This is a genomic window from Variovorax sp. NFACC27, assembly GCF_048301545.1.
GTDB classification, from domain to species: Bacteria; Pseudomonadota; Gammaproteobacteria; order Burkholderiales; family Burkholderiaceae_C; genus Variovorax; species Variovorax gossypii.
The window spans coordinates 1,908,411-2,015,421 of record NZ_CP157613.1 but is presented as its reverse complement, the minus strand read 5'-3'; the positions used below and the strand labels follow the sequence as shown (position 1 = coordinate 2,015,421).

128 protein-coding genes and 1 tRNA gene (1 of these 129 running past the window's edge) are annotated in these 107,011 nt (G+C 65.2%); 48 read left to right on the top strand and 81 right to left on the bottom strand.

Annotated features, from left to right (window positions below):
- Positions 1-15 precede the first annotated feature (15 nt).
- Positions 16-1,383, bottom strand: a complete 1,368-nt coding sequence (locus ABL840_RS09535) for a hypothetical protein (protein WP_093305797.1) — start codon at positions 1,381-1,383, stop codon at positions 16-18.
- Entirely contained in the window at positions 1,380-4,112 is a 2,733-nt protein-coding gene (locus tag ABL840_RS09530) for a tannase/feruloyl esterase family alpha/beta hydrolase (RefSeq protein ID WP_418116235.1), read from the bottom strand. The genes ABL840_RS09535 and ABL840_RS09530 overlap by 4 nt, the downstream gene beginning before the upstream one ends.
- Positions 4,113-4,257: 145 nt before the next feature.
- On the opposite strand from ABL840_RS09530, the gene ABL840_RS09525 reads away from it, so the two are divergent.
- Together ABL840_RS09525 and ABL840_RS09520 are read left to right on the top strand one after the other, a co-directional pair.
- Positions 4,258-5,178, top strand: coding sequence for a LysR substrate-binding domain-containing protein (locus ABL840_RS09525; protein WP_093305801.1), 921 nt, complete (start codon positions 4,258-4,260; stop codon positions 5,176-5,178).
- The gene (locus ABL840_RS09520; protein ID WP_093305803.1) at positions 5,175-6,167 is read left to right on the top strand and encodes a Bug family tripartite tricarboxylate transporter substrate binding protein; all 993 of its coding nucleotides are present in this window, start codon (positions 5,175-5,177) and stop codon (positions 6,165-6,167) included. Before ABL840_RS09525 ends, ABL840_RS09520 begins: the two co-directional genes overlap by 4 nt.
- A gap of 13 nt (positions 6,168-6,180) precedes the next feature.
- Here the strand turns inward: ABL840_RS09520 and ABL840_RS09515 are convergent, their stop codons facing one another.
- Complete coding sequence (locus tag ABL840_RS09515) at positions 6,181-6,753, bottom strand: putative glycolipid-binding domain-containing protein (RefSeq protein ID WP_240652123.1); 573 nt, start codon at positions 6,751-6,753, stop codon at positions 6,181-6,183.
- A gap of 115 nt (positions 6,754-6,868) precedes the next feature.
- On the opposite strand from ABL840_RS09515, the gene ABL840_RS09510 reads away from it, so the two are divergent.
- The 5 genes from ABL840_RS09510 to ABL840_RS09490 are packed head-to-tail and all read left to right on the top strand — an operon-like array spanning position 6,869 to position 11,550.
- Positions 6,869-7,411 (top strand): C4-dicarboxylate ABC transporter substrate-binding protein, encoded by a 543-nt coding sequence (locus ABL840_RS09510; protein ID WP_256229529.1) that lies wholly within the window; start codon positions 6,869-6,871, stop codon positions 7,409-7,411.
- Positions 7,412-8,896, top strand: a complete 1,485-nt coding sequence (locus ABL840_RS09505) for a TRAP transporter large permease subunit (RefSeq protein ID WP_093305806.1) — start codon at positions 7,412-7,414, stop codon at positions 8,894-8,896.
- Between the two features lie 33 nt (positions 8,897-8,929).
- Positions 8,930-9,547, top strand: a complete 618-nt coding sequence (locus tag ABL840_RS09500; protein ID WP_093205335.1) for a YiiX family permuted papain-like enzyme — start codon at positions 8,930-8,932, stop codon at positions 9,545-9,547.
- Between the two features lie 52 nt (positions 9,548-9,599).
- Positions 9,600-10,847 carry a Y-family DNA polymerase gene (locus ABL840_RS09495; protein ID WP_093205338.1) on the top strand — a complete coding sequence of 416 codons (1,248 nt, stop codon included), beginning with the start codon at positions 9,600-9,602 and terminating at the stop codon, positions 10,845-10,847.
- A gap of 7 nt (positions 10,848-10,854) precedes the next feature.
- Positions 10,855-11,550 carry a TIGR02117 family protein gene (locus tag ABL840_RS09490; RefSeq protein ID WP_093305808.1) on the top strand — a complete coding sequence of 232 codons (696 nt, stop codon included), beginning with the start codon at positions 10,855-10,857 and terminating at the stop codon, positions 11,548-11,550.
- Between the two features lie 3 nt (positions 11,551-11,553).
- Here ABL840_RS09490 and ABL840_RS09485 read toward each other — a convergent pair whose 3' ends face one another.
- Positions 11,554-12,081 (bottom strand): hypothetical protein, encoded by a 528-nt coding sequence (locus tag ABL840_RS09485; RefSeq protein ID WP_093305810.1) that lies wholly within the window; start codon positions 12,079-12,081, stop codon positions 11,554-11,556.
- A gap of 20 nt (positions 12,082-12,101) precedes the next feature.
- Positions 12,102-13,151, bottom strand: coding sequence for a purine-nucleoside phosphorylase (locus ABL840_RS09480; protein ID WP_093305812.1), 1,050 nt, complete (start codon positions 13,149-13,151; stop codon positions 12,102-12,104).
- A 148-nt stretch (positions 13,152-13,299) separates the two neighbouring features.
- On the opposite strand from ABL840_RS09480, the gene ABL840_RS09475 reads away from it, so the two are divergent.
- Positions 13,300-14,577 (top strand): DNA topoisomerase IB, encoded by a 1,278-nt coding sequence (locus tag ABL840_RS09475; protein WP_093305814.1) that lies wholly within the window; start codon positions 13,300-13,302, stop codon positions 14,575-14,577.
- Here ABL840_RS09475 and ABL840_RS09470 read toward each other — a convergent pair.
- The gene (locus ABL840_RS09470; protein WP_093205348.1) at positions 14,520-15,200 is read right to left on the bottom strand and encodes a hypothetical protein; all 681 of its coding nucleotides are present in this window, start codon (positions 15,198-15,200) and stop codon (positions 14,520-14,522) included. The genes ABL840_RS09475 and ABL840_RS09470 overlap by 58 nt on opposite strands.
- A gap of 170 nt (positions 15,201-15,370) precedes the next feature.
- Positions 15,371-15,550 carry a DUF3606 domain-containing protein gene (locus ABL840_RS09465; protein WP_093305816.1) on the bottom strand — a complete coding sequence of 60 codons (180 nt, stop codon included), beginning with the start codon at positions 15,548-15,550 and terminating at the stop codon, positions 15,371-15,373.
- Between the two features lie 215 nt (positions 15,551-15,765).
- Here ABL840_RS09465 and ABL840_RS09460 point away from each other — a divergent pair, with 215 nt between their 5' ends.
- The gene (locus ABL840_RS09460; RefSeq protein ID WP_093305818.1) at positions 15,766-16,182 is read left to right on the top strand and encodes a nuclear transport factor 2 family protein; all 417 of its coding nucleotides are present in this window, start codon (positions 15,766-15,768) and stop codon (positions 16,180-16,182) included.
- Between the two features lie 10 nt (positions 16,183-16,192).
- Here ABL840_RS09460 and ABL840_RS09455 read toward each other — a convergent pair whose 3' ends face one another.
- The 3 genes from ABL840_RS09455 to ABL840_RS09445 all read right to left on the bottom strand — a co-directional run bounded on the left by ABL840_RS09455 (position 16,193) and on the right by ABL840_RS09445 (position 21,174).
- Complete coding sequence (locus ABL840_RS09455) at positions 16,193-17,695, bottom strand: class I adenylate-forming enzyme family protein (protein ID WP_093305820.1); 1,503 nt, start codon at positions 17,693-17,695, stop codon at positions 16,193-16,195.
- A 3-nt stretch (positions 17,696-17,698) separates the two neighbouring features.
- Positions 17,699-18,685 (bottom strand): Bug family tripartite tricarboxylate transporter substrate binding protein, encoded by a 987-nt coding sequence (locus ABL840_RS09450; RefSeq protein WP_093305822.1) that lies wholly within the window; start codon positions 18,683-18,685, stop codon positions 17,699-17,701.
- Between the two features lie 161 nt (positions 18,686-18,846).
- Positions 18,847-21,174 carry an acyl-CoA dehydrogenase gene (locus ABL840_RS09445; RefSeq protein WP_093306092.1) on the bottom strand — a complete coding sequence of 776 codons (2,328 nt, stop codon included), beginning with the start codon at positions 21,172-21,174 and terminating at the stop codon, positions 18,847-18,849.
- Between the two features lie 106 nt (positions 21,175-21,280).
- Between ABL840_RS09445 and ABL840_RS09440 the strand changes: the two genes are divergently transcribed.
- The 3 genes from ABL840_RS09440 to ABL840_RS09430 all read left to right on the top strand — a co-directional run bounded on the left by ABL840_RS09440 (position 21,281) and on the right by ABL840_RS09430 (position 24,719).
- The gene (locus tag ABL840_RS09440) at positions 21,281-22,066 is read left to right on the top strand and encodes a citryl-CoA lyase (protein WP_093205361.1); all 786 of its coding nucleotides are present in this window, start codon (positions 21,281-21,283) and stop codon (positions 22,064-22,066) included.
- 10 nt (positions 22,067-22,076) lie between these two features.
- Positions 22,077-23,240 (top strand): acyl-CoA dehydrogenase family protein, encoded by a 1,164-nt coding sequence (locus ABL840_RS09435; RefSeq protein WP_093205363.1) that lies wholly within the window; start codon positions 22,077-22,079, stop codon positions 23,238-23,240.
- A 111-nt stretch (positions 23,241-23,351) separates the two neighbouring features.
- Entirely contained in the window at positions 23,352-24,719 is a 1,368-nt protein-coding gene (locus ABL840_RS09430; protein ID WP_093305824.1) for an MmgE/PrpD family protein, read from the top strand.
- A gap of 6 nt (positions 24,720-24,725) precedes the next feature.
- Here the strand turns inward: ABL840_RS09430 and ABL840_RS09425 are convergent, their stop codons facing one another.
- From ABL840_RS09425 to yaaA, 15 genes are all read right to left on the bottom strand, one after another.
- The gene (locus ABL840_RS09425) at positions 24,726-25,451 is read right to left on the bottom strand and encodes an arylmalonate decarboxylase (protein WP_093305826.1); all 726 of its coding nucleotides are present in this window, start codon (positions 25,449-25,451) and stop codon (positions 24,726-24,728) included.
- A 2-nt stretch (positions 25,452-25,453) separates the two neighbouring features.
- Positions 25,454-26,461 carry a Bug family tripartite tricarboxylate transporter substrate binding protein gene (locus ABL840_RS09420; RefSeq protein WP_093306094.1) on the bottom strand — a complete coding sequence of 336 codons (1,008 nt, stop codon included), beginning with the start codon at positions 26,459-26,461 and terminating at the stop codon, positions 25,454-25,456.
- A 91-nt stretch (positions 26,462-26,552) separates the two neighbouring features.
- Positions 26,553-27,707 carry a mandelate racemase/muconate lactonizing enzyme family protein gene (locus ABL840_RS09415; RefSeq protein ID WP_093305828.1) on the bottom strand — a complete coding sequence of 385 codons (1,155 nt, stop codon included), beginning with the start codon at positions 27,705-27,707 and terminating at the stop codon, positions 26,553-26,555.
- A gap of 151 nt (positions 27,708-27,858) precedes the next feature.
- Entirely contained in the window at positions 27,859-28,851 is a 993-nt protein-coding gene (locus ABL840_RS09410) for a Bug family tripartite tricarboxylate transporter substrate binding protein (protein ID WP_093305830.1), read from the bottom strand.
- 45 nt (positions 28,852-28,896) lie between these two features.
- Entirely contained in the window at positions 28,897-30,093 is a 1,197-nt protein-coding gene (locus ABL840_RS09405; protein ID WP_093305832.1) for an acyl-CoA dehydrogenase family protein, read from the bottom strand.
- A 10-nt stretch (positions 30,094-30,103) separates the two neighbouring features.
- Entirely contained in the window at positions 30,104-31,675 is a 1,572-nt protein-coding gene (locus tag ABL840_RS09400) for an AMP-binding protein (protein WP_093305834.1), read from the bottom strand.
- Between the two features lie 148 nt (positions 31,676-31,823).
- The gene (locus tag ABL840_RS09395; RefSeq protein ID WP_093305835.1) at positions 31,824-32,798 is read right to left on the bottom strand and encodes a LysR family transcriptional regulator; all 975 of its coding nucleotides are present in this window, start codon (positions 32,796-32,798) and stop codon (positions 31,824-31,826) included.
- Between the two features lie 55 nt (positions 32,799-32,853).
- Positions 32,854-33,741 (bottom strand): LysR family transcriptional regulator, encoded by an 888-nt coding sequence (locus tag ABL840_RS09390; RefSeq protein WP_093305837.1) that lies wholly within the window; start codon positions 33,739-33,741, stop codon positions 32,854-32,856.
- 13 nt (positions 33,742-33,754) lie between these two features.
- Positions 33,755-34,645: a LysR substrate-binding domain-containing protein gene (locus ABL840_RS09385; RefSeq protein ID WP_093305839.1), complete on the bottom strand. Its 891-nt coding sequence runs from the start codon at positions 34,643-34,645 to the stop codon at positions 33,755-33,757.
- 79 nt (positions 34,646-34,724) lie between these two features.
- Complete coding sequence (locus ABL840_RS09380; protein WP_093205377.1) at positions 34,725-35,630, bottom strand: SDR family NAD(P)-dependent oxidoreductase; 906 nt, start codon at positions 35,628-35,630, stop codon at positions 34,725-34,727.
- A 132-nt stretch (positions 35,631-35,762) separates the two neighbouring features.
- Positions 35,763-36,053: a hypothetical protein gene (locus ABL840_RS09375; RefSeq protein ID WP_093305841.1), complete on the bottom strand. Its 291-nt coding sequence runs from the start codon at positions 36,051-36,053 to the stop codon at positions 35,763-35,765.
- Positions 36,054-36,072: 19 nt separating this feature from the next.
- Positions 36,073-36,942 carry an NADPH-dependent 7-cyano-7-deazaguanine reductase QueF gene (gene queF / locus ABL840_RS09370; protein WP_093305843.1) on the bottom strand — a complete coding sequence of 290 codons (870 nt, stop codon included), beginning with the start codon at positions 36,940-36,942 and terminating at the stop codon, positions 36,073-36,075.
- Positions 36,939-37,844 (bottom strand): alpha/beta fold hydrolase, encoded by a 906-nt coding sequence (locus ABL840_RS09365; protein ID WP_093205380.1) that lies wholly within the window; start codon positions 37,842-37,844, stop codon positions 36,939-36,941. Before ABL840_RS09365 ends, queF begins: the two co-directional genes overlap by 4 nt.
- Positions 37,845-37,866: 22 nt before the next feature.
- Complete coding sequence (locus ABL840_RS09360) at positions 37,867-38,709, bottom strand: 2OG-Fe(II) oxygenase (RefSeq protein ID WP_093305845.1); 843 nt, start codon at positions 38,707-38,709, stop codon at positions 37,867-37,869.
- A 156-nt stretch (positions 38,710-38,865) separates the two neighbouring features.
- Positions 38,866-39,651 (bottom strand): peroxide stress protein YaaA, encoded by a 786-nt coding sequence (yaaA, locus tag ABL840_RS09355; RefSeq protein ID WP_093205384.1) that lies wholly within the window; start codon positions 39,649-39,651, stop codon positions 38,866-38,868.
- A 108-nt stretch (positions 39,652-39,759) separates the two neighbouring features.
- Here yaaA and ABL840_RS09350 point away from each other — a divergent pair, with 108 nt between their 5' ends.
- Together ABL840_RS09350 and galU are read left to right on the top strand one after the other, a co-directional pair.
- Entirely contained in the window at positions 39,760-42,639 is a 2,880-nt protein-coding gene (locus tag ABL840_RS09350) for a valine--tRNA ligase (RefSeq protein ID WP_093205386.1), read from the top strand.
- 99 nt (positions 42,640-42,738) lie between these two features.
- Positions 42,739-43,629 (top strand): UTP--glucose-1-phosphate uridylyltransferase GalU, encoded by an 891-nt coding sequence (galU, locus tag ABL840_RS09345; protein WP_093305847.1) that lies wholly within the window; start codon positions 42,739-42,741, stop codon positions 43,627-43,629.
- A 72-nt stretch (positions 43,630-43,701) separates the two neighbouring features.
- Here the strand turns inward: galU and ABL840_RS09340 are convergent, their stop codons facing one another.
- The 3 genes from ABL840_RS09340 to cysM all read right to left on the bottom strand — a co-directional run bounded on the left by ABL840_RS09340 (position 43,702) and on the right by cysM (position 45,460).
- Positions 43,702-43,929 (bottom strand): sulfurtransferase TusA family protein, encoded by a 228-nt coding sequence (locus ABL840_RS09340; RefSeq protein WP_093205394.1) that lies wholly within the window; start codon positions 43,927-43,929, stop codon positions 43,702-43,704.
- On the bottom strand, positions 43,919-44,494 hold the full coding sequence (locus tag ABL840_RS09335) for an NUDIX domain-containing protein (protein WP_093305849.1): 576 nt from the start codon (positions 44,492-44,494) through the stop codon (positions 43,919-43,921). Before ABL840_RS09335 ends, ABL840_RS09340 begins: the two co-directional genes overlap by 11 nt.
- A gap of 63 nt (positions 44,495-44,557) precedes the next feature.
- Complete coding sequence (gene cysM, locus ABL840_RS09330) at positions 44,558-45,460, bottom strand: cysteine synthase CysM (RefSeq protein WP_093205399.1); 903 nt, start codon at positions 45,458-45,460, stop codon at positions 44,558-44,560.
- 42 nt (positions 45,461-45,502) lie between these two features.
- On the opposite strand from cysM, the gene ABL840_RS09325 reads away from it, so the two are divergent.
- The 6 genes from ABL840_RS09325 (at position 45,503) to ABL840_RS09300 (ending at position 49,075) form a co-directional block, all read left to right on the top strand.
- Positions 45,503-45,587, top strand: a tRNA-Leu gene (locus tag ABL840_RS09325).
- Between the two features lie 170 nt (positions 45,588-45,757).
- Complete coding sequence (locus tag ABL840_RS09320) at positions 45,758-46,720, top strand: tyrosine-type recombinase/integrase (protein WP_093305850.1); 963 nt, start codon at positions 45,758-45,760, stop codon at positions 46,718-46,720.
- Positions 46,721-46,757: 37 nt separating this feature from the next.
- Entirely contained in the window at positions 46,758-47,153 is a 396-nt protein-coding gene (locus ABL840_RS09315; RefSeq protein WP_093305852.1) for a hypothetical protein, read from the top strand.
- Positions 47,154-47,162: 9 nt separating this feature from the next.
- A complete protein-coding gene (locus ABL840_RS09310; protein WP_093305853.1) occupies positions 47,163-47,867 on the top strand; it encodes an SOS response-associated peptidase in 705 nt (234 codons plus the stop codon).
- Between the two features lie 17 nt (positions 47,868-47,884).
- On the top strand, positions 47,885-48,139 hold the full coding sequence (locus ABL840_RS09305) for a hypothetical protein (protein WP_093305855.1): 255 nt from the start codon (positions 47,885-47,887) through the stop codon (positions 48,137-48,139).
- 54 nt (positions 48,140-48,193) lie between these two features.
- Positions 48,194-49,075 carry a glycosyltransferase gene (locus ABL840_RS09300; RefSeq protein WP_176947579.1) on the top strand — a complete coding sequence of 294 codons (882 nt, stop codon included), beginning with the start codon at positions 48,194-48,196 and terminating at the stop codon, positions 49,073-49,075.
- A gap of 69 nt (positions 49,076-49,144) precedes the next feature.
- Here ABL840_RS09300 and ABL840_RS09295 read toward each other — a convergent pair whose 3' ends face one another.
- From ABL840_RS09295 to ABL840_RS09240, 12 genes are all read right to left on the bottom strand, one after another.
- Complete coding sequence (locus tag ABL840_RS09295) at positions 49,145-49,690, bottom strand: hypothetical protein (RefSeq protein WP_093429349.1); 546 nt, start codon at positions 49,688-49,690, stop codon at positions 49,145-49,147.
- On the bottom strand, positions 49,677-50,012 hold the full coding sequence (locus tag ABL840_RS09290) for a hypothetical protein (protein WP_093305861.1): 336 nt from the start codon (positions 50,010-50,012) through the stop codon (positions 49,677-49,679). The genes ABL840_RS09295 and ABL840_RS09290 overlap by 14 nt, the downstream gene beginning before the upstream one ends.
- A gap of 64 nt (positions 50,013-50,076) precedes the next feature.
- On the bottom strand, positions 50,077-50,391 hold the full coding sequence (locus tag ABL840_RS09285; RefSeq protein ID WP_418116351.1) for a DUF6527 family protein: 315 nt from the start codon (positions 50,389-50,391) through the stop codon (positions 50,077-50,079).
- Complete coding sequence (locus ABL840_RS09280) at positions 50,391-50,909, bottom strand: lysozyme (protein ID WP_176947580.1); 519 nt, start codon at positions 50,907-50,909, stop codon at positions 50,391-50,393. Before ABL840_RS09280 ends, ABL840_RS09285 begins: the two co-directional genes overlap by 1 nt.
- Positions 50,906-51,139, bottom strand: coding sequence for a hypothetical protein (locus ABL840_RS09275; protein ID WP_176947581.1), 234 nt, complete (start codon positions 51,137-51,139; stop codon positions 50,906-50,908). The genes ABL840_RS09280 and ABL840_RS09275 overlap by 4 nt, the downstream gene beginning before the upstream one ends.
- Positions 51,140-51,203: 64 nt before the next feature.
- Positions 51,204-51,569 (bottom strand): tail fiber assembly protein, encoded by a 366-nt coding sequence (locus tag ABL840_RS09270; protein WP_093305865.1) that lies wholly within the window; start codon positions 51,567-51,569, stop codon positions 51,204-51,206.
- 17 nt (positions 51,570-51,586) lie between these two features.
- Complete coding sequence (locus ABL840_RS09265) at positions 51,587-53,041, bottom strand: hypothetical protein (RefSeq protein ID WP_093429350.1); 1,455 nt, start codon at positions 53,039-53,041, stop codon at positions 51,587-51,589.
- Positions 53,042-53,101: 60 nt separating this feature from the next.
- On the bottom strand, positions 53,102-53,755 hold the full coding sequence (locus tag ABL840_RS09260; RefSeq protein ID WP_093305869.1) for a DUF2612 domain-containing protein: 654 nt from the start codon (positions 53,753-53,755) through the stop codon (positions 53,102-53,104).
- Position 53,756: 1 nt separating this feature from the next.
- On the bottom strand, positions 53,757-54,971 hold the full coding sequence (locus tag ABL840_RS09255) for a baseplate J/gp47 family protein (RefSeq protein WP_093305871.1): 1,215 nt from the start codon (positions 54,969-54,971) through the stop codon (positions 53,757-53,759).
- A gap of 9 nt (positions 54,972-54,980) precedes the next feature.
- A complete protein-coding gene (locus ABL840_RS09250; RefSeq protein WP_093305873.1) occupies positions 54,981-55,331 on the bottom strand; it encodes a hypothetical protein in 351 nt (116 codons plus the stop codon).
- The gene (locus ABL840_RS09245) at positions 55,328-56,140 is read right to left on the bottom strand and encodes a Gp138 family membrane-puncturing spike protein (RefSeq protein ID WP_093305875.1); all 813 of its coding nucleotides are present in this window, start codon (positions 56,138-56,140) and stop codon (positions 55,328-55,330) included. Before ABL840_RS09245 ends, ABL840_RS09250 begins: the two co-directional genes overlap by 4 nt.
- Positions 56,133-56,990 (bottom strand): baseplate hub protein, encoded by an 858-nt coding sequence (locus tag ABL840_RS09240; protein ID WP_418116234.1) that lies wholly within the window; start codon positions 56,988-56,990, stop codon positions 56,133-56,135. Before ABL840_RS09240 ends, ABL840_RS09245 begins: the two co-directional genes overlap by 8 nt.
- Before the next feature lie 14 nt (positions 56,991-57,004).
- Between ABL840_RS09240 and ABL840_RS09235 the strand changes: the two genes are divergently transcribed.
- Positions 57,005-57,454: a hypothetical protein gene (locus tag ABL840_RS09235; protein WP_093305879.1), complete on the top strand. Its 450-nt coding sequence runs from the start codon at positions 57,005-57,007 to the stop codon at positions 57,452-57,454.
- Here the strand turns inward: ABL840_RS09235 and ABL840_RS09230 are convergent.
- The 18 genes from ABL840_RS09230 to ABL840_RS09145 all read right to left on the bottom strand — a co-directional run bounded on the left by ABL840_RS09230 (position 57,446) and on the right by ABL840_RS09145 (position 72,421).
- Positions 57,446-57,748: a phage baseplate plug family protein gene (locus ABL840_RS09230; RefSeq protein ID WP_093305880.1), complete on the bottom strand. Its 303-nt coding sequence runs from the start codon at positions 57,746-57,748 to the stop codon at positions 57,446-57,448. The genes ABL840_RS09235 and ABL840_RS09230 overlap by 9 nt on opposite strands.
- Positions 57,749-57,752: 4 nt before the next feature.
- Positions 57,753-58,418 carry a phage baseplate protein gene (locus tag ABL840_RS09225; protein ID WP_093305882.1) on the bottom strand — a complete coding sequence of 222 codons (666 nt, stop codon included), beginning with the start codon at positions 58,416-58,418 and terminating at the stop codon, positions 57,753-57,755.
- Positions 58,418-60,349: a glucosaminidase domain-containing protein gene (locus ABL840_RS09220; protein ID WP_093305884.1), complete on the bottom strand. Its 1,932-nt coding sequence runs from the start codon at positions 60,347-60,349 to the stop codon at positions 58,418-58,420. Before ABL840_RS09220 ends, ABL840_RS09225 begins: the two co-directional genes overlap by 1 nt.
- A 165-nt stretch (positions 60,350-60,514) precedes the next feature.
- Positions 60,515-60,958 (bottom strand): hypothetical protein, encoded by a 444-nt coding sequence (locus ABL840_RS09215; RefSeq protein ID WP_093305887.1) that lies wholly within the window; start codon positions 60,956-60,958, stop codon positions 60,515-60,517.
- Positions 60,958-61,389, bottom strand: a complete 432-nt coding sequence (locus ABL840_RS09210; protein ID WP_093305888.1) for a phage tail fiber protein — start codon at positions 61,387-61,389, stop codon at positions 60,958-60,960. Before ABL840_RS09210 ends, ABL840_RS09215 begins: the two co-directional genes overlap by 1 nt.
- A gap of 12 nt (positions 61,390-61,401) precedes the next feature.
- Entirely contained in the window at positions 61,402-62,880 is a 1,479-nt protein-coding gene (locus tag ABL840_RS09205) for a DUF3383 domain-containing protein (RefSeq protein ID WP_093305890.1), read from the bottom strand.
- Positions 62,881-62,940: 60 nt separating this feature from the next.
- Positions 62,941-63,471: an LIC_12616 family protein gene (locus tag ABL840_RS09200; RefSeq protein WP_093305892.1), complete on the bottom strand. Its 531-nt coding sequence runs from the start codon at positions 63,469-63,471 to the stop codon at positions 62,941-62,943.
- Positions 63,468-63,863: a hypothetical protein gene (locus ABL840_RS09195; RefSeq protein ID WP_093305894.1), complete on the bottom strand. Its 396-nt coding sequence runs from the start codon at positions 63,861-63,863 to the stop codon at positions 63,468-63,470. The genes ABL840_RS09200 and ABL840_RS09195 overlap by 4 nt, the downstream gene beginning before the upstream one ends.
- Positions 63,860-64,399: a hypothetical protein gene (locus ABL840_RS09190; RefSeq protein WP_093305896.1), complete on the bottom strand. Its 540-nt coding sequence runs from the start codon at positions 64,397-64,399 to the stop codon at positions 63,860-63,862. The genes ABL840_RS09195 and ABL840_RS09190 overlap by 4 nt, the downstream gene beginning before the upstream one ends.
- Complete coding sequence (locus tag ABL840_RS09185; RefSeq protein WP_093305898.1) at positions 64,399-64,809, bottom strand: DUF4054 domain-containing protein; 411 nt, start codon at positions 64,807-64,809, stop codon at positions 64,399-64,401. The genes ABL840_RS09190 and ABL840_RS09185 overlap by 1 nt, the downstream gene beginning before the upstream one ends.
- A 4-nt stretch (positions 64,810-64,813) precedes the next feature.
- A complete protein-coding gene (locus ABL840_RS09180) occupies positions 64,814-65,137 on the bottom strand; it encodes a hypothetical protein (RefSeq protein ID WP_093305900.1) in 324 nt (107 codons plus the stop codon).
- Between the two features lie 81 nt (positions 65,138-65,218).
- Positions 65,219-66,232 (bottom strand): DUF2184 domain-containing protein, encoded by a 1,014-nt coding sequence (locus ABL840_RS09175; RefSeq protein WP_093305901.1) that lies wholly within the window; start codon positions 66,230-66,232, stop codon positions 65,219-65,221.
- Positions 66,233-66,235: 3 nt separating this feature from the next.
- Entirely contained in the window at positions 66,236-66,934 is a 699-nt protein-coding gene (locus tag ABL840_RS09170) for a structural cement protein Gp24 (protein ID WP_093305903.1), read from the bottom strand.
- 10 nt (positions 66,935-66,944) lie between these two features.
- A complete protein-coding gene (locus ABL840_RS09165; protein WP_093305905.1) occupies positions 66,945-68,105 on the bottom strand; it encodes a DUF2213 domain-containing protein in 1,161 nt (386 codons plus the stop codon).
- A 1-nt stretch (position 68,106) separates the two neighbouring features.
- Positions 68,107-68,928, bottom strand: a complete 822-nt coding sequence (locus ABL840_RS09160) for a phage minor head protein (protein WP_093305906.1) — start codon at positions 68,926-68,928, stop codon at positions 68,107-68,109.
- Positions 68,918-70,414 (bottom strand): DUF1073 domain-containing protein, encoded by a 1,497-nt coding sequence (locus ABL840_RS09155; protein WP_093305908.1) that lies wholly within the window; start codon positions 70,412-70,414, stop codon positions 68,918-68,920. The genes ABL840_RS09160 and ABL840_RS09155 overlap by 11 nt, the downstream gene beginning before the upstream one ends.
- The gene (gene terL, locus ABL840_RS09150) at positions 70,411-71,898 is read right to left on the bottom strand and encodes a phage terminase large subunit (RefSeq protein ID WP_093305910.1); all 1,488 of its coding nucleotides are present in this window, start codon (positions 71,896-71,898) and stop codon (positions 70,411-70,413) included. The genes ABL840_RS09155 and terL overlap by 4 nt, the downstream gene beginning before the upstream one ends.
- Positions 71,840-72,421, bottom strand: coding sequence for a terminase small subunit (locus tag ABL840_RS09145; RefSeq protein ID WP_093305912.1), 582 nt, complete (start codon positions 72,419-72,421; stop codon positions 71,840-71,842). Before ABL840_RS09145 ends, terL begins: the two co-directional genes overlap by 59 nt.
- A gap of 269 nt (positions 72,422-72,690) precedes the next feature.
- Between ABL840_RS09145 and ABL840_RS09140 the strand changes: the two genes are divergently transcribed.
- Positions 72,691-72,978 (top strand): hypothetical protein, encoded by a 288-nt coding sequence (locus tag ABL840_RS09140; RefSeq protein ID WP_093305914.1) that lies wholly within the window; start codon positions 72,691-72,693, stop codon positions 72,976-72,978.
- Between the two features lie 275 nt (positions 72,979-73,253).
- Here the strand turns inward: ABL840_RS09140 and ABL840_RS09135 are convergent, their stop codons facing one another.
- From ABL840_RS09135 to ABL840_RS09085, 11 genes are all read right to left on the bottom strand, one after another.
- Positions 73,254-73,658, bottom strand: a complete 405-nt coding sequence (locus tag ABL840_RS09135) for a hypothetical protein (protein WP_093305916.1) — start codon at positions 73,656-73,658, stop codon at positions 73,254-73,256.
- Positions 73,659-73,667: 9 nt separating this feature from the next.
- On the bottom strand, positions 73,668-74,006 hold the full coding sequence (locus ABL840_RS09130) for a hypothetical protein (protein WP_093429351.1): 339 nt from the start codon (positions 74,004-74,006) through the stop codon (positions 73,668-73,670).
- The gene (locus ABL840_RS09125; RefSeq protein WP_093305919.1) at positions 73,987-74,475 is read right to left on the bottom strand and encodes a Ref family recombination enhancement nuclease; all 489 of its coding nucleotides are present in this window, start codon (positions 74,473-74,475) and stop codon (positions 73,987-73,989) included. Before ABL840_RS09125 ends, ABL840_RS09130 begins: the two co-directional genes overlap by 20 nt.
- Positions 74,472-74,762: a hypothetical protein gene (locus ABL840_RS09120; RefSeq protein ID WP_093305921.1), complete on the bottom strand. Its 291-nt coding sequence runs from the start codon at positions 74,760-74,762 to the stop codon at positions 74,472-74,474. Before ABL840_RS09120 ends, ABL840_RS09125 begins: the two co-directional genes overlap by 4 nt.
- Positions 74,759-75,094, bottom strand: coding sequence for a hypothetical protein (locus ABL840_RS09115; RefSeq protein WP_093305923.1), 336 nt, complete (start codon positions 75,092-75,094; stop codon positions 74,759-74,761). Before ABL840_RS09115 ends, ABL840_RS09120 begins: the two co-directional genes overlap by 4 nt.
- Positions 75,091-75,285: a hypothetical protein gene (locus tag ABL840_RS09110; RefSeq protein WP_093305925.1), complete on the bottom strand. Its 195-nt coding sequence runs from the start codon at positions 75,283-75,285 to the stop codon at positions 75,091-75,093. The genes ABL840_RS09115 and ABL840_RS09110 overlap by 4 nt, the downstream gene beginning before the upstream one ends.
- Positions 75,282-75,737, bottom strand: a complete 456-nt coding sequence (locus ABL840_RS09105) for a hypothetical protein (RefSeq protein WP_093305927.1) — start codon at positions 75,735-75,737, stop codon at positions 75,282-75,284. The genes ABL840_RS09110 and ABL840_RS09105 overlap by 4 nt, the downstream gene beginning before the upstream one ends.
- Positions 75,738-75,988: 251 nt before the next feature.
- Positions 75,989-76,825: a hypothetical protein gene (locus ABL840_RS09100; RefSeq protein ID WP_093305929.1), complete on the bottom strand. Its 837-nt coding sequence runs from the start codon at positions 76,823-76,825 to the stop codon at positions 75,989-75,991.
- Entirely contained in the window at positions 76,822-78,288 is a 1,467-nt protein-coding gene (locus ABL840_RS09095; RefSeq protein ID WP_176947582.1) for a DEAD/DEAH box helicase family protein, read from the bottom strand. Before ABL840_RS09095 ends, ABL840_RS09100 begins: the two co-directional genes overlap by 4 nt.
- An 8-nt stretch (positions 78,289-78,296) precedes the next feature.
- On the bottom strand, positions 78,297-79,154 hold the full coding sequence (locus ABL840_RS09090) for a ParB N-terminal domain-containing protein (RefSeq protein ID WP_093305932.1): 858 nt from the start codon (positions 79,152-79,154) through the stop codon (positions 78,297-78,299).
- A gap of 94 nt (positions 79,155-79,248) precedes the next feature.
- Positions 79,249-79,602 (bottom strand): hypothetical protein, encoded by a 354-nt coding sequence (locus ABL840_RS09085; RefSeq protein ID WP_103893605.1) that lies wholly within the window; start codon positions 79,600-79,602, stop codon positions 79,249-79,251.
- Between the two features lie 415 nt (positions 79,603-80,017).
- Between ABL840_RS09085 and ABL840_RS09080 the strand changes: the two genes are divergently transcribed.
- Positions 80,018-80,239 (top strand): hypothetical protein, encoded by a 222-nt coding sequence (locus ABL840_RS09080; protein WP_143042983.1) that lies wholly within the window; start codon positions 80,018-80,020, stop codon positions 80,237-80,239.
- An 8-nt stretch (positions 80,240-80,247) separates the two neighbouring features.
- Here the strand turns inward: ABL840_RS09080 and ABL840_RS09075 are convergent, their stop codons facing one another.
- Positions 80,248-80,463 carry a hypothetical protein gene (locus tag ABL840_RS09075; protein WP_093305937.1) on the bottom strand — a complete coding sequence of 72 codons (216 nt, stop codon included), beginning with the start codon at positions 80,461-80,463 and terminating at the stop codon, positions 80,248-80,250.
- Positions 80,464-80,543: 80 nt separating this feature from the next.
- On the opposite strand from ABL840_RS09075, the gene ABL840_RS09070 reads away from it, so the two are divergent.
- From ABL840_RS09070 to ABL840_RS09060, 3 genes are all read left to right on the top strand, one after another.
- The gene (locus tag ABL840_RS09070) at positions 80,544-81,269 is read left to right on the top strand and encodes a LexA family transcriptional regulator (RefSeq protein WP_418116233.1); all 726 of its coding nucleotides are present in this window, start codon (positions 80,544-80,546) and stop codon (positions 81,267-81,269) included.
- Positions 81,270-81,331: 62 nt separating this feature from the next.
- Positions 81,332-81,748: a hypothetical protein gene (locus ABL840_RS09065; protein ID WP_143042984.1), complete on the top strand. Its 417-nt coding sequence runs from the start codon at positions 81,332-81,334 to the stop codon at positions 81,746-81,748.
- Complete coding sequence (locus tag ABL840_RS09060; protein ID WP_176947583.1) at positions 81,745-82,488, top strand: DUF1828 domain-containing protein; 744 nt, start codon at positions 81,745-81,747, stop codon at positions 82,486-82,488. Before ABL840_RS09065 ends, ABL840_RS09060 begins: the two co-directional genes overlap by 4 nt.
- Before the next feature lie 47 nt (positions 82,489-82,535).
- On the opposite strand, the gene ABL840_RS09055 is transcribed toward ABL840_RS09060, so the two are convergent.
- The gene (locus tag ABL840_RS09055; RefSeq protein ID WP_093305941.1) at positions 82,536-83,042 is read right to left on the bottom strand and encodes a nucleoside 2-deoxyribosyltransferase; all 507 of its coding nucleotides are present in this window, start codon (positions 83,040-83,042) and stop codon (positions 82,536-82,538) included.
- A gap of 224 nt (positions 83,043-83,266) precedes the next feature.
- Between ABL840_RS09055 and ABL840_RS09050 the strand changes: the two genes are divergently transcribed.
- The 18 genes from ABL840_RS09050 (at position 83,267) to ABL840_RS08965 (ending at position 91,129) form a co-directional block, all read left to right on the top strand.
- Positions 83,267-83,602: a hypothetical protein gene (locus ABL840_RS09050; RefSeq protein ID WP_093305943.1), complete on the top strand. Its 336-nt coding sequence runs from the start codon at positions 83,267-83,269 to the stop codon at positions 83,600-83,602.
- A 31-nt stretch (positions 83,603-83,633) separates the two neighbouring features.
- A complete protein-coding gene (locus ABL840_RS09045) occupies positions 83,634-84,332 on the top strand; it encodes a pentapeptide repeat-containing protein (protein WP_093305945.1) in 699 nt (232 codons plus the stop codon).
- The gene (locus ABL840_RS09040; RefSeq protein ID WP_093305947.1) at positions 84,329-84,538 is read left to right on the top strand and encodes a hypothetical protein; all 210 of its coding nucleotides are present in this window, start codon (positions 84,329-84,331) and stop codon (positions 84,536-84,538) included. The genes ABL840_RS09045 and ABL840_RS09040 overlap by 4 nt, the downstream gene beginning before the upstream one ends.
- Positions 84,535-84,792 carry a hypothetical protein gene (locus ABL840_RS09035; RefSeq protein WP_093429354.1) on the top strand — a complete coding sequence of 86 codons (258 nt, stop codon included), beginning with the start codon at positions 84,535-84,537 and terminating at the stop codon, positions 84,790-84,792. The genes ABL840_RS09040 and ABL840_RS09035 overlap by 4 nt, the downstream gene beginning before the upstream one ends.
- Positions 84,789-84,935 carry a hypothetical protein gene (locus ABL840_RS09030; RefSeq protein WP_176947584.1) on the top strand — a complete coding sequence of 49 codons (147 nt, stop codon included), beginning with the start codon at positions 84,789-84,791 and terminating at the stop codon, positions 84,933-84,935. Before ABL840_RS09035 ends, ABL840_RS09030 begins: the two co-directional genes overlap by 4 nt.
- On the top strand, positions 84,928-85,143 hold the full coding sequence (locus ABL840_RS09025) for a hypothetical protein (protein ID WP_143042985.1): 216 nt from the start codon (positions 84,928-84,930) through the stop codon (positions 85,141-85,143). The genes ABL840_RS09030 and ABL840_RS09025 overlap by 8 nt, the downstream gene beginning before the upstream one ends.
- Positions 85,140-85,475 carry a hypothetical protein gene (locus ABL840_RS09020; protein WP_093305950.1) on the top strand — a complete coding sequence of 112 codons (336 nt, stop codon included), beginning with the start codon at positions 85,140-85,142 and terminating at the stop codon, positions 85,473-85,475. The genes ABL840_RS09025 and ABL840_RS09020 overlap by 4 nt, the downstream gene beginning before the upstream one ends.
- The gene (locus ABL840_RS09015) at positions 85,472-85,744 is read left to right on the top strand and encodes a hypothetical protein (RefSeq protein WP_143042986.1); all 273 of its coding nucleotides are present in this window, start codon (positions 85,472-85,474) and stop codon (positions 85,742-85,744) included. Before ABL840_RS09020 ends, ABL840_RS09015 begins: the two co-directional genes overlap by 4 nt.
- Positions 85,741-85,938 (top strand): hypothetical protein, encoded by a 198-nt coding sequence (locus ABL840_RS09010; RefSeq protein WP_143042987.1) that lies wholly within the window; start codon positions 85,741-85,743, stop codon positions 85,936-85,938. Before ABL840_RS09015 ends, ABL840_RS09010 begins: the two co-directional genes overlap by 4 nt.
- A gap of 2 nt (positions 85,939-85,940) precedes the next feature.
- On the top strand, positions 85,941-86,156 hold the full coding sequence (locus ABL840_RS09005) for a hypothetical protein (RefSeq protein ID WP_093305951.1): 216 nt from the start codon (positions 85,941-85,943) through the stop codon (positions 86,154-86,156).
- Between the two features lie 3 nt (positions 86,157-86,159).
- Complete coding sequence (locus tag ABL840_RS09000) at positions 86,160-86,300, top strand: hypothetical protein (protein ID WP_176947585.1); 141 nt, start codon at positions 86,160-86,162, stop codon at positions 86,298-86,300.
- A gap of 5 nt (positions 86,301-86,305) precedes the next feature.
- Positions 86,306-87,184, top strand: a complete 879-nt coding sequence (bet, locus tag ABL840_RS08995) for a phage recombination protein Bet (protein ID WP_093305953.1) — start codon at positions 86,306-86,308, stop codon at positions 87,182-87,184.
- Positions 87,185-87,216: 32 nt separating this feature from the next.
- The gene (locus tag ABL840_RS08990; RefSeq protein WP_143042988.1) at positions 87,217-88,173 is read left to right on the top strand and encodes a hypothetical protein; all 957 of its coding nucleotides are present in this window, start codon (positions 87,217-87,219) and stop codon (positions 88,171-88,173) included.
- Between the two features lie 577 nt (positions 88,174-88,750).
- A complete protein-coding gene (locus ABL840_RS08985) occupies positions 88,751-89,443 on the top strand; it encodes a hypothetical protein (protein WP_093305957.1) in 693 nt (230 codons plus the stop codon).
- Positions 89,444-89,617: 174 nt separating this feature from the next.
- The gene (locus ABL840_RS08980; RefSeq protein ID WP_143042989.1) at positions 89,618-90,028 is read left to right on the top strand and encodes a hypothetical protein; all 411 of its coding nucleotides are present in this window, start codon (positions 89,618-89,620) and stop codon (positions 90,026-90,028) included.
- A gap of 188 nt (positions 90,029-90,216) precedes the next feature.
- Complete coding sequence (locus ABL840_RS08975) at positions 90,217-90,699, top strand: hypothetical protein (protein WP_093305961.1); 483 nt, start codon at positions 90,217-90,219, stop codon at positions 90,697-90,699.
- Positions 90,696-90,941 (top strand): hypothetical protein, encoded by a 246-nt coding sequence (locus ABL840_RS08970; RefSeq protein WP_093305963.1) that lies wholly within the window; start codon positions 90,696-90,698, stop codon positions 90,939-90,941. Before ABL840_RS08975 ends, ABL840_RS08970 begins: the two co-directional genes overlap by 4 nt.
- Positions 90,938-91,129: a hypothetical protein gene (locus ABL840_RS08965; protein WP_093305964.1), complete on the top strand. Its 192-nt coding sequence runs from the start codon at positions 90,938-90,940 to the stop codon at positions 91,127-91,129. The genes ABL840_RS08970 and ABL840_RS08965 overlap by 4 nt, the downstream gene beginning before the upstream one ends.
- 188 nt (positions 91,130-91,317) lie before the next feature.
- On the opposite strand, the gene ABL840_RS08960 is transcribed toward ABL840_RS08965, so the two are convergent.
- Complete coding sequence (locus tag ABL840_RS08960; RefSeq protein ID WP_093305966.1) at positions 91,318-92,259, bottom strand: SDR family oxidoreductase; 942 nt, start codon at positions 92,257-92,259, stop codon at positions 91,318-91,320.
- Between the two features lie 80 nt (positions 92,260-92,339).
- On the opposite strand from ABL840_RS08960, the gene ABL840_RS08955 reads away from it, so the two are divergent.
- Both ABL840_RS08955 and ABL840_RS08950 read left to right on the top strand, forming a co-directional pair.
- Positions 92,340-93,404, top strand: a complete 1,065-nt coding sequence (locus ABL840_RS08955; RefSeq protein ID WP_093305968.1) for a CDP-6-deoxy-delta-3,4-glucoseen reductase — start codon at positions 92,340-92,342, stop codon at positions 93,402-93,404.
- Between the two features lie 53 nt (positions 93,405-93,457).
- Complete coding sequence (locus ABL840_RS08950; protein WP_093305970.1) at positions 93,458-94,438, top strand: Bug family tripartite tricarboxylate transporter substrate binding protein; 981 nt, start codon at positions 93,458-93,460, stop codon at positions 94,436-94,438.
- Here ABL840_RS08950 and ABL840_RS08945 read toward each other — a convergent pair.
- The gene (locus ABL840_RS08945) at positions 94,410-95,180 is read right to left on the bottom strand and encodes a Crp/Fnr family transcriptional regulator (RefSeq protein ID WP_093305972.1); all 771 of its coding nucleotides are present in this window, start codon (positions 95,178-95,180) and stop codon (positions 94,410-94,412) included. The two genes, ABL840_RS08950 and ABL840_RS08945, sit on opposite strands and share 29 nt — an antisense overlap.
- 156 nt (positions 95,181-95,336) lie before the next feature.
- On the opposite strand from ABL840_RS08945, the gene ABL840_RS08940 reads away from it, so the two are divergent.
- Positions 95,337-97,541, top strand: a complete 2,205-nt coding sequence (locus tag ABL840_RS08940; protein WP_093305974.1) for a xanthine dehydrogenase family protein molybdopterin-binding subunit — start codon at positions 95,337-95,339, stop codon at positions 97,539-97,541.
- Between the two features lie 11 nt (positions 97,542-97,552).
- Positions 97,553-98,008, top strand: a complete 456-nt coding sequence (locus ABL840_RS08935) for a (2Fe-2S)-binding protein (RefSeq protein ID WP_019654260.1) — start codon at positions 97,553-97,555, stop codon at positions 98,006-98,008.
- A gap of 84 nt (positions 98,009-98,092) precedes the next feature.
- On the opposite strand, the gene ABL840_RS08930 is transcribed toward ABL840_RS08935, so the two are convergent.
- From ABL840_RS08930 to ABL840_RS08895, 8 genes are all read right to left on the bottom strand, one after another.
- The gene (locus tag ABL840_RS08930; protein ID WP_240652121.1) at positions 98,093-98,857 is read right to left on the bottom strand and encodes an ABC transporter ATP-binding protein; all 765 of its coding nucleotides are present in this window, start codon (positions 98,855-98,857) and stop codon (positions 98,093-98,095) included.
- A 1-nt stretch (position 98,858) separates the two neighbouring features.
- Entirely contained in the window at positions 98,859-99,632 is a 774-nt protein-coding gene (locus ABL840_RS08925; protein ID WP_093205417.1) for an ABC transporter ATP-binding protein, read from the bottom strand.
- A 20-nt stretch (positions 99,633-99,652) separates the two neighbouring features.
- The gene (locus ABL840_RS08920) at positions 99,653-100,861 is read right to left on the bottom strand and encodes a branched-chain amino acid ABC transporter permease (RefSeq protein WP_093305976.1); all 1,209 of its coding nucleotides are present in this window, start codon (positions 100,859-100,861) and stop codon (positions 99,653-99,655) included.
- Positions 100,862-100,874: 13 nt separating this feature from the next.
- Positions 100,875-101,804, bottom strand: a complete 930-nt coding sequence (locus ABL840_RS08915) for a branched-chain amino acid ABC transporter permease (protein WP_019654264.1) — start codon at positions 101,802-101,804, stop codon at positions 100,875-100,877.
- Between the two features lie 251 nt (positions 101,805-102,055).
- Complete coding sequence (locus tag ABL840_RS08910) at positions 102,056-103,348, bottom strand: replication-associated recombination protein A (RefSeq protein WP_093205423.1); 1,293 nt, start codon at positions 103,346-103,348, stop codon at positions 102,056-102,058.
- A 19-nt stretch (positions 103,349-103,367) separates the two neighbouring features.
- On the bottom strand, positions 103,368-104,000 hold the full coding sequence (lolA, locus tag ABL840_RS08905) for an outer membrane lipoprotein chaperone LolA (RefSeq protein ID WP_093205426.1): 633 nt from the start codon (positions 103,998-104,000) through the stop codon (positions 103,368-103,370).
- Positions 104,001-104,164: 164 nt separating this feature from the next.
- Positions 104,165-106,606, bottom strand: a complete 2,442-nt coding sequence (locus ABL840_RS08900; protein WP_093305978.1) for a DNA translocase FtsK — start codon at positions 106,604-106,606, stop codon at positions 104,165-104,167.
- Between the two features lie 100 nt (positions 106,607-106,706).
- On the bottom strand, positions 106,707-107,011 hold the 3' portion of the coding sequence (locus ABL840_RS08895) for a Crp/Fnr family transcriptional regulator (protein WP_007830295.1). The gene runs 370 nt beyond the window's last position; only the last 305 of its 675 coding nucleotides appear in the window; its start codon lies beyond the right edge, outside the window — the gene reads right to left on this strand; the stop codon is at positions 106,707-106,709.

Sequence of the window (107,011 nt, the reverse complement as noted above, 5' to 3'; positions counted from 1 at the left end):
GGATTGAAAAATGATTCAGGGCGCGCGCGACGGCACGCGGCTCTCGAGGGCGGGCGGCTGCCATGCCGGCTGGATGTGGCAGCCGTTCTTGCCGTCGGTGTCGTAGTGCGGCATCAGCGCCTTGCAGCGCTGCGCGAGGCCTTCTGGCGTGGGCTTCTCGCCCTTGTCGATCCAGTCGAGCAGCGCGGCGAAGAGCGCGGGGTATTCCGAATCGCTCAGGTAGCTGTGCTCGCGCTCGCTGCTGAAGCTCTGCACCAGAAGGTTGCCGGTGCCCGCGGCATCGCGGATGCGGCGGTAGGAGTTCTCGAGTTCGACGAAGGCTGTCGGGTCATCGATCGCATGCAGGCCCACGGTGGGCAGCGCGGTGCGGCCGGTGGGCTGACTGTCGGCCGCCAGCGCGCCCTTGGCCTGCGGATCGGCCGCGTAGCGCAGCACGCCGGCATCGAGCGCGGCGTCGTCGGCCGAGCCGCTGTAGACCACGCCGATGTTGCCGAAGGGGTTGCGGCCCTCGAGCCGCTTCTGCACCAGGTCCTGGAAGAGCCATGTCGCCCAGGTGAGATGGCCCAGCAGCGAGCGCTCCTGGATCTTCACGACCGAGAGGATGGTCTTCAGCCGAGCCGCCTGCTCGGGCGTGCGCTGCGCGGCCGGCAGGCCGACGCCGGTGCACTCCTTTACGCGAGCGGCGAGATCGGCGCGCGTGAGCTTCGAATCGAGCGGAAGGCCCATCCAAAGCGGGTACTGCGGCTCGTCGGGGCGCGGATGGTTGCGGCAGACGTACTGGTACACCACGCGCAGGTCGAGCCGGAAGTCGTAGGCACTGTTGCCGCCGCCGAGCACGCCGCTGGTGAGCAGCAGGCCATCGTAGGGCCTCTTCGCCCCGCCGGCTGGTGCGTAGAGCTCCGCCGCCTTCGCCGCCACGCCCGCACCGTAGCTCTGCCCGTGCAGCAGCGTGCGGTGCGGCTGGCCGAGATGGCGCACGAAGATCTGGCGCAGGCGTTCGGTGTCTTCCGCGGCCATGGTCACGCCGTAGCCGCCGCGCCGGTAGGTGGAGGCGGCCCATGCGTAGCCGGCCTTCACGGTGACTGCCCAGCGCTTCAGGTCTTCCTCGCTGCGCTCCAGCTTGGGCGGTCCGGTCTCGGGGCCGCCGTGGGCGTGCATTACGAGAACGCGGCCGGCGTTCTTCGCCCAGTCCTTCGGAATGGCGATCCAGTAGAAGGAACCCGCACCGTCCTCACCGGTGTAGCAGCGCGCCGACTCTGGCACCGGCGCCGGGCAGGCGGCCGCCTTGGGCCCTGAGGGCGCCGCATGCGCGGGCAGCGTCGATGCCGCGCCGACCAGCGCGAAGGCCATGGAAGCCGCAAGGCTGGACAGTCGTTTTTTCAATGACGTACTCCGAGTTCTAGCGCCGCCTTCGCCGCATCGGTGGAGACGAATGCGAGGACGCCGCTGTTGAAGATGAAATTGCCCGCCCGGCCGGCATCGGCCTGCGCCACGCCGAGCACCGGCGTGTCGTAGCTCAGCCCCGCGGCCGCGCCGCCGAGGTTAAGGCCGCTGCCGGCCACCGTGGCATCGTGGTTCTCGCCCTTGACGTTGAGCAGCGCATAGCTGCCGTCGGCCGTGCCGGAGACCAGGCTCTGCTGCAGGCCGAAGACGCGCATGCCCGCGTTGGCGGCCGACTCGCGCACCAGGTGCATCGGCACCGCCGTACCGCTGACGAGGCCGATCACCATCGAGCCGGTGAGGGTGCCGCCGGTGGTCACGGCGCTGCCGGTGGGCGAGGTCGTGAACAGGTCGAAGGCGCCGCGCGTGCCGTTGTAGGTGATGTAGCCCTTCTCGGTCTGCGTGCAGGTGGCGTCGTAGATCATGAAGCCGTTGGCGGCATCGCGGCAGTACTGGAAGGTGCCGGCATTGCGCAGCCGCACCGCCAGCGCCTGCGCCGCCGTGCCGCCAGTGCCCTGCTGCACGCCCACCGCATTGAAGATGTTCGCCACCGGGTTGAACACCGTCGGCGTCGCCGAGTTCTGGAAGGTGTTCTGGAAAGCCAGCAGGGGCGCGAAGCCGCCGCCGCTCGGCGCATTCACGCCGCCCGAGAGCACGCCGCCGGCACCGAAGCTGAACACCGCCCCGCTCTCGCCGCTGCCGTAGCTGCAGTTGCCCTCCGACACCAGCGTGCCGGTACGCACCGTGCCGGCCGCGCGCTGCAGGCTCGCGTCGATGGTCACGGTGTAGGCCATGGTGGCCGGGTCGATCTGCACGCGCAGCTCTTCGCCGAAGCTGTTGCCGCCCTTGTAGCTGGTAACGGCCGCGGGCAGGTTCGGGCAGGCCAGCGGGTCGCCGACCTCGGTGACGCAGCTGTAGTTGACGGCCGCGTCCAGGCTGCCGCTGCCGCGGTACTTGGGCCATGCCGGGAACAGGCACAGCGGGCGCGTGCGGCCGTAGGTGCCGGCCACCGCGTCCACCGCGACGCCGGTGGCGGGAGCGAGGCCGTTCTCCACCCAGCCTTCGAGCGCGGCCAGCGAGTCCCAGTTGGGAATGAAGCTGCCGGTGCCGTGGCCCATGCCGGGCACGGTGTAGAAGCGCACGTTCTGGTCGACCGAGGCCTGGCCCACCGTGGCGATGAGCTGCTTGTAGTAGTCGATGGTCGAGTTCGGGCTGATCACCTCGTCGGCCAGGCCGTGCAGCATGATGAGCCGGCCGCCATGCGCGAAGAAGGGCGCGAGGTTCGGGTTGGTGGCGTCGGTGATGTTCGACACCTCGGTCACCCGCGCGGCATAGCTGCCCGGGTTCAGAGGGTCGAAGGTCAGCGTGTTGAAGTTGGCGTCGCGCGTGACGAAGAACTTCACCCACTGGTCGCCGGTGACGTACATGTTGGCGTCGGCCGAGGTGGCGGGGTTGGCCGGCACGTTGCGCGTGCCGAGGTCGCGCGTGGTGAACGGGCCCGCCACCAGCGCGCCTTCGAGCAGGTTGTAGCCGCCCGCGCGCTTCACGCCGTTGGCCAGCGAATAGGTCGTGAAATCGAGCGGCGACTCGATGGCCTTCACGGTGGCGATCTGCGCGTCCGATAGGCAGGTCTTGGCAGTCTTCGTGCCGCCGGGGCAGCGCAGCGAGGCCAGCAGCTGTGTGTTGAGCTGGCGGCAGCTCTCGACGTTGCTCACGATGCTGTCGGCGGCGCCGTCGAGCTTGTCGCAGGCCTGCATCGCGGCCTTCTGCACCATCAGCGTCTCGCTCAGGTCCATCCAGCCGTCGGTGCCGTTGTTGTAGTACAGCGCGCGGCCCACGGCCACGTTCGACAGCCGCGTGCCGGTGTAGTTGAGCGCGGGCTCGTTGGCGATCACGCCGTCGTAGTCGAGCGGCCAGCGCTGGATGTAGCTCAGCGCATCGCGACCGCCCGTGGAGGTGCCGAGGAAGTAGGCGTGCTTCGGCGCCACGCCGTAGCGCGCGAGCACCAGCGCCTGCGCCACGTCGCGCGTCTTCTTGAGCGAGTTGCCGCCGTAGTTGGCGAGCTGCTCGTCGTTGGCCGCGAACTTGCCGTCGGTGATGCTGCCCGACTGGTGGCCCGAGTCGTCGCCGTAGGTGGCGTAGCCCAGCGCGAGCGGCGCGGGCTTGCCGGCGGGGCCGAAGCGGATGACCTCGGTGCCGTCGATCAGCACGCCGTCGAAGCCGCCGCCGCCGAAGTGGATGGTCTTCTGGTTCCACTTCTCCGGCAGGTTGACCGCGAAGTTGATGGACTGCGAGCTGGGGTCGACCGGCTGGATGGTGCCGCGCACGCGGCAGTAGTCGCCGAGCGTGTTGCCCGCGTCGCTCGCGGCCACGGGCGTGGCGCTGGTGACGGTGGCGCCCTGCGTGGGCAGGCTGATCAGCGAGGCGGGCAGGCTCTTGCCGTTGAGGTCGGCGCAGGAAACGGCCGGCTGCACGGGCGGGGGCGGCGGGTTGTCCGGCGGATCGTCCGCGGGCGGGTTGGTGGCGGGCGGATTGCTGCCGCCGCTGGCTGGCGGGGTGGTCGGCAGGAAGCCGATGCCGCCGCCTCCTCCACCTCCGCCGCCACCACCGCAGGCGGCAAGGATCAGCGAGACCAGCGAAAGGCCGACCGCGTAGCGGACGGCTCGAAACATCGAGGCAGGGCGCGTTGTGCGCATGGGTTTGTCTCCGGCATGCGGCCTCGTTGGGCCGCTTGTTCTTGAATGGGCGGCCGGACGATAGATTCGGTGTGACCTAGGGTCAAATAAAATAACAAGGCACTTTTCATACAAAAAACATATGGACATACGGGCACTGCGCTACTTCGCCGCCGTTGCGGAGACCGGCCACATGACGCGCGCGGCCGAACAACTGGGCATCCAGCAGCCGCCTTTGAGCCTGCAGATCAAGGCGCTCGAACGCGAGCTGGGGGTGCTGCTGTTCCGCCGCCATCCGCGCGGCGTGGCGCTCACCGACGCGGGCCGGCTATTCCAGGCCGAGGCGCTGCGCATGCTGCAGGACATGAAGGCCATGAAGCAGCGCATGACGCGCGTGGCCAAGGGGCAGTCCGGCACGCTCGCGGTGGGCTTCACCAGCTCGGCGGCGGCGCACCGATTCATGCCCGAGGCGCTGCGCGAGTTCCGCCGCGAGTACCCTGAAGTGGAGCTGCAGCTGCGCGAGGACAACGCGGCCGAGCTCACCGTGGCGCTGGCCGCGGGCCGCCTGCACTGCGGCCTGCTGCGCGTGCCGGTGGCACGGCCCGAGGGGCTGCTGTTCGAGACGCTGCTGCGCGAGCCGGTGCTGGTCGCCATGCCCAGCGATCACCGCCTTGCCCTCGGCCGCGACAAGGACTCGCGCCCGCTGCCGCTCGCGAAGCTCTGCGAGGAAGGCATCATCCTCGTGCGGCGCCCGGGCGCGCCCGGCCTCTATGCCGATCTGCTCGCGCTGTGCCACGCCAAGGGACTGCGCCCGCGCGTGGTGGCCGAAGTCGATCGAATGATGACCAACCTCAATCTCGTGGCCGCAGGTGTCGGCCTCTCGGTGGTGCCGGCCTCGATGCACGGCGTGCACGCACATGCCATCGCCTACGCGCGGCTGGCCGATGGCGGCCAGCTCGACGCGCCGCTCACGCTGGTGTCGCGCGCCGAGGAAGACAACCTGCCCGCGCTGAACTTCGCCGCGATGCTGCGCCGGCTGGCGCTGGAGAACCCGGGCTCATGAACCGGCATCGACGCCGACTGCTGCAGGGCACGGGCACGCTGCTCGCGGCCGCCTGCGCGCTGCCGCGCGTGCTGCATGCCGCGCCGCTGCAATGGCCGAACAAGCCGGTGCGCCTGATCGTGGTCTACCCGCCCGGCGGCGTGAGCGACGGCATGGCGCGCGTGCTGGCCGAGCCGCTCGCACGTTCGCTCGGCGTGCCGGTGCTCATCGAGAACCGCCCCGGCGCGGGCGGCAGCCTCGGCATGGATGCGCTCGCGCGCTCCACGCCCGACGGCAGCACGCTGGCCTTCTCGGCCATCAGCCCGCTCACGCTGCACCCGCTGCTGGCGCGCGTTCCCTACGACCCGATGCGCGCCTTCGTGCCCGTGGCCAGCGTGATGCGCACGCCGGTGCTGGTGGTGGGCACGCCGGCCTTCACCGGCCGCGGCTTCGGCGAGCTGATCGCGCAGGCGCGCAGGCAGCCGGGCGCGGTGCGCTGGGCGACATCGGGCGTGGCCACCATCGGCCACCTGGTGCTGGCGCAGGTGCGCGTGCAAAGCGGCACCGACATCACGCACATTCCCTACCAGGGCGGCGGCCCACAGCTCAACGATGCGCTGAGCGGCCAGTTCGAGGTGCTGTCGACCAACGTCGCCGCGCAGCAGCTGCAGTACATCGAGGGCGGCCGCTTCCAGGCGCTGGCGGTGGGCGCGCCCGCGCGCATCGAGGCACTGCCCACGGTGCCCACGCTCGCGGAGCTGGGCTTCGAGAAGGCGAACCGCGACTCGCTCTTCGGCATCTTCGCACCGGCACGCACGCCGGGCGCCGTGGTGCAGATGCTCAATGCGGAGATCAACCGGGTGCTGGAAAGCGATGCGGTGCGCTCGCGGCTGCGTGCGGCCTACAACCTGCCGGCCGGAGGCGGCACCGAGGCGTTCGCGCACGAGATCGCGATCGACCGGCGGCGCAACCGCGATCTGGTCGCGGGTGATCGGTCGCAGTTCGACTGAGCGTTGTGGGTGGCTACTTCTCGGCCACCCAGAGCCGGGGGTAGTCGCTGACGAAGCAGTCGGGCGTCACGCTCAGCGTGGCCGCATAGTCGAAGCGCTTCGCCTCGTAGGCGTACTCGTTGTCGCTGCGCCGCTCGTAGCGCTGCATCAGCTCGCTGAGCACGCCGCCGCCGTCGATGTCGACCCATGCGGCGGGTGCATCCGCGCCCTCGCCTTTCGAGAGCCCGAGGCGGCGCAGCTGCAGCAGGTTGGTGGCGGGCGTGAAGCCCAGGTCGAGGTCGATGCAGTGCGACAGGTCGGGCACGGGCTCGTCGTTGAGCTTCCAGTGGCCGCGCGCGTCGCGGGCGATCGACAGGTCGACTGCCGAGTCGCCGAGCCAGCCGCGCACCGTGCCCCACTGGGTGTGCCATAGCAGGTCGCAGCGCACGCGGTAGTGCAGCTGGCCAATACGGCCGTCTTCAAGACGGAACACGGCGGCTCCGTCGAGTTGCCAGGCCGAGGCGTTGCGTTCGAGGCGACAGGCGTCGTGGCCCGGTACATCGAGCCTGCGCCAGAGGATGGAGGCGACCGTTTGCATGGCGCGCATGATGGCACCTGCATGCTGCGGCGCGCAAGCAATGACCCGCCGCCCCGCAGGTGCCAGTCAGGTTCGGGGAAGACGATTTCCCCGCATGACGCCTCCGGCAGACACCCCTCCCCCCGTGGACTCCGCGGAGCCCTCCGGCCCGCCCGCGCCGCGCTGGCTCGACTGGATCGACCGCGTGGCGATGACTTTCGCCGTCGCCATCGCGCTGCTGCTGTTCGCCCAATGGCCGTTGCGCGACCTGGCCGGCTCCGGCAACGGGCCGACGCAGGCCAACGACCTGGCGCAGTGGCTGTTCGCGCTTTACGTGGCGGTGGCGCTGCGGCACGCAGGCCGGCGCGGCGCGCATCTGGTGGCCCGTCCCGACCTGGCGGCCGACAACGCCGGGCGCCGTGCGCGGCTGCGCCGCATCGGCGCGGCGCTGTGCGTGCTGCCCTGGGCGCTGTTCCTGGTCTTCACGGCGGCGGCACCGGTGATGCGCTCGGTGGAGGCGCTCGAACTTTTTCCCGACACCTTCAACCCCGGCTATTTCATGATCAAGGTGGCCCTGCTGCTGCTCGCCGCGCTGCTGGCCCTGCAGAGCGCGCTCGACCTCTGGCAGGAGCTGCGCCCAGCGAACCCGCCCGAGGACACCGGCCAACCCGGACAGCCCGGCCCGTAGATGCCCTGGCTCGGACTCGCACTCCTCGCGCTGGCCCTGGCGCTGATGATGACCACCGGCTGGCCGACCTACGCCGTGCTGCTGGGCACATGCACGATCGGCGCGCTGGCCGGCCTGGCATTGGGCACCTTCGACCTGGCGCTGCTGCAGAACCTGCCCTGGCGCATCGTCGGCCTGCTGGAGCACGACCTGCTGCAGGCACTGGCGCTCTATGCGCTGGTGGGCGCACTGCTCAACCGGCTGTCGCTCGCCGGCTACCTGTACAACGGCCTGCGCAAGGTGCTGGCCTTCGTCGCGCCGCGCGCCGCACCCGAGCTCGCCGGCATGGTTCTGGGACTGCTGCTCGCGCCGATGAACGGCTCGGTGGGCGCCAGCCTGCTGACGCTGGCGCGCACCGCTGGCCAGGGCTGGGCGAGCGAGGGCCTGCCCCCCGCGCGCCGCACCGCGCTCGTGGCCGTGACCAGTACGCTGGGCGTGATCGTGCCGCCATCCCTGGTGCTCCTGCTGCTCGGCGACGCGATGCTGCGCGCCCACACCGAGGGCATGAACATGGCGCGCGAACTGGCGCTGCCCTCGGCGAGCGCGGCCAGCCGCGTCGTCAACACGCAGGACATCCTCCAGGCCGCGCTGGTGCCGGCGGCGGCGCTGCTGCTGGGCTGGCTGGCCGTGGCGTGGTTCGGTGCGCGGAGCAAGCCGAAGAGCGCCGCACCGCGCGAGCCGCTGGAGCGGCGCGAGGGCTGGACGCTGCTTGTCGTGCCTTCGCTGATCGGTGCCCTGCTGGTGCTGGTCACGCTCGGCAAGGTCCGCGCCGTGGAAGGCGCGGCCGCCGCCTGCGTGCTGCTGCTGGCCTGGGGCGCGGTGTCGCGCCAGCTCACGCGAGCGGTGTTGCGGCAGGTGCTCGACGACGCGATGGCGCTCACAGGCGCGCTCTATGCGCTGCTGGTGGCCGCCACCACCTTCTCGCTGCTGCTGCGCGGCTTCGGCACCGACGGGCTGATCGCGCGGCTCATGCTGTCGCTGCAGGACCATCCGGTGATCGGGCTCGCGGTGGTGCTGGCCGTGCTGCTGGCCTTCGCCTTCGTGCTCGACGCCTTCGAGCTGATCTTCCTGATCGTGCCCATCGTCATGCCGCCGGTGCTCGCGCAGCTCGACGACGCGGCATGGATCGCCACGCTCACGCTGCTGGTGCTGCAGGCCGGCTTCCTGCTGCCGCCCTTCGGCTACGCGCTGGTGCTGGCGCGCGGGCAGGTGAAGCCACGCCCGCCGGCTGCCGCCGTCGCCCGCGTGCTGATGCCGTACCTCGCGGTGCTCGCGGCGGTGACGGTGCTGGTGATGGCGCTGCCCCAGACCACGCGCTGGCTTCGCACCTCGCCCACCGCGCTCGCGCCCGCCCAACCGATGAACGACGAGGCGGTGGAGCGCCTGATGCGCGAGATGGCACCGCCGGATACGGGCGACAGTGCCCCTCCGCCAGAAGAGAAATAGATTGCCGCGCGGCGTGCCGCACAATGCGCGCCCATGACCTTCAAGCTCCCTGCAGCCGTCGCGCTCGTGCTGTCCGCTCTCCTGGCAGGCGCCGCCCATGCCTCGACGGAGCTGAAGGACGGCGACATCATCTTCCACACCTCGCGCTCGGCGCAAAGCATCGCGGTGCAGCGCGCGACCGGCTCGCGCTACAGCCACATGGGCATCGTGCTGATGCGCAACGGCAAGCCCCATGTGTTCGAGGCCGTGTCAACGGTGCGCTACACGCCGCTCGCGCAATGGACGGCGCGCGGCAACGGCGGGCACTACGTGGTGAAGCGGCTGCGCAACGCCGACACGCTGCTCACGCCGGGCGCGATCGCGAAGCTGCGCGCCGGCACATCCGACTTCGAGGGCCGGCCCTACGACCTGACCTTCGAGTGGTCGGACAAGCGCATCTACTGCTCCGAACTCGTGTGGAAGCTCTACCAGCGCGCGCTGGGCGTGCGCATCGGCGAGCTGCAGAAGATCCGCGAGTTCAACCTCACCGACCCGGCGGTGCGCGCCAAGATGCGCGAGCGCTACGGCGACAAGGTGCCGATGGACGAGCCCGTGATCTCCCCCGTGGCGATGTTCGAATCGCCCCTGCTGGTGACGGTGGAAACGCGCTGATCGAATCGCCCCCGGCGCACACGTGGCGCCCAGCCGCGAGACAATTGTTTCCGTGAGCTCCCAGACCCCGACGGCACCGCCGATCCGCCGCATCGCGCACCTCGACATGGACGCCTTCTATGCGTCCGTCGAGCTGCTTCGCTATCCGCAGCTCAAGGGCCTGCCGGTGGTGATCGGCGGCGGGCGGCGGCGCGTGGACGAGGCCATCCGCAACCTGCCCGAGGGCGGCACGCTGGCCGACATTCCGGTCGATTCGTTCCCGCTGCTGAAGGACTACACCGGCCGCGGCGTGATCACCACCGCCACCTACCCCGCGCGGCAGTTCGGCGTGGGTTCCGCGATGGGGCTCATGAAGGCGGCCAAGCTGTGCCCGCAGGCCATCATCCTGCCGGTGGACTTCGACGAATACCGGCGCTACTCGCGCACCTTCAAGAAGATCATCCTGGAGGTCGCGCCGCTCATGGAAGACCGGGGCGTGGACGAGGTGTACATCGACTTCACCGACGTGCCCGGCGGGCAGCGCGACGGCGGGCGCTCGCTGGCGCGGCTGCTGCAGAAGGCCATCCTCGACGCCACCGGCCTCACCTGTTCCATCGGCGTGGCGCCCAACAAGCTCATCGCCAAGATGGCGAGCGAGTTCAACAAGCCCAACGGCATCTCGGTCGTCTACGAGGACGACCTGGAAAAACTCATCTGGCCCCTGCCCTGCCGCAAGGTGAACGGCATCGGCCCCAAGGCCGACGAGAAGCTCAAGCGCTTCGGCATCGAGACCGTGGGGCAGCTCGCGGCGCGCGATCGCGACTGGCTCGTCGCCAACTTCGGCAAGGCCACCGGCGCATGGATGCACGAAGTCTCGTGGGGCCGCGACAGCCGGCCGGTGGTGACCGAGAGCGAGCCCGTGTCGATGAGCCGCGAGACCACCTTCGACCGCGACCTGCACGCGGTGCGCGACCGCGCCGAGCTGGGCGCGATCTTCACGAAGCTGTGCGAGCAGCTGGCCGCCGACCTGCAGCGCAAGGGCTACGTGGGCAAGACCATCGGCATCAAGCTGCGCTACGACGACTTCAGGATCGCCACCCGCGACCAGACCATCGACCGCTTCACCGACGACGCGAAGACCATCCGCCACACCGGCGGCCTGTGCCTGAAGCGCGTGCCGCTGGAGCGCCCGCTGCGCCTGCTGGGCGTGCGCGTGGGCACGCTGGCGAAGGCCGGCAGCCCCGAGGCGCTGGCGCCCGCCGGTTCCGGCACGCACCGCGCGACGGCGGAACCGGTGGCCACCACCGCTTCGCTCTTCTGAGTACGCGATGGTCCGACGCTGGCTGCGCCGCATCGCCTTCACGCTGCTGGGCTTCGTCGCGCTGGTGGGCCTGTACGTGGCGACGGCCTGCGCGCTCGTGTTCTGGCCCGCCAATCCCGAGCCACCGGAGAGCGCCAGGGCAGAAGTGCAGGCCTGGATCCTGAGCAACGGCGTGCACACCGACTATGTATTCCCTATCCGCTCGGCCACCATCGACTGGCTGCAGCTCTTTCCGCTGAAGGACTTCAGGGCGCCGCCGCCCGACGCCGAATTCATCGCCATCGGCTGGGGCGACCGCGAGTTCTACCTGAACACGCCCACCTGGGCCGACCTGACGGCGGCACGCGCGTTCGGCGCGCTCATCGGCGGCAACCGCGCGCTGATGCACGTGAGCTACCTGCGGCGCAACCAGCTGGGGCAAGGCGCATATGCGCTGCCGCTCACGCAGGCGCAGTACGCGCAGCTCGCGGACTACGTGCGCGCCGCGCTGCCCGCCGGCCGGGCAACGCCCATCGCCAGCGCGCACTACGACAACCAGGACGCCTTCTACGAGGCCGAGGGCGGCTACAACCTCTTCGAGACCTGCAACACCTGGACCGGCCGCGGCCTGCGGCGCGCAGGCGTCACCGTCAGCCGCTGGACGCCCTTCGACTTCACGGTGACGTGGCACCTGAGGCCGGGGCGGCCTGGCGTGATCCGGTAGAAGTCAGTAGAGGTGCGGTTCCTCGCTGAGCACACGCACCGGCGGCGTGCTCGCGAAGATATCGAGCGCATGCGTGCGGTCCACGCACATCAGGTTGGTCACACGCCGTTCCCAAGCCCAGTAGTCCCAGCCGTTGGCGCGCCGATGCGTCACCACGCGCAACCACTGGCCGGGCCGCAGAACGCCCAGCGGTTGCGGCCGGCCGGTGTGCCGCACCGCGCCGCCGTGCCACCAGTCGATGGCCATGCCGCCCGGCTGCGCGTGCCATTCATAACCCTGCTCACGCAGCTGCCGTGCATTCCATGACTTCCAGGCCGGCGCGAGAGCAGCCTGGTTCGCGACGGCCTCGCCGTCAGGACGCAGCACGATCTCCTGCCACAACACACCGCCCGCGACGGGTGGCTGCTGCAGGCAGGCCTCTAGCCCCGTGAGGGGATGGCGCATCGCTGCCTGGCTGCGCAGCCTGCCTTGCTCCGTCTCGCGCTCGGCCTTCGTCCAAAGGCAGCGGATGCTCTGCACGGCAAGCCACATGACGGAGTCGTCCCGTTCGCTCAGAGCTTCGGCACGCCGCCCGACCACTTGGGCCAGTTCGCGACGATGTGATCCACCACGCGCGAGCCCACCAGTTCGATGTTCTCCACCGTCTCGGCGAAGCCGCCGGCCGTCTCGCCCGGCGCGGGGTCGAGGTGCTGCAGCGTGGTTTCCTTCGGGTTGCCCTGGTCGAAGTTGACTGCGCCGCGCAGGCTCATCACGCGGTCGGTGCCGTGGGTGCGCTTGATGACGAGGGTGATGGCGGCGGCCTCCATCTCGGTGATGACGTAGTCGTCGGCGCCGTAGAGCTTGGCGATGTATTGCGCCTGCTTCGACATGCCGGGGCCGTGGAAGAAGGTGTCGCCGGTCATGTGCGTGCCGGTGCCGACGAAGGGGGCGCGGCGGGCCGCGGCGTCGGGGTAGCGCAGGCGGTACTTGCGGGCCGAGTCGGAGTCCTTCAGCGGCGTGTCGGCAGAGAGCTTCATGGCCCAGCCCACGAGGTCGGGGTTGAGCTTGAAGCGGCGATATTCCTCGTAGCCCTTGCGCGGCATGAAGGTGGGCTCGCCGGGCTTGTTCTCCTCGGGCGCCCAGCGGTGGCCGAGGTCGTAGTCGACCAGCCAGGTGGCCCAGCTCACTTCGCCGATGGTGCCGCGCGAGGGCGGCGTGCCGGCCACGCCGGAGATGACGTAGTAGCTCTGCGAGAAGTCGAACTGCGGGTTCAGCAGGATGGCCTGCATCGACGACGACGAATTCACCTTGCCCATGCCGAGCACCGAGCCGCACACGCCGTCGGCGTTGCAGTACACGGGCTGCAGCGCGCCGGGCACGGCGATGGGCTTGGCGTCCTTCCAGTAGCGCTCGTACCAGTGCTGGAACTCGCCGGCGCGGTCGCCGGTGTTCTTGCCGATCTCGAACATGGCGGCGACGAAGACCTTGACCTTCACCGGCGCGGCCGGGGCCTGCGTCGAGGCGGTCGTGGTGGACGTGGAGGCGCAGGCCGTGAAGAGCAGCGCCGCGGCGGGCACGGCCAGCCAGCGGACGGCGAGAAGGGAAGGCTTGAAAGAAATCATTCTGGAACCCGGTGAAAAAAACGGCAGCGAGAAAGCAGCTGGATAGGACCGCAAGCGCACCCGGCGCACCGCCGGCGCCTGCGGCGTCCTACAACCGGCGATTGTCGGTGCTGGCAAAAGCGCGGTGTAACGCCACCACGCAAGCCCCATGCCGGACTCCTCCCCTTCTTCGTCTTCTTCGTCTTCTGCCTCGCCCGCCAGGCCTCCGTCCAGGCCGACGCCCATCTCCAACAGCCTGGTCTACGTGAACCCCGACATGCCCGGCATCCGCCGCCTGAAGCACGGCGAGCGCTTCCGCTACCGCGATGCCCGGGGCCGATGGGTGCGCGATGCGGACGAGCTCTCGCGCATCCGCATGCTGGCCATTCCGCCGGCCTACACGCAGGTGTGGATCTGCCCGCTGCCCAACGGCCACCTGCAGGCCACCGGCATCGACGCGCGCGGGCGCAAGCAGTACCGCTACCACGCCGACTGGCGCTCAATGCAGGACGAGACCAAGTTCGACCGCCTCGAGGCCTTCGCGCTCGCGCTGCCGGGCATCCGCGCCCGCGTGGCGCGCGACCTGCAACTGCCTCCGGGCCGCAAGGCGCCCGGCCGCGCCCAGGTGCTCGCGGCGCTGGTGCGCCTTCTCGACACCACGCTGCTGCGCGTGGGCAACGAGGAATACGCGAACAGCAACGGCTCCTTCGGCCTCACCACGCTGCGCAACCGGCACGCGGCGGTGAAGGGCCAGGCGCTCAGGCTGCGCTTCCGCGGCAAGAGCGGCGTGATGCACGAGGCGCAGCTCGACGACCCGCGCGTGGCGAAGGTGGTGCGGCAGTGCCAGCAGCTGCCGGGGCAGGCGCTCTTCCAGTACGTGGATGCCGGCGACGAAGGCGATGACGGAGAAGGCGAACTGCGCGGCGTCTCGTCCACCGACGTGAACGACTACCTCGCCGAAGCTGCCGGTGGCGAACGCTTCACCGCCAAGGATTTCCGTACCTGGCACGGCACGGTGCAGGCGCTGGAACTCACCCGGCTGGCCTGCGAGCCCGGCCGCACCGCCGCCGACGGCAGCCGCTACAGCGCCAGGGACATCCTCGGCGCGGTGGCGAAGCAGCTGGGCAACACGCCGGCGGTCTGCAGGAAGGCCTACGTGCACCCGGCCGTGCTGGCGCTGGGCAGCGCGCTGTCGGATGGCGACGAGGCCACCGCCGCGCTGTTCGAAAAGATCGGCGGCAGCCGCGGCGCGAGGCCTTCGCGCGGGCTGCATGCAGCCGAGCGCCGGCTGATGGCATTCCTGAAGGCGCACCGGCGCGAACAGGGGCGTGCCAGCGCGAGCACCTCAGCCGCCAGGAGACAGAGAAAAGGGAAGGAAAAGGAAAAGGCTCAGGTCCGCGTCACGAGCACCAGGCGCACGCTGGCGGCATCGAGCGCCACCGCGTAGCCCAGGTCTTCCGCGAGGTTCTGCAGCGCCACGGCGTCGATGGCCAGCGCGCGCGGTGCGCGGTGCGCGTCGAGCACGGCCTCGGAGGCGCCCGGCTCGCGCGGCAGCGCCGTGAGGCGCAGCGCGTTCGCGCCATCGGCCTCGATGCGGATGGCACCGGCCTCGTCCGCGCCGTCATGCAGGTAGCCCATCGCGCCGAGGAACAGGTAGCGCAGCGCGGCCGCGGCGGGCCAGAGGTGTTCGTCGTCGGACGGCGCCAGCGAAGGGTCCGTTTCCAGCGCCACGCCGTGCAGGTCGAAGGCCGAGCGCATCAGCGTCACGCATTGCGCCACCAGCGCGCTGCGGGTGATGCCGTCGTCGACGGTGGCGAGCTCCCAGTCGCGCAGCGAGCGGATGGCTTCCACCAGCTCCGATACCTGGCTGTCGATCAGCCCCACCCGCTCCTCGCAGGCTGCCGCATCGACGGTGGCGGCGCCGATCTGCCGCTTGAGCATCAGCAGCGCCATGCGGATCACCGAGACCGGAGCGGCCATGTCGTGCCGCAGGGCGGGCAATGCGCGGGTAAGAAGTTCGTGGCGCACGCCGGCGGCGATCCAACTGCGCGCGCTGGGGGAGGATTTCATTGGGCGGTGGCCACGGGCTTCGGGTTCATCATCGGCAGGATCAAGAACTGCTTGGCTCCAGAAACGTTCTGGTAACAAGTATGAAGTATGGCGCGCGCCCGCAGGTGTAGGAGGGTGCCTACCATGACGCCACCACGGCCCGCCGGGCCTTCCGGCCGCCGCCGGCCCGCTCAGGGCTTGCCGAGGTAGGCGCGCACGTCCTTCACCTCGACGCCCGCCGCGGCGATGGCCGAGCGCAGCTGCGCCTCGGTCACGCCCAGCGTCTGGGTCCAGTAGCGCACCTCGTGCGCCTCGTTCACGTTGATGCGGGAGGCATCCTGCGGCCCGCGCTTGTTCAGGTCATCGGCCATGATTGGGTTTCCCTATCGGTGGAGGTCCTGTTTGCATGGAACCCCACCATGCGGCGCTCGCGCGGTGCGTGCTGGAGGACTTCGGCGCGCCCGCTTGCAGGAGAAGGCCGAAGCGGGGCCGAAGCGGCGCCCGGGTTGGGAATGTCCGGAAACGGCGTGCCGGCGCCCTCCTCCGCTCCTAACTTCGGGCTGCACCAACTCCCGACCCTCACGTGATGACCCCGGAACAGAACAAGCGCGCCGTCACCGACGCCTGGAAAGCCTTCGCGAGCCGCGACCGGCAACGCATCGAGGCCGTCTTCACCGACGACGCCGAATGGCTCGCGCCGAAAGGCAACGCGACGGCCGTGGCGCTCGGCGTGCCCGACCACATGATCGGCCCGGCCGCCATCGCGCGCTTTCTCGTGGACGACTTTCCGAGGCTCTTCGTGGCCGACGTCGCCGTGAGCTTCTCGCGCCTGCATTGCGACGGCGACACCGTGATCCTCGAGGAGCGCATGCAGGCCACGCTGGCCGGCGGCAGGCACTACGACAACGACTACTGCTTCGTCTTCGAGCTGCGCGAAGGCCGCATCGCCCGCGTGCGCGAGTACATGGACACGCGCAAGGGCCATGCGGCGATCTTCGGCTGAACCCGTTCGCTCAACTCACGGCAGCGACGCAGCGCGCCTTCAGCTCCCGCTTGAGCAACTTGCCGTTGGCCGTGGTGGGCATCGCGTCGATCAGCTCGATGCGCGCCGGGCGCTTGTAGGGCGACAGGTTCTCGGCAAGATGCGCGCGCAGCGCCGTCTCGTCGAGCGCCGCGCCGGGCTTCAGCTCGATGAAGGCGACCACCTGCTCGTTGCCGTCGGCCTCGGGCACGCCGATCACCGCGCACAGGTGCACGCCATCGAAGCGGCCGATGACCGCCTCGATCTCCGCCGGGTAAACATTGAAGCCCGATCGGATGATCATTTCCTTCAGCCGGCCCACCACGAAGAGCGCGCCGTCGTCACCGAAGCGCCCGAGGTCGCCGGAGGCGTACCACCCACCGGGCCGCATCACCTGTGCGGTGGCGGCGGCGTCGCGGAAATAGCCGAGCATGAGGCCGGGGCCGCGCAGCCAGATTTCGCCGGTGTCGCCTGGCGGCACGTCGTTGCCGTCGGGGCCCACGATGCGGGCCTCGCCGCCCTCCACCGCATGACCGGCCGAGGTGTCGGCGCGCGGTGACTCGGTGCGCGTGAGAAACACCGAGCCCGCGTACTCCGACAGCCCGTAGCCGTAGTGCAGCGGCTGGCCGAAGAGCCCCTCCACGCGCTGCTTGAGCGCCGGATCGAGCGGCGCCGAGCCGGTGTAGACGTAGCGCAGCTGCGGAAAGCGCGGCGCGGCGCCTTCGGCCTCGATGTGGGCAAGCAGGCGCGCGTACATCGTCGGCGGGCCGAGCAGGTTCGACACCTGCTCGTGCGCCAGCGCCTGCAGCACGTCGGCCGGCGAGAAGCTGCCGCGCAGCACCAGGGCGGCGGCGCCCGTGAGCGCGGCCATCAGCACCGTGCCGATGCCGAAGATGTGCGTCATCGGCAGGAAGGCATAGACGCGGTCGTTCTCGTCCAGCGCACGCACCCGCGCAGACACGCGCCCGAAATGCAGCAGGCCACGGTGCGACACCATCACGCCCTTGGGCGTGCCCGAGGTGCCGGAGGTGAAGATGATGGCGGCCGTGTCGGCCAGCGCCGGGTCGGGCTCGGTGCGCGCGTCGTCGCGGGCGGCCGAGCGCATCACGCCTGCAAGCGAGGTCGGTTTCGCACCGGCCCTCTGCGCATGCTTTGCTGCGGCCTCGGACGCTCCGGTCGTGAAGCAGCAAAGCCGCGCATCCGCCCGTTCGGCGATGGCCGCGATCTCGCCCGGCGACATGCGCGCGTTCACGCCGCACGACCATGCGCCCACGCGGCTGCAGGCCACGAGCAGCGCGATGTGCGCGGCGCAGTTCTCGGCCACCAGCAGCACGCGGTCGGTGGGCCGCACGCCGGCCGCGAGCAGGTCCTGTGCGGCGACGTCGACCATGGACTGCAGCTGCGCGTAGGTCGTGGTGTTTCCGGGCTCGAGGAGAAAGACCGCATCCGGCGTTCGCTCCGCGCGCTCTTCCAGCAATTGGTGAATCCGCTGCATCTTCTATTCCGCCTCGATGCCCTTGGAGGCCGTCGCCCACAGCTGGCGGTCGGCCTTGCCCTTGGTCGCCAGCACATCGGCCGCGCCCGACCACACGTCGTAGCCCTGCTCGCGCAGCCGGCTCGCGATGTCCTCGCGCGCCAGCATCTTCTGCGCGGCGGCGTTCATGCGGGCGACCATCGCGGGGTCCATGCGCGCCGGGCCGTAGAGGCCGAACCAGCCGCCCACGTCGTAGCCGGGCACGCCCGACTCGACCATGGTCGGCACCTCCGGCAGCATGCGGTTGCGCTGGCGCGAGGTGACGGCCAGCGCGCGCACCTTGCCCGTCTGGATGAAGGGCTTGGAGCTGGCGATGATGTCGAACATCATGGTCACGGTGCCGGCCATCACGTCGGCCAGCGCCGGTGCGCTGCCCTTGTACGGCACGTGCGTGAGCTGCACCCCCGTCATCTTCTCCAGCAGCGCGCCGCTCAGGTGGTTGGAGGCGCCCACGCCGGCCGAGCCGTAGAACACCTTGCCCGGCCGCGCCTTCGCATAGGCCAGCAGCTCGGACACGCTGCGCACCGGCACATCGTTGTTGACGACCAGCACGTTGGTGTAGTCCACCAGCGGCGCTATGGGCACCAGGTCCTTCATCGGGTCGAAGGCCATTCTGCGCTGCACGTTGGGGTTGATGGTGATGGTCGGGCTCGCGCCGAAGAACAGCGTCGCGCCGTCGGGCGCGGCCTTGGCCACCGCGTCGCCGCCCAGCGAGCCGCTGGCGCCGGGGCGGTTGTCCACGATCACCTGCGTGCCCAGTTCCTGGCTCAGCGCGGGCGCGAGCAGGCGCGCCGCCCCATCCACCGGACCGCCGGCCGAATAGCCGACCACCAGCTTGATGAGCGAAGGCAAGGGCTGCTGCGCGAATGCACGCTGCGACAGCACGCCGAGTGCCGCACCGCCGGTCAGCGCGGCCATGAGTTGGCGGCGCGAGAAGTGAATCGATGTCATGAGCGTTGTCTCCTGTTGTTGATCTACAAGTCAGGCTCAAAAGCCAAGCAGGACTGTTCTTTCGTGAAACACCGCGGAACCGGCTTTGCCGGGCCGCAGGTGTTGCCCCCTGCAAGGGGGTTGGCGAAGCGACACGAAGTGCGCGAAGACTGGGGCGAGCCTCATACGGGCAAGTCCAGAACCTGCCGCGCGAGGATGTTGCGCTGTATCTCGTTGGTACCGCCGTAGATCATTGCGGCGGTGGAGCCGATGAGCGGCGAAAGCACGTTGAAGCTCTGGCCGTCGAGCACCTGGTCGCCGGCCACCGCGCCCTGCTCCTCGCCGGCCTCGACCAGCAGCGCGCCGATGCGGTGATAGGTCTCGCTCGCCCAGACCTTCAGCAGCGACACCGAAGCCGGCAGCGGCTTGCCCGCGCGCACGATGTTCGCGAAGCCGGTGTAGGCGGCTGAGAGGTCGAGCACGTCGAGCCGCAGTGCCGCGAAGCGCTGCGCGAACACCGGGTCGGCAAAGAGCCGCCGCGCCTGCGCCAGCCGCGCGAGCTGGCCCAGCGCGTACTGCGACTGCTTGGGGCTGCCGAGGAAGATTCGCTCGAAGCCCAGCAGCGCCTTCGCGATGCTCCAGCCGCCGTGCAGCTTGCCCACGAGGTTCTCCGCCGGCACGCGCACGTTGTCGAAGAACACCTCGCAGAACTCCGGCTCGCCCGCCAGCGTATGGATCGGCCGGATGGTGATGCCCGGCGTGCGCAGGTCGCACAGCAGGAAGCTGATGCCCTCCTGCTTGCGCGCGTCCTTGTCGGTGCGCACCAGCATGAAGATGTGGTTGGCGTCCTGCGCGAGCGTGGTCCAGATCTTCTGGCCGTTGACGACGAAATGCTCGCCCTGCGCGTCGCGCGCCGGCATGGCCTCGGTGCGCAGGCCCGCGAGGTCGGAGCCGGCGTTGGGCTCCGAGTAGCCCTGGCACCACACATGTTCTCCGCTGAGGATGCGCGGCAGAAAGCGTTGCTGCTGCTGTGGCGTGCCGTGCTGGATCAGCAGCGGTCCGATCATCACGATGCCCTGGTCGGGCGCGCGCGCCACGCCGTACTGCTCCAGTTCCTCGATCCATGCGATGAGCTTGTCGGCCGGCAGGCCCATGCCGCCGTGCACCTGCGGCCACGCGGGCGCGATCCAGCCCTGCGCCGACAGCGTGAGGTACCAATCGCGCATCTCGCTCCAGCGCGCACGGTGCGAGAGGTAGCGCAGTTGCTGCGGGTAGCGCTGCTGCAGGAAGGCGCGCACCATGCGGCGGAAGTCGGCCTCGGACATCGAGGACCAATCGGCGGTGCGCGGGAATTCGCCTTCCCATGCGGCGGAGACCGCCACCGTGTCCGCATCGCCGCTCAGCGCCGCATGCCTGCGCTGATGCGCGCTCACATTGCCCAGCCACGCCGAAAGACACAGCACGCGCTTGTAGAACAGGCTCAGGTCGCACTCCTGCGTGTAGCCGATGGCGCCATGCAGTTGCACCGAGGCGCGCGAAGCCTGCAGCGCGGCGGCGGTGCAGCGCGCATTGACGCGGCTCGCCTCGGCCTCGAGCCGCTGTGCCGGCAGGCCCTGCGCCGCCAGCGCCAGCACCTCGTCCAGCGTGGCCTTCGCCACTTCGAGGTGGATGAACATGTCGACGCAGCGGTGCTGCAGCGCCTGGAAGCTGCCGATGGGCTTGCCGAACTGCGAGCGCGTGCGCAGGTAGGCCAGCGTCTGTGCCAGCATGGCCTGCCCCGCGCCCAGCAGCTCGGCCGACTGCAGGATCTGGCCGGCCGCGAGCGCATGGCGCAGGGCCTCCTGCGCGGCCGGGCCTTCGGCCAGCACCGCATCGGCCGGCAGCGCCACCTGCTCGAAGCGCAGGTTCGAGGCCTGGCTGCCGTCGACCAGCGGCACCGGCGTTTCGATCACGCCTTCGGTGCCGCGCGGCACCCACAGCAGCACGGCATCGTCTTCGCCGCGCGCCGACACCAGCCAGCCGCTGGCGGCCGCGCCGGGCAGCACCATGAGTTTTTCGCCCTGCAGCAGCACGCCGCCCCGGTGCCCGGGCCGTGCCTCGCAACCGCAGGCCAGCGGCACGGCGCTCAGGTCGCCGGCGCTTTCCTGCCAGGCCAGCGCGGGCAGGCTGCGGCCCGCGACCAGTTCGGCGAGCAGCGCGCTCGCACCGGGCGTGCCCAGCCGAGCCAGCAGCAGCGCGCCGAGGCCGGCCACGGCCAGCAGCGGTTCGGGCGCGGCATGCTCGCCCGCCGCGCGGAAGATCTCGGCCGCGCCGTCGAGGCCCAGTGCCAGCCCTTCCGCGGACTCGGGTGCCAGCATGCCGGTCCAGCCGAGCCCTGCGATGTCCTGCCAGCCCTCGGCCTCGTCGCCGCCGGGACGTTCCATGCGACCGCGCCGCCGCTGGATGGCACGGCTGCGGGTGAAGTAGTCGAGCGCCGATTCGCGCACTGCCGAAAGTGATTCGAGGTCCATCGCCGCAGCGTGCCCGAAGACCCCGCCGGGCGGCATTTGCATTTGCCGAAGGGAGGGTTTCGCAATCAGAGAGCCGCTGCGCGCGCGTGCGGGCTAGATTCGGCCCATGACCACCAAGATCAAGAAATCCCTGCACACGGAGCTGGGCCACAGCACGCCCGACAGGATCACCGTGCGCGGGCGCGACCTGCCCTCGGAGATCCTCGGCCACCTCAACCTCGGCGACATGGCCTTCCTGGAGCTGACCGGGCGCATCCCGACGCCGCAGGAGTCGGTGACCTTCAACGCCATCGTCGTCACGCTGGTGGAGCACGGCGTCACGCCCAGCGCGCTGGCCGCGCGCCTCACCTATGCAGGCGCGCCCGAGGCGCTGCAGGCGGCCGTGGCGGCCGGCCTGTGCGGGCTGGGCACGGTGTTCGTCGGCAGCACAGAGGGCGCCGCGAAGATGCTCTACGAGGCGATCCCCTTCGGCGAGAAGCCCTCGCGTCCGCTGGCGGACATGGCGAAGGACATCGTGGCCGACCACCGCGCGCGCAAGCTGATCGTGCCGGGGCTGGGCCATCCGCTGCACAAGCCCATCGATCCGCGCACGCCGAGGCTCTTCCAGATCGCGGCGGAGAACGGCCTTTCCACGCACTACGTCGCGCTGATGCAGGCGGTGCAGGAAGAGGCCGAGCGCGTGTCGGGCAAGTCGCTGCCGATCAATGCGACGGGTGCCATCGGCGCCATCGCGGCCGAGTTCGGCTTTCCCTGGAAGATCATCCGCGGCTTCGGCGTGATGGCGCGGGCCATCGGCCTGGTGGGCCACATCCTCGAGGAGATCGACGACCCGATGGCCATCGAGATCTGGCAGCGCGTGGAAAAGGAAGCGGGCGGCCCCCGCCAGGACTGAGCCAAGACCGATGAACAACGCCAACGACAAGAACTTTCCCGACATCCGCGACGCGGTGCGCGACCTGTGCGCGCAGTTTCCCGACGCCTACTTCCGCAAGATCGACGAGGAGCGCGGCTACCCCGCCGACTTCGTCGACGCGCTCACCAAGGCCGGCTGGATGGCCGCGCTGATCCCGCAGGAGTACGGCGGCTCGGGCCTGGGCCTGACCGAGGCCTCGGTCATCATGGAAGAGATCAACCGCTGCGGCGGCAACTCCGGTGCCTGCCACGGCCAGATGTACAACATGGGCACGCTGCTGCGCCACGGCAGCGAGGCGCAGAAGCGCGCCTACCTGCCGAAGATCGCCAACGGCGAACTGCGCCTGCAGTCCATGGGCGTGACCGAGCCCACCACCGGCACCGACACCACCAAGATCAAGACCACCGCCGTGAAGAAGGGCGACCGCTACGTCGTCAACGGCCAGAAGGTGTGGATCTCGCGCATCCAGCACTCCGACCTGATGATCCTGCTGGCGCGCACCACGCCGCTTTCGGAGGTGAAAAAGAAGTCCGAGGGCATGTCGATCTTCATCGTCGACCTGCGCGAGGCCATCGGCAAGGGGCTGGAGGTGCGACCCATCCTCAACATGGTGAACCACGAGACCAACGAGCTGTTCTTCGAGAACCTGGAGATCCCGGCCGAGAACCTGATCGGCGAGGAAGGCCAGGGCTTCAAGTACATCCTCGACGGGCTCAACGCGGAGCGCACGCTGATCGCGGCCGAGTGCATCGGCGACGGCTACTGGTTCATCGACCGGGTCACGAAGTACACGAAGGAGCGCGTGGTGTTCGGCAGGCCCATCGGCCAGAACCAGGGCGTGCAGTTCCCGATCGCCGAATCGTTCATCGAGGTGGAAGCCGCGAATCTCATGCGCTACGAGGCCTGCCGCCTGTTCGATGCGCACCAGCCCTGCGGCGCGCAGGCCAACATGGCGAAGTACCTCGCGGCCAAGGCCAGCTGGGAGGCGGCCAACGCCTGCCTGCAGTTCCACGGCGGCTTCGGCTTCGCCTGCGAATACGACATCGAGCGCAAGTTCAGGGAGACGCGGCTCTACCAGGTGGCGCCGATCTCGACCAACCTCATCCTGAGCTACGTGGCGGAACACATGCTCGGCCTGCCCCGTTCCTTTTGACTAACCCCCAGGCTTCGCGCACTTCGTGTCGCTTCGCCAACCCCCTTGCCGGGGGCAACACCTGCGGCCCGGCAAAGCCGGTTCCGCGGCATTCCACGAAAGGATCCATTCATGACATCCGCCGTTGCCAACCATCCGAGCAAGGTGCTCGCGACCTTCGCGGCCGACCTGAAGTTCGGCGACATCCCCGCCCCCGTGCTGCGCCGCACCGAAGACCTGATGCTCGACTGGCTGGGCTCGGTGCTCGCGGCCCGCACGGCGCGGCCCGTACGCAGCATCGAGCGCTTCGCTCAGATGATGGGCCCCGCCGAAGGGCCCAGCGAGCTGCTGACCTCGCGGCGCACCACATCGCCGGTGTTCGCCGCGCTGGTCAACGCGGCGGCCTCGCATTTCGTGGAGCAGGACGACGTGCACAACGGCTCGGTGTTCCACCCGGCCGCGGTCGTCATCGCGCCCGCGCTCGCGGTGGCGCAGAGCATTGGTGCGAGCGGCGCGCAACTGCTCACGGCCGTGGTCGCGGGCTACGAGGTCGGCATCCGCGTCGGCGAGTTCCTCGGCCGTTCGCACTACAAGACCTTCCACACGACGGCGACCGCGGGCACGCTCGCGGCGGCTGCGGCGGTGGGGCGCCTGCTGGAACTCACGCCGCAGCAGATGCTGCATGCCTTCGGCTCGGCCGGCACGCAATCGGCCGGCGTGTGGGAGTTCCTGCGCGACGCGGCCGATTCCAAGCAGCTGCACTGCGCGCACGCCGCGACGAGCGGGCTGATGTCGGCCTACCTCGCGCAGGACGGCTTCACCGGCGCCGCGAAAATCCTCGAAGGCGCGCAGGGCCTGGGCGTGGGCATGTCGAGCGACGCCGACCCGGCCAAGCTCACCGACGGCCTGGGCACGCGCTGGACGCTGGCCGAGACCTCCTTCAAGTACCACGCCTCCTGCCGCCACACGCACCCCGCCGCCGACGCGCTGCTGCAGGTGATGACGCAGAACAGGCTGAAGCCCGCGGACGTGTCGCGCGTGACCACGCACGTGCACCAGGGTGCCATCGACGTGCTGGGCCGCGTCGACGTGCCCGCCACGGTGCACCAGGGCAAGTTCTCGATGGGCACGGTGCTGGGCCTCATCGCCGTGCACGGCCGCGCGGGCCTGGGCGAGTTCGACCGCGACTTCCTCGCGCCCGAGGTCTCGGCCTTCCGCGAGAAGGTGGCGATGCAGCTCGACGAGGAGGTCGACACGGCCTACCCCGCGCGCTGGATCGGCAAGGTAAGCGTGCAGACCGCCGACGGCCGCACGCTGCAGGGCCGCGTGGACGAGCCCAAGGGCGACCCCGGCAACAGCCTGAGCCGCGCGGAGATCGAGGACAAGATGCAGCGCCTCGCGCACTACGGCGAAGGCGCGACCGCCGACGAGGCCAAGGCGCTGTGCAAGCGTGTCTGGCAGCTGGCCGACACGCCGCGCGTGGGGCGCTGGCTGGCCTGACGGCGCTCAGGCCGGCGCGGTCCAGGCGAAGAGCCGCCCGCAGCCCGGCGAGCGCGCATCGAGCCCTGCGGCGCGCGCAAGGTCCCAGAAGCCGGCGGGCGAACTGGACACCACCGGCACCTGCAGGCGCTCTTCCACCTCGCGCACCGCGTCGAGCGTGACCAGCCCGCCGCACGAGATCAGGATGCCGTCGGCGCCGGGCCGGGCCTCGAACACCTTCACGCACAGGTCCACCAGCGCCCTGGTCGGCACCTTGCCCACGGCCTGCACGTCGGAGATCGAAAGGCCTTCGAGCGCCAACGGCTCGAAGTCGCTCTGCTCCAGGTAGCCGCGCAGCTGCGCGTTGACCTCGTCGATGTAGGCCGTGGCCACCGCCACGCGCCGCACCTTCAGGTGGCGCAGCCCGTTGACGATGGCGTTGCTCATGGTCGTGCACGGCAGGCCCGTGGCGCGCGCCATCTCGACCTCGAGCTGGCGGTTGAAGGTCGCGCCGCGGAAGAAGCTCAGCGAGGTGCCCATGAGCGAGATCGCGGAAACGCCCTCTTCCTTCTTCAGCTCGACCGCCTTCGCGACCACCGAGTCGATCACGTCGAGATAGCCGCGCGTGGAGATTTCTCCCAGGCCAAGCCCGCGCGCGCTGAAGCGGATGCGCTCGCCGTACAGCAGCGGCCCGTCCACCGGCACCGCGCCCGCGGCGGGCGGCACGATCAGGCCCAGATGAGGCTGCGCCATGCTCAGCTCCCCTCGGCGACGATGCGCTGGTCCGCGATGATCTTCTTCCACCGCGAGGTCTCCGCTGCCATGTCCTTGCCGAGCTGGGCCGGCGTGGAGTAGGCGCGCAGCGTGCCCTGCGCGGCGGCAGCGATGCCGGCTTCCGGCGTGTCGAGCACCGACTTCACCGCGGCCGAGAGCTTGTCGACGATGTCGTTCGGCGTGCCGGCCGGCGCCAGCACGAAGATGCGCGGCGCCACGTCGAAGCCGGGCAAGGCGTCGGCCAGCGGCGGCACGTTCTCCGCGCCTTCGAGCTTGGCCGTGTTCATCATCGCCAGCGCGCGCAGCTTGCCCGCCTTGGCCTGCGCCATGCCGGCCGTGGCGCTCACCACGCCCAGGGGAATCTGGCCGCCGATCACGTCGGGCACGATCTGCGCCGCGCCGCGGTAGGGCACGTGCACCACCGGGCTGCCGGTGGCCTGCTTGAGCATCTCGAAGCCCAGGTGCTGCACGGTGCCCACGCCCGAGGTGGCGTACGAGTAGCGCGAGGCGTTGGCCTTGAGCTCCTTCACCAGCTCGGCCGGCGTCTTCGCCGGAAAGTCGTTGCTGGCCACGATCATCAGCGGCGAGATGAAGGCCCCCGCCACCGGCCTGAAGCTGGTGAGCGGGTCGATGGCGATCTTCGGCTGCAGCAGCTTGGCGGCGAGCAAGGCGCTGTCGCCCATCATCAGCGTGTAGCCGTCGGGCGGCGCCTTGGCGACGAAGTCGGCCGCGATGAGCCCTGTCGCGCCGGTGCGGTTCTCCACCAGCACCTGCTGGCCCAGCACGTTCGACAGGCGCGTGCCGAGCAGCCGCGCCACCGCATCGACGCCGCCGCCGGCGGAGTAGCCGACGATGAGGCGAATGGGCTTGTCGGGGTATTTCTGGGCCCAGGCCGCGGGCGCAGCGAAGGCGGCCGCGAGGCCCAGGGCGGCCATCGCGCGCAATGCATGGCGGCGCGCGGGTGGTCGAATCGCTTGTCTGGCTTTCATCATGTCTCCGTTGTCTTGATCGGACGCCGGCCGTCTGTCGCGGCCCGGTCGTGAAGGAAGAAAGTGTCGCCCCTGCGGCGACGCGGGCCGCTCAGGCCTTGCCCTTGCCGTGCGAGGTCGGCAGCTTCGCTAGCTCGCGCACGCGCTCGGCATTGGGCGCGAAGCCCAGGCCGGGCGTCTCGGGCAGCGTGAGCCAGCCCTGCTCGGGCACCGGCAGGCCGTCGAAGATCTGCTTGAGCATCTGCACCGCCACGTAGTGGTACTCGACCAGCCCGCCGTTCGACACGCCCGCATGCAGGTGCATGTTGTGGAAGGGCCAGGCGCCGCCGTTGTCGATGGGCACGTTGAAGGCCTGCGCCATGCCGGCGATCTTCAGCACCTGCGAATAGCCGCCCGAGATGGTCACGTTGGGCTGAAGCACGTCGGCCGCCTGGTTCACCAGCAGGTCGCGGAAGCGGAAGGCCAGGCCCTCGTTCTGGCCGCAGGCCAGCGGGATGCGGGTGCGCGCGCGCAGCTGGGCCATCTGGCGCACGTCGTTCTGCGTGAGCGGCTCCTCGAAGAAGCTGATGCCATAGGGCTCGATGCGGTGCGCCAGCTCGGTGGCGTGGAACAGGTCGAGGCCGCAGTTGGCGTCGACGTAGAGCTTCACGTCGGGGCCGACCGCCTCGCGCACAGCGGCGACGCGGCGCACGTCTTCGGCGATGACCTCGTCGAGCGGGCGCGGCTCGTCGCGGCGCGCGAGCGCATGGTTGCCCACGGTCATCTTCAGCCGCTGGAAGCCCTGCGAGCCCCACAGCTTCGCCGCCGCCGCGAGCTGGTCGCGCTCGAAGAAGCCGAAGCCGAAGGTGGCGTACACCGGCACCTTCGCGCGCGCGCCGCCGAGCAGGCGCCACAGCGGCTGGCCCAGCGCGCGGGCCTTGATGTCCCACAGCGCGATGTCGAGCGCGGCGATGGTGTGGCTGGCGTAGCCGGTCTGGCCGCGCGGAGAGAGCAGCCAGTAGAGCTTTTCCCAGAGGCGCTCGGTGGCCATCGGGTCTTCGCCGATCAGCGCCGGGCCGGCCACCTCGCGCACGGCGGCGGCGATGATCTCCTCCTCGGTGATGGCCGTCATGCCGTGGCCGACGAGGCCGGTGTCGGTCTCGATCTCGGTGAGGCACAGCGACAGCGAGGTCTGCTTGTTCATGCCGACCACGTCGATGGTGACGGGAATGTTCAGCGGCGTGGCGCTGACGCGAACGATCTTCAAGTCTGTCTCCTTTGTTGGTGCGCGCATCTTTGCGTGCGAACCGCGGGAGAACAATTCGTTTTTGGCGAGTTCGAGCCTTCGCGTGGCGCGAAGGCTCGCAAGAAACCGACAAGGTCACGGCGCCCCTCGGCCGGGCGCCGCGCCCCATTGCCTACATCGGTGTCAGCCGGGCTCTCTTCATCATGGCTTCGGTGAGCGCGATCTCCTGCACGAAGCTCCTGGCGTATTCCTGCGAATCCGCGGGGTCGATGCTTCCGCCGGTGGCCTCGATCGCGGCGCGCACTGCGGGTTGCCTCACGGCCTGCTCGAATGCGGCGTGGATCCTGGCGACGACCGCGTCGGGCGTGCGCACAGGCACGGAGATGCCGCCCCACGAGGTCAGCGACACGCCCGGCACGCCCGCCTCGGCCAGCGTCGGCACTTCCGGCAAGGCGGTGTTGCGCCGGGTGCCCGCAACTGCCAGTGCCTTCAGGCGCCCGGCCTGGACGTGCGGATAGGCCACGCTGAAGATCGGCATCGCGAAAGCGACCTGCCTGCCGAGCACCGCGCTGACCATCTCCGACGCGCCCTTGTAGGGCACGTGCGTCGCCTCCACGCCGGCCGTGCTCAGGAACAGTTCGACGCCGAGGTGCGAGGGAGATCCCACGCCACCGGACGCATAGTCGAGCTTGCCGGGGTTCAGGCGCGCCCGCTCGACCAGCTCGTGCACCGTGCCGATCCCCGACGCGGGATGGACGACCAGCAGGATGTCGGAGGTGGTCAGCCGCATGATGTGGCGGAAGTCCTTGAGCGCGTCATAGCCCGGGTTCGCGTACATGCGCATGTTGGCCGCCATCGGCGCGGCGGAAAAGACCCAGGTGTAGCCGTCGGCGGGAGCGATGGCCGCCAGCCTGGCGCCGATGTTTCCGGCGGCGCCTGCACGGTTCTCGATCACGACAGGCTGCCCGAGCAGCGGACTCACGGCCTCCGCCAGCGTACGTGCGGTGATGTCGGGCCCGGTGCCCGGCAGGTACGGCAGCACCCACTTGATGGGGCGGCTGGGCCACTCGCCGCCGGCAGCCAGCGCGGGCCACGCCGCCGGCCACAGCGACGCGGCCAATGCCTTGCAGAGTTGGCGCCGCGTGAAGGCGCAGTTCGGTTTCATGGTTGTCGTCTCCTGATCTGTTTCTTGTGGCGCGGCGCCCGGGCTTCATGGCCCCGGGTCGCCGAGCAGTTCGCGTGCGATGGTGTTGCGCTGGATCTCGCTTGTGCCGGTGAGCACCCGGTACATGCGCAACATGCGGAAGAGGAATTCGACGCGGCGGCCCTGCACGATGCCCTCGCCGCCGTGGATCTGCACCGCCGAGTCGGCGATGCGGAAGGCGGATTCGGAACAGAACAGCTTGGCCATCGACGCCTCGGCGCGGGCTTCGCCGCCGGCATCGATCTGGCGTGCGGTGGCGATCATCAGGCTGCGCGCGGCGGCCAGTTCGGTCGCCATGTCGGCCAGCATGTGCTGCACGGCCTGGAACTGCGCGATCGCGCGGCCGAACTGGCGGCGGCCCTTCGCGTAGCAGGTGGCGTCCTCCAGCGCCACGCGCGCGAGCCCCACCATGGCCGGGCAATGCAGAAGCCTGTTCACCGTGATGCGTCCCAGCGCGAGCGCCAGGCCCCGGCCGGGTTCGCCGATCATGTTGCGCGCGGGAACGCGGCAGCCCTCCAGCACGATGTCCCCGGTGTGCGACTGGCCGGCCATGGTCTTGTAGCCCGACTCCACGCGCGCGCCCGGCTGGCCCAGGTCGACGAAGAAGGCCGATATCTCGCGTTGGGCCGGGTCTGGGGCGGTGGATGCCATGACGAGCGCGAAGTCCGCGAACGGCGATCCCGAGATGAAGCGCTTGCGGCCGGTCAGCAGGTAGTCGTCGCCCTGCCGCTCGGCGCGCGTCTGCACCGCTCCCGCATCGGAGCCGGCCTCCGCCTCGGTCAGCGCGAAGCAGATCGCCTTGTCCGCATTCGCCACCGGCGCGATGAACTGCTCCAGCTGGTAGGGCGTGGCCTGGCGTGCGAGCGCGCCCACCCGGGGCGGGCCGCTCAGTTCGCCGAACACATGGGGCGCGAGCGGCGAGCCGCTGGCGTAGATGGCTTCCTTGACCAACACGTGGTCGAGCACCGTCAGGCCCGCGCCGCCCATCGCCTTCGGCAGCGTGATGCCGTAGAAGCCGAGTTCGTGGGAGCGCCGCCAGACGCGGCGCAGCGTGTCGCGTCCGGGGCTGTGCTCGTGGTCGATGCCGTGCTCGCGGACGATGGCGGCCAGCTCGCCGTGAATGAAGTCGAGGATGCGTCCGGTCAGTTCCCCGGCCTGCGCCGAGCCTTCGAAGTTCGCCGCCGGGGCGTGAGTGATGCTCATGCGTGCTCCTTCAGTTGACGCGCCGCGCGCGGTCGGCCCAGTAGGGTGCCTGGATGGTCTTGCGGGCCACCTTGCCGTTGGCGTTCTTCGGCAACGCGGTCACGAACTCGATCGTGCGCGGCCGCTTGAAGCCGCCGAGCCGGCCGGCGCAGAAGGCATCGAGCGCCGCCGGGTCGGGCAGCTCGCCGGGCTTGAGCACGACATGCGCGGCCACCGCCTCGCCCCACTTGTCGTCGGGCACCGCGAACACGCAGGCGTCCGCCACGGCGGCATGCTGGTAGAGCACCGCCTCGACCTCCGACGGATAGACGTTGAAGCCGCCGGTGATGACCATGTCCTTCTTGCGATCGACGATGTAGATGTAGCCATCCTCGTCGGCGCGGGCGAGATCGCCGGTGTGATAGCGACCGTCCTTGAGCACCTCGGCCGTGAGCTCCGGTGCGCGCCAGTAGCCCGCGAAGACATCGGCGCCGCTGACCACGATCTCCCCGATGCCGCCGGTCGCGACGGGCCGCCCCTCGTCTTCGACGATCTCCACGCGCGACTCCAGGAACGGCCGCCCGCAGGAGGCCAGGCGTTCGGGCCTCGCGGCGCGCGCGAACAGGTGGTCTTCCACCGACAGCCCGCACACGCCGGAAGTCGTCTCGCCCGCGCCGTAGCCCTGCGAGAGCACCGGACCGAACACGTCCATCGCCTGCATGATCCGCGCCGGTGCCATGGGAGCCGCGCCGTAGCCGAGCCGCTTCAGGTCAGGCAGCGGCATGTACCGGCCCTGCAGTTGCGCGAGCAGCATGTTGATCATGGTCGGCACCATGAAGGTGTGGCCGACGCGATCCGCGCGCATCTCCGCGAGAAAGCGATCGGGCTCGAAGCCGTCGAACAGCCGGATGGTCGCCCCGCTGCACAGTGCCGGCACGAGCTGCATGCCGGAGGCGTGAGTGATCGGGCCGACGAGGCCGAGCAGTTCGCCCGGCTTCAGACCGTCGGCGCGCATGAGGAACTTGCGCAGCTGCGCCAGGCGGTTGCCGAAGGTCTGCATGGCAGCCTTCAGGACGCCGCTGGAGCCCGAGGTGTAGTGCAGCACCGCGAGCTCGTCCGATTGCACGCGCGCGGGTTCGATCGCATCGCTGGCCGCCGCCAGGGCGGCTTCGTAGCTGAGCGCGCCGCCTGCCGGCCGGTCGACCAGCAGCAGCGCCGGGGGCGCCGCCTCGAGCAGGGGCAGGAATGCCTCGGCGCGCGCCGAAGTCGTCACGACCAGGCCAGCCTCGCTGTTGGCGATCATCGCGGCCACTTCCACCGGCGACAGCCGCGAATTGATCGGGGCCTTGACCAGCGCGGCCTTGTAGCAGGCGAGTTCGAGCTCGACCACCTCGATGCAGTTCGGCAGGCAGACGCCCACCCTCGCGCCGCGCGCCAGGCCATGGGCGAGCAGCGCGTTCGCGAGGCGGCTGGAGCGCCGGTCGAGTTCTTCGTAGGTGATGGAGCGCGCCGGGCTCTTGATGGCGATTTGCCGGGCGAAGGCGCGGGATGCGCGCGAGACGAGAGCGCCGACGTTGGCGACCTCGAAGGACGGGGAATTCAAGGGGCTATCTCCTGTGCGCCACTTCCATGTGCGAGTGGACTGGCGCCACTATCGCGGCGCGGAGGGCCGGGGAGGAAATACCGTTTACTGATGCGCGGCCATCACTATTTTTGATGGCCGCGGCGCCAAAGCCGGTGCGGGACCGGCGTCAGGGAAGCTCGGCGTCCCAGCGGCCGTCGCCGGCCATGCGTGCGATCTCCTCGCGCAGCACGTCGATCAGCGCCTGCACCACCGGATCGGCGGGCCGGTTCGCAAGAGTCGCGAGCGTGTAGCTGCGCAGCAGTTGTGGCTGCGTCACCCGCGCGCAGACCCAGTGCGGATCGGCCCGCGGGGAATCCTCGAGCGCGCAGGCCGGCGTGAAGGTGAAGCCGGCCCCCGCCTGGTAGAGCGACCGGATCACGCGCGCGGAGTCGTGCTCGTAGGCGACGTTGAGTTCGATGCCCTGCTCCGAGGCCGCCTGCTCGACGGCCTGCCGGATGCTGAAGCGCCGCGACTGCAGGACCAGGGGCAGCCGGGCTGCCCGCGCGAAGGTGATTTCGTCGCGGTGGCGGTGCCCGGCCTTGGGCGTGGCGCGCCGGCGCTTCAGCAGTGGCGCGGCGATCCCGTCCACGTCGAAGCCGCACAGGAAGATCGACTCGCGTGCGAGCGGCTCGCACACCGTGCCCTCCAGGGCCGGCGTGTCCACCATGATGCCCACCTCGGCCCTGCGCTCCAGCATGGTCTTCTTCACCATGAGGCTCAGGTCGTCGAGCACGAACACGCGCACGAGCGGGTGGCGCTGCCTCAGCTGCTTCAGCACAGGGCCGAGCAGCAACGACGAAAGCAGCGAGGGGATCGCAAGGGTGACGGAACCCTCGAGACCCGCCGAGGGGCGCTGGAAGCGCTCCTTCAGCGCGGCGGCGTCCGACAGGAGCCTGCGCGCGTCATGGTAGAGAGCCGTCCCCGCGCTCGTCGGCGTGACGCCGACATGCGAGCGCTCGAAGAGCTGGGCACCGAGTTCGCTCTCGAGCTTCTTGATCTGCGCCGTGAGCGCGGGCTGGGCCACGTACAGCGAAGCAGCCGCACGCGAGAGGCTGCCCGCCTCCAGCACGGCGATGAAGTAGCGAAGTGCGCGAAGGTCCACGGTGTCGTCGTCGGTGCTTCGGTGCGGCTATTGTCTGCAGGAAGGCCGTGCCCGTTCAGTCGGGGCGCCGCAAGTGCTCCAGCACCGAGCGCGCGGCCACCGTCAGGTCCTGCTGCCTGCGCACGCACAGCAGGTGGCGCCTGTTGGCCCAGGGTGCGTCGAGCTTCAGGCAGCGCAGCTTCAGTATCTGCAGCTGCGGCAGGATGGCCGCGTAGGGCAGCACGCCGATGCCCGCACCCTGCTCCACCATGCGGCAGACCATGTCGAAGCTGCCCACCTGCATGCGCACCTTCAGCGGCACCTGTGCCTCCAGCGCCGCGGCCAGCAGCACGCGGTGCAGCGCCGTGCCTTCGCGCACCACGATGTGGTCGTGGCTCAGCACCTCGTCGACGCCGATGCGCCTGCGCCGCGCCAGCGGATGGTCGCGCGCCACCACCACGGCCAGCTCGTCGGTGCGATAGGGCAGGCATTCGAGGCCCTCGGCGGGCGTGTTGCCCTCGATCACGCCGATGTCGGCCAGGCCCGCCTGCACCGCCTTCACCACCTCGGTGCTGGCGCGCTCCTGCAGGTCGATCTTCAGCACCGGATGCAGGCGCAGGAAGGAGCCGATCTGCGCCGGAAGAAACTGCGCGATGGTCGAGGCATTGGCCGTGATGCTGACCACGCCGGCCACGCCGTTCTGGAAGTCGTCGAGCTCGGCGCCGAGGCGGTCCATGGCCGAGAGCACGGCGCGCGCATGCAGCAGCAGCCCGTGCCCCGCCGAGGTGAGCGTGACGCCGCGCGCATGGCGCACCAGCAGCGGCAGCCGCGCACGGGCCTCCAGGTCGGAGATGCGCTTGCTGGCAGCCGCCAGCGCGATGTGGCAGCGCTTGGCGCCCTCGCTGATGCTGCCGTTGTCGGCAACGGCCACGAACAGGCGCAGCGACTTCAGGTCGGCCGACATGGCTGCGGCCTCCTCAACGCGCCGCGAGGTGGTCGAACAACTCGCGCGCCAGGGCGGGCAGCTGCTCGCGGCTGCGCGCGACCAGCTTCAGCTCGCGCTCGGCCCAGGTGTCGCTGAGCGCCACGGTCGAGATGCGCATCGCCATCGAAAGCCGCTGCGCCGACGACATCGGCAGCACGCCGATGCCCACGCCCGCTTCGATCATCAGGCAGATGGCCTCGAAGCTGCTGACCTGGATGCGCGGGTTGAAGCCGCGCCCTGCAAGCTCGGCACGGCGCTGCAAGAAGCGATGGATGGCGCTGCCGTGGTGCAGGCCCACATGCTGCTCGTCGAGCGTGTCGGCGAAGGCCACCGATGGCGCTCCGGCAAGGCGATGCGTAGTGGGCACCACCAGCACGAGCTGGTTGCTGCCGAAGGGCCGCGCGTCGAAGTCGCCCGTGTGCACGTCGCCCGCGAGGATGCCGATGTCGGCCTCGCCGTCGGCCACCGCGCGCACGATCTCCTCGCTGAGGTATTCGCGCAAGTCGACCTGCACGGCCGGATGCTGCGTGAGAAAACCCGCCAGCTTCTGCGGCAGGTATTCGGTGATCGAGGTGGTGTTGGCGAACACCCGCACATGGCCCTTGATGCCCTTGCCGAAGTCCTGCATGTCGCAGCGCAGGTGCTCCATCTGCTGCATCACGCGCTTGGCGTGGTAGAGCACCGCCTGCCCCGCCGCCGTGAGGCTCACGCCCTGCGCGCTGCGGTGCAGCAGCTTGCCGCCCACGGCCTCCTCCATCTGCTTGATGCGAGTGGAGGCGGCGGCCAGCGAGATGCAGGCCTTCTCCGCGCCGCGCGTGAGGCTGTGCGCGTCCGCCACGTAGACGAACAGTTTCAGGTCGAACAGGTCGAAGTGCAGGTTCACCGGGCGCCGGTATCAAGGGGAAACGGAACGCGCATTGTCCGGCGAATGAGGCTGCTCGCCGCCCTCTGCGGGTTTGTCCTCAGACCGGGTCCCAGCTGAACACGTCGGCCGAGCGGTCCAGCGGGTAGAAGCTGGCGCGCATCGCGGGCATGGCGTGCTCGGCGATGCTCTGCGGTGTCCAGCCCTCCGAGCGGTGGATGGAACGCACCGGGCGCGGCTGGCTGATGAGCGAGATCTCGTTGTTGCGCACCGAGAAGATCTGGCCGTTGACTGCCGCGGCGGCATCGCTCGCGAGGTACACGGCCAGCGGCGCGACCTTGGCCGGCGTCATCTGCTTGATCTTGTCGACGCGGGCGCGCTGCTCGTCGGTGTCGGTGGGAATGGCGCCGATCATGCGGCTCCATGCGAAGGGCGCGATGCAGTTGGAGCGCACGTTGAATTTCTGCATGTCCAGCGCGATCGACTTAGACAGCGCGGCAATGCCGAGCTTGGCCGCCGCGTAGTTGGCCTGCCCGAAGTTGCCGATGAGGCCCGAGGTGGAAGTCATGTGCACCAGCGCGCCCGACTCCTGCTCCTTGAAGTGCGTGGCGGCGGCACGGCTCACGTAGTACGCGCCGTACAGGTGCACCTTGAGCACCGAGTCCCACTCGTCCACCGACATCTTGTGGAAGAAGCGGTCGCGCAGGATGCCGGCGTTGTTGACCACCGCGTCGATGCGCCCGAAGTTCTCGACGGCGCATTCCACGATGCGCGCCGCGCTCGCGGCATCGGCCACGCTGTCGGTGTTGGGCACGGCCTGTCCGCCGGCCGAGCGGATCTCGTCGACCACCTGCTGCGCGGGGCCTGCGCTGCCGCCGGCACCATCGAGCGCCGCGCCGATGTCGTTGACCACCACCTTCGCGCCATGCGCCGCCATCGCCAGCGCGATGTCGCGCCCGATGCCGCCGCCAGCGCCGGTGACGACGACCACTTTTCCTTCAACCATTTGTCTGCGCTCCAGATGTTCGTTCGACCGCGGACTCGCGGGTGAAATCCAGAATGCCACAGGCGGGGCTGGAGCGGGTTTCGGGTTTCCGAAGAGGGGCTTCGGGAACCGTACGTGGAACCGCCTGGCGGTCTACGTCGCCCAACGCAAGGTTGGCCCGATGGCCATCGCAGCAAGCTGCGTCATGGCCTCCTGCAAAGACTCATAAGCGCCGCTGCCTGAGGGGAACACTCCGCGTTCGGTCGTCGAGCCGTATTGCACATAAAAAATGACCTGCTCGACGTCGTCTCTGACATGCGGCTCGTCTTCGCGATCTCCCGTTCCGAAGCGAACAGGCGAACGAATGATCCGGATATCGCACTCAATCTCTCCGTCGTAGAGAAAGACGCCCGCCTTCACGATCTCCTGTCCGGGAAACAACATTGCGGGTAGCTCGCGTTCGTTACTGCCTCGCCGTCCGGATGTTCGGCGGCAGCGCCTGCGGCCAGCTCGTGCGGAACGGGTTGATGTCCAGGCCGCCGCGCCGCGTGTAGCGCGCGTACACCGCGAGCTTGTTCGGCTTGCAGCGGGTCCAGATGTCCGTGAACATGCGCTCGGCGCAGGGCTCGTGGAACTCGTTGTGGTTGCGGAAGCTGATGATGTACGCGAGCAGCCCCGCCTGGTCGATGGGCGGGCCGCTGTAGCGGATCTGCACGCTGCCCCAGTCGGGCTGGCCGGTGACGAGGCAGTTGCTCTTCAGCAGGCGGCTGGTGAGCGTTTCGTTGACGGGCGCCTGCGTGGCGTCGCTGCTCAGCAGCTCGGGCGTGGGCTGGTAGTGGGTGCACTCGATGTCGAGGCGGTCGAGGTCGAGGCCGTCGAGTTCGTGCACCGGCTCGCGGTCGAACATGTCGGGCGCGAGCAGGCTCACGCCGATGGTGGCCTGCTGGTCGCTGCCGCGCCATGCGGCTTCCGACAGGTCGGCGCGCAGGCGCTCGCGCACCGCGTCTGCGCTCGCGAACTGGCTGTTGTTGAAGCTGTTGAGGTAGAGCTTGAAGCTCTTGCTCTCGATGATGTTGGGCGTCTCGCAGGGAATGGTGAAGTGCACGATGGCCAGCTGCGGCTTGCCGCGCAGGTTGAGCCAGCTCACCTCGAAGGCGGTCCAGAGGTCGGCGCCGAAGAACGGCAGCGCGCCGGTCTTGATGCCCATGGCCTCGCGCTGCGTGGCTCGCGCGATGGGAAAGAGCAGCGTCGGGTCGTAGCGGTCGGCGTAGGCCGAGGCGCGGCCCAGTTGCGATTGCTCGGGAGTATTGGGGTTGTGCGGGTCGTGGCTCATGATGGTCTCGTATCTGCGGCATCCGCCGCCTGGGCGAACGGTGCGATGTGGTTGGCGAGGATGTTGCACACCTCGGGCGGCAGGTCGTGGCCCATGCCGGGAATGGAAACGAATTGCGAACCCGGAATGCGCCGGGCCGTGTCTTCGCCGCAGGCGATGGGCACGAGCGCATCGGCGTCGCCGTGCAGCACCAGCGTGGGCGAGCGGATGCCCTGCAGTATGCGGGGGCGCTCGTCGTCGGCGCCGATGGCCAGCATCTGCCGCAACAGTCCGGCCGGGTGGTACGCGCGACGCAGGCCGAAGGTGAGGCGCTCGGCCAGCTCCTCGTCGGTCTGCGGGTAGGCCGGGCTCTGGATGAGCCGCAGCAGCCGGATGCTGTGCGCGACCAGCGCGGCCTCGTCGCGGCTGGCCGGGCGGCGCATGAGCATGGTGGTGACCTCGCGGCGCGGGCCGGGCAGTCCGCGCGCGCCGCTGGAGCTCATGATGCTCACGAGGCTGGTCGTGCGCTGCGGCGCGAAGGCCGCGATGCGCTGCGCGATCATGCCGCCCATGGAGGCGCCGACGATGTGGGCCTTCTGGATGCCCAGCGCGTCGAGCACGCCGAGCGAATCGATGGCCATGTCCTGCAGGGTGTAGGCCGAGCGCACCTTCAGGCCGAGGCGGTGGCGGATGGTCTCCCACACGATGTTGCCGGTGCCGGCATGGTCGAAGCCCTGGCTCAGGCCGATGTCTCGATTGTCGTGACGTATCACGCGAAAGCCCGCGTCCGCCAGCTGCCGCACGAAGGCCGTCGGCCACGCGACGAGCTGCATGCCCAGGCCCATGATGAGCAGGATGACGGGGCGCCCCTCGCCTCCGGTGTCGTCGACTTCGATCTGCAGCCCGTTGGCGGTGACTTTCATCGGGTCCTTGCTTGTTCTTCCGCTACTTGAACTCGCGCTCGCGCAGCCACTTGGTGGCGACCCACTTCTCGCCCGCCAGCACCGGCGCGCCGCCGTGCAGGGTGCGGGTGACGGGGTCGGGCCGGTCGTAGCTGAAGAACACGCCGCAGCCGCGCGCCGGGGCCACTTCGAGGCCCACGTCGGGGAAGGTGGTGGCGCCGCCGCCCTCGGGTTCCTGCAGGTACATCACCAGCGTGGCGACGCGCTGCCCGCCGCGCTTGAGGATGGTGGGCGTGCCGGGCTCGTTCGGGTCGAAGTAGTCGTAGTGCGGGCGGTATTGCGCGCCGGGGGCGTAGCGCAGGATCTGCAGGCCCTCGCCGAACTCGAGCGGCCAGCGCAGCAGCGCGGCAATGCGCTGCTCGAGGCGCGCGACGATCTCGTTCTCGCCGCGCTCGAAGAACATGCCGTCGCTGGTGCGATCGACGTTGAGCACCTCGCCGCCGGTACGCGTCTCGACGGTGAGCGAGCGCGCGAGCCGCACGCGCGCGGCGGCGATCAGGCCTTCGCACTCCTCGGCAGACAGCAGGTTGCCGAAAACCACCACGCGCGGGTGCCGCATGGTCTGCAGCACCTGCACGCGGCGGTCGCCCGCATCGATGTACAGCGGCGCACCGTCGAGGTCGGGCCCGGGCATCTTCGCCTGCACGGAAGGCAGCGCGACTTCCACGTTGGGGAAGCCGGCTTCGAGCTGGGCCAGCGCCACGTCGGCGGCGGCGTCGTGCCAGCCGGCCGCGCGCATCGAGGCGCGCAGGGCCGGCACCGAATGCCCGGCGGCGAGCTGGGCAACCAGCCATTCGCGCAGTTCCGGACTGATCGCTTGGGACATCTCAATACTCCTCCACGCCGCGGCAATCCCCGCAACGCATGAAAAAACCGCCACGCCCCATTCCGGGAACACCGCGGAACCGGCTCTGCCGGGCCGCCGGTGTCGCCGCCTGCAAGACAGGCTGGCGCAGCGACACGAAGTGCGCGAAGGCCGGGGTCAGTCCAGCCTTCTCCTGAACACCAACCTGTCGGGTTTGGACACTTCCGCGTCGAAACCATAACCCTCGAGGTCGAACTTTTCCAGTGCCTTGGGCGTGGCCGCCTTGTGCTGCACGGCCCAGCGCGCCAGCAGGCCGCGGGCGCGCTTGGCGAAGAAGCTCACGATCTTGTACCGGTCGCCCTTCCACTCCTCGAACACGCATTCGACCACGCGGGCCTTGAGCACCTTGCGGTCGACCGACTTGAAGTATTCCTGCGAGGCGACGTTGACCACCACGGGGGTGCGGTCGGCCGCGAGGCGTTCGTTCAGGTGCTCGGCGATGCGCGGGCCCCAGAAGGCGTAGAGGTCCTTGCCGTGGCGGTTGGCCAGCTGGGTGCCCATCTCGAGGCGGTAGGGCTGCAGCAGGTCGAGCGGGCGCAGCAGGCCGTAGAGGCCGCTGAGGATGCAGACGTGGTCCTGCGCCCAGGCCAGCTGGGTTTTCGTGAGGGTGCGGGCGTCGAGGCCGCCGTAGACGTCGCCGTCGAAGGCGAAGGCGGCCTGGCGGGCATTCTTCGGGGTGCTCTTGCTCGACCAGGCCTCGTAACGGGCCACGTTCAGTGCCGAGAGCTTGTCCGACAGGCTCATGAGCTCGGAAATCTGCTGGGGCGACTTCTCGCGCAGCAGCTTGATGAGTTCGACCGAGGGGCCGCGGGGCGATTCGAAATGGGGTTGGGTGGCGGGGAGTTCGGAGGGGACCGGGGTGTCGTAGTCGAGTGACTTTGCAGGGGAAAGCAGGAACAGCATCCCGGAATTATCAGTGGCTGCCGTGACACGGGGCCGCCCCGGTAAAATCGCCGGCTACCCACCTGTGTCCCCCCAACGGCTCCCCGAAGGGCCGTTCCTGCATTTCCCATGAGCGAACCCACCACCCCTCCCGCCCAGCCTGGACTGGACAGCCTTTCCAAATCGTTCGAGCCCGCCGCCATCGAGGCGCACTGGGGCCCCGAATGGGAGAAGCGCGGCTACGCCAAGGCCGGCTTCAGAGGCACGCAGCAACCCAAGGATGGCGCCGAGTCGTTCGCGATCCAGCTGCCGCCGCCCAACGTGACGGGCACGCTGCACATGGGCCATGCGTTCAACCAGACGATCATGGACAGCCTCACGCGGTACCACCGCATGAAGGGCGACAACACGCTGTGGGTGCCCGGCACCGACCACGCCGGCATCGCGACGCAGATCGTGGTGGAGCGCCAGCTGCAGGAGCAGAAGGTCAGCCGCCACGACCTGGGCCGCAAGAACTTCGTGGCGCGCGTGTGGGAGTGGAAGGAAAAATCGGGCAACACCATTACCCAGCAGATGCGCCGCATGGGCGACACGGTGGACTGGAGCCGCGAGTACTTCACGATGGACGACGACCTCTCCAAGGTCGTGACGCATACCTTCGTGAAGCTGTATGAAGAGGGCCTGATCTACCGCGGCAAGCGCCTGGGCAACTGGGACCCGGTGCTCAAGACCTCGGTGAGCGACCTCGAAGTCGAGAGCGAGGAAGAAGACGGCTCGCTCTGGCACATCGCCTATCCGCTCGAAGACGGCAGCGGCACGCTGACCGTGGCCACCACCCGGCCCGAAACCATGCTCGGCGACACGGCCGTGATGGTTCACCCCGAGGACGAGCGCTACAGGCACCTCATCGGCAAGCGCGTGAAGCTGCCGCTGGTGGACCGGCTGATCCCGATCATTGCCGACGACTACGTCGACAAGGAATTCGGCACCGGCGTCGTGAAGGTCACGCCCGCGCACGATTACAACGACTACGCCGTCGGCCAGCGCCACAAGCTCGAGATGATCGGCGTGCTCACGCTCGACGCCACCATCAACGACAACGCGCCCGAGAAGTACCGCGGCCTCGACCGCTTCGTGGCGCGCAAGGCCATCGTGGCCGACCTCGACGCGCTGGGCCTGCTGGTCGAGGTGAAGAAGCACAGGCTGATGGTGCCGCGCTGCGCGCGCTCGGGCGCCATCGTGGAGCCGATGCTCACCGACCAGTGGTACGTGGCCATGACGCGCCCCGGTGCCGACGGCCAGTCGATCGCGCAGAAGGCCATCGACGTGGTGAAGTCGGGCGAAGTGCGCTTCGTGCCCGAGAACTGGGTCAACACCTACAACCACTGGATGGAGAACATCCAGGACTGGACCATCTCGCGCCAGCTCTGGTGGGGCCACCAGATTCCCGCCTGGTACGACGAGGAAGGCAACGTGTACGTGGCGGAGGACGAAGCCGCCGCCCAGGCCAAGGCGCCCGGCAAGAAGCTGACGCGCGACGAGGACGTGCTCGACACCTGGTACTCGTCGGCGCTGGTGCCCTTCTCTTCGCTGGGCTGGCCCGAGAAGACGCAGGACCTCGACCTGTACCTGCCCTCGACCGTGCTGGTGACCGGCTACGACATCATCTTCTTCTGGGTCGCCCGGATGATCATGATGACCAAGCACTTCATCGGCAAGGTGCCCTTCAAGCACGTGTACATCCACGGCCTGGTGCGCGATGCGCAGGGCAAGAAGATGAGCAAGTCGGAAGGCAACGTGCTCGACCCGGTGGACCTGATCGACGGCATCGAGCTGCCCGCGCTGCTCGACAAGCGCACGCAAGGCCTGCGCAAGCCCGAGACGGCGCCCGCCGTGCGCAAGAACACGCAGAAGGAGTTTCCGGACGGCATTCCGGCCTTCGGCGCCGACGCGCTTCGTTTCACTTTCGCCTCGCTCGCCTCGCTGGGCCGCAGCATCAATTTCGACTCGAAGCGCTGCGAGGGCTATCGCAACTTCTGCAACAAGCTGTGGAACGCCACGCGCTTCGTGCTGATGAACTGCGAAGGCCAGGACTGCGGCCTGCTGGAGCACACGAAGGAAGAGTGCAAGGTCGGCGGCCCGGCGCACGGCTACCTGAAGTTCAGCCGCGCCGACTACTGGATCGTGTCGAAACTGCAGCGCGTGGAGGCCGAGGTGGCCCAGGGCTTCGAGGAATACCGCCTCGACAACGTGGCCACCACGATCTACCAGTTCGCCTGGGACGAGTTCTGCGACTGGTACCTCGAGATCGCCAAGGTGCAGATCCAGACCGGCGACGACGCACAGAAGCGCGCCACGCGCCGCACGCTCATCCGCGTGCTCGAGACGCTGCTGCGCCTGGCGCACCCCATCATTCCGTTCATCACGGAAGAGCTGTGGCAGAAGGTGTCGAAGGTTGCAGGACGTGAGGGCGAGTCGATCATGATCGCGGCCTATCCGAAGAGCCAGCCCGAGAAGATCGACGAGGCGGCCGAGGCTTACGTGGCGCGGTTGAAGGCACTGGTGGATGCGTGCCGCACGCTGCGTGGCGAAATGAACGTGTCGCCCGCCACGCGCCTGCCGCTCTACGCGGTGGCAGACGATGCCGAAGGCGCGGCCTTCCTGCGCGAATCGGCCTCGGTGCTGCAGGCGCTCGCCAAGCTCAAGGAAGTGAAGGTCTTCGACGACGAGGCCTCGTGGTCGGCTGCCGCCGAAGCCGCACCCGTCGCCGTGGTGGGCGCCGCACGCCTGTGCCTGCACATGGAGATCGACAAGGCTGCGGAGAAAGTTCGCATTGGCAAGGAAGTTGCACGCGTCGAAGGCGAAATTGCCAAGGTGCACTCCAAGTTGGGCAACGAAGCCTTCGTCGCGAAGGCCCCTCCGGCCGTGATCGAGCAGGAACGTAAACGTCTGACTGACTTCACTGCCACTCTGGAGCGCTTGCGCGACCAGCTTGTGCGCCTCGGCTGACAGACTCGGAGTTTCGAAGGCGTTTAGGATGCTTGGAGCGGCCCCGCGCCGTTCCGCATCCTGCCATCCCTACCTTTGACGAAAGACGCTGAACTGCCCATGTCCACACCCGCGACCCGCATCCGCAAGGCCGTATTTCCCGTTGCAGGCTTCGGCACCCGCTTCCTGCCGGCCACCAAGGCGCAACCCAAGGAAATGCTGCCGGTGGTCGACAAGCCGCTGATCCAGTACGCCGTCGAGGAAGCGTACGCAGCCGGCATCCGCGACATGATCTTCGTGACCGGTCGCAACAAGCGCGCCATCGAAGACCACTACGACACCGCCTACGAGCTCGAGAGCCAGCTCGAGGCCAGCGGCAAGACCGCGCTGCTGAACATCGCCCGTTCGGTCATGCCCGACGACATGACCTGCTCCTACGTGCGCCAGCCGCGCATGCTGGGCCTGGGCCATGCGGTGCTGTGCGCCGAGCACCTGGTCGGCAACGAACCCTTCGCCGTGCTGCTGGCGGACGACCTGATGGTCGGCCCCGATGGCGGACAGCCCGTGCTGGCGCAGATGACCGAAGCCTTCGGCCGTCTCGGCGGCTCGCTGCTCGCGGTGCAGGAAGTGCCGCTCGCGCACGTCAAGCGCTACGGCATCGTGGCCGGCGACGCGATCGAGGAAGGCCTCGTGAAGGTCAGCCGCATGGTCGAGAAGCCGAAGCCCGAAGAGGCTCCCTCGCGCCTGGGCGTGGCGGGCCGCTACATCCTCACGCCGGGCGTGTTCGACGAGATCCGCAACCAGCCCAAGGGCGCGGGTGGCGAGATCCAGCTCACCGACGGCATCGCGGCGCTGATGAAGAAGGAATCGGTCTACGCGTACTCGTACAAGGGCATCCGCTACGACTGCGGCAGCAAGGAAGGCTTCCTGCAGGCATCGGTGGAACTGGCGCTGGCGCACCCGGAAGTGGGCGCGGATTTCCGCGAGTACCTCAAGAGCCTGAAGCTGTAATCGCCGCTTCGAGCACACGAACAAAAAGGGCCGCGACTGCGGCCCTTTTTCTTTGCTGCTTCTGCAACCCTGTCAGCGGCGCTTCAGCACGTGGATGAAGTCGGTGCCGACGGTTTCCTGCTCCATCAGCTCGTTGCCCGTCTGGCGCGCGAAGGCCTGGAAGTCGCGGATCGATCCCGGGTCCGTCGACACCACCTTCAGCAGCTGGCCACTCGCCATCTCGTTGAGCGACTTCTTCGCCTTGAGGATGGGCAGCGGGCAGTTCAGCCCGCGCGTGTCGAGCTCGCGATCAACTTGCATTGCCTGGCTCCGGCGGCAGGTTCAGGCCGCGGCGGCGCTCCTCGTTCTCGGCGGCCGTGAAGAACACAGGCTCGTGTCCGCGCGTGCGCAGCCAGTCGGCCAGCGCGTAGCCGGTGCCGGCGGGCCAGCACTTGAGATCGGGCAGGTCGTAGAGGCGGTAGTCGACCAGTTCGGGCGAGAGCTTCACCTCGCCGTCGGCCACCACGTGGTAGGCGATGATGACCTGGTTCATGCGCTGGAAGTCATAGGCGCCGACGATCTTCGCGGCGCTCACGTCGAGGTTGGTTTCTTCCTTCACCTCGCGCGCGATGCCTTCCTCGGGCGTCTCGCCGGCCTCCATGAAGCCGGTGATGAGCGCGAACATCTTGCCCGGCCACGCGGCATTGCGCGCCAGCAGCACCTGGCCGCGGTACTCGACGATGGCGGCGAGCACGGGCGTCGGGTTGTTCCAGTGCGTGTGGCCGCAGTTGGGGCAGCGCAGGCGCTCCTTGGGGCCGCCGTCTTCCATGAGCGCGATCCACTCGAGCGGCGTGGCACAGACCTGGCAGAACTTGGGATGGGGCATGGGGTTTCTTTCTTTTATTGGACGGTCTGCCCGCCTTTGGCAGGCGCTGCAATCGGCCGCAGCTTAGGCCGGGAAGACGCCTGTCGACAGATAGCGGTCGCCGCGGTCGCAGACCACGAACACGATGGTCGCGTTCTCGACCGTCTTCGACACCTCGAGCGCGGCCCACAGCGCACCGGCTGCGGAGATGCCGCCGAAGATGCCTTCCTCGCGCGCGAGGCGACGGCACATTTCCTCCGCGTCGCTCTGGCTCACGTTGATTTCCTCGTCGACGCGGCTCGGATCGAAGATCTTCGGCAGGTACTCGGCAGGCCACTTGCGGATGCCCGGAATGCGCGAGCCCTCGGCCGGCTGCGCGCCGATGATGCGCACCGCCGGGTTCTTCTCCTTGAGGAAGCGCGACACGCCGGTGATGGTGCCGGTGGTGCCCATGGCGCTCACGAAGTGCGTGACCTTGCCCTTGGTGTCGGCCCAGATCTCGGGGCCGGTGGTCTCGTAGTGGATGCGCGGGTTGTCTGGGTTGGCGAACTGGTCGAGCACCCGGCCCTTGCCCTGGGCCACCATCTGCTCGGCGAGGTCTCGCGCGTATTCCATGCCGCCGCTCTTGGGCGTGAGCACGAGCTCGGCGCCGAATGCCTTCATGGTCTGCGCGCGCTCCACGGAGAGGTCCTCCGGCATGATGAGCACCATGCGGTAGCCCTTGATGGCCGCGGCCATCGCGAGGGCGATGCCGGTGTTGCCGGAGGTGGCTTCGATCAGGGTGTCGCCGGGCTTGATTTCGCCGCGCTCTTCCGCGCGCCGGATCATCGAGAGAGCCGGCCTGTCTTTCACGGAGCCGGCGGGATTGTTGCCTTCGAGCTTGCCGAGAATCACGTTGCCGCGCCTGGCGTTTTCTGCGGCATTGATGCGTTGCAGTGCGACCAGAGGGGTCTTGCCGATGGCGTCTTCGATCGTCGGATAGTTCATGCCAGCCACTGTGCCATAATTTTGGGCTTCGTTCAGAACCCTGCCCGGGTGGTGAAATTGGTAGACGCAGGGGACTCAAAATCCCCCGCCGCAAGGCGTGCCGGTTCGATTCCGGCCCCGGGCACCACCCCCATTTCTTGGGGTTGTGGTTCATCCTCCCCATTTCCGTCTTTTCCAGCCCTGACAGCCACTTAGGTGGCCTTCGGGTTGTTCGTCGTTCCCGCCTTTCTCGTTCGTTTTCCCCGTTCCCGTGCCATGATTCCCCAGAAATCTACGCACCGTGGGGAATGACGAGGCATGGCATCCATCCAAAAACAGGGCAAAAAATGGCGTGCCCAGGTGGCCCGAAAAGGGGTCCGAAAGTCGGCTGTTTGGGACACCGAGCGCGAGGCTCGGCGGTGGGCCGATCAGGTTGAGAAAGAAATTGACGCCGGGCTGTTGCTGGGACGCACATTCGGGCAGGCGGTCGAGCACTACCTGAAGACCGTCAGCAAGGCGAAGGCTGACCCGGCTTGGGAAAAGCGGCGGTTCGATGCGTTCCTGTCGCACTTCGGCCCCGACACCCCGCTGGACAGCATCACGACAGAACGCCTAGGCCGCTGGCGAGACTGGCGCATGACGGGGGATGACGACCACCCGCCCGTTACCGGCGCGACCGTGCTGCGCGAGATCAACCTGCTGCGCAACCTGTTCTCCCTCGCCCGGGATGAGTGGAAGTGGATCGCATCGAGCCCGTTCACCGGCCTGCGCATGCCCGAAGACAACGACCCGCGGACTCAGGTATGGCGCTGGCAGCAGATCAAGCGCGTTCTCCGGGCCGGCCGGGACGGCAAGACGCTGGAGGTAATCAAGGCCTTTCGCATCGCCTTGCACACGAGCCTGCGCCTGAAAGAGGTGCTGGAGGGCCGCTACGACGCCAGGCGCCGCGTCATGGTCCTTGGCGGCACCGAAACCGGCACGAGAACCAAGGGCGCTGGCACCAAGGTGGTCGAGGTGCCAATCCCGCGCCGCGCCGCCAAGCTGCTGCCCGAGAAGTTCACCGTGGGCGCGAATGAGGCCAGCGCCCTGTTTTCCAGGCTGACCGAGCAGTTGCTGATTCGGGATCTGACGTTTCACGACACCCGGGCTACCGCGCTGACCTTGCTGGCTAGACGCATGGACGTGATGACCCTCGCCCGGATCAGCCGGCACAAGGATCTCAACCTGCTGCTGCGCACCTACTACCGCGAGTCGGTGGAGGACATATCCGCCCGGATCTGAAACACATTGGGCACTCCAAACACTGTATGCTCATACAGTGTTTTGCCATGTCATTCAGCTTCGAAAAGGCGGCAACTGGCTCCCCCGCTCCCAGGTCGCCGGCTCGGCCGGTGCGCGCGGCTGGCTGGACTTCAGGAAGGCGAATCCGGCCTACTACGGCCTGACCTGGGATGCCCGACTGCTGAGCCTCAAGACCCTGGACAAGGACTGCCTGGAACCGCTGCACTACGCGCGCATCCTGGCCATCAAGGACGGCGGCATCATGCTCACCGGGATGGAGATCACCTTCCGGGCCGTCAAGAGCAAGCCGACGCACACCCAACAGACCTGGTGGTGTGTCGTGCACGAGGAGGAAGGCTATGCTGCCCTCGAACGCCACAACCCGAAGTCATCCAGCGGGTTCGACGTCAACGACGACGACATGACCGACTGAGGAGCCATCATGTGCAGCAACTATGAAGCCGTGTCCCGTGCCGACCGCCTACTGTCCTTCTTCGGGGTGGTGAGGCAGGACCAGGAAGGGCCGATCCTGACGTGGCCGACCGGCATGGCGCCGTTCATCCGGCTGGCCGAAGACGGCTCGGGTAACCGCCGCGTCGACGACGGCGCCTTCGGCCTGCTGCCCGGCTTCGCCAAGGAACTCGCCTACGGGCGCAAGACGTACAACGCCAGAACGGAGACGGTGGCCAGCCTGCCGAGCTTCCGTAGCGCGTGGAAGAAGGGTCAGCGCTGCATCATCCCGGCCGAGGGCATCTTCGAGCCGAACTGGGAAACCGGGAAGGCCGTGCGCTGGCGCATCCAGCAGCCGGGCGAGGTGCCCATGGGCATCGCCGGCATCTACGAGCATTGGACTTCGCCCGAGGGCGAGAAGCTGTTCAGCTTCGCCATGCTGACCGTGAACGCTGACGGGCATCCGGTGATGCAGAGGTTCCACAAGCCAGGCGACGAGAAGCGCATGGTAGTCATTCTCGACCCAGCGCAATACGACCGCTGGTTGACGTGCCCTGTCGCCGAGGCGCCCTCTTTCTTCAAGCAGTGGATGGGGCATCTCGATGCTTTCCCGGCACCGCTGCCGCCGCGGGCGAAGAAGACAAAGCCGACCGCTGCGGAACCAGATGCTCCGCCGCCCGGCGACAACCTTTTCTAGCCCGCGACAATCAGGTGATGACCACCCTCTACCTGCAGATGACAGAGAAGCTGATCGCCCACTGGAAAGCGAACGGCAACATATACCCCTCGAAGTTCACGCTGTCGCCAGCACTGCGCGATGAGTACCGACGTTGCCTCAGCTGGATGACGAACAACCACGGCAAGACGGTCACCATGCCCGAGAAGCACATGGGCGTGCGCATCGAGGTCAACGAAGCGTCACCCGGCGTCATGGTAGCCGCTGACGGCACCGAGGTCGCGCTGCAGTAGGCAAATACCTTTGCAGTTGTCGCGTGACACAATTCCTCCTAAATGGAGGGGTATATGGGTGAACGGCAAAAAATCAGCGGAGTCGTGATTTCGTACAACCGAGCGGATGTCATCGAAGCCACGCTGCGGTCCCTGTGGTTCGTTGATGAACTCATCGTCGTGGACAAGTCGTCTACCGATGGAACGGCCGAACTGGCCAGCAAAATCGCCGACCGCGTGATCATAGAACCTTGGCGCCCCCTTGGCGAAGACTCGCGCCAGTCTGCTGTCAACGTCTGCACTCACGATTGGATCGCCTGCATGGACGATGACGAGTGCTTCAGTATTGAGGCTGGGCAGTACATCCAGAAGGAACTCGAAGCACCGACCGCTGGTATCTACATCTTCCCGCTTCGGCACTACATCCTGGGCACCCACGACGAGGAGGCCTACTACTGGCCTGATCGCAAGCCCAGGATGTTCCGACGTGATGCAGTCAGCTTTCGAAGCACTGTGCATAACGAGTGGAACTATCGAGTTGAGGACTGCACCTTCCCATCGGCTGAAGACGGCATTTGCATTCATCACCTGTCGCACAAGGATGCCGCGACCTGGATCGAGAAAACCAACAAGTACACGTCGCAGAACGACAGGCACCGCATGTTCGAGGATGACGCAGACTTGATCGCCTTCGCCCATCGCCAGATCGATCAACATTTCGCGCAATCCAAGACTCAGGACCGCACCGGATACGCTGCAGCCGTTTCGGTGCTACGCAGCCTTTATGACATCGTCGACCGCGTCAAAGGATGGGAGGAAGACCACGGTATCGATGGCGCGAAAGCCTTTCGCGAGTTCGCCACGCATCTGGAGTCTACGTATCCAGCAAGAGAAAGAAAGTCTCCCGTCGCGAGCACCCTTCGGGAACGCAAGCGATGGAACTTCTTGGGACGCTGATCAGACTGCAAATGCAGAAAATCCCCGCCCCGGCCGAAGCCAAGGCGGGGAGTGAATGGGTTGATGGCCTCATTCTGAGGGCGGTGATTGCCCTCGGGTGATATAGGAGTCAGCCCGGCATGAGTTGTAGGCGGCGCTCGTCTTTTCGATTTCGGTCAGGGCGTCTGCAAGGCGTCGAGCACCAGCTTCCGAAAGTACCCCACTGGCCGCGCCGGCGTCTTCTGCACCAGCGCTGGCGGGTCGGGCAGCTTCACTTGCGGCGCCTCCACCACTGCGCCCGGCATCGCGGGCGCAGTCGCGCACCCGGACAACCACAGGAGCGCTGCGCTGGCGCTGATCGTCCGCATTGATCTGGGTGACAGCTTTTTCATCGGTTTTCTCCTGCGCCGCGGCGCGTTTGTTGAGCTCGGCCTGCTTGGCGTCGCGTTCCTCGGTGCGCTGCTTGAGCAGCCGGGCCGCTGCGGTGTTCGTGGCAACGACTGCCGCGTTCTGAACCTGCAGCGCGAGCCCGGTGGTCTTGGCCAGGGCGCGGTAGTGCCACGTCGCCAGCCCAAGCACTGCCAACAAGACGATGCAGATGTAGAGCACGATCGATTTCAGGTTAGGCAGCAGCATCGGTTGTCTCCCAGTTGAGTTCACCGCCAGCCCGAAGTCCTGCGGGAGCGGCATCGCTCAGGATCCAGCACGGCATGTCGTCGATCCAGATGTGTGGCGTGATGCCACGCGCCTCCAGAAATGGCAACTTGGCATGGCGAGCCGTGAAAACGATACGGTCTACCTTTCCCAACAGTTGACGATGCACGTCTTCAGCCTCGAACTCGTCACGCATGGTCACCACGCAGACCTGGTGGCCGCGTGAGCGTGACGACGCAATGAATGAGAGCCACAGGTCTGGGTCGGCTGTAAAGGTGCCATCGAAGTCCAGGGCGATCAGCATGGAAGCCTCCAAGGGCAATGCGGTGCGGTATGTCCTTCCCCGCCGCAGAGGGCGCAATAGAGCTTCATGATTTCAACTCAGGCAGTTCGACCGTATGCCCAGCCAGAGCATGGGTGCAATCCCCAAGAAACTGGATCCGGCCGTCAGTGACAAACGAGTGGCAGATTTCAGGCGGGTCTCCTTCCTCCGGGATGTAGGAGGGATCCACGGCGCGCCCAGTGCGCACAAGCACCGAGGGCATCAGAGTTGGAGCGTCATGTGACCCATTCCAGCCCCAGCCTCCCGGGCCAGTGCTCACGGCATGCTTGCCATTGCAGCCAGGGCAGTGGAACCACGCATAGTGAGGATCGACGCCCGATGGATGAGCAAGCTTCGCCATCATTTCCCCTCTGCGAGCGTCAGGCACCAGTTGGCCTCGTACTGGCGCCTGTTCTGCAGGCCCTGCACATACACGCCGCCAGCGAAGCTCCACACCGGACGACCATCGGGACCGCGCGCGAGAGCCTTGCACGCCGCTTCGCGGTTGCCGGCGCGCATGAGCTGTGCCGCGCGCGAGCCGCACGCCGCCGACTTCCCGACGTTGATCGCGAAGAGCGTGAATGCGTCGAAGCTGTTCTGGTCGAGCTTGTCGGCCGGGATGCAGGCCAGTACGGCACGCCCGTACTCGGCCGCGGTCTGCGCGTCGATCGCGTCGCATTGCGCCTGCGTCAGCCGCTCGCCCACCGGCCGCGGTGGCTGCGTGCGCCCGCTGCAGTAGGTCGGCAGGCCGCCGGCCAGCCTGTCGGCGTAGACGGTGAGCTCCTGACTCTCCCACTGGTGCATGCCACCCAGCAGCACCGCACCGCCGAGTACCAGAGGCGCTGCGATCTTGGCGGCCAGCTGCGCACGCGTGCTCACGACAAGTCTCCTGGCTTGGTCAGCCCTTTGCGCTCGGCCCACTCCTTCAGGCGGCGTCCCCACTCGGACTCCTCCCGCCACCACTTGCGTAGCAGGTAGAGGATCTGGAGTACCACCAGAATCCCCGTCAGGAGGCCGGTCCAGCTGATGTTTGAGTACCAGGCGATGCCGCTGGCTGGCGCAGTGCGCACCGCAAGTTCCGTTGCGATGTCTTTCAGTTCTTGTTTCATGCCATCCTTCCAGGAAAAAGAAAACCCGCCGAAGCGGGTTCATAGTGGTTGGAGGAATGCAAGTTCAGACTGGCGCAACTGGCCAATCGATAGCCGTCGGGAAATTCGTCTGCTGTGGCACGTCGCGCAATGCTTGACGATAAGTAGTCCAGATCTCCGCAACGCCTTCCGGCACATCTGGCAGCTGCGTCCAGTCACAGGCTTTCAGCGATTCAGTACGGTCGGCGCGAGCGATGGCCGGCACATCGATGTTGCCGATGTCGAAGTACATCCCTTGGCGAACGATGCCGCCAACCTGGGCTATGTCGCTGCCCATGGCGATGGTGGTGAAGCCTGCCGGCATTTCAGGCCAAACTCCAGTGTCGGGGTCCATCTCAAAGTCGCGCAACTCAAGAATGATGCCAATGCGGTCCAGTTTTGCAATTCGCATGAAATGCTCCTTGTTGCTTAGAAGGTGTAGCTGTTAACTTGTGTGGTGATGCCTTGCCCGGTGCCACCACCGATGGTGAAGGTGTAGTAGATCTGCTGCGGCGTGATCAGTTGGATGTTGAAGAAAGGCGCGGCGATCTGGTTGATCGTTGTTGCAGCCCCACCCAGCGTGACGTTGAAGCTGCCGATACTCGGCGTCGCGTTGTCGGACGAGAGCGTCGAGCTCAGCAGCGTTCCCGCCGTAGTAGTGAAGGCAAGAGCGTTCGTCCCACCTATGAATTTGGCGTTCATTGGCACCGCAGAAGCAATGGAAAGTGCCGTGGCGCTCGCCTGAGTGGTCGTCGAAGAGAGTACGGTGACCGGCGAGAAAGTGAGTGTGCGATCCTGCTGGATGCCGGGCACAAGCAAGCTCGCAGCGGTCGTTCGCCACACACCAACAAGGGCTGATGCGGTGTAACCCGACGGCATGTTCGCGCCGCTGTAGACCTCCGTCTGCAACGTGGATGCGTTCTTCGCGAGCAGTGCGCTGACACCCGTTGTCGGGTTGTAGATCGCGTAGATCGCAACAAAGCCTGACGCCGGCGCCGACCCAGTGTCCATGCCACCAGCACCAGTCGTCGCCAGGTTGACGGTCTTGTTGAAACTAGGGAGGCAATACCGCACGCCACCAAGGACAGTTTCAACAACGACCTCATCGGCAGTGAACGTTGCTGTCGCGCTTGCAGAACTGATCGCGCATCGCATGTTGCGGACAGCGCCGACCGGGCCTGCAATTTGTGCCGCCGTAGTTCCAGCTGCCAGGATATTTGTCCCGTCGCTCCAGATTGCTTGCGAACTTGCTGATGCGATCACCACACCAGTCCCTGACGCCGTCTTTGTGGTGATCGAGAAATTCCCGGTCGTGTTATTCACCACTAGCCATTGCTCGCTGGCGAATGCCGGAAAAATAATCTGCACATTCCCCGTTAGAGTGCCCGCCAGAGTGATGACAGGACGGCCGTACTGCAGCGATGTGAGGGTCACATTGGTGTTCGTCAAGCCCGTGACCGCAGTGATCCCAGCTTGCCACTCTGGCACCCAGCCGGTCGGAGTTGCCCCCTCAGGATCGTTGCTGTTGTTGTCCGCTGTGTTGAACCAGTAGCCAGTTCCGTCTGTGCGCAGCAGAAGTGCTCCCTTGGGATAGCCCCCGATGCTCGTGGCATAGGCGGAATCAAACGGGAATGTGCCGCCCGCGGACTGCCACAGATTCACCCCAGTTGAGGCGAACAAGATGCCGTTGAAGTCCTGGCCATAGGGGTTGATGCCACCCGAAGCTGCAGGCTGCATCGTGATCGAAGGGAAACCCACGTCATATGACGCTTGACCAGGCTGGATAATGCCCGCCTGCGTCAGTGGGATCGTGTTCTTGGAGGTCGGGGGTGCCGATGCTGCAAAGATTGCTGCGATCTTCGCGGGGATGGAGCTTAGTTGCATGTGTGTCCCAGAAATGAAAAAGCTGCCCTAAGGCGGCTGGTGGCAGAGAACTGATAGACCTCAGGCGGTCGGAAGGAGGTTGCTCATGCTGTTGAACACCCCTTGACCGAAGGGCTGCCCACTGCCTCCGTTGAAAGCCAAGGTGTCTGCAGCGTTCACCTGCATAGCGAACCCTTGCACTCCAGCAGGACGAGGGAACACCCCCGAGTTCAAGACGATGGCCTGCTCGAATGGCTCAAGCGAAAACTCGAAGACATAGCGCAGCGTCATGCTTCCGGTATCGACCACATAGCAGCGTCCACGCCCTGAAAACAGGTTCTGCAACAACTGGTTGAAGCTTCTAGCGCTGCAGTCAGAGATATTGGCAAGCGCCTTGACCAGAATCAGCGTGCGGTATGCCGAATCGCTCAGGCTGTAGTTCTGCGTGGATGGGATGCCCCCATTGAATGGCGCTTGGTTGAAAGGGACGCCAGGTCCGTCGTGGAAACCGATCTGGTCCGGGCTCGCCGGGATCTTGAGCACTCGCCCAACCCCAACAATGCGCCCCCAAATGTCCAAACCAAACCCCTGTGCCGAGTCCACGTTCCAGCAGTAGTCGTAGAACGTCTGGATGTCAGCCTGAGGATCGATGTACGCATCCATGTTCTCGATGAGCCGAAGCAAGGTCGGGCTGTTGCCATACTGGCTGATGACCGTGCGAATGACGTTTTCCATATCAGACCAGCATCACTGAGATATTGGCGGATGTAACGGTCGGGAACTGGTCCACTCCCACCAGTTGAGAGGTCAGCGTCGGAGTCGAACTACCGAGCAGAATCGACAAGACCGAGACAGAGGGATCAATCAGCGAAACCGGGCCGTAGTAGCGGCTGGCCAAAAGCAGAGAGCCAATCCGCGCACGAGAACCGCCATCCACACCATTGAAGGCATTGATGATCGCGTTCTGAACCAGCGCCACGATGTTCGATGGCAGCAGCGGGCTATTGACGAGCTGCACGGCGAACTTGATCGGCAGCGACGGCGGGATCATGAACTTCACCGCGTAGGTCGGCAGCGGCTGGTTGTACCCGCTGTTGTCGGTGATGTTCACCACCGTGTTTCCGTTGTAGTCGCAGCCTACATCCTTCTTGAGCCAGATCGCCTGGGCGATGTCGGTTGCAGCACCACCAACGACAGCAACGTAGAGAGAATGCGGAACCAGTGGATAGTTCGTAGAGCCGACGTTGATCGTTGCGCTGGTCACGTTCTCACGCGCGCACACATCGATCACGTTGTCCACGTTGAAGACGTTGGCATAGATCGATGGCAGAGATCCCTTGGCGTTGAGGGCCACCGATTGCTGACGCCGATAGGCGAAATCCGCCCTACTTTCTACATCTGCGCCCGGAACACCGTCTCCCGGATTGTTGATGCGGTCCCATCCGGGAATCGACTGATAGATAGTTGTCAGGGTTCCAGCTGGACAGATGACGGGGCCGTTGACCGTGCAAGCGAAAGGCAGCGAGATCGTTCCGCCCACTGGGATCGTGCCTGCGGCGGTAGCCACGTAGATGTTGCCGGCCGAATCCTTCGCTTGGGCGCCCACTGGGATGATCACGCCTGCAGCGCCCATGCAGTCGCATTGCACCGCCGTGGGAATCGCCGGCTTGCGGTCGATGTAGTAGATGCGTGCGATGGCGTCCTGCCAGACCCCGCTGTTCTGGTCCGGGTCCATCTGGTTGCGCAGGAGTGCGATCTGGTCGTTCTTGTCGCCAATGATCGCGGTGGTGCTGGACGCAAGCTGTCCTTGGGGAGTCTCAAGTGCGGGGTTCAGGCCGCCACCAAAAGCAAGGTTCTGGTCGGCCTGCACACCAGCCAGGATTGCAGATTCAGCGGGCAGCACGATCCCTGCCGGCGTGAACTGCACGCCTGGCACATTGGTTGTTGCCATTCGGATTTCCTAGAACGTGACGCCGTGAGATGCGCCAGTGGTATCGATGAACTGAACTTGGCCCTCGATCACCCGATTTTCGAATCGGGTGATGACAACCTGCGCTGAGACGACACCCGGGACCGTCAGCGCGGCCTCGACGAGCCGAGCGCGCACCAGAGAAAGGGGCGGCTGATGGCCGAGGATCTGGCTGAAGTACGGAATACCCTTGGTCGTGTCATACCAGAGTTCTCCAGCGAAGAGCCGACAGGCGTTTGCGACATCCTGCGCGATGGAATAGGGGTTGGTGGCCGCAGCAATGTTCCCCGCAGCATCCATCACCAGATCCCAGGCAGTCCGGTCGAGCAGGATGGATTTCATGGTGTCGGTCCGCCCGTATTTGCACCCCCAGCAGTCACGCCTGTGTGGACGTGCGTATGGAGGGGCGTCGTTACAGCAATGACCTCGGTGTCGGACTTGATCTGATCGATCACATGAACCGGCCCCTGCATCGTGACACCCGCAGTTCCACCGCCCGTGGTTTGCGTCACATTGCCGTTCAACCCGATGACGGGGGCATTCGTGGTTGCGATGGGGGCGTTGTCTGTGATGGAGGCAGATGCGGTGGTCTGCACCGTGGTCGCGGTGCTGGTGATCGAGTTGCCAGCAATGATCTCAATGTCTGGAGCTGTGAGTTTGATCTTCGTAGGCGAGTGGACGTGGATGCCGCCACTGTTGAACTGAACGTACTGCTCTGGGGTGCCATTGAGCACGCCGCCAATGAACATGCCGTCCGCCATGTCGAAGCGGCGACCAGAGCCTGGGTTCGCCTGATCCTTGCTGTTGTTCACGGCTGAGATGTCGCGGTCTGCGAACACCACGATGCCGATGTCTCCCACTTCTGGATCGATGATCACAGCATTCTTGCCGCCCTGAAGTCGGAAGTACGGCAGGTTGTGCAGGATGTTGTGGGGCGTGGCCTTGCCCTCTCCGTTGAGCTGATTCACCAATGGCTGCACATCGACAAAGCCCACAGGCGATAGGCCGCCGCTGTTCGTGCAGGCGACGACGCGCGCTTCGGTCGCCGTGAACATCTGCGACATGAGCGCCATCACAATTGCCCGGACCGGATTGAAGTCCCCGAGCGAATCGGACAGTCTCTGCTGCCCGGCGTAGCCTTGGTCACTCATTGGCAAAGTCCCGGTTGCAATACATGTCTGTGAACCAAGCGCCGTTGGGCACTTCGCTTTCAAGTGTGTGGGCCAACCCAACGACCTTCCAGCGCCCCGCCGCGGGGGTAAGGTCTGTTTCGACGCTGATCGATGCCCCGAGGACCACATCAGGATTGAAGAGCGTGCGCACCATGATCCCTTGGCTGCTGAACGTGGGATAGCCCACCATTCCGCTGTCTTTGGCGACCCTGATGTCGCCGCCAAGTCGTCTTGCGCCGTTCCTCGGCCAGATTGCCAGGCTCCCACGGTCTAGCGAGTAGTCGATCCGCGCGGCATTGGCACACCGCTGAACCTGAGCCAGCGAGCATCCTGGGAAATACGGGTTCTGAAGGATTACGGAAACGCCGTTGTTCTCAAACGCAACGCCCATGTCACCAGCCAAGTCTTTCATGATGTCCGCCGCGTCAGCCGGTCCCTTGTAGCTCCTGGCATTCACAGGCTTTACCGCCTCAAACAGGCCCGTCTGCGAGGTCACATCAAAGGCCACCTCTGGTGCCGAGTTCATCTCCGCAAATGCTGTGAGGATGGTTCCCATGTGGACCACAGACATCGGGCCGCCCTCATCGCCTGCGGCGATGAGCACTTGTGTCTTCCGAATCTCCTGCTGAACCGTTCCAATGCAGGTCAGCTGGTTCATCCGGTCCAGCGGCATGCCGAAGATCCGCATGTGGGACGCTGGTTGCGATTCACCGCCCATCAGCGCCAGACTTAGCGATACTCTGTGACCGGAAAGCGTTACATCCGGCCCCTTCTGCTCGCCAAATGCACCCTCTCCGAGATTGATCGTCACATCAATCTTTCGCTTCACGAATGGAGTCATCAATGCACCCAGGAAAAGTTGCTGCCGCCCTCTTGCTCGTGGCTCTGAACGCTTGGGCTCAGTCGAGCGGGTCAAGCATCGCCAGTGTGGGCAACGAGCGAATCAAAGAGCTACAACTGGCACTCAACAATGGCCAGTCCCCTCAGATGACTGAGGTCGAAAGGCGAGCAGTCGTGGAGAAGCAGAAGTACTGCCGCGACTTCGCTTTCTTCCTGTCCCAGGCTGTCGGTTCAAGGAACCAGAACACGCCGCCAGAGGTGACATTCAAGAAAATGAAGCGTCTGTTCCCCAACAACGAACGAAACTTCCTCACAGATAAGCGGATGAAGGAGCTGATCAATGGCGTCTACTTCGATCCGAATTTCGCATTGGAGCCCATTGCAACCAACGAACTTGCCGTTTCCTCTAGGTGCATGTTCGACTTTCAGTCGCAGTTCCAGCCTCTAAAGTAGGTCGGCCGGCTCCAGATACACCAGCACAAAGCGACTGCCGAGTTGCGAGTATTCGGGATCAGTACGCCCCAGCATGTCGGCAAAGGCGAGCTCCCCACTAAACCCGTGGTAGACCTGCCGTACCAGCCTGGTGCGATCCCGACAGATCACAGAGGTGACCACTGGGTTGTTGTTGATCGACAGGTCAAAGAACAGCCCTGTCGTCTTCTGGTAGATCGCAACTTGGCACTGCTGCTGGTTCAGCAGCACGTTCAAGGTCTGAGACGGGACCGCCTGCAAAGGGATGGTCTTCATTGCGTCACCATGATCCTGTCACGCCACCCGTCTGAAGCGGCGGCAGATCGACCGCAGTAACGGTCGATTGGGTCACCGGGGTGGCCTGAACCTGACCGTCACTCACGGCATCCGCCGCGGCCGGCTCCTGCGGCTCGTCGATCTGCGAAAAGTCAGCCGTAGCCGTGATGCGCACCTCGATGAAGTCGAGCTCCACCGTCAGCATGCTCACACCGTTCTTGTCGGTGCGGCGATAGTCGTAGCTTTGGAGAGTGGCGCGTGGATAGGTCACCTCCGGCGTTACCACTGAGAAGAGATCAATACTGTTCAGCATCCCGTCACAGGTCGCCAGGAAGGATGTCCGCGCAGTCTCATCAGAGCCGACAGCCATCCGAATCCGGCAGTCGTAGGGGGTGCCTACCTTGTTGTAGCTGGCAAAGGCGCCCTGCTCCTGCGGATAGGTCGATACCCGTGTGTCTTGGTGGAAGTCGATTCCTAGGAACGAATCCGGATTCAGAACCTTCGCGCCGTTCTGGTCGAAGATGCCCCAGACCGGGCGCGGCAATGCCGCATCAGAGACCGATCCAGCCATTGGGCTCAGCACAGCATTCACGATGGGCTCGGCGATATTGCGCAAGAGCGCAGGAACACCGGCCACATCGGGAACGTCGGGAAACTCGATCAGAGGCATCAGGACAGTCCAGTGTTGGCCTGAGCCGCGAATGTCCGCTTGCTCAGGGCCTGCTCCATCCCGCCAGCGACTCCCTCGGCATCCTTTGCCTGGGTCGTCACGGTGATGGGGCCGTTGAAGTTCGTCTCAACAGTCGTTGTGCTGCCACTGCCCCGGGTGTTTGCGCGAGGAGCCGCAGCCTGGGACACCTGAGCCGCGCCGGTCGCCCCGGCAGCGCCACCCAGTCCTGCCATCTGAGACGCGCGGGCCATCTTGCTCACGTAGGCCGGATCCTCGGCATAACCACCCTTCTTCAGAGCTTGGGCGAATGCTTCAGCAGAGGTTGCCCCCACCGCTCCAGGGTACTTGCGCTTGATCAGGGAGATGTAGTCGTCGGCAAAGGCATCAGCCGAGGCATATGCGCGGTACTTGTCCACGCTCCCGGTCATGTTGTCCTTGGCGGAAACTCCAGAGCCGGAGAAGTCCTTGATGTTCCCCAGGTTGTTCGTACCTGGAATGATCGACTTCCCCCATCCAGTTTCCAGACCCCACTGGCCGAGGATCGCGCGCGAATCCACGCCAAGCGCGGCGCCGGCTTTCGCTGCAGCAGCGCCGTACTTGGCCGCGAATGCTGCTGGTCCTGCTCCAGTCGTGGCTGCCGCAGTTGATGGGCTTGGTGCTGCGTTCGGCGCGCCAGAGGCAAGTCCTGCGCGGGCTTGCGAATCAGCCGAGAGCGTCACACCCTCCCGCTCGAAGAGTCCGAAGGTTGCATTCCTGAAGATCCTGAGGCCGGCGTCCCCGATGGCCTTCTGGATGGACCGTCCCGCATCAGACTTCCCCAGTTGGTCATTCAGCTTCGACCCAAGCCAGTAGCCACCGCCGAGAGCGGCGGCTGATGCTCCCAGTTTGCCCAGCACGGCCAGGGCGCTCGTTCCGGCCGTTCCGCCGATCACGCCAAGGGCGTTGCCAACACTCAGGAGGGAAGCAGCCAGCGCGGCGAATGGCGCCACAGCCGAGAGCACATTGAGCGCCAGCAGCGCGATCAGTACGTTTTTCCAGCCGCCGACGGACTCGGCAGCCTTGTCGGCCAACTTCACGAATCCTTCAATAGCGGCAACGGCCTTGATTGCCCATGCCTCGATCTTGTCTTGGTTCTGGTCCAGCCATGTCGCGAATCGTTCAAGGTAGGGCAAGAGCTTCGAAACAATCGTGACACCGACTGCTTGCAGCTTGCCCTGAACCAGATCCCACTTTTGCCGGAACGCTTCTGCAGGAGCTGACGCACGCGCCTGAGCTTCGGCCAGCTTCTCAACTGAGTCACGGACCTTGTCCACCTGCGCTGCACCCTGCTTCAGCAGGTTGAACGTATCCTCGCTAATGCCCATCTCGGCGGCTTTCGTCCGCCCGATGCCTACACCCCACTTTGAGGTGATAGTTTGGACTGCATTCGCGCGCGCGCGAAGCAACGTTTCCGCGTTCTTAAAGTCCGAATCCTTCGCAAGACCGGTAGACCAGAAGCCAGCGTTCGCCGAATTCGAGATGCCCAGCCGGTAATCAGAGACGGCCTTCTGTGCCTCTTGAAGCTGTGCCGTCATCCCTTCGACCGAGCCGCCAGCGTTCTTGTTCGCCAGTTGCCACTGGGCCAGCGACTTCGCCGACATGTCCAGGTTCTGCGACATCCGACCAAGGCTTGCGGTCGAGGAGATGGTGTTCTCCACGAACTGCTTGATGCCTATGCCGGCTGTAAAGACGGCCAGCAGCCCGAGCACTTCGTTGCGAAGCTTGGACATGGAGGAAGCGGCGTTCTTGCCCCAAGCCTCCATGTCCTTGTTTGCCTTGTTCGCCTTGCCAGAAGTCTTGTCCAGCGCCTCGTCGGTCTCCTTGGAGCCCTTCTTGAACTTGGCCGCATCGAGACCGAGGGTGACCACTAAAGCATCGATCACAGTGGCCATGTCATTCCTTCGAGTTGCGCAGGTTGGAGTTGTGGTTGTCTACAGCGATGATTTCCAACAGGTTGTAGAGGTCTTCTGCCCCTAGAACAGTTTGGAGCTCCGCCAAAGTGGCATGTCGGCTGGAAACCACGCGCCCTATTGCGCAAGGGATGTTCGCGTAGTCAATCAGGCGCGTTTCGGTGCCGCCGAGGCTTGGCCCGAAGTCGATGAGCTGGCGGCGGAAGAAAAATCCACATGCAACCCCCAGACTGCCTTGCGTAGGGTCAGACGGGTTGCCACTTCCTCGATGTCATCCTCGACGAGCTCGCGCACGATAGTCGCGTCTTTCGGGTTCGGCTGGATGCGCACGCAGTCGAACATCTCGTCCAGCAGCGGCTTCACAGCGTCGAAATGAACCTTGGTCAGCGCGCCGATGCCCAGTGCGGCGATTCCGGCCAAACCAGCTTCTGCCAGGTTGTCCGGGATCTCCACGCCAGCATTGAGCATCGCGAACAACGCGCGGCCGGCCCACTCTTCGGACTGGGCCGCCGGCATCTCGGTGATGACGAAGACCTTGCCCTTGTCGCGCCCCTCTGCGTCTATCGTGACCTTCGCCGTCTTGCGGGCCATTAGTACGGCTCCCCAACGATCATGTTCCAGGTAATACCGTATTGCACAGCTTGCAACACCTTCTTGACATCAGGCAAAGGCTTACCACTTGAGAGAACTCCGTTCTGGAGTGTGAACTTCATTCGAATCGAGGGAAGCCAGATGGTGCCGTCCAAGCGGAAGACTTCTCGGGTCGTCTGCATTGCCGACACCAAGGTGTTGAAGACGACCAGCGAAGGCGAAGTCGGCATGATCGTGACTGGCATCCGAATCGGATTGAAGACGAAGCCAGAGGACATGTACCCGTCAACTCCCATGACCACTTCGGCCAAGTCGAGTGCGTCCGTGCTGAAAGCGTCATCTGCCGCAAAACCTTGAATGGGCTGCGGCGACGGGTAAAGGTCAGCCACGGCCAGGGTGAAAGTGCTGTTCGCAGCGGTAATGGTTGCCATGGTCGTCGGTCCTTACTGGATGGAGATGGAGGCAAGCGTCAGCTGCTGGATGCTGCCGCCGTCCGCGTAGTAGAGAGTCATGCTCGGGCTGGCACGCTCCACCCGTATCGCCGCGGTTGCGGGAACGATCTGCAGCACATAGCCCTTGGCGAAGATCGCCGGACTTGCGTCGAAGCCGAGCGCGTTCTGGATCTGCGCCTTCTGCGATTCAGACAGCGCCACCCCGGTGCGAATAGCGCCAAAGTTGACACCAGCATTGATGGGGTCCAAGCAGGCGGCGTTGACCAGCGAGTAGCCTTGGGTGTTGTACGGGATTGAGCCGACGCTCAGCAGCAGCCGAATCATTGCGAGTTGCAGATTGGCATTCAGCCAGATCTGGTTGAAGAATGTGTCAGCCCAGGTCCAGGTGCCCGAAATCGCGCCTGCGTACATGAAGACGAAGTTGTCCTTCGCAGTAGCGTAGGCACCGTAGAAGTTGTAGCCGTTTGCCTTCAGTGCAACTGCATCCGAAGCATTGGTGACATAGGCAATCAGGCCGCCCTGTGCCTTGAATGCCAGCGTCGAACGGCCATTCAGACGGTCGAAGTCCAACGACGCGGCCCATGCCATGGCGAAGGCTGCATGGGTCTGGTCGCCATAGACCGGAACTGAGCTTTCGACCTGGTTGGCCTGCAGGTAGTAGCCCCAGGTGGTGGTGTTGCCCTGCACCTTGGCGTTGACATCGGTGTCCCAGCCTACGTAGGCAAAGCGCGGCCCCTTGGAGTTCGCCCAGATGCTGAAGGCCGTCTTGTCGGCCGTCACCGGCTCCCAGGTAGTGGTGAAGGATGCCCAGTTGATGGTCGCGGCCACAACCGCTTCCATGTTGGTCGCCGGCACACCGGCCACGGCGCCCTGCGAAAGGACAGCACCCGTCTGCGTAGTGAGCGCCAGGCCAGCCGCAATGGTGCCAGTGGCGATGGCCATGGTTGAAGTCACGCCCGTGGTGCTGGAAGTCACAACGAAGGCGGAACGCATCGAGTCGTAGGTGACCGTAAAGCCGGGCGTCGTGAAGGCCGCCTGGATGATCGTGGCAGCGTTCGAGAAGCTGGTCGCAGCCGAAAGCGAGATCGAAGCGGCCGTCTTGCTCACGCCATCAGCAACGATGGTCAGCGAGCCCGTCAGCGCCTTCAGCTGCGTGAGCGTCATGCTTGCGAGCGAGCCGCCGCGCAGGTACGCCGCCACGCTCGCGACGGGGTACTGCACGAAGTACAGCAGGCCCGGGGTCTTGGTGCCGTTGGTCACGCCGGCAAAGTAGATGTCGGCCATCTGCTTTTCGACAGACTGGTTGCCAAAATAGGCGCCCACGTCGGCAGCAAGAGCGAACGGAACCACAGCCCCAATAGGCGGATATGTGCTGTTGGTCAGAATCAGACCGTTCAGGTCCACGGCGCTCCCGGCCGCAGCCAGAACGCCTGGGTTCACCTTCACGATTTGGTCGGCAGGAATAGTCATGGAGACTCCAAAAGAAAAAGCCCGCACAAGGCGGGCTGCTTACCGAAATTGAGGCGCCACTCAGGGCGGGAAATGGGTATCGATTTCGACAACGCCAACATTGGCTTGGTCGAAGAACTGCATCGGCGTCGAGACGACGGGGTTGATCTGCAGTAGTGCAGTGATGGTCCAGCGCTGCTCGTACTGCTCTTCACCGTTCACAAGGGGAACCATCTTCGGATCGTCTGCGTGCAGAGGCTGTGCAGCGGGTGCTAGTGCGTCACAGCCGTAGTCATCGCGCAGCATCGTGGACAGGATCGAGGCCCAGTCGCCCGAGTTCGGCCCGTAGCAATCCAGCTGCACTGTCACCTGGGTGGCCTGGGTGGTGTCCTTCGTGCCGGTGGTTGGCGTTGGGTCCGAGTAGCTGGAGACGTTCGTCGCCAGCCGGTTCTGAAACAGCTCGGTCATCGCGACGAACCCGCCTAGAGGCATGGGAACGCCATTGCCAATTCCCTGCACCACATGATCCATGTCCAGGCCGAGCACATCCATGATGAATGCCTGAAGCACGACGAACATGTCAGCCTGTGCGGGAGTAATGGTCGCGGTCATGGCGTGATCGTCCCCGTCTGCAGGTTGACGATAACGCTGCACCAGTCGGGCCAAGTCTCCTTGATGCTCACTACTCGCCAATCCTGCGTGAGCGCCCCCGGGATCTGCGGAAACTTCATGATGTCGCCGCCTTTCTGGTCAGCTCGCACCACGCCGGCCCAGTTGCCTAGCAGGTAGACGGTACGCAGAACGCCCTGAATGTTCAGGAAATCTGTGTGCTGCAGGTCCTTGGCACTGACGCCCTGGACCTGGATCTTTCCAGAGAAGCTCAAGAACTTCGGAACCTGCTTGCCGCCTGGAGCTGTGACATAGCCGTCGCTGCGAAGTAGCGTGGCTTGAATGTCCGGATTGACCGTAGTGATCGCGCTGCGAACGATGCTGTGCAAATTCATTCGCCGCCCTCCAGGTCATAGGCAACACTGCGCTGCATGTCGCCGGTCCAGATCAGGGGCTTCTCGGGCGCGCCATAGTTGGTCTTCCCTGCATCCACACGGGCAGCAGCCTCACCGACGACCTTCCCCGTCACCTGAAGTGACGGATCGTTGTAGCGCATGCCTCGCAGCATGATCGTGATCGGGCTGAGCTTCGGTGAACTGGTCTCGACGATGGACTGAACGAGTTGATCCTTGATCCCCTCACCCATACGATTCATCGTCTTGTCGAAGTCGTAGTCGGTAGCCTTGAGGTTGGCCGCAACGGCGTTCCCCCACTTCATCTTCTTCTTGGCGAGCATGCCCCGAAAGTAGGGCCTGGGAGGCGCCGTCTTGGTGCCATACTCGTTCCAGTAGGCAACCTGAGCAACGTTGGTCCCATCCGGGTATTTCGCGGTTTCGAGGAACCCGACCCGCAACAGCTTCCCTTTGGAAAGCTGCTCAGCCATGGCCTTCAGCTTCTCCTGAAGATGATTCCCGCCTTTCAGGGAAGTCATCAGTAGCACCTCGGTTGATACCGCACGTACTGCATGGTCCGATAGCGCCCCGTCGCCGCCCAGTACTGGGCGCCATAGGGCGTCTGCAGATACCAGGCCATCGTCCCGTTGTTCGCAACGACGTACTCTGTGGAGGCAGTCACGCTGCCTTCAGTGGCCGAGCTGAGCCGCCCAACCATGCCAGAAGCGCCGGCACCGTTCACACCAGATCCGTTCAGGGCCGCGATGTGGGCGGTCAACATGTTCAAAAGCAAGGCGCGCTGGTTGACATCGCTGATGCGGCTGCAATCGGTGTTGTCCAGGTAGAGCGTCGCCTCCGCAAAGTACAGGCCAAGGACCTGATCGGTCACCGCGCTGAACTCGGGATACCGCAGCTTGAACGCTGCAGGATCGAAGACGACGACTGCCATGGAATCAGTCCTTGCTCAAGTCCGTCACGTCCTTGGGCTTGGCCTTCGGTTCGAGCGGCTCCAAGCCGGTCTTCTCGTCCTGGCGATCTTTGGCTTCGGCCGTCGTGCTCTGGGCCTTCTCGTGTGCAAACACGAAGCCATTGCGCACGAAGTCAAGGTTCTTGTTCGAAGCCATCCAGGCGTCGAAGAACTCCTTGTCCACGTTCTCGGTGATGCCGTGACCGCCGACGATGGTGGCCGAGTTCGCGCCACGCAGAACGACACGCTTGTCGTCCTTTTCCAGGATGATGCCGTTCGGGAGCTTGCAGCCCACAACCACTGTTGCCATGTTTCGAATCTCCAATGAGAAAAGCCCGCACGCGGCGGGCTCTGTGAATGGGGGAGCCCGCTGTCTAGGCGGGCAGTCGGCTTAGGCGCCGAGGAGCGATGCAACCAGCACCGGACGGAAGATGACCGTTCCCCAGGTGCCCTGCGACTTCTTCTGCAGGAAGCTGGAGGTGGCGCGCACGATGGCATGTGCGCGCATCTTCTCGGTGAACGCCGTCGTCATGGTCTCCTGGCCTTCGACGTTCTCCGCGATCAGCTGCACGAGTTGGCCGGCCTGGGTCGAATACTCGGGCGCGGTCTCAAAGCGGATGTTCGGGAAGTTCTTCTTGACCTGGTCGTAGACGTTCACGTTGTACTGGTTGGTCTTGTTCAGAGCAACCGACAGCGTCGGAGACATCGCGAGGCACATCTTGGTGTCCGTGTCGATGGTGCCGTTGGCCTGGGTCTGGAGCTGGACGAACAGGCGGCGGATGTCCTCGTAGACGACATCGGCCGTGGTGCCAGCCAGATTCCACTGGGCGGTGGGCGCAATCGAAGCCGGAAGGCTCGGATCGTTCAGGAGGCCGTAGTTCTTCAGGCCAGAGACGCCGAAGAAGTACGTCTGGTTCTGGTACTTGTTGAGCACCAGCACCGAGGCGATGTTCAGGCGCGAGGCCCAGTCGATCTTCGCCAGACCGGCACGCTCCAGCTCCCGCTCGCCCCACTGGGTGATGGTCTGGTAGTGGTAGCTCTGGCGTTGGTTGAAGTTGGCGTTGGCGCCAACCGAGCCGTTCTGGTTGTAGTCGCCGTAGCTGGAGACCTCACCAGTCGATTCGATGGCCGGGAAAGTGGCCGTGTCGGTCACCCAGTCGCCCTTCTTGGCCTCGCCAGCGATCACAGCGGCCTTCATGGGTGCGACGAGTACTTCGACGATCTTGGGATCGACGTAGTTGGAGAGGAAAGCCGGGATGCCAGCGTTCGACACCGTGACCAGACCGGGCTGGGCATCCATCGCCAGATCGAGGTTGTGAGTCACACCCTCGGGCAGGAAGTCCATGGAGCCGGGGAAGAGAATGCCGGCGTCTTCGGCGAGGCGTTGGAATGCAGGGTTGTTCATGGTTTAGCCCCAGGTGGAGATTTTTGCGAGCTCACCAGCTGCCGCGGCCGACTGGACCACGAAGTTGGTTTCCTTGGCGGTCTGGGCCGTGATCGTCACGCCCGTGGCCGTAGCCGTGGTGGCGAGGCTCAGGGTGTACGTGCCGGCGCCACCAGTGCCAGTGCCCAGAGCAGAGATCACAGTGCCCGCTTGAATGCCAGCGCCCGAGATCGGTTGGCCCACCACGATGGGCGCGCCAGTGTTGGCAGTGACCGTCAGCGTGGTGTTGGTCGCGGTGTTGGCCACGATCAGCGCGTTGGTCGGCGGCGTGCCGGTAGCGGCAGCCGAGGCCGAGCCGTCAGCGTAGCTGGCGTAGACCTTTTGACCGATGGATGCGCCGCCCGCGAACTTGTCCCAGAAGTCACCCGCCTGGTGGAGGGTGATCGGGAAGCCTTGGGGCACGACCATGCTGGTTTCAGCCAGGAAGATCGTGATCAGGGCTTGCTGCTCACGGTGCACGAAGCCGATGCGGCCACCGCTGCCGTAGGCATTGCTGACCACGCCATTGGCATCTGCCCAGGCGAACTGGCCCACCGTGACGCCAGCAGCGCCGGAGACCAGCGCGCCAGGCCCGGCGAGGACGGTAGCGCGCGGATTGGCCGAGGCGAAATCGCCCTCTACGGCCGGCGCGGGCTGAAGGTTGACTTGAGTCTGAAAGGTCATGTCGTGCTCCTTAGATCACGCGGCCGAAACGGCTCAGGTTGGGGAACTGCTCGGCCACCTTCTTGGCGCTGGCAGAGTCCATGCCCAGCTGCGTCGATGCCTTGGGCTTGTCGGCCAGATGCATCTTCACGAGGGCGCGGTAGGCAGATGGGTGCACGTCCGCTACATCGACCTTGGCTTGGTCGAGCGCGAATTTGTAGACGGCTTCGGCGCTGTCCAGCGCGACCTCGCCAACCATCGGAGCGACTTCCTTGCGGGCCGTGTGCAGGGCCTCCATCTCGGCACGAACGCGCTTGGCGGTGGCGTCAGATGCGGCGGCAATCGCCTTGTCCATGGCGGCCTTGGTCACCTCGGGTGCCTTGGGGGTGTCTTCGGTCTTGGGCGGCTCGTCCTGTGCGACAGCCTTCTTGCGGCGCTTACCCGGGTTGTCCGGATCGTCCTCGTAGAGCTCGTCGTCGGTTTCGTCTTCGGCGAGTTCGCTGAGCTCACCGCCTGCGAGGGCATCGAGCACCTTGTCCAGATCCGCCAGATCAGCGTCCTGAGCGATCAGCCCAGACAACGCCTTACGCGCATCTGCTTTTGCGGCAATAAGCCGTTGCGTGGATTTCATCTTTGGGTCCTTGTTAAAGGGATTTCGGTCTGCTACGACCACGTCAGGGCCTGCTCGGCCCACATCAACAAGGGCAACGTGGTTGCCCACGATGTCCCTCATGATTCCGTCGTACCGCGTGCCTTCGTAGACACCCGGCGTCATGTCAGCGCGGTAGTGATACGCACTACTCAGTTCGGTCTGGTCCTTGGTTTCCACGCCAGCAATTCCGATGGCATCCCAGATTGCTAGGGACACATCTAGGTAGGGCGAGGCGAACACCGGGTCGCTGCCTGTCGTTCCCACCACTAGATCGCGGCGCGGTTCGTGGGCATTGACTGGAACGTGTTGGATCAGCACTGGCAGACGTGCGAAGGTCGGCGCGCCCTTTTCGAGTTCCTGAGGGTCGCGCAGAAGCATGTAGACCCTGCCTGAGTCCAGACCCAGCTTTCCTTCGGGGTCAGGGATTTCTTTGCCAAGATATGGGCAGACCATCGCCTTCGAGATGTGCGTCATCTCGACATGCATGCGCCCGTCCTTGTCGAAAGATCGGGCCGAGCGGTCAAAAGCGAGTTCAGGCATCTCAATCGTCCTCAAATCCAGGGATCACCGCCCTGCTCGTACACCGGCAATTGATCGCCTGCCCGGGAAGCACCCATTCGCCATCCAGATACATGCCCTTGGTAAGGTCGAATGTCTTGCCGCTGGCTGCCACATGGGAGGGTCTGGGCTCCCGCCCTCCTCCGCTGTGCTGCCAGATGGCCGTTTCGATGCCCAATTCCTTGCGGCGCACGTTCTCGATGACCGCCTTGGCCTTGTTCGACTGGTCGCGCGCGATGATCGTGGCGCGCCGATTGGTGACGCCGTAGTTCTGGTGCAGCTTGTTGGTGAGCGCCTGGAGGTCGTAGCCTTGGCTCACCGCTCGGAAGACATCGCCTTCAACGCTCTTCAGGTACTCGGCGGGGATCGATCGGATGAGCCCGACGTTTTCCCGGAGGACGGCTTGATAGCCTTCCTTGGCCGCCTGGGTCATCCGGAACCGGACCGTGAACCCCGCCTCTTTGAGCGAGGCCATCATTGCCGCGTCTGTCGTTGCCGTGGCACCGTCTACGAAGACCTTGGCCAGCTTCTCCGATACGTCGTCAAATCGCTTCTGCCAGTGCTTGCCCAGACGGTCCATCGTGCGACGCAGGTCAACCAGCGGCTCTCGCCTTCTCAGCCTGTCCTGCGCCAGGATCGGGTCATCCTTCTTCCAGGCCGCTCGCGTCCAGTAGATGACCGAGTTGGACATCTCCGCGATGAGGGCCTGAAGCTCCTTGCGGTACTTCGCCTCGATTCCGGCGTTGGCATGGATGGCCTTGAGCTTGATGTCCTTCCCTGTCGGAGAGACCAACTTACGGCTCATCGCCCAACTCCTCGCCTGGAGGCTTCTGGTCAGGGTCTGATGGCGGCTCCGGCACATCCGACGCATCCAGAGACGTATAGCCACTGGTCGGATCGGAAGCGAGTCGGATTCGTTCTTCTTCAGGGCTGACCACGCCAGCGGCGATGTACGCCACACCAGCATCAGCATCGGATTTGCGTACACGGGCCAGGGCCTCGCCGTCCAGCTCCACCAGCGGCACGTACTCGAAGCCAATCGAATCGTCGATCTCGCCGAACAGGTCCAACTGGCAGATGCGGAGCACCTTGTCCAGCGGCTGCGTGAAGATGTTCTCCTGCTGCGCCCGGATGTAGTCGTAATAGACGGCGATTTCGCCTTCAGACGAGGAATTCAGGCCCGTAGGCGTGATGCCCAACAGCTTCACCAGCGGCGTGTGGCTCGGAGCCGCCATGTGCTCCTGACTCTGTGCCTGCAGCTTGTCCAGGCTCGAAAGCGGCGTGTTGAACTGGAAGAACTCTTCCGTGTCTTTGTCCAGCAGCATCAGCCCTCGGCTGTCGCGCACCTGGTTGAACAGTTGCGCCCGCTTGAAGATGTCGTCGCCACTACCGCCAGCAAGGGTGTCGCCCATGTTGGTAGCGACGCCACTGATGGAAAACGAGTGCAGCAGGTCGGACACCGAATCCCGCGTCCGGAGCCACGCATTCACATAGGGCTCCATCAGCTGCGACATCGACATGCCGCCGAAGTTGTAGGCCGGCTTCAGCATGTCCGGCACTTCCCGGCTGATGAACGACAGCAGGCGGCTGGAGTGGGTCTGCTTGCCCAGAATGAACCAGCTCGTCGGCTTGAAGAAGTCCGGCGCTATCGGGTTGTCCGAGTTGTAGGCGTAGGGAGTCGTCCACAGCGCCTCGATGTTCTTGAAACCGAGGATCGAGCCCTTTTGGATCGTCGCCTTGTCGATCACCAGCGGCAGCTTGCGCGACTCGTCATCCACGCCCTTGACGTTGATGTAGATCTGCGCGCGGCCAAAGAAGCCATCCTGCTCAGCAGCCACCCGGAACAGGTCACGGATGTTGTGCCGCTTGAACCAGCCCTCAATCTCTTCGATCTTGGCCGAGTTGTCGCCGTCGCCCTGCGAAGTGATCTTGATCCACCTCCGGGTCATCTCGGTGGCGGTTGTCTCGGACGGACTGCGGTACTCGCTGCGCTGCGTCAGTTCCGACAGGTACGGATAGCCTGGGAAGCCTTGGCCGCACAGAGCGCTCTGATTTGCGTAGTCGTAGAGACGCGAACATCCAGCCGAATCCAGAGCCATGTAGCCTGGGTCAGTCTTCGCACCCTCTGGCACCACGCCCGGCATGAGCTTCGGCGCCTCGATCTTGCGCTTGACTGGTTCAGGCTCGGTGGTGGCGAACTTCACCAGCGCGGCATAGCTGATCGCCAGCTTCTGCGCGGGCGTAGGCGTCTCCGCGACAGAACGCGGGCGTTGACGGGTCGTTCGCTTCATGCGCGGCCCAGCAGGTCGTCGTTGATCTTCATACGTGTCTTTCCGATCAACTCAGCGAATGCTCGCGAGAGCGCATCGACCTGGTCGTCATACGCACCATTTGGGAAACTGCGCAGTTCGTCGATGAAGGGCTTGTTCCAATCCCCTCGAAGCACCGACACATTGCCGACGTTCACTTGTGCAGCGACAGGCTCTGCGCGCGTAATCTTGTCGCCCGATTCCGGCGAACTCACCACCGAGGCGCCGGCCATCGCACGGGTCAGATAGAGAACCTGCGTCTTGCCGGCCTGCCCAGGGTCTTGAGGAATGCTCTGTTTGGTTGAGCGCCCATCCATTGCGGCAGTGTTGACCATGGCTGCATCGCGCTCATCCGGCCCGACGCGCATGCGTCGCACGTCGGAAACGATGAATCGCCCGTCGTCGGTGCGGCCCAGTCGCAGGCCTGCTGTCCAGTCACCATCAGTCGTACTCGCCAAGTCCCAGCCGCGCACCCACTTGACGTACCCAGCGGGCAGCGCGTCAAGAACCTTGATCTGGTCGGGCTTGAACAGGTCTCCATCAAGCGGCGAGGGACGCTGCTGATAGAGCGCCGACCACGTCCGCGCGTTCTGCTCAAACTGAGCCCAGTGCTTGTGGTCGAACCATTCAGGCCAGAGGTACTCGCCGCGGGAACGTCCCAGCGGGTCACTGTCGACCTCGCAGCGCGCCTGAAGGCACAGAACCTCCCAGTAATTTCCATCCTTGCAAAGGATCTTTCCGCTCTCGCCGTTCCAGCCTTCAGGCAGGATGCGGCCAGCCAAATCATCCTCATGCCAACGAGTTTGGATCAGCACAATCCAGCCACCCGGAATCAACCGAGTCTTCAGGTCGTCCTCGTAGGCGTCCCACGTCTTCTGGCGCACCGTCTCGGAGTTCGCCTGCTCGCGGCCCTTAATCGGGTCGTCGATGATGATTCCGTTGGCACGGTTGCCAGTGACGCCCCCCAAGATGCCGCAAGCCATGTACTCGCTGCCATTAGTCAGCGAAAACTCTTGCGCGGCCTGTGACTCAACGGTCAGGCCGCATTTGAAGATGCCGTTGTAGCGCGGCTGCTTGACGATGGAGCGAGTGCGCCGGCCCATCTTGCGTGCCAGGTCGTCGCCATAGCTCGCCAGGATCAGCTTCCGCTTACCGACTTCACCCAGATATTTCGACGGGAACACCACCGAGGCATAGGTGCTCTTTGCACTGCCAGGCGGCATGAACACCATCATCCGGCCGTGAGGCGTCTTACTTACCTCGTCCAGCTTCTGTAGGAGCAGCCGGTGGTGATGAGCAAGCGCAACTTCGACGGGCTGGAAAATTTCAGTGTCTGGGTCATCCTCGCTTACGGGCCGCCCTGGAACATCAATCGCGCTGACGTAGCGCTGAATGTCAGATCGGGCCTTACGCCTGATCAGCAGCTCCCTCGCCGCCTCCTGCTGCGATGGCTGCGAGTTCGTCATCCGTCAGTTCCTGTGCGCTGCGACGAAGGGTCAGGCCGCCTGAGTGCTCCACCTTGTCCTTCAGCATGCCGAGATGGCGCATGGCAAGCGAGAGGGCTGCCACCTTGTCGGGAATCTTCACTTTCTTGACGAACTCGGGTTGATGTCGAAGTCCAGCAGGCCCACCAACCTCGGCGTTCCCTTTGGTCTCGACCACATCCACCCCAGCCAGCACAGCTGCGGCGTCGTCGTCCAGTTCGTGCATGTCCTTCAGCGAGCCATCCTCACGGTATAGCTTGCGCAGATCGAAGAAGGCAATACGCGCCAACTCCTTGAGGACACGGTCCTGCGTGATCTCCGTTCGTTTCTCACGAACGACCATCTTCTGTGCGATTGCTTCCGAAACCTTACGGTTTGCGATCAATTCCGATGCGGTAACTTCCGCTCGCCTTACGGTGTAGCCGGCGCGAATCGCTGCTTGCTTGCCGTTCAGGTCGATCAGGTACTCGTTCACGAATCGCTGTTGCTTCTTCGTGAGTGTCATAGGGTTCTTTCGATGGGGCACAGCACAGCCGAGGGCTGGGCGGGAGGAAGACGCTCAGGTGGTCTCCCACGGCTGGCTGGCAGGCGGCGTCTTGCCCGACGACTGCACGGGCCGGCTTGGCCTTCACGAGCGGACGAGGAAGTCCGCCATGTCAGTGGGTTGCCGGGTTTGAAAACGAGGAAAAACTTCCTTGATTCTGGAAAATAAAAGCAAGAACTTTCTACTCACAAGACACTACTAACCAGTTCCTTTAACCACAGGAGGCAGCAATGGCAAATCTCTTCATCGCTTATGACTTAATGGCACCTGGCCAAAACTACGATGTAGTTCGGGACGCGATACGCTCACTTGGGCAATGGCACCAGTTTCAGTACTCACTGTTTTACGTAAGCACGCCGCTTAGCGCGAATGAGGCCTACAACCATGTAATCGTGCACATGGATAGGAACGACAAACTGGCAGTCATAGACGCATCAGGCGGCGTCGTTACCGATTGGGATCAACCCCCGATAGAGGCAATCAACGCGATCTGGAACTATCAGCCGCGCGTTTTCTAAGGGGTGCCACGGCGCGAGGACGACCTGCGGCATTGAATGTGTGCAGCGAGCCTCGGCCGGGCGGAAACAATGTCACCGCCCTATTTAGGGAGCGCCGGGCGGCGTCGGGGTAGCTTCACAGCGCCTGTCTTGGTCACTCGCTGTCGTTCGCAGTACCGAATGGAGGCGCAAACGAAAAAGCCGCTGGGCATTGCTACCGAGCGGCTTGTTTTGGGCGCACCAACGCCCCACGACTGGCACTATCTCAAAAAAGAATATTGGCGTCAACCACTATTTCACATGACGCCTGCAGCCAACAGCCGCATTACCAGCATGTTTCTGGCCTCCATCAGCACCACGCCCCTCTCCTGAGGGTCACGAGGCAATCGAGGGTTCATCCACACCTTGCGCCCCGTGTAGCAGTTCCGCGCAAGGCAGTAGATCGCTGCACGGTAGGGCTCTGGCATGCCGCCCTGCCCCCTGGCATCCCCGCTGACGTGGAAGTCGATGGCCTGCATCTTCACGGCTTCCAGGTGACCGTCGAGCAAGTCATCGGCCGAATCCCATCCGCTGCGGCTCTGAGCGTCCCTGAATGCTGGGTCATCCAGTCGGTCCACGCCGTTGATCGGCTTGTCCTTCATCCAGTGGTGCCAACGGCTCAGGAGATCGTCGAGGATGGCGTCACTGTCGTTGTGCATCATGCGCGCTCCTTAGATGAATCCCTTGACGATCCAAGCAATAAGAAGCACGAACGCAGGACGCAGCAGGACTTCAAGAAACGTTTTCCACCAAGGCTTCCCTTTTTCGCTTGGGCTTTGACCGCGAGCAATGAAGCTGACAGTCAACGAAACCCCTACGGCGAGCGGGATAGACAAGGCTGGGAGGCTGAACGTTGGCACGATGAACCAGAGCCACAGCAGATGGAAAACATATCCGCTCCATATGGCCGCAATGGCAACAGTTGCGGCAACGAACGGCACTCCAAGAATCAGGGCAAGAGCGCCAGCAGCAGCGCCAACCATCAAGTCGTCAGAGGTCTTGTTTGTCATGGTCTTCCTTCTGCCCAGTGGGCATTGCGTTGATGTTCAAAAGCTGCAGCGCCTTGTCCAACATGTCCTGCTCGGTGAAGCCGTAGTGCTTTGGAAAGCCCTTCGTGCCAAGGCCATGGACGCCAGTAGCGCCGCGGTGGTGCTCCGGGCAGAGCGGAATCAGGGTCAGCCAGTCGCCCTTCCCCCAGCCCATGCCGGCGCGGCGGTGGTGCAACTCCACGCCTGGTGTGAAAACGCCCAGCGCCATCTGGCAGCACATGCAGCCCAGTTCGACAAGCCGGGACTTGTGCAGATGCTCAAGCACGCCGATGGCGGCGCGGGTAGTCTTTGGTGCCGGCTGATTCGAGCCGCCACAGAACGCCAAGACCGCGTTACGAGCTCCATTGGGCTTAAGCCCCAAACCGGCGCGTTCGGCCATCGCCATCACGCTAGATTGCTTGCGGATGTAGGGCTTGCGGGCGAACGTCATGCGATCACCCCAAGTGCCTTGAGTGCCTGCTCGGGTGTCTCCACCACGAACAACGGCATGTCGGCCCAGATTGCATGCCAGTCCACCTGGTCTGGCGTCAGTTTTCGTGCGCTGGGCGACTTGCTGCCGTCCTTCACCTCAAGCAGCGACAACTTGCCGCGAAAGCCGCACAGGAGGTCTGGCACTCCGTTGCCGACGGCGGCGAGGCTCTGCACAGACACGCCAGCCGCGCGCAGGGCCGAGACGATCTGCGTTTGGTTGGCGTCGACCTTGGCTGCGCGCCTCATCGGGTGCTCCTGTCCTGCACTCGGTTGCTTGCTTCTTGGGTGCGCCAAATCTCGATCCGCGCCTGTGCTGCAATCAGGTCCCAGCGCAGCTTCTCTTCAACTTCAACCGCTGCTTTGAGACCGCCAAGCAACGCCAGATAGTCTTCATGGGCGTAGGCGTACTGCTCGCGCTCGACGGAGCTCTTGGCGGCGCTCTGACCCATCAGAATTGCCTTCTTGGACTTCCTGAATTCCTCCAGGTAGACGCGCTGGGCCTTCGCTGCGGCGAACTTCCCAGCGTTGGCGATGATGTAGTCGGCCGCCTTGTTGGGGTCTCGCAGATCGTTGGTCATGCGATCACCTTTTCCCGCTTCGCCACTGTGTCGGCCGGCGCTTGAGTGAACTTGCCGATGCGGCATTCGTTGAGGGCGGAGAACGTGCGACAGGCCTGCTCAGCGACAGGCGCGGCCTTGCATGTGCCGAAGCCGTAGACGCGCAAAGGCGAGTGCTTGAGGCTCCAGTTGGAGCAGTTGAGGCAGTTCATGCAGCCTCCGCCAATGCAAACTTCTGGTACTCGCCCTCCACCGCAATCAGGATGACGCGGCCCTTGTCCACATCGTTCTTCATGTAGGCGGTGATGTGCGACGGCTTGACGCCGGTGGCCGCACAGATCTGGGCTCGGGTCATCGGACCGCCGGCCAGTGCAGCGCGGATACGTCCGCTGTGGCTCTCTGGGCGGCGGGCATTGCCATAGCCTGTGGAGGGATTCACTCGGCCGCGCATAGTCTTCGGCGCGCCGCGGGCGCTCAGCTCGTCCGACTTTCTGCTGATGCCATGGAAGGTGCTGAAGTCCTTGCCCTCCTTCCGGCGACGATCCACGTTGGCCGTGCTCTTGGCGCTCAGAGCAGCAGAGCCGGTGAACTTCACCCAGTCGAATGGCTCTTCGGAAAGGCCGATGCCGGGCCAGATGTCGTAGCTTGCAGTTTGAGTTGTCATAGGCACCTCTGCTATCTATAGAAACGCTGTTAATCCCTATCCATGAACCCGAGCTGGATAGACCTAGCCCATCCTGGGAAGGCCTTCACATGAACCGTCGCCGTGTCATGACCCGTCAGCCGTTCGATGCAAGGGCGCTAACTTCGCCACCCTCTCCCCTGTTTCAGCACCTGATCCAACAGTAGGGGACTCACCCTGCGCCGCTGCCGTTACACCATGTCCAACCAGCGCAGTGAAAACACAATTTCCCGCTACGGCACGGCCATGGCCTCGCGCAACGTGCGCTGAAGCCCCTGCGAAAGGGCAAACAGTCCTTGCCTGCGGTGGAAATCGTTGGCGTCCTCGCCGACGGCATCGCTCATCCAATATGGCCAACCGATCTCGCGTGCGACGCGCTCCCCAGTGCCGCTCTTGTCGTTGTCTGCGAGCACGATGCCGCCCGGCAAGCCGGCTGCGACCTTCTTCATGTTCCCGGCCGAGAAGCAGACGTGGAGCGTGTATGGACGCTTGATGTTCGCCAGCGCCAAGCGAGCCGACAGCGCCGTCGCATAGCCCTCGCACAGCACATGCGGACCTTTGTTGTTGAAGACGAACTCAGCGCGACTGGAGCGCTGACCGGCCAGGAACTTCTTTCCGCCGTCCTCCGAGATGCGCTGGCATCCGACGAGCTCGCCCTGCACGAACATTGGAATGAGGGCGATTGGCCCCGCATCCGTGCGTAGTACGTTCACCACCTCCTCAGGGAATCCCTTGGAAGCGAAATACGCATGGCGCTCACGCTGCGCACAGCTCAACATCCGGGCGGCCTCTTCCGCCGCCCTGGCGTTGTTCCTCGCCGTTTCTCGTGCGCCATCCTCTGCGATGCGCCTGACCTCTTGGAGCGCAGCTTTGGCCCCGCCCTCGGCGCGCCAAGAACTCACGTCCTGCATCGTTGCATGGTTCTGGACAAATCCGTGGTCGCCCATGAACTTCACCGCGCCATTGCGATGGGCAGGCTTGTCCGTAGTGCGATACCGCTTCCAGGAGCCGATAGGCGGCAGCGCATCGATGATGACGCCGTGTAGACGGCAGAAGTCGAGGAACGTCATGCTGCGCGCTTCCTGGACTTCGCCCACGCGATGTTCCTAGAGCGAACCCAACGACGCACTTCGTCGCTGGGCTCCATCGGATCGACACCTCGGAACCTGGGCTCCTTGTTGAACTTCTCGATGAACTTGTGGTACGCCCATCCCGGCTGATAGCCATACTCGGCGCCGATGCTCAGAAGCTGGGCAAAAAAATCGCGCTGCTTCTTCAGATGCTCCGCAGAGCCTCCAAGCTCTTCCATGACGCCAGGAACAGCCGTCACTTGGTTACGGCGCTCCCGCACATGGCCACAGCACGGGCAGGTGTCTGCCGCGCTCGGCCAAACGTGCGAGCACTTTGGGCACTTGGCGGCTTCCTTCTCGTCCTTGGTCGGCTCTGGCTTGGTCTTCTCCCGGCCTTCGTCGAGCTCGTTGATGCCGTTCTCGTAGACATCCTCCCAGTCCTCGCGGAACCGCAAGTAGTTGCCCGAGTGGTCGAGCCACAAGGCGAACTCTTTGCCCTCGTGCGAACGCATCACACGCCCCATCTGCTGGATGTGCGAACCGAGCGACTTACTGAAGGGCCGAGCCGAGACGCCAATCATCACGTCCGACACATCGAAGCCCTTGGTCAAGATGTCGGTCGCAATGAGGCCGTGAATGGTCGATTCCGCCTTAGCGAACTCTTTGATCGCGTCCTCTTTGAACTGATCATCATCGCGGTATGAAAGGCTCACAAAGTTGTAGCCAGCATCGGCGAACTTTTGCGCGAGGTCAGCACCGTGTGCCACACCCGAGCAAAACACCACGGTCTTGCGCGGGCCGCCAAACACCTCGTGCGTCTTCTTGACCCATTCGGCAACGATGTCGCCCGTGATCTTCAGACCGCGTTCTGTCACCTCGTCTTGCGACCACTCCCCGGCTACCTTCTTTGCGCCCTCCATGTCGATTTCTTTGGCGATGAAGACGCGCAAGGGAGCAAGGCGGCCGAGTTGCACCAACTCGGCAGTGGTGACGCTGGAAACGACATTGGAATAGGTCTTGCCAAGGCCCTTCGTGAAGGGCGTAGCACTGAGGCCGACGACCTTCACACCCGGGTTGTTCTTGATGAACTCGATGGTCTGCACGCGCGTCTGATGCGCCTCATCGACAATGAGTAGCTTCAGGCCAGGGAAGTGGCCTCGCTTCTCCAAGGTCTGCGCGCTACAAATCTGGATCGGCTCGTAGGGCCGGTAGCGCCAGTGCCCAGCTTGAATGACGCCGTGATCGATCTTGTACTTTTGCAGGCGTGCGCTGGTCTGGTCGCAGAGCACCACGCGATCCAAAATCATGGCGGAACGATTGCCGCGCACCTTGGCCGCCTCAAGCAACGCGATTGCCATCTCGGTTTTGCCGGCGCCCGTGGGCGCCACCAGCATCTGGGCGTTGTGCCCTTCGGCAAATCCAGCGCGTAGCTTCGCCAGAATGCCTTCCTGGTAGGTGAACAACTGAAGAGTCACGTTGCAGCCCTCGCCCTCTTGAGCTCACGCTCATTCATCTTGATCTGCTTGCGAAGCTCGGATGCCTCGCGTTGATAGTGGTCGCGCGAGGAACGCAGTGCGACGGCCTCGGCTTCCAAGGCCTTCACCTTCTGGCGCAGATCGGCAATGGTTCGGGCAGCTTCGACCTTCTCGTCTTCTGTGCCCGTCATCACGCCCACAGCCAGACGGTCACGTAGCTCTTCGTTCTCGACGGCGATGTCGGCGAGCGTTTGCTGTGTCTCACGGAGCTCGTCTTCGCGCGGGTCGTATGCAGCGGCTGGGACCTTTGCAGCAGGCTCGTTGATCGCCTTGGCTTGTTCCTTCGGAGGGAGCTGCGCAATCTCGGCAGCACGCTTCACCGAGATCTCGCCAGTCTTCACCGCTTCCTTGACCTTCGGCGTGGCCTTGGCCTCGACGGTCTTTGCCTGCTCCATGGTGCGAGTGCCGACGCCCGCAATCTCCGCCAGTTGAGCGGTGGTCTTAGCAGGGTCCGCACCGGGTGCGGACCCTCTGTGCTGGTTGGCTCCCAGCGGCTTCCACTTGTAGACCGCCGCAACTGCCAGCGCGATCTGCCCCTGTGCGATGTGACGCCGGTCCTTGTTCTGCGCGATGACGTAGACCTGCGGGTCGCTGCCGTCGTACTCCTGGACCGGGCACTCAACGCCAGCTTCTTGTGCCGCGCGATAGCGATTCCAACCGTCCAGCACCATGTCCTCGAACATGGTGATGGGATTGAGAACGCCGTTGACGCCGATGCTGTCGACGAGGCCACGGAACTCTTCGTCCGACATGGCCGGAAATGCTGCGGAAAGGGGATGCTGCTTCAGTGCCATGCTCGGCCCTCATGTGCCATGCACCACACCGCGCTCGACCACGACCGGTGAATCCACAGGTAGCGGACAAAGGCGACGATGTAGGCGGCTTTGTTCACGCGACTGCTCGGGTTGCGGTGATCTCTTCCAACACTGTCAACTTGGCGTGACGCGCCAGCCACTGAGAAACCAACGTGTTCCCCACCACAGCCTCGAAGCGCGGCAATGCTTCGGCCGGCAGATCGCGCCGGCTGGGCTTATCGTCTTCGTGCAGGTAGTCGGTGACGTGCTGCGGATACAGCTCGGCTTCGCTGGCAAGCTGCTGCCGCGTCATCTTGGAGACGCGCTTCAGTTTCCACGCCAGTCGCACGGCTTGCCGGTACGTCTTCGCCATTCGTATCCACTGCTCAGGGGCCACACTGGGGGCGTCGATGCGCCCCATCAGCGGGAATTCCAGTTGGTCCATCAAGGGGCCTCTCGATAGGAAGAAATCAACGTCTAACCAGTTGCCTAACCGGTTGGCTCGGCTCAAAAAATAAGGGCCATGACGACGCGAAAAATCACGACCTTTCTGATGTGCCCGACCGCCCTTGCAGGCGCCTTGGGAGGCCCCCCGCTGGCAACCAGCGCGAACGACGGACGCATCAGAAAGAGCGCGGATGGATGGCTGCACATTCATGAGGCAGCCTTACTTGGATTGACTTGGTTGATGAAGGAGGCCGAGGCCTGCGCCAGCAGCGACGGCCAGCACAGCACCAGCAGAGATAGCGGACGAGATCCGCTCCAGGACGCCATAGGCAACCAAGGACAGATCGAGAAGCATCAGAATCCAGAGGACGCGACGCACCCAGCGCTCGGAGACGCACTTACGCATAGGAGTCACCATGGGGAAGCTCAAGAAGATCAGTGCAATCGGCACTACCAAGCTCCGCTGCATGGTCTGCAACGGGACGGAGTTCTGGAGCAAGGAAGGCGAGACGCTGACCTTGGAGGACTTGATCCCCTGTGCTGGATGCGGAGCGATCAGCGTTGCGCAGGACTTTGCGGACAAGGACGCGCTGGACGACGTCGTTCAGCAGGTGCTTGCGCGAGCCAAGAAGAAGTAGGCGGGGCATTACGCGCCCTCCTTTGCCTCAGCGGGCTCCGCCTTCAGTGCGCCCTTGCGAACCGCCAAGAAGATTCGCGGGTGATCCACCTTCACCTGCGCCGGAATGCCGCGGGTCAGCCAGTTCTGCACGCGCTGCACACCGCCATTGGCCTTGTCGTAGCCCAAAAGTTCGGCTACTTTGGTCGGGCCGCCGAGTGTCTTGATGAGGTCTGCGTCGTTCATGCGCACATTTAAACATGGCGTTTAATGAACTGTCAACACCGCGTTTATCAACAAGGTGTTTAGTCCCGGAGAATCGAGCGATGCATCAATCCGTGATTCGCTTGCTGGACTACGCCCGGGAAAAGACCAAGGGCTCACGGAACCACATCACAGATTTCGTGCAGCTTCAGGCGCTGCTGGAAACCAGTTCTGGGACCATGACGAACTGGAAGAGTCGTGGTGTGTCGAAGGAAGGTGCCTTGAGGGCTGAGAAGGAACTCGGCTGCTCGGCAAACTGGCTCCTCACTGGCGAAGGCGACGAGGACGCGCCCAGTAAACGACGACGTTCAGTCGTGGCTGAGCCTATCGAGGTTGATCAGAGTTTTCTGCCAGGTTTTGAAGCCCTGAGCATTCCCGTCCTAGCTCAGGCCGGCTCAATGGGCCGCGGCGAACATCAGCTGCAGGAGGAGGTGGTCGTCGGGCGACTTACCGTATCGCCGGAATGGGTTTCCCGGACGCTCAAACCCCTGACTGACATCAGGAACTTGCGCTTCATTCATGGCTATGGGGATTCGATGGACCCGACCTTCGCGGACGGAGACATCCTGCTGGTGGACAGCGGAATCCAAGACCCCGACATCGATGGCGTGTACGTTCTGGAGGCCAATGACCGCGTCTACATCAAGCGCGTGCGCCAGCGGCTCGACGGCAAGTACGAGATCAGCAGCGACAACCCAACGGTCAAGACTGTAGATGTTCTTGATGGTTCGCACACAGTCACGGTTCGCGGACGTGTCGTGTGGTGCTGGAACGGCAAAAAGCTCTAGCCCGCAGAGCTTTCCGAATTATGGGCCTGAATCTATGGAGCCGAGCAGACGCTGAGCTTGTCATGGCCGCGCCCAAGACGTTCGTCCAAAGTACTTCTTGGGTTGTGCGCCCAAACCATGCGGGCAGCAAGGTATTAGTGGCTGGCTTACTTGATGATCAGGGGATCACCATTCCTGGCCTCACCATGAGACTGGAGTTGAAGGCACCCATCGTGACAGATGCGTGCCTGTTTCTCTTCTCACTCATGCTCCAACGTGGCTCTATGGCGCCACGGCTCTATCAGCTGGAGGTCTGCCCGGCGCAGAAGCGCAGTCATATGGATGCCAAACAAACGTTGTACGGGCCGCATGAGCACATTGGGAACGAAGTATTCCAACTCGACCCATCCGGACTAAACTGTGGCAACTGGAACAGCTGCTATCAGTGGTTCGTTGGGCGATGCAACATCAGCGCGCCGTTTCCGATCCAAGCACCATGATCAACTGCGTATGGGCACACACTCTGTCGCGCTACGATTGTCGAGAGGTCAAAGACCTCCATGGTGGGACTGCGCTTGAAATCGCCACGCCTTTCAGTCTGATAGATGGCTCACCCATCGTTCTTTACATTGCCGAAGAAAGTCAGCAATTGCTGATCTCTGACAACGGCGATACCGTCATGCACCTCAGTGGCCTTGGCCTTGACATTGATCACGGCGCAAGACTCAACAAGCTGCGCGAAGTCGTTTCTCCTTTTGGCTTGACCCTTTCCAGAGTTGGCGACTTCCGAACACTTGTCCAGCCTGAGCGAGCACCATTTTCCTTCGCTCAGGCGGTGAGTGGGCTGCTTGCAGTGTCGCAGTGGGCGAACGCCCAAATGAATGAGAAACAGCCCGGTCATGATCTGGCTGCTGAAGCAGAGCCGTTCATCATCGCCAGAAACCCTAATGCCTACTTCCAGCGGCATGCTCAAGTATCTGGAGCCTCTGGTTCAGTACATGAGTTTGCCTTCCGGCATGGCTCCGATCTGATTGATGTAATCCCGCCGAAAGCTACCAGTTGTGGCACAGCACTCCGCAAGGCGGGAGACGTGCAAAATGGACCGGCAGGCATGGATTTGCACCCGCTCGTAATAGTTGATGATCGTGCATTCCCGGATCGGGCCCAACATGAGATTGGAATTTTGGGGGCCTTCACTCGCGCGATGCCCATGACAAGGCTAATGGCGCCCCTGCACTAGCTTTTCCATCTGCAGCTCCTCGAAGCGCCGCCCTTGAGGCGGCTTTTTCATGCGCGTCTTTCAAGGGTCCTGGCGATCAATTTGAGAGCCGCGTCGGCTGACTCAGCGATTTGAACCGAGCTCGACAGCATCAGATTGAGCGGAAGGCCGAAGTCTTCGACAGCCATTCCCTCCCCGTCCCTCAGCACTCCAGCCGCATCATGTCGGCCCTCTACCCGGTCAGCGTAGGCGCCTGGCGGCAGTCCATAGACTGCCACTGGCAATCCCAAGGCGACGGCCACTCCCACCTCAAAGACAGTTCCCGAGTCAGGCTCGGTGCCTCTGAATGGCGCCAAGTTGGCTATGACCCCGTGCGCCTCAGTCAATAGGCCCATGTTGGTCGCATAGATCGCGCGAGCCAGCGCCTCACCTCGCAACCCAGCCGCGGCAGCGCCATCGTCCGACGGGATTAGCGCCTCAAGGCCCAAAGCCTCACACGCGCGTGTCAGCACCAGAAAGTGTTCGGCCGCATCGGGACGGAACACGTCGGGGCCAGCCAAGTAAATACGGGGCATGGCTGATTGTCCCAGCAGCTCGGCTCAAAAAATACACACAATGAATAAACATGGTGTTGACATCAAGATAAACAGTGTGTTTAATTCATCCCATCAACACCACAACCCCCAAGCCTCTAGCGACACGAGAGGCGAAGTCGGACAGGAAGCAGTGACAGGGGGTGGCCAGGTTGGCTGAGTGGTGGTTCTAGACCGCAGCAGATCGCTGCTAACCGGAGTGATGGATGAACGCCAAACAAGAGATCGTGAGTGCGCAGCACACGCCGTGGCGCGGTTGCGCCGAGTGCGCCTGGGGCAAGGTCGCGGGCTGCTGGAGGTGTGGCTCTCGCATCTCGACGAACGCGCCAGGGCACTACAACGAAGAGCCTGAAGTCTGGCGGCGTCACTTCGTCGCCGACATTGGCTCAGCACGTTCGGCTCATCGCACCGCCCTCACGTTCGTGCGCAAGGGTTTCGCGCCCGAGTTCATCCAGCAGGCGCGTGCAGTGCGAGACGCGAGCCTCGTGTCAGCTCGCCTGAACCTGCAGGCCTACCGCGCCGCCCTCGCCAAGGCCGCATAACGGCTCTACAGAGCCTCTACTTGGAGATGTGATGGCAGACAAGATTCAAATCCGCAGCCGCTGGGATAGCGACACCGTTCTCTTCGAGTGCGAGGCTCCTGAAGGTCTGGAGTCGGGCCTCTACATGAGGCATGCACTGGAGAAGGCTACTGAGGCGCGTGCCGACCTGCGCGGTGCCGACCTGAGCGGTGCCGACCTGCGCGGTGCCGACCTGCGCGGTGCCGACCTGAGCGGTGCCGACCTGCGCGGTGCCGACCTGCGCGGTGCCGACCTGAGCGGTGCCGACCTGCGCGGTGCCTACCTGCGCGATGCCTACCTGCGCGATGCCGATGGAAATCCGCTCCCTCGCGCAACGCCTGAACAGGCCATCGAAAGCCTCGACAAAGTGCGCGCAATCGTTCTGGACGACCAGGAGCGACTGAACATGGGCCACTGGCATGGCAGCGATGAATGGAAGAACCGCACATGCGCTGAGGAAGCAATCTGCGGAACTACGCATTGCCTCGCTGGATGGCTCCAGGTCTGCACTACGGAGCCCGCACTCAAGAACATCGATCCGCAATTGGCCGGCACTCTTGCCGCGCCGGTCGCAGCAAAGATGTTCTTCCGTGGCAACGAAGAAGCGCTGGAATGGCTGCGCGACCGTAAGTACGTTGCCGAATCGGCTGAAGCAGAGCAACGCGCACAGGATCGTGCAGCACGCCGGGCGGCTGAAGGAGAACAGGCATGAGCGCGCAGCACACGCCGGGGCCATGGGAGGTCGTTCACAACAACGGCGAATTCGGCTGGCCTGCTGGCTTCTACGTCTTCCGCTCCGTGCCTACACCGGCCGGCCGCAGCAATGAGTGGATGACGACGAACGGAGGCATCCGCCCGTTCCGCACGGAATCCGCCGCATACGCCGCCATCGCCAAGGCCACCGGGAGCGCAGCATGACCCACCAAATCTGCGACGCATGCGAATGCGTGAGCCTGTGCTCCAAAAGTGGATGCAGGCCGCTGATGCCGATGCCTGAGAAGTCTGCAGAAGACGAAGAGCGCCGGCTGGGCCATGCAATCGAGAACGTCGATATGGCCGTGTACTGCCTTGAAAAGGCGCTCAGCGCTCTGAATCGCACCACACCCGAGTGGAGCACTGGGCATAGCTGGATCGATGAAGCCAAACGCGTCCTGTCGCTGGTGCCGCAATGAGCTACCTCTTCGACAACCAACAAGACGCTCCCAAGCTCACCCCTGTGGAGCTTTCTGGCAAGGCTTCGCTTGAAGCATTCCGCACCCTTCTCATGCGCTATCTGGCGAGTGAGGTTCCTGAATTGGAGAAGAAGAATGGCTAAGAAGTCGCCGGCTCAACGCATCGCACGCCTTGAAGACATTGCCATTGGCGCAGGCTTCTTGCTTACCAAGTTGCATGTTCGATATGGAAGCGACTTTGGCGAAGGGATGCGCGAACAGATCCGCGCGTGCATAAAAGATTGCAACCAAGTCGCAGCATCGCGCGCACAACGCGAAGCTACTGCGAAAGCTGCAGGAGAAGCCTCGTGAGCTACGCCTTCCCCAACATCGAGCGCATGGACTCCGGTCCTGCCTATCTCGACCGCTCCGACGTTCGCCCTGTCACTGCCATTCATCGCAAGCTGGCAGAGGAACGGTATACGAAGGATGTGGAGATGATCGCCGACTGGCTCGCAGTGTCTTCCGATGATCGCGAGCCGTGCGACTACTTCGGCCTGATAAGCACAACAGAGCTTGCCCAGATGCTCTTCAGCGGCGCACTCAATGAAGAGCAATGCAAGGCCACATCCGATGAACTCCGCAAGCGCTATCTCGATGAGTACGAGTCGCGCATTGCACATGACGCAGCGAGGATGGCATGAAACCACTTCACACGCTAGGACCATGGCATCTTGGTGCGGGCCTCAAGGTTTACGACGAAGGCAACAATCTTGTTGCGCGATGCGATTCCACGCGCGGGAAATTCGAGTACGAAGAACCAAACGCTCAACTGATCTCTGCAGCCCCAGAACTGCTGGCAGCGCTGCAAGCCATCTATGACGAATGCGAGGGCTATGTGCCCAACACCGCCAAGTCGGTATGGGTTGCTGCTCTGCATGCCATCTCTAAGGCAAAGGGAGAGTCATCGTGACCTTCCTCTCCCGTCACGCCCAAGGCATCGCAATGGCTCTGTTCATCCTAGCTGCCTACATCGCAGCAGAGCAGATCGGCGGTCCTTCTGAGACTGACTCTCTTAAAGCAGTAGCCGACATCGATGCTTCTCTGGCTTCGATGTATGCGGCAGCAAACAACCAACAGGCTGCGCAGGTCGCGGCAAAGGAATAGTCATGAGCACCGCTGTCTACAAGTGCGTCAACTGCGGCGAACCATTCACTGCACGCACGGCAGACCGCAAGCGCGGCTGGGCTCGCTTCTGTTCAAAGTCCTGCAAGGCGGTGAAGCAAGAGCAACGCACTGGACAACACCGCGCGTACCAAGAGCGACGTGCGGGTGGCGAATCGAGCTTCAGCAATGCACACCAGTTTGACAACACGGAGCTTTGAATCATGCCCCATCCCGAATACCGCGCCGGCGCCTATCTGTTCTCCCCGGTCGGCGATAACCATCCAGCTCCCTACTGGCCCGTCTTCATCGCATTGGCTGCGCCCTTTGTGGTTGCGCTGGCGGTTCATTTCATCTTGCGCTGAACATCATGACCAATCAACTCACTACTCAAAACAGCAATGCGCTCGCGCTGCGCGAAGAAGAGCTGCTGGCCGTTCTTGGTTCCAGCCTTTACCCCGGCGCCAATCCCTCCTCTATCAAGATGGTGCTGGGCTACTGCAAAGCCTCTGGCCTTGACCCGATGCAGAAGCCGGTTCACATCGTGCCCATGTGGGATGGCAAGGCCGGGTGCATGCGCGATGTGGTCATGCCTGGCATTGGTCTGTATCGAACGCAGGCGGCGCGCAATGGCTGCGCAGGCGTATCTGAGCCAGAGTTCGGCCCTGATGTGCAAGAGAACATCGGCGGTGCTGAAGTGACCTATCCGGCATGGTGCCGCGTTACCGTGAAGCGTCGCATCTCGACCGGTGAAATCGTGGAGTTCACCGCGAAAGAGTTCTGGAAAGAGAACTATGCAGTCCGTGGCGGCAAGGAAAAGAGCATCGCACCAAACGCCATGTGGTCGAAGCGTCCTTACGGGCAGATCGCGAAATGCGCTGAAGCCCAAGCACTGCGCAAAGCCTTTCCAGAGATCGGCAGTGAGCCGACCGCCGACGAGATGGAAGGCAAGATCCTCAATGTGGATGAGGCTGGCATTCGCCACAGCCCAACCCGCAACGCGGAAGAAGTTTCTAGCATCAATCCAGGCCGCCAGCAAGAGCTGCGCGAGGCCTGCGAAATGGCAATCCACAAGTTTGCAGAGGGCGATGAAGTCGCTGCCTACGAACAGGTTTCAGGCGTCGAAGACGGCGACGAAGTGCTGTTCGTCTGGAATTTCCTCAAGCCGCATTCCAAGCTGCGCTCGGCCATCAAGCGCCTGCAGGCAGCCGACCGCGCTGCAGCAAATCAACCAGTCGAAGAAGTCTGAGGCCCACCATGCCCGAAAAGAGAGAACAGACGATGACCGACGCAGTAGTAGCCATGTTGGCCCGTGCACAACATTGGATTGCTCACACACCGCACGGCGACAACTGCTTTGTCTCCAGTCACTACGAAGGTGACCCTGGCGACCAATGCAACTGCGGCAAGTCTTCTCTTGAAGACGCCATCCACGAGTTCTTGATCGAGCACGAATCCGTCCTCCCCATCCCCGCTCCCACTATGGTGGACGAGCGAGGAGAGGTGTCGCTTTCGCGAAGTGACGCAGGTGAGGCGCCCCCGAACTCGTTGCCTGATTGGGACGAATGCGCCATGCGGGTAGCGAACTCCGAGCTCCTTGCAAAGCGCGTTGCAGAAGGCGGGTATGGGCCAGAAGCAGATTCAAAGCTTGCGACCGAACTGCATCGCTTCATCTACGAATACGACGATGCCGACAGTTTCAGGTCCGCGTGGTTCTTGCATCGACTGGAGCTTTTGCTCAATGAAACGCGCAAAGCAGCCACCCGCCCCACCCTCCAGTCTCTGGGAGGCGATGCAGGGGTGAGCGAGGAGAACGCACGACTGCGCGAGGCACTGCAGTTCTATGCAGACGGCAACCACTTCACCATGCATAACAGCGATGCGTGGGACACCGTCAGCGGAGAGCCTCCGAACTTCTGGGAAGACGAGTCGAACACTGCTACCGTGGAAGATGGCTCTATCGCAAAGCTCGCACTCTCCCTCACCTCCACCGAGAAGAGCGATGGCTGGCTGCCGATTGAGACGGCGCCGAAGGATGAGCGCGTTCTCATCGCAACATGGGGTGAATGGGTGTTCGAAGCACGCCAAGACCTCAACATGGTAGACGGTGAGCAGGTCTGGCAGTGGGTTGACCCGGACGGAAAGCTTCTGCACGAAAACCTCATGCCATTCGCATGGAAGCCGCTTCCGATTTGGCCGCGCTCCCTTTACGAGCGCAAACAGAAAGGAGGCGAGTGATGGAGCGCCAAGAGCCAACTAAAGAGGCGCTTGAGCGTGAGGCCCAAGAGCTTCATGTGCTCAGCGGATTCAAAGTGACCATCGAGCAAGCACGTAATCGCGTGTGCGAATCGTGTGGCTGGGTGAACTGGGATCACATGTCCAGATGCAAAGAAAAGCGAGGTGCCGCATGAGCAGCCGAGGCAAATTTGTAGCCCTTCCCGCCGCTCCTAAAGCCGCAGAGAAGAGCGGGAGGTCGGAATGAGCGAGATGAAGCACACAGAGGGACGCCAGCAGCCATTTGGGCTGAGCTTTCAACGCCATTGCCTTTCCATCTTGGATCGTTCTGTATTTCAAGATTTCGTTGGGCCCGTAGTCCAGAGAGATGGCCAGCGTTTACTCGATGCAATTCGGAGTGGCGATATCAAAGCGTTGTCGAAACTAGCTGCCAAGTATGAGTGTGATGCTGGTCTATCACAAGGCGGCGGAGGTGCTGGGCCCGGGAAGTTCAAGAGCGCACGTCGCGGTGCGGTAAGCATCTACCAAGCCGCGTGCGCCGCCCTCTCCAAGGCCGCTCCTAAAGGGGAGGAGAGCAATCATGGCTGAGCTGATTTACTGGCACAACCCGAAGACCGGCGCAGTGTGGAGCGACGTGGATGTGCGATTCCATTGCAAAGACACCACCGGCTGGACACGCATCGTTCTCCCTCCCCCGGCAGGAGCACAGCAGGCGGTGGCGAGCAAGATGGAGGTGGACTCGTGGAGGCGAGCGCTCTTGGTCTGGCGCGATGCAGGCGTCTCCGAGTTGGTCGAGGACAGGGCCGGCCTCAAGCAATGCCTATCGAACGCGGCCCGGCTGCTACTCGAACACCCCGCCCTCGCCGCCCCGGCTGCGGCACAGGGGGCCGTCAATGCCATTGCCGCATTGGTGCCTCAGATTGAGGACAGCATCCACGGAAAACGCTACCGCTGCCAGCAATGCGGCTATGCCTGGGGCGCCGGTCTTGACGGTAGCGAAGCCCACGCGACGAACTGCGCCTATGTCATCGCCACCAGCGTGCCGCACACCCCATCCGCATTGGTCGCAGCAACCCCAGCCCCCGAGGCAGCGCCGAGCGCAAAGGAGGGAGAGGCGCCAACGGATGCCGAGCTGGGCGCCATTGCCTACAAGGGCTTCGACGACTACTGGACCGAAAACAGCGCCGGCAATGACGACGAAGCATGGCAGGCACGCGCCAGAGCTGTCCGCAACGCCCTCAAGGGCATGACTCCTGCAGGGGGTGACAGGTGAAGGCCCGCGCAGAACGCCGCGCGCTGGCCCAGTGGAGAGCATCCACACAGCCGCGCCATCTCAGCTCAACACGCTCGCGCCGTCGCTGGCGCAGAGAGGCGCGCAAGCATGCCGCCGAATGTCACCGCTGCGGCCTGGTCGAGAAGGCCGCCATCTGGAGAAAGAGAGCCCGCAATGGCTGATCGCACCCCCTCCCCCCAACCCGAATCGCCCGAGCCACTGAAGGTGGCAGCATGGGCGGCACCTGACTCAAAGGGCAACGTCCTGTTTGGGAAAGGATGGATGTTCACGCAAGTCCGTCAACTACAGGCAACGATGGCGCTCGTCCGCCTCTCCGACGCCAACGCCGCCATTCAAGCCGCACGCAATGAGGCTGAGGCGATGAGGGCTGATGCGCGGCGCTGGGACTTCGTGCGGCATCACTGGTCGAACGCTCAGATGCGCTGGAACAACGACGCGACCAACAGCCTCAAGTCCATAGTGCTGACAATAAAAGTTGAACACTGGTCTAGCGGTGCCGATGACATCGAAAAACAACTCGACGTAGCAATCACCGCCGCAATGAAGGGAGATGCCCATGTCTGACGAAACACCAGAGCAGCGTGCTCGCCGCCTTGGAGTGCCGTTTATCGCGCCCCTGCGCTTCCATGGCCGAATTCCCGAGTCCAACCCGGTGATTGCGATCTGCGGCGGCTGTGGCCGCGACGTGCATCGCATGGAGGGGATCTCGTGTCCTTTGAGCTGCTGCCCAATTCAACCGAAGGCGTACTGACATGACCTACCAACGCAACGAAACACCTGAGCCGTTGGCGTCTGGCGCTGCTGATGAGTTCGAGGCGCTGATGCCGGAGCCATTTGCTCATTCTGTTGTTGGCAAAGATGGTTCGCCGCTCTGGTTCTCGTCAATTTGCCGCCTCTGGCCAACAAAGGAGCAAGCCGACGAGGCTCGCCCGTATAACTTGAGCGCACATGCATCCACGCCCCTCTACACCGCCGACCAACTGCGTGCCGCACTGCAGTCCGTGGCAGAGCGCGCAGCAAAGAAGGAGCGCGAGCAAGCAGATGAGCTGCTGAAGGCTCTGAAGGACTTATCCAGCATGTACGCGCAAACATGGGATCTCGTAGACGGCGGCTTGACGATGATGGGCGAAAGCGTGCCGTTGTTTGAGAAGCGCCACAAGGCAGCATCTGCAGCTATCAAGCGCTACGAAGCCGCTGCCATTCGCGCACGAGAGGGGAAAGGAACTACGGGATGAGCAACGACAGTGCATTTCTGACCACCGTTAGCAAAGTGGTCTCCCAATCGCATACCCAAGGCGAGCGCGCCCTGCTTCAGAAGTGGTGCGACGAGGCCGCGAAAGCTGGTGGAACGTTCTCCATTACTGCGCTCTACGACGAAAAGTACGGGCACTGCATCACCTACGAGATCAACTGGCCGAAATCGACGGGAGATGTCGTCCGCGCTGCTGCCGCTATCTCCACTGGGAGGGAGGGATGAGCGACCTGATCGGAACCATGGACATCAGCGAGCGGCTGAACCTGGAACATGCCTACGTGCGTGACCGGGTGGTCAAACGCCCAGATTTCCCCAGGCCGGCGCTGGCGCTCAGCCAGAAATGCAAGCGCTGGCGGCAGGAGGACTTCGAGGAATGGCTGAAGAAGCAGGCCAAGAAACAGGCTCGCTGATCCCCATTTTTTTACCCATTTGCCCAGTCAGCCCAATGGAGTTCGATTCCGGCCCCGGGCACCACAAGCTGGCTCTCCCCCAGGCTTCGCGCACTTCGTGTCGCTGCGCCAACCCCCTTCCGGGGGCGACACCGGTGGACCGGCGGAGCCGGGTCCACGGTGTCCCTGGAATGGGCCCCTCCCCTGCCTTATCTCGACTCGGTCTGTTCTTGCAGACCTGTATGCACTGTCGGATGCGCCAGCCGCACTCTCAGCTCGCGCTTCAGCCTTGTGTTGTCGAGGCGGCGCGATTCCCCCATGAAGCTCAGCAGTTGCAGCGGAAGCTGCCGCTCGGCCTCGCCGCGGGCCACGCGCGGCGGGCGGGGCATGCCGTAGATGTCGGCGGCGAGGTCGATGTAGTCGCCCATGCGCAGCTCGGTGTCGTCCGATGCATGCACGACGCGCTGCGGCTTGCCGCGGAACAGCGCGGCGATGCAGGCGCGGGCGAGGTCGTCGGCGTGAATGTGGCTGGTGTAGACGTCGTCCTCGCGCCGCAGGACGGGCGTGCCGCGCTGCAGGCGGGCGCGGGGGGTGCCGTTCTCGCGGTCGGGGGCGTAGATGCCCGGGATGCGCAGGATGCTGGCGCGCACGCCCGCGCTGCGGCCCAGCCAGCGCACTGCCCGCTCGGCGTCCACGCGGCGATGGGAGCGCGGCGTGTCGGGGCGCACGGTGCGGGTTTCGTCGATGCGGGCGCCGCCACAGTCGCCGTAGACGCCGCTGGTCGATCCGTAGACGAAGGTCGAGGGCACGGACCGCAGACGCAGGGCCCTCGCGAGGTCCGTGGTGCGCTGGTCGCGCCACCAGGCGGCTCCGCCGTCGCGGGCGGGCGGTGCGAGATGCAGCACCCGGGTGGCGATGCCCGCCAGCCGGCGCAAGGTGGCCGGGTCGTCCAGGTTGCCCGTCAGCGGGCGTATTCCGGCCGCGCGCAGGGCTCCCACGCGCTCGGCCGATGAAGTGAGCGCCACCAGCTGCATGCGGCCGCGCAGGTCGCGCACCACGCGCTGGCCCACGTCGCCGCAACCGACGATCAGCAGGCGTTCTCGCCGGAACCGCGCTGGCAGCGCGCCGGAGGGGCTATTGATTGAAGGCAAAATCCTGTTCCCGTCTTCCCAATTCAGTTGCTCCCGGGCCGTTTGCGGCCGGAAAGAGCGTTACCCCTCGAAGAATACCGATGACTGTCCCGGCGCCGCATGAAGCGGGCTTTTCCATCACCGTCGAACCCAGCGGACGCCATTTCGTGGTCCAGGGCGACGAAACCATCCTGGCCGCCGGCATCCGCCAGGGCATCGGCCTGCCCTACGGCTGCAAGGACGGCGCCTGCGGCTCGTGCAAGTGCAAGAAGCTCTCGGGCGAGGTCACCCTCGGCCCGCACCAGAGCAAGGCCCTGAGCGCCGAGGAGCAGCTCGCCGGCTACGTCCTGACCTGCTGCGCCCACCCCACGAGCGACGTGGTGCTCGAATCGCGCCAGGTCACCGAGGCCGGCGCGCTGCCGATCCGCAAGATGCCGGTGCGCGTGATGGCCCTCACTCGCCAGTCGCACGACGTGATGCTGGTGCGCCTGCAGCTGCCGGCCGGCGAGCCGCTGCAGTTCTACGCGGGCCAGTACGTCGAATTCATCCTGCGCGACGGCGCACGCCGCAGCTATTCGATGGCCAACGCGCCGCACACCGTGGGCCAGCCCGGCACGGGCATCGAGCTGCACCTGCGGCACCTGCCCGGCGGCAAGTTCACCGACCACGTGTTCGGCACGATGAAGGAAAAGGAAATCCTGCGCATCGAAGGCCCCTTCGGCAGCTTCTTCCTGCGCGAGGATTCCGACAAGCCGATGATCCTGCTGGCCTCCGGCACCGGCTTCGCGCCGATCAAGGCGCTGCTGGAGCACATGCAGTTCAAGGGCATCGACCGCCCCGCCACGCTGTACTGGGGCGGCCGCCGGCCCGAAGACCTGTACATGGACGGCTGGCTGCGCGAGCAGATGGCCCAGATGCCGAACCTGCGCTACGTGCCGGTGGTCTCCAACGCCACGCCCGAGGACAACTGGACCGGCCGCACCGGCTTTGTCCACAAGGCCGTGCTCGAAGACTTCGCCGACCTCTCGGGCCACCAGGTGTATGCCTGCGGCGCGCCCATCGTGGTCGACTCGGCCAAGCGCGACTACGTGGCGCTGGCGGGCCTGCCAGAAGAAGAATTCTTCGCCGACGCATTCACCACGGAGGCGGACAAGGCCCTCCCCTGAGATTGCCCTGAGCCCCTGATTTCCCGATCCCCGAGAACAGACCCAAGAACAAAATGAAGACGAGACACTTCCTCCTCACCCTCATCGCAAGCGCCACCACCCTGCTGGGCACAGGCCAGGCCATGGCGCAGCAATCGCAGCGCCCCATCCGCCTCGTCGTGCCCTACGCGGCAGGCGGCCCGATCGACAACACCGCGCGCATCCTGGCCGAACGCGTGAAGGACTCGCTGGGCACGGTCATCATCGACAACAAGCCCGGCGCGGGCGGCAACATCGGCGCCGACGTGGTGGCCAAGGCCCCCGCGGACGGCCTGACGATCGGCATCGCGGCCACCGCCACCAACGCGGTGAACCCGTGGCTCTACAGCAAGATGCCGTTCAACGCCGCGACCGATTTCGCGCCGATCACGCAGATGGTCCGCGTGCCCAACGTGCTGGTGATGAACGCCGACACCGCGAAGCGCCTGAACATCAACAGCGTGGCCGACCTGATCCGCTACGCCAAGGCCAACCCCGCCAAGCTCAACTACGGCAGCGGCGGCAACGGCAGCGCGGGGCATCTCGCGGGCGAGCTGTTCAAGAAGGAAGCTGGCATCTTCGCGCTGCACATCCCGTACAACGGCGGCAGCCCGGCGCAGCTGGCGCTGATCTCGGGGCAGGTCGACTTCAACTTCGACAACCTCGCCACCGCCGCGCCGAACATCCGCTCAGGCAAGCTCAAGGCGCTCGCGGTGACGACGCTTCAGCGCAGCAGCTCGCTGCCCGAGGTGCCGCCCGTGGCCGACACGCTCAAGGGCTTCTCGATCGACACCTGGTGGGGACTGGTCGCGCCGGCCGGCACGCCGCACGACGTGGTGGTGAAGCTCAATCAGGCTTTCGTGGCGGCGCTGAACGCGCCCGAAACGAAGACCCGCTTCGCATCGCTGCTGGCCGAGCCGGTCGGCAGCTCGCCCGAGCAGTTCGGCGCCTTCATGAAGAGCGAGCTCGGCAAGTACGAGAAGGTCGTCAAGGCCACCGGCGCGAAGGTGGACTGACGAGGTCGTCGGGCAAGGCATCGGTGCTGCTCGTTCCGGCTGCGGCTGCCGCCGTCGAAGCCTCGCCCGAATAGCTGCGCAGCCCCGCCAGGTCGAGCACCTCGACGCCGCCGTGCTCCACGCGCAGCAGGCCGTCGCGCTGCAGGGCGTGCAGCGCCCGGTTGGCGCGCTGGCGCGACACCGCCGACAGCAGGCCGATCTCGTCCTGGCTCAGCCGCACGAAACGGTCGGCGCGCGGATACAGGATCGGATCGAACAGGCTGGCGAGGCAACGCGCCACGCGCGCGTCCGGCCCCAGCAGGCGGTCGAATTCCATGAGCCCGATGAACAGGCTCAACCGCGCATTGATGTGTAACAACAGAAACCGATTGAATTCGATGTTCGAGGCCAGCAGGCGCTCGAAGCTGTGCCGCGGAATGCATGCAACGCGCGTCGGGCGCAATGCCACGCCGTCGTAGCGCCAGCATCCGGGGGTGAGCAGGGAGCCCTCTCCGCTCCAGCCTCCGGCTGTGACGCCGGTGAAGGTGGAAACGCGCCCGTCGGGCAGCGACACGGACATCTTCAGCAGGCCGTCCATCACGCCGACCCAGTGATCGGCAGGCTCGCCGCGCCGCACGACAAAACCGCCGGCAGGCACCGCGCGCTCGTGGGACTCCTGCACGACGCGATCGAGCTCCTCGCTCGTGAGGGCTCGTGCCCACAGGCTCTCGCGGAGCATGTTCTCCAGCGCGCTCGTCGACATCGTCAGGCCTCCTCCTGCGGTCTCCTCCCAAGACAGCTGGCGGCCCGTCGCGGGGGCCGGCCACCGGGGCCGTAAGAAATGTCGTTCCAACGACATCCTCGGCGCGGCCATGATGCCACAGTGGCCTGCGTTCGCCACCACAACAAGGAGACAACGATGAAGCGCTCGAACGAGAGCCCGCGTCCTTCACGCCCCCCGCGCGGGCCGGACGACGGTGATGCGCCGGGCCTGCGCCGGCGCGATGTGCTGGGCTACGCAACGGCCGCGCCGCTGGTGTCGGCAACAGCCGGGGTCGCCGGACTCGCCGGCCTCGCGGTGCCCTCCACCGCAGCCGCCGCGCTGCTGCCGATGACGCCGCCCGACACCACCGACCTGATCGACATCGGCGACGCGGTGACGGTGACTTCGCTGCCGACCATGCCCCTGGTGAAAGTGACGAACGGCGAGAACGGCCGCGTGCGGCTCGCGCTGCCACGCCTGGAGGTGGGCCAGGGCATCGCCACGGCCACCGCGATGATGCTGGCCGACAAGCTGCGGCTGCCGCTGAGCGCCATCGAGGTGACCTCGGCCGACGCAAGCCCCGAGCTGATCTGGAACCAGCTCACCGGCGGCTCGTCGAGCGTGCGCTCGCTGCATGCCGGGATGCCCGTGCTGGGCGGACTGGGCGGACTGCTCTCGGGCTCCACGCCCTCGGTGGTCGGGCAGCGCGTCACGCGGCTCGACGCGCTCGACATCGTCACCGGGCGCAAGAAGTTCACGCTCGACCAGTCAGTGCCCGGCGCGATGCCGACGATGGTGCGGCGCCCGCCGACCATCAACGGCAAGTTCGTGAGCATCAACAACATGAACACGGTGACGGCCATGCCGGGCGTGATCGGCGTGGTGCCGATTCCATCGACCAACGGCATCACGCCGACGCCGCCCGGCGTGGCCGTGATGGCCGAGACCTTCGGGCAGGCATGGGCCGCGGTGAACGCGCTCGACGTGACCTGGGCCGCCGGCCCGATCGACGGCGAATCGAACGCCACCATCATGCGCAAGCTGAAGTCGGCGCTCTTGCCGTTCGCGCTGCCGCCGCTGGGCGCGCTGACGGTCGAGGGCGAGTTCGAGTTCGCACCCGCCGCGCACTGCCCGATGGAAGTCGAATGCGCGATCGCCGACGTGCGCCCCGACCGGGCCGAGATCTGGGCCGGGCTGCAGAGTCCCATCGTCACGCAGCAGGCCGTGGCGGCCGAACTCGGCCTGCCGTTGAGCAAGGTGATCGTGCATGCGGTGCCCTCGGGCGGCTCCTTCGGCCGGCGTCTCTTCTGGGACCCGGTGCTGCAGGCGATCCAGGTCTCCAAGGCACTCGGGCGCCCCTGCCGCCTGATGTACCACCGCACCGACGACATGCGCCACACGCGCGTGCGCCCGCCGATGTTCCACAAGGCGCGCGCCACGATGCTGCTGGGCCAGGTGATCGCCTTCGAGCAACGCATCGCCGGCGTGCGGCTCGACACGCGCCACGGCTTCGGCAACATGCTGGAAGCCGCGGCCATCGCGCTGCCCAACGCCTTTCCGCAGACGGTGGGCAACTTCGCGATCGAGCAGATCATGTTCAAGACCATGGTCACCTCGCCCTACAACTTCGGCGTCACGACCAAGCTGCTGACGCCGGTGGCGATGGACATGAACACCTGCTCGTACCGCTCGGTGCACATCCAGCCTTCGCGGCTGGTGGAGGAAATCCTGGTCGACGAGATGGCCAAGGCGGCGGGCAAGGACCCGGTCGCCTTCCGGCTCGAGTACCTGCGACTGCCGCGCGCCCGCGCGGCGCTCAAGGCGGTGGCCGAGGCCGCGCAGTGGGGCAAGGCGATGCCCGCGGGCTTCGCGCAGGGCGTGGGCGTGCACCAGGAGTCGAAGTCGTTCACGGCCTGCATCGTCGAGATCGATGCGCGGGTGCCGTCGGCCGCGAAGGTGGTGCGCGCGACCATCGCCATCGACGTCGGCACGCCGATCAACCCATCGGGCATCGAGGCGCAGATGCAGGGCGGCCTGTGCGAGTCGATCGCGCTGGTGCTCAGCGCGGGCCTGCACATCCAGAACGGGCTGCCGCTTGAAGGCAGTTATTCGCAGTACCACTTCTCGCGAATGAAGCACTACCCGAAGGACGTGAAGGTCATCATCATGCCGGCCAGCGGCGAGGCCATCGGCGGCCTGGGCGAGGTCGGCCTGTCGGCAAGCTCGGGTGCCATCGCCAACGCATACGCGCGCGCCACCGGCACCAAGCCGCGCAGCTTTCCGCTGAACTTTCCGGTCGACTTCACGCCGATCCCGCCGGGCAAGCTGCCCACCCCCGTCAACGTTCCGATCCCGACCTGAGGAGGTTCCCCATGCCCGTGCAATCTTTCAAGGTGAACGGCCAGAACGTCGACGTCGAGGCGCCCGACGACATGGCCCTGCTCTGGGTGCTGCGCGACAAGCTAGGCATCACCGGGCCGAAGTACGGCTGCGGCATCAACGTCTGCAAGGCCTGCACATGCCACGTGGACGGCAAGGCGGTGACGGTGTGCTCGGTACGCGTCTCCGACGTGCGCGGCCGGCAGGTGACCACCATCGAAGGGCTGGCCAACGGCAACACGCTGCACCCGGTGCAGCAGGCCTGGCTGAACCTCGACGTGCCGCAATGCGGCTTCTGCCAGCCGGGGCAGATCATGGCGGCGGTGGACCTGCTGCGCCGCACGCGCAACCCGACGGACGCCGACATCGACGCCATCGAGAACGTGTGCCGCTGCGGCACCTACGGCCGCATCCGCGAGGCGATCAAGGCCGCCGCGGCAATGATGTAGCCGGCAGCAAAAAGAAAAAGGCGGTGCGTACCGCCGCGCCATCCGGGCGCGGCCCGCACCGCCTGTGGCGAACGGAACGTCCGCTTATTCGCCGAGGTACGCGGCCCGCACGCGCGGATCGCTCAGCAGGGCCTTGGCCTCGCCGCTCATGGTGATGAGCCCGGACTCCATCACGTAGCCGCGGTCGGCCAGCTGCAGCGCGCGGTTGGCGTTCTGCTCCACCAGCAGGATGGTCACGCCCTGCGAGGCCACGGTCTGCACCACCTCGAAGATCTTGTCGCACATGATCGGCGACAGGCCCATGGTGGGCTCGTCCAGCAGCAGCACCTTGGGGCGCGCCATCAGCGCACGGCCCATGGCCAGCATCTGCTGCTCGCCGCCCGACATCGTGCCGGCCAGCTGGTCCTTGCGTTCGCGCAGGCGCGGGAAGGTGACGAACACGCGCTCCATGTCGCTCGCGATCGCGGCCTTGTCCTTGCGGATGTAGGCGCCGATCTGCAGGTTCTCGGTGATGGTCATGCGCGTGAACACGCCACGGCCTTCCGGCACCATCACGAGGCCCTCTTCCACCAGGTCCCACGCGCCGCGGCCCTTGATGCTGCGGCCCAGGAACTCGATGTGGCCGGCCCCGGCCGGCAGCGTGCCGGTGATGGCCTTCATGGTGGTGGTCTTGCCGGCGCCGTTGGAGCCGATCAGCGAGACCAGCTCGCCTTCGCGCACCTCGAAGTCCACGCCCTTGACGGCCTGGATGCCGCCGTAGCCCACCTTCAGGCCGTTGACCTTCAGCAGCACCTTGCCCGCCGTCTTCGTCGCGGTGTCTTGTTCGCTCGTCATCGTTGCTGCGCTCATCTCAATGTCCTCCGGTGCCGAGGTAGGCCTCGATCACCTTCTCGTTCTTCTGCACGTCCACCGGCGTTCCTTCGGCGATCTGCTTGCCGTAGTCCAGCACGGTGACGCGGTCGCACAGGCCCATGATGAGCTTGACGTCGTGCTCGATGATCAGGATGGTGCGGTTGTCGCGGCGGATGCGGTCGATCAGCTCGCGCAGCGCCACCTTCTCGGTGGAGTTCATGCCGGCGGCGGGCTCGTCCAGCGCGATGAGCTGCGGATCGGTGGCCAGCGCGCGCGCGATCTCGAGGCGGCGCTGGTCGCCGTACGACAACGTGCGCGCCTTGTAGTCGGCGAACTTGCCGATGCCCACGTAGTCGAGCAGTTCGTGCGCGCGGTCGGCGATGGCCTTTTCCTCGGCCTTGAAGCCGCCGGTGCGGAACATCGCGCCGAGCACGCCCGAATGGGTGCGGATGTGGCGCCCGACCATCACGTTCTCGAGCGCCGTCATTTCGGCGAAGAGGCGGATGTTCTGGAAGGTGCGCGCGATGCCGGCCTTGGCCACTTCGTGCACGGCCGTCGGCTGGTAGGGCTTGCCCGCGAGCTCGAAGGTGCCGCTGTCGGGCGTGTACAGGCCGGTGATCACGTTGAAGAACGTGGTCTTGCCGGCGCCGTTGGGGCCGATCAGGCCGTAGACCTGGCCGCGCTTGATGGTGATGCCTACGTCGGACAGGGCCTGCAGCCCGCCGAAGCGCTTGGAGATGCCTCGGACGTCGAGGATGGTGTCTGCCGTCATGTTGATTTCTCCTTCGGCGTTCAGGGATTGATCGACATGGGACGGTTGGCGCCGCCAGGCAGCTCGTCGGCGGGCGAATCGACGCCCGGCGCGTGAGTCTGCAGCGAGCCGGGGGCCACTGCGGCATGGGTCGGGTCGACGGGCACGCCGCCCTTCCTGGTCAGCGACTTGCCGTGCTCCGGCGAGGGCCACAGGCCGCGCGGGCGCACCAGCATGATGATGATCATGGCCAGCGCGATGAACAGCTGGCGCAGGATGGACGCGTCGAGGCGGCCGTCGGTCAGCGACTGCAGCGGACCGGCCACGTAGCGCAGCACTTCAGGCAGCGCCGCCAGCAGGATGGCGCCCAGGATCACGCCGGGCAGGTGGCCGATGCCGCCGAGCACCACCATGGCCACGATCATCACCGACTCCATCAGGCTGAAGGACTCGGGCGACACGAAGCCCTGGAAGGCCGCGAACATCGCGCCGGAGACGCCGCCGAAGCTCGCGCCCATGCCGAAGGCCAGCAGCTTCATGTTGCGGGTGTTGATGCCCATGGCCTTGGCGGCGATCTCGTCTTCGCGAATGGCCATCCAAGCGCGGCCGATGCGCGAGAGCTGCAGGCGGTGCGAGATGAGGATGGTGGCCAGCACCAGCGCCAGGAACAGGTAGTAGTAGAGCGTGACCGACGAGATGGTGAAGCCGTCGAACTTCAGCGCCTTGCCCAGGTCGAGCCCCCAGAACTTGATCGAGTCGATCGAGGTGATGCCCTTCGGACCGTTGGTGATGTTCACCGGCTGGTCGAGGTTGTTCAGGAACACGCGGATGATTTCGCCGAAGCCGAGCGTGACGATGGCGAGGTAGTCGCCGCGCAGCTTGAGCGTGGGCGCGCCCAGCAGCACGCCGAGCACCGCGGCGAGCACGAAGGCCAGCGGTATCACGATCAGCAGCGAGGTGTGCATGCCGTTCGGGAACGTGATCTTGAACCACTCGAAGGTCTCGGACAGGTGCGTGGAGCCCATCAGCGCGAAGAGGTAGGCCCCCACCGCGAAGAAGGCGACGTAGCCCAGGTCGAGCAGGCCGGCGTAGCCGACCACGATGTTCAGGCCCAGGGCCAGCAGCACGTAGAGCAGTGCGATGTCGGCGATGCGCACCCAGGCGTTGCCCTGCATCTGCAGCAGCAGCGGCAGCGCGAGCACGGCGATGGCGCCGATGACGTAGAGGGCGAGGTTCTTGCTGTTCTTCATGATGGCGAGCTCCTCAGGCGCGGTCGGCCACGCGTTCGCCCAGCAGGCCCGACGGGCGCAGCGTGAGCATGGCGATCAGCACGATGAACGCGAAGATGTCGCTGTAGTTGCTGCCGAGCACGCCGCCGGTCAGCGTTCCGATGTAGCCCGAGCCGATGGCCTCGATGAGGCCCAGCAGGATGCCGCCGACCACCGCGCCGGCCAGGTTGCCGATGCCGCCGAACACGGCCGCGGTGAAGGCCTTGAGGCCGGGCAGGAAGCCCATCGCGTGCTGCGCGATGCCGTAGTTGGAGGCGTACATCACGCCGGCGATGGCGGCGAGCACGGCGCCGATGATGAAGGTGGCCGAGATGACCATGTCGGGGCGGATGCCCATGAGCGCTGCAACGCGCGGGTTCTCGGCGGTGGCGCGCATCGCGCGGCCGAGCTTGGTGTAGTTGACCAGCCACATGAGCACCACGAGCGAGAACGCCGTGACGCTGAGGATCATGACCTGGGTGGGAGAGATGACCGCGCCGCCGAGGTGGATGGGGTCGGAGGGAAGGAGCGTCGGGTATGCCTTGTTGGTCGGCTTCCAGATGATCATTGCCAGCGTCTGCAGCAGGATCGACATGCCGATGGCGGTGATGAGCGGCGCGAGCTTGGGGCTGTTGCGCAGCGGCCGGTAGGCCACTTTCTCGATCACAAAGTTCAGGGTTGCCGCGACGACGCAGGCGATGATCAGCGCGATGAAGAGGATGAGCCAGCCCGGCGTGTTGGGCATGCCGTCCTTCATGAGGCCGATGATGGTCCAGCTCGTGAGAGCCCCCACCATCAGCACTTCACCGTGCGCAAAGTTGATCAGATTGATGATGCCGTACACCATTGTGTAGCCCAGGGCTATCAAGGCGTACATGCTGCCGAGAACCAGACCGTTGATGATCTGCTGCAGCAAAATGTCCATAACGCGATTTCCTATGTGTTGCACCGTTGGGGTGCCATTCACCCACCGGGTCACCGGTTTGGCGCCCCTGGCTTGACAAGCAAAAAACCAGCCAGCATGTGTCGCCGGCGGATTTGTGGGCGGGATTGTAGTCACGCACCAGCGCTGATTTGGTGCGCGCGGACCGGGGTTTACCCGCTCACGTCATGCTGTATGCGCGTGGGGTCATGCACGCTTTGCGCGCATGCTGCAACAGGGTATAGACGGCTGTATCAGCCCTTGGCTTCGTCGTTGCGCCGGCGCAGGTCGCGCAGCTTTTCCGCGATGCGGATTTCGAGTCCACGCTCTACCGGTTCGTAGAAAACCTGGCCCTCCAGGCCATCGGGAAGATAGCGCTCGCCGGCGGCGAAACCGCCCTCCTCGTCGTGCGCGTAGCGGTAGCCCTTGCCGTAGTCGAGCTCCTTCATGAGCTTGGTCGGCGCATTGCGCAGGTGCATGGGCACCGGGCGCGTGCTGTCGGTCTTCACGAGCGCGCGCACCGCGTTGTAGGCCTTGTAGACGGCGTTCGACTTGGGTGCGATCGCGAGGTAGACCACGCATTCGGCCAGCGCCAGCTCGCCCTCGGGGGTACCCAGTCGCTCGTAGACCTCGGCGGCATCGAGCGCAAGGCGCAACGCGCGCGGGTCGGCCAGGCCGATGTCCTCGCTGGCCATGCGCACCAGCCGGCGCGCCATGTAGCGCGGGTCGGCGCCGCCGTCGAGCATGCGCACGAACCAGTAGAGAGCGGCGTCAGGGTCGCTGCCGCGCACGGACTTGTGCAGCGCGCTGATGGTGTCGTAGAACTGCTCGCCGCCCTTGTCGTAGCGCCGCATGCGCTCGCCGAGCACGCGCAGCAGCCACTCGTCGGTGATGTGGTCGAGCTTCTCGGCGCGGGCCGCGACCGCGAGCGTCTCGAGGGTGTTGAGCAGCCGGCGGGCATCGCCGTCGGCGTAGGCCACGAGGCGATCGACCGCGACGTCGTCGATGGCGGGCACGGCCTGTATGGCCTGCGCGCGCGCCACGATCTGCTTGAGGTTGCCTTCGTCGAGCGACTGCAGCACGTAGACGGCAGCCCGCGACAGCAACGCCGAGTTGACTTCGAACGAAGGGTTCTCGGTGGTCGCGCCGATGAAGGTGAAGAGGCCCGACTCCACGTGCGGCAGAAAGGCGTCCTGCTGGCTCTTGTTGAAGCGGTGCACTTCGTCGACGAAGACGATCGTGCGCTGCTGCGTCAGCCCGTCGCGCGCGGCGGTGGCGCGCTCCACCGCTTCGCGGATGTCCTTCACGCCGCCGAGCACCGCGCTGATGCTCAGGAACTGCGCGTCGAAGGCATCGGCCATCAGGCGCGCGATGGTGGTCTTGCCGGTGCCCGGCGGCCCCCAGAGGATGCAGGAATGCGGCTGGCCCGACTCGAAGGCGATGCGCAGCGGCATGCCCGGGCCGAGCAGGTGCTGTTGGCCGATCACCTCGCCCAGTGTCTTGGGACGCAGGCGTTCGGCAAGGGGTTGATGCGCGGTGGAGGCCAATCCCGTGGGCTTTTTACTTTTACTGCTTGACGACGTCGGCGCCGGCCGGCGGCTTGAAGTCGAACACGCTGGCGGGCAGCGAGGGATTCACCTCGACCTTGCTGAACTTGAGCACCGAGCGCTGGCCGAAGCTGTCGAGGATCTCGAGCGCCGCCAGTGCATCGCCCTGGAAGCCGACCTGCACGCTCTGCAGCTGTCCGTCCTTGTTCTTGGGCGTGGCCTTGACCCACTGAAGGCCGTCGCGCTCGGGCGCGGCTTCGAGCATGAAATCGGCCTGCAGGGCCTTCAGGTCGGGTGCGGCGGCGATCAGTGCCGCGGGCGTGGAGCCCAGTGCCTGTGCCTGCGCGCGCTGCGTGACCTGGTTCAGGTCGGCGTCGTAGAGCCAGAGCGTCTTTCCGTCGGCCACGATGCTCTGCGCAAAGGGCTTCTGGTAGTCGAACTTGAACTTGCCGGGACGCTGGAATTCGAAGGTGCCGGCCGAGGTCTTGGTACGGCCCGGCTGCCCTTCACGCGCGGGGGCGGTGACGGTCTGGGTGAAGTCGGCGCGGCCGGACTTCACCGTCCTCACGAAGGTTTCGAGGCTCTCGAGCCCGCCCGCCCAGGCGTTGGCGGAACTCAGGAGGCCGATCAGTAGCCAGTGACGCAATTTCAATTTGGATTCCTCGAATGGCTGTGCATCAGGCTTTCGACCCTACCCGCCGCGAATTGCGGCAGGTGTAGGCCTTGATGAAGATTTGCAATGCCGCAAGGCGCTTTTGCAAATTGCCTTTCAGCACGTAACCCGGATGGTTGCCGCTCGCCGCTCCTCGCAGCCGGTCATTCGGCAGCTCGTGCCGGCACCAGGATCTCGCGCTGGCCGCTGCCGCTCATGGCGCTGACCAGGCCGGCCTTCTCCATGTCCTCGACGAGGCGGGCGGCGCGGTTGTAGCCGATCTTCAGGTGGCGCTGCACCAGCGAGATGCTGGCCTTGCGGTTCTTGAGCACCACTTCGACCGCCTGGTCGTACATGGGATCCTTCTCGCCGTCGCCACCGCCGCCGAGCAGGTCGCCGTCACCGTCGCCATCGACCGTGCCGCCTTCGAGCACGCCTTCGATGTAGTCGGGCTCGCCCTGGCTCTTGAGGTAGGCCACCACGCGATGCACTTCGTCGTCGCTGACGAAGGCGCCGTGCACGCGGATCGGCAGGCCCGTGCCGCTGGGCATGTAGAGCATGTCGCCCATGCCGAGCAGCGCCTCGGCGCCCATCTGGTCGAGGATGGTGCGGCTGTCGATCTTGCTCGACACCTGGAAGGCGATGCGGGTCGGAATGTTGGCCTTGATGAGGCCGGTGATCACGTCCACGCTGGGACGCTGGGTGGCAAGAATGAGGTGGATGCCGGCGGCGCGCGCCTTCTGCGCGAGGCGGGCGATGAGTTCTTCGATCTTCTTGCCGACCACCATCATCAGGTCGGCCAGCTCGTCGATCACCACGACGATGTGCGGCTCGCGCTTGAGCGGCTCCGGATCGTCGGGCGTGAGGCTGAAGGGGTTGTAGATGAACTCCTCGCGCGCCTTCGCTTCGTCGATCTTGGTGTTGTAGCCGGCCAGGTTGCGCACGCCGAGCTTGCTCATGAGCTTGTAGCGGCGCTCCATCTCGGCCACGCACCAGTTCAGGCCGTGCGCGGCCTGGCGCATGTCGGTGACCACGGGCGCCAGCAGGTGCGGGATGCCCTCGTAGACCGACATCTCGAGCATCTTCGGGTCGATCATGAGCAGGCGCACGTCGCGCGCCTCGGCCTTGTACAGCAGCGACAGGATCATCGCGTTGATACCCACCGACTTGCCCGAGCCGGTGGTACCGGCCACCAGCACGTGCGGCATCTTCGCGAGGTCGGCCACCACGGGGTTGCCGATGATGTCCTTGCCGAGGCCCATGGTGAGCATCGACTTGCCTTCGTTGTAGACCTGCGAGCCCAGGATCTCGCTGAGCTTGATCGACTGGCGCTTGGCGTTCGGCAGCTCGAGCGCCATGTAGTTCTTGCCCGGGATGGTCTCGACCACGCGGATCGACACCAGCGAGAGCGAGCGCGCCAGGTCTTTCGCGAGGTTGACGATCTGCGAGCCCTTGACGCCGGTGGCGGGCTCGATCTCGTAGCGCGTGATGACCGGGCCCGGCGAGGCGAGCACCACGCGCACCTCGACGCCGAAGTCCTTGAGCTTCTTCTCGATCATGCGCGAGGTCATCTCGAGCGTGTCGGCCGAGACCGTTTCCTGGCGCGCCTGCGCGGGGTCGAGCAGGTCGACCTGCGGCAGCTTGCTGTCGGGCAGTTCCTTGAAGAGCGGCTTCTGGCGCTCCTTGACGACGCGATCGCTGCGGGGCACCTCGGTCATCGCCGGCTCGATCTGGACCGGTGGCGAAGGGGCGCGGCGCTTGGGGGGCGGGTCGATGCGGATTTCGTCGTCGTCGCCGGCAAAGGCGCCGGATGACGGGGCCATCGAGGGCTCGGACCGGCCGGAATCAGCATCGCCACGCGTGAAGGCCGGTTCGTCAGCTTCGGCGCGCTCGCGGGCGGCCTGCTTGCCCATCGCGATGTCGGCTGCCAGCTCACGCTTCTCGCGGCGCGACTCGAACAGGGAGTAGAACCGGGCGCCGATGCGCTCGGCGATCAGGCTCCAGGAGAAACGGAACACCAGCGCGGAGCCGATCACTCCGCCGGCGATGGCCACCAGCGCCGAACCGGTGAAGCCCATCCAGCGCACGCTGGCGGGCCCCACGAGATAACCCAGCGCACCGCCGCCGGAGCCCGGCAGATGGGCTTCGAGCCGGTACAGGCGCGACCATTCGAGCATGGTGCTCGCGCACAGCAGCAGGATCAGGCCGAGCCAGAAGGCGAGGCGGCTGCGGTTGAAGCGCCCGCGCGGCGTTGCCTGCTCAGCCGCAGAGGGCTCGCCGCCGCGCAGCCAGTTGGCCAGCGACGACAGCCAGGCGCGCAGCCCCGCGAAGAGGCACCACCAGACGGAATAGCCGGCGGCGTAGTAGCTGCCATCGGCCAGCCAGGCGCCGATGCGCCCGCCCCAGTTCTTGATTTCGCCCCCGGTGCCCGAGGTGGACCAGGCGGCATCCGAAGGCGTGAAGCTCAGCATCGACAGCAGCCAGAACAGCAGCGCTGCGAATCCCGCGATCAGCGTGATCTCGTGGGCGAAGCGCATCGCGCGCACGCGAACGGGTTGCCCTTCGGCGGCAGAGGAGGATTGAAGCGTATTCAGCGAATAGGTCATGAAAAACACGGCACCCGGCCCCGAAAAGCAGGGGCCGGACGCACGAACACTACAACAAAAGGCCGGGGCCGCCTGCAACGGCGGCCCCGGCCCTGGAGGCTCATGCCAGAGACAGGAGCCGTTCCTTGACGATCATCGAGCCATCGTCGAGCGTCTGGACGAAGCCGCGCTCTTCCAGGTCCTTCATCACGCGGCTCACCATTTCACGCGAGGCGCCGACCATCTTGGCCAGGTCCTGGCGGGAGATCTTGTCGCGCACCTTGAGATTGCCGGCACCGTCTTCCACGGCGAATTCGAGCAGCGAGCGGGCCACGCGCCCGTAGACATCCATCAGCGCCAGCGACTCGATCTTGCGGTCGGCATGGCGCAGGCGCTGCACCAGGCCGCGCATGATGTTGTAGGCCA

What these genes read in the sequence shown, in the direction of transcription:
- ABL840_RS08915 (WP_019654264.1), bottom strand. Translation starts at nt 101,804, where the DNA reads ATGGACATTTTGCTGCAGCAGATCATCAACGGTCTGGTTCTCGGCAGC.
- ABL840_RS08900 (WP_093305978.1), bottom strand. Translation starts at nt 106,606, where the DNA reads ATGACCTATTCGCTGAATACGCTTCAATCCTCCTCTGCCGCCGAAGGG.
- ABL840_RS09460 (WP_093305818.1), top strand. Translation starts at nt 15,766, where the DNA reads ATGACCCCGGAACAGAACAAGCGCGCCGTCACCGACGCCTGGAAAGCC.
- ABL840_RS09070 (WP_418116233.1), top strand. Translation starts at nt 80,544, where the DNA reads ATGCATCAATCCGTGATTCGCTTGCTGGACTACGCCCGGGAAAAGACC.
- ABL840_RS09060 (WP_176947583.1), top strand. Translation starts at nt 81,745, where the DNA reads ATGATCAACTGCGTATGGGCACACACTCTGTCGCGCTACGATTGTCGA.
- ABL840_RS09005 (WP_093305951.1), top strand. Translation starts at nt 85,941, where the DNA reads ATGAGCACCGCTGTCTACAAGTGCGTCAACTGCGGCGAACCATTCACT.
- ABL840_RS09235 (WP_093305879.1), top strand. Translation starts at nt 57,005, where the DNA reads ATGCACCCAGGAAAAGTTGCTGCCGCCCTCTTGCTCGTGGCTCTGAAC.
- ABL840_RS09045 (WP_093305945.1), top strand. Translation starts at nt 83,634, where the DNA reads ATGGCAGACAAGATTCAAATCCGCAGCCGCTGGGATAGCGACACCGTT.
- ABL840_RS09455 (WP_093305820.1), bottom strand. Translation starts at nt 17,695, where the DNA reads ATGCAGCGGATTCACCAATTGCTGGAAGAGCGCGCGGAGCGAACGCCG.
- ABL840_RS09275 (WP_176947581.1), bottom strand. Translation starts at nt 51,139, where the DNA reads ATGAAACAAGAACTGAAAGACATCGCAACGGAACTTGCGGTGCGCACT.
- ABL840_RS09155 (WP_093305908.1), bottom strand. Translation starts at nt 70,414, where the DNA reads ATGAAGCGAACGACCCGTCAACGCCCGCGTTCTGTCGCGGAGACGCCT.
- ABL840_RS08935 (WP_019654260.1), top strand. Translation starts at nt 97,553, where the DNA reads ATGCCCGTGCAATCTTTCAAGGTGAACGGCCAGAACGTCGACGTCGAG.
- ABL840_RS08980 (WP_143042989.1), top strand. Translation starts at nt 89,618, where the DNA reads ATGGCTGATCGCACCCCCTCCCCCCAACCCGAATCGCCCGAGCCACTG.
- ABL840_RS09025 (WP_143042985.1), top strand. Translation starts at nt 84,928, where the DNA reads ATGGCTAAGAAGTCGCCGGCTCAACGCATCGCACGCCTTGAAGACATT.
- ABL840_RS09290 (WP_093305861.1), bottom strand. Translation starts at nt 50,012, where the DNA reads ATGCTGATCGCCCTGGACTTCGATGGCACCTTTACAGCCGACCCAGAC.
- ABL840_RS09475 (WP_093305814.1), top strand. Translation starts at nt 13,300, where the DNA reads ATGCCGGACTCCTCCCCTTCTTCGTCTTCTTCGTCTTCTGCCTCGCCC.
- ABL840_RS09105 (WP_093305927.1), bottom strand. Translation starts at nt 75,737, where the DNA reads ATGACAACTCAAACTGCAAGCTACGACATCTGGCCCGGCATCGGCCTT.
- ABL840_RS09430 (WP_093305824.1), top strand. Translation starts at nt 23,352, where the DNA reads ATGACATCCGCCGTTGCCAACCATCCGAGCAAGGTGCTCGCGACCTTC.
- ABL840_RS09015 (WP_143042986.1), top strand. Translation starts at nt 85,472, where the DNA reads ATGAAACCACTTCACACGCTAGGACCATGGCATCTTGGTGCGGGCCTC.
- ABL840_RS09230 (WP_093305880.1), bottom strand. Translation starts at nt 57,748, where the DNA reads ATGAAGACCATCCCTTTGCAGGCGGTCCCGTCTCAGACCTTGAACGTG.
- ABL840_RS09435 (WP_093205363.1), top strand. Translation starts at nt 22,077, where the DNA reads ATGAACAACGCCAACGACAAGAACTTTCCCGACATCCGCGACGCGGTG.
- ABL840_RS08950 (WP_093305970.1), top strand. Translation starts at nt 93,458, where the DNA reads ATGAAGACGAGACACTTCCTCCTCACCCTCATCGCAAGCGCCACCACC.
- ABL840_RS09410 (WP_093305830.1), bottom strand. Translation starts at nt 28,851, where the DNA reads ATGAAACCGAACTGCGCCTTCACGCGGCGCCAACTCTGCAAGGCATTG.
- ABL840_RS09160 (WP_093305906.1), bottom strand. Translation starts at nt 68,928, where the DNA reads ATGAGCCGTAAGTTGGTCTCTCCGACAGGGAAGGACATCAAGCTCAAG.
- ABL840_RS09520 (WP_093305803.1), top strand. Translation starts at nt 5,175, where the DNA reads ATGAACCGGCATCGACGCCGACTGCTGCAGGGCACGGGCACGCTGCTC.
- cysM (WP_093205399.1), bottom strand. Translation starts at nt 45,460, where the DNA reads ATGAACTATCCGACGATCGAAGACGCCATCGGCAAGACCCCTCTGGTC.
- ABL840_RS09225 (WP_093305882.1), bottom strand. Translation starts at nt 58,418, where the DNA reads ATGCCTCTGATCGAGTTTCCCGACGTTCCCGATGTGGCCGGTGTTCCT.
- ABL840_RS09365 (WP_093205380.1), bottom strand. Translation starts at nt 37,844, where the DNA reads ATGAAAGTCACCGCCAACGGGCTGCAGATCGAAGTCGACGACACCGGA.
- ABL840_RS09190 (WP_093305896.1), bottom strand. Translation starts at nt 64,399, where the DNA reads ATGACTTCCCTGAAAGGCGGGAATCATCTTCAGGAGAAGCTGAAGGCC.
- ABL840_RS09000 (WP_176947585.1), top strand. Translation starts at nt 86,160, where the DNA reads ATGCCCCATCCCGAATACCGCGCCGGCGCCTATCTGTTCTCCCCGGTC.
- ABL840_RS09375 (WP_093305841.1), bottom strand. Translation starts at nt 36,053, where the DNA reads ATGTTGTTTCCCGGACAGGAGATCGTGAAGGCGGGCGTCTTTCTCTAC.
- ABL840_RS09205 (WP_093305890.1), bottom strand. Translation starts at nt 62,880, where the DNA reads ATGACTATTCCTGCCGACCAAATCGTGAAGGTGAACCCAGGCGTTCTG.
- ABL840_RS08990 (WP_143042988.1), top strand. Translation starts at nt 87,217, where the DNA reads ATGACCGACGCAGTAGTAGCCATGTTGGCCCGTGCACAACATTGGATT.
- ABL840_RS08970 (WP_093305963.1), top strand. Translation starts at nt 90,696, where the DNA reads ATGAGCAACGACAGTGCATTTCTGACCACCGTTAGCAAAGTGGTCTCC.
- ABL840_RS08940 (WP_093305974.1), top strand. Translation starts at nt 95,337, where the DNA reads ATGAAGCGCTCGAACGAGAGCCCGCGTCCTTCACGCCCCCCGCGCGGG.
- terL (WP_093305910.1), bottom strand. Translation starts at nt 71,898, where the DNA reads ATGACGAACTCGCAGCCATCGCAGCAGGAGGCGGCGAGGGAGCTGCTG.
- ABL840_RS08920 (WP_093305976.1), bottom strand. Translation starts at nt 100,861, where the DNA reads ATGAAGAACAGCAAGAACCTCGCCCTCTACGTCATCGGCGCCATCGCC.
- ABL840_RS09115 (WP_093305923.1), bottom strand. Translation starts at nt 75,094, where the DNA reads ATGACCAACGATCTGCGAGACCCCAACAAGGCGGCCGACTACATCATC.
- ABL840_RS08925 (WP_093205417.1), bottom strand. Translation starts at nt 99,632, where the DNA reads ATGACGGCAGACACCATCCTCGACGTCCGAGGCATCTCCAAGCGCTTC.
- ABL840_RS09360 (WP_093305845.1), bottom strand. Translation starts at nt 38,709, where the DNA reads ATGTCCCAAGCGATCAGTCCGGAACTGCGCGAATGGCTGGTTGCCCAG.
- ABL840_RS09215 (WP_093305887.1), bottom strand. Translation starts at nt 60,958, where the DNA reads ATGGCCCGCAAGACGGCGAAGGTCACGATAGACGCAGAGGGGCGCGAC.
- ABL840_RS09055 (WP_093305941.1), bottom strand. Translation starts at nt 83,042, where the DNA reads ATGCCCCGTATTTACTTGGCTGGCCCCGACGTGTTCCGTCCCGATGCG.
- ABL840_RS09180 (WP_093305900.1), bottom strand. Translation starts at nt 65,137, where the DNA reads ATGGCAACAGTGGTTGTGGGCTGCAAGCTCCCGAACGGCATCATCCTG.
- ABL840_RS08965 (WP_093305964.1), top strand. Translation starts at nt 90,938, where the DNA reads ATGAGCGACCTGATCGGAACCATGGACATCAGCGAGCGGCTGAACCTG.
- ABL840_RS09035 (WP_093429354.1), top strand. Translation starts at nt 84,535, where the DNA reads ATGACCCACCAAATCTGCGACGCATGCGAATGCGTGAGCCTGTGCTCC.
- ABL840_RS09090 (WP_093305932.1), bottom strand. Translation starts at nt 79,154, where the DNA reads ATGGCACTGAAGCAGCATCCCCTTTCCGCAGCATTTCCGGCCATGTCG.
- ABL840_RS09380 (WP_093205377.1), bottom strand. Translation starts at nt 35,630, where the DNA reads ATGGTTGAAGGAAAAGTGGTCGTCGTCACCGGCGCTGGCGGCGGCATC.
- ABL840_RS09170 (WP_093305903.1), bottom strand. Translation starts at nt 66,934, where the DNA reads ATGACCTTTCAGACTCAAGTCAACCTTCAGCCCGCGCCGGCCGTAGAG.
- ABL840_RS09135 (WP_093305916.1), bottom strand. Translation starts at nt 73,658, where the DNA reads ATGATGCACAACGACAGTGACGCCATCCTCGACGATCTCCTGAGCCGT.
- ABL840_RS09185 (WP_093305898.1), bottom strand. Translation starts at nt 64,809, where the DNA reads ATGGCAGTCGTCGTCTTCGATCCTGCAGCGTTCAAGCTGCGGTATCCC.
- ABL840_RS09445 (WP_093306092.1), bottom strand. Translation starts at nt 21,174, where the DNA reads ATGGACCTCGAATCACTTTCGGCAGTGCGCGAATCGGCGCTCGACTAC.
- ABL840_RS09340 (WP_093205394.1), bottom strand. Translation starts at nt 43,929, where the DNA reads ATGCAAGTTGATCGCGAGCTCGACACGCGCGGGCTGAACTGCCCGCTG.
- ABL840_RS09245 (WP_093305875.1), bottom strand. Translation starts at nt 56,140, where the DNA reads ATGAGTGACCAAGGCTACGCCGGGCAGCAGAGACTGTCCGATTCGCTC.
- ABL840_RS09065 (WP_143042984.1), top strand. Translation starts at nt 81,332, where the DNA reads ATGGCCGCGCCCAAGACGTTCGTCCAAAGTACTTCTTGGGTTGTGCGC.
- ABL840_RS09480 (WP_093305812.1), bottom strand. Translation starts at nt 13,151, where the DNA reads ATGATTTCTTTCAAGCCTTCCCTTCTCGCCGTCCGCTGGCTGGCCGTG.
- ABL840_RS09100 (WP_093305929.1), bottom strand. Translation starts at nt 76,825, where the DNA reads ATGACGTTCCTCGACTTCTGCCGTCTACACGGCGTCATCATCGATGCG.
- ABL840_RS09450 (WP_093305822.1), bottom strand. Translation starts at nt 18,685, where the DNA reads ATGACATCGATTCACTTCTCGCGCCGCCAACTCATGGCCGCGCTGACC.
- ABL840_RS09175 (WP_093305901.1), bottom strand. Translation starts at nt 66,232, where the DNA reads ATGAACAACCCTGCATTCCAACGCCTCGCCGAAGACGCCGGCATTCTC.
- ABL840_RS09270 (WP_093305865.1), bottom strand. Translation starts at nt 51,569, where the DNA reads ATGCGAATTGCAAAACTGGACCGCATTGGCATCATTCTTGAGTTGCGC.
- ABL840_RS09120 (WP_093305921.1), bottom strand. Translation starts at nt 74,762, where the DNA reads ATGAGGCGCGCAGCCAAGGTCGACGCCAACCAAACGCAGATCGTCTCG.
- ABL840_RS09335 (WP_093305849.1), bottom strand. Translation starts at nt 44,494, where the DNA reads ATGCCCCATCCCAAGTTCTGCCAGGTCTGTGCCACGCCGCTCGAGTGG.
- ABL840_RS09130 (WP_093429351.1), bottom strand. Translation starts at nt 74,006, where the DNA reads ATGACAAACAAGACCTCTGACGACTTGATGGTTGGCGCTGCTGCTGGC.
- ABL840_RS09505 (WP_093305806.1), top strand. Translation starts at nt 7,412, where the DNA reads ATGCCCTGGCTCGGACTCGCACTCCTCGCGCTGGCCCTGGCGCTGATG.
- bet (WP_093305953.1), top strand. Translation starts at nt 86,306, where the DNA reads ATGACCAATCAACTCACTACTCAAAACAGCAATGCGCTCGCGCTGCGC.
- ABL840_RS09310 (WP_093305853.1), top strand. Translation starts at nt 47,163, where the DNA reads ATGTGCAGCAACTATGAAGCCGTGTCCCGTGCCGACCGCCTACTGTCC.
- ABL840_RS09040 (WP_093305947.1), top strand. Translation starts at nt 84,329, where the DNA reads ATGAGCGCGCAGCACACGCCGGGGCCATGGGAGGTCGTTCACAACAAC.
- ABL840_RS09140 (WP_093305914.1), top strand. Translation starts at nt 72,691, where the DNA reads ATGGCAAATCTCTTCATCGCTTATGACTTAATGGCACCTGGCCAAAAC.
- ABL840_RS09110 (WP_093305925.1), bottom strand. Translation starts at nt 75,285, where the DNA reads ATGAACTGCCTCAACTGCTCCAACTGGAGCCTCAAGCACTCGCCTTTG.
- ABL840_RS09295 (WP_093429349.1), bottom strand. Translation starts at nt 49,690, where the DNA reads ATGCTGCTGCCTAACCTGAAATCGATCGTGCTCTACATCTGCATCGTC.
- ABL840_RS08985 (WP_093305957.1), top strand. Translation starts at nt 88,751, where the DNA reads ATGGCTGAGCTGATTTACTGGCACAACCCGAAGACCGGCGCAGTGTGG.
- queF (WP_093305843.1), bottom strand. Translation starts at nt 36,942, where the DNA reads ATGAGCCACGACCCGCACAACCCCAATACTCCCGAGCAATCGCAACTG.
- ABL840_RS09165 (WP_093305905.1), bottom strand. Translation starts at nt 68,105, where the DNA reads ATGCCTGAACTCGCTTTTGACCGCTCGGCCCGATCTTTCGACAAGGAC.
- ABL840_RS09255 (WP_093305871.1), bottom strand. Translation starts at nt 54,971, where the DNA reads ATGGCAACAACCAATGTGCCAGGCGTGCAGTTCACGCCGGCAGGGATC.
- ABL840_RS09305 (WP_093305855.1), top strand. Translation starts at nt 47,885, where the DNA reads ATGACCACCCTCTACCTGCAGATGACAGAGAAGCTGATCGCCCACTGG.
- ABL840_RS09050 (WP_093305943.1), top strand. Translation starts at nt 83,267, where the DNA reads ATGAACGCCAAACAAGAGATCGTGAGTGCGCAGCACACGCCGTGGCGC.
- ABL840_RS09525 (WP_093305801.1), top strand. Translation starts at nt 4,258, where the DNA reads ATGGACATACGGGCACTGCGCTACTTCGCCGCCGTTGCGGAGACCGGC.
- ABL840_RS09285 (WP_418116351.1), bottom strand. Translation starts at nt 50,391, where the DNA reads ATGGCGAAGCTTGCTCATCCATCGGGCGTCGATCCTCACTATGCGTGG.
- ABL840_RS09195 (WP_093305894.1), bottom strand. Translation starts at nt 63,863, where the DNA reads ATGAATTTGCACAGCATCGTTCGCAGCGCGATCACTACGGTCAATCCG.
- galU (WP_093305847.1), top strand. Translation starts at nt 42,739, where the DNA reads ATGTCCACACCCGCGACCCGCATCCGCAAGGCCGTATTTCCCGTTGCA.
- ABL840_RS09420 (WP_093306094.1), bottom strand. Translation starts at nt 26,461, where the DNA reads ATGAAAGCCAGACAAGCGATTCGACCACCCGCGCGCCGCCATGCATTG.
- ABL840_RS09485 (WP_093305810.1), bottom strand. Translation starts at nt 12,081, where the DNA reads ATGTGGCTTGCCGTGCAGAGCATCCGCTGCCTTTGGACGAAGGCCGAG.
- ABL840_RS09465 (WP_093305816.1), bottom strand. Translation starts at nt 15,550, where the DNA reads ATGGCCGATGACCTGAACAAGCGCGGGCCGCAGGATGCCTCCCGCATC.
- ABL840_RS09500 (WP_093205335.1), top strand. Translation starts at nt 8,930, where the DNA reads ATGACCTTCAAGCTCCCTGCAGCCGTCGCGCTCGTGCTGTCCGCTCTC.
- ABL840_RS09080 (WP_143042983.1), top strand. Translation starts at nt 80,018, where the DNA reads ATGGGGAAGCTCAAGAAGATCAGTGCAATCGGCACTACCAAGCTCCGC.
- ABL840_RS09300 (WP_176947579.1), top strand. Translation starts at nt 48,194, where the DNA reads ATGGGTGAACGGCAAAAAATCAGCGGAGTCGTGATTTCGTACAACCGA.
- ABL840_RS09470 (WP_093205348.1), bottom strand. Translation starts at nt 15,200, where the DNA reads ATGAAATCCTCCCCCAGCGCGCGCAGTTGGATCGCCGCCGGCGTGCGC.
- ABL840_RS09125 (WP_093305919.1), bottom strand. Translation starts at nt 74,475, where the DNA reads ATGACGTTCGCCCGCAAGCCCTACATCCGCAAGCAATCTAGCGTGATG.
- ABL840_RS08955 (WP_093305968.1), top strand. Translation starts at nt 92,340, where the DNA reads ATGACTGTCCCGGCGCCGCATGAAGCGGGCTTTTCCATCACCGTCGAA.
- ABL840_RS09265 (WP_093429350.1), bottom strand. Translation starts at nt 53,041, where the DNA reads ATGCAACTAAGCTCCATCCCCGCGAAGATCGCAGCAATCTTTGCAGCA.
- ABL840_RS09320 (WP_093305850.1), top strand. Translation starts at nt 45,758, where the DNA reads ATGGCATCCATCCAAAAACAGGGCAAAAAATGGCGTGCCCAGGTGGCC.
- ABL840_RS09350 (WP_093205386.1), top strand. Translation starts at nt 39,760, where the DNA reads ATGAGCGAACCCACCACCCCTCCCGCCCAGCCTGGACTGGACAGCCTT.
- ABL840_RS08930 (WP_240652121.1), bottom strand. Translation starts at nt 98,857, where the DNA reads ATGAGCGCAGCAACGATGACGAGCGAACAAGACACCGCGACGAAGACG.
- ABL840_RS09210 (WP_093305888.1), bottom strand. Translation starts at nt 61,389, where the DNA reads ATGGCAACCATTACCGCTGCGAACAGCACTTTCACCCTGGCCGTGGCT.
- ABL840_RS09405 (WP_093305832.1), bottom strand. Translation starts at nt 30,093, where the DNA reads ATGAGCATCACTCACGCCCCGGCGGCGAACTTCGAAGGCTCGGCGCAG.
- ABL840_RS09145 (WP_093305912.1), bottom strand. Translation starts at nt 72,421, where the DNA reads ATGACACTCACGAAGAAGCAACAGCGATTCGTGAACGAGTACCTGATC.
- ABL840_RS09200 (WP_093305892.1), bottom strand. Translation starts at nt 63,471, where the DNA reads ATGACCGCGACCATTACTCCCGCACAGGCTGACATGTTCGTCGTGCTT.
- ABL840_RS09440 (WP_093205361.1), top strand. Translation starts at nt 21,281, where the DNA reads ATGACCACCAAGATCAAGAAATCCCTGCACACGGAGCTGGGCCACAGC.
- ABL840_RS08975 (WP_093305961.1), top strand. Translation starts at nt 90,217, where the DNA reads ATGACCTACCAACGCAACGAAACACCTGAGCCGTTGGCGTCTGGCGCT.
- ABL840_RS09250 (WP_093305873.1), bottom strand. Translation starts at nt 55,331, where the DNA reads ATGAAATCCATCCTGCTCGACCGGACTGCCTGGGATCTGGTGATGGAT.
- ABL840_RS08945 (WP_093305972.1), bottom strand. Translation starts at nt 95,180, where the DNA reads ATGTCGACGAGCGCGCTGGAGAACATGCTCCGCGAGAGCCTGTGGGCA.
- ABL840_RS09390 (WP_093305837.1), bottom strand. Translation starts at nt 33,741, where the DNA reads ATGTCGGCCGACCTGAAGTCGCTGCGCCTGTTCGTGGCCGTTGCCGAC.
- ABL840_RS09075 (WP_093305937.1), bottom strand. Translation starts at nt 80,463, where the DNA reads ATGAACGACGCAGACCTCATCAAGACACTCGGCGGCCCGACCAAAGTA.
- ABL840_RS09530 (WP_418116235.1), bottom strand. Translation starts at nt 4,112, where the DNA reads ATGTTTCGAGCCGTCCGCTACGCGGTCGGCCTTTCGCTGGTCTCGCTG.
- ABL840_RS09490 (WP_093305808.1), top strand. Translation starts at nt 10,855, where the DNA reads ATGGTCCGACGCTGGCTGCGCCGCATCGCCTTCACGCTGCTGGGCTTC.
- ABL840_RS09515 (WP_240652123.1), bottom strand. Translation starts at nt 6,753, where the DNA reads ATGCGCGCCATGCAAACGGTCGCCTCCATCCTCTGGCGCAGGCTCGAT.
- ABL840_RS09220 (WP_093305884.1), bottom strand. Translation starts at nt 60,349, where the DNA reads ATGGCCACTGTGATCGATGCTTTAGTGGTCACCCTCGGTCTCGATGCG.
- ABL840_RS09260 (WP_093305869.1), bottom strand. Translation starts at nt 53,755, where the DNA reads ATGGAAAACGTCATTCGCACGGTCATCAGCCAGTATGGCAACAGCCCG.
- ABL840_RS09425 (WP_093305826.1), bottom strand. Translation starts at nt 25,451, where the DNA reads ATGGCGCAGCCTCATCTGGGCCTGATCGTGCCGCCCGCCGCGGGCGCG.
- yaaA (WP_093205384.1), bottom strand. Translation starts at nt 39,651, where the DNA reads ATGCTGTTCCTGCTTTCCCCTGCAAAGTCACTCGACTACGACACCCCG.
- ABL840_RS09030 (WP_176947584.1), top strand. Translation starts at nt 84,789, where the DNA reads ATGAGCTACCTCTTCGACAACCAACAAGACGCTCCCAAGCTCACCCCT.